Origin of the sequence: Wocania ichthyoenteri Th78, assembly GCF_000789235.1 — a bacterium.
Classification (GTDB): Bacteria; Bacteroidota; Bacteroidia; order Flavobacteriales; family Flavobacteriaceae; genus Wocania_A; species Wocania_A ichthyoenteri.
On record NZ_KN525716.1, the window covers coordinates 3,314,186 to 3,429,528 of the forward strand.

A 115,343-nucleotide genomic window follows, 5' to 3' on the forward strand; every position below is an offset into this window, starting at 1 on the left:
TTATTAGCTTCAAAATCTAAATCGCTCAATCTATAACTTTGTCTGCCCCACATAATGGAGCGACCACCAACGTGATAACCTCGCATCCAATCAAAACGTTTAGTTTCATTATAAGGATGTTTTAAATCGTTTACAAACCAATGCTTGCTTTGTTGTGCGGTAGTATACCCTGTTCGACTTTGTTTTAGTTGTTTGTTTTTGTCTTCAATAGATACACTGCCTCTGAGTTCAAAATCCCATGGATCTAAATTTGCTGTTGGATAATCTTTAATATGTGTTACTAAGCGACCACGTTCTAGAACTAAAGTTTTTAATCCTTTTTCGCAAAGTTCTTTGGCTGCCCAACCACCACTAATTCCAGTTCCTATAACGATTGCATCGTAAGTTTTTAGGCTTTCTATTACTTCTGTTTTTTCCATTAAAAACTATTTGAAGAATTATTAGATATATAAATTTATAAGTAAACTTAATAATCAAATCAGCTAAAACGAAGAAAATGACAATTAAATTCTTAAATACATGGAAAATTAATTAATTTGCGCTATATCAATGTTCAAATTATTTCAGTGAAAATAAACATACAAAAAATACAACCCTATGAGGCAAATGGAATTGTGTATCATGCCGATACTTGTTTGCCTTTAGTTGATGCTATTAAGCGCAATAAATTAAAATTTAAAGCACTAGCAAGACATACTTATCCTGGTAATCGATTGGATAAAAATACGTTGGGGCTTAATAGTATAGGTTATTGGGATGCTAATGAGCCACAAGATTGGGGTTTAGATTGGCATAGAAACGAAGGAATAGAATTTCATTTTTTAGAGTCTGGAACTATGCCTTATTCTCAAGAAAATAAAGAGATGGTGCTAGAGCCAAATTATTTAACTATTACTAGACCTTGGGAGGCGCATAAAGTAGGTAATCCATATATAGGTATGGGGAAGTTTTATTGGGTTATTATAGATTTGGGTGTGCGTAGACCACATCAAGATTGGGTTTGGCCTGAATGGATTACGTTAACTCCTAATGACTTATCTAGGCTTACCACAATTTTAAGGCAGAATGAAAAATCTATTTTAAAGACAGATAAAAAAATAAGAGATTGTTTTCTTCAAATTAATAAAGCAGTAGATACTGATGTAGAGGGGAGTAATGCGTCTAGAATAAGACTCTTAATAAACTACTTGTTAATTTTAATACTAGATTTATTGAATACTGATGATATTGTATTAAACGAATCGCTTACAGATAGTTCAAGAAGTGTGAAATTCTTTATTAAAGAGCTTGAAAATAATTTGACCGAAAATTGGACTATAGAGTTAATGTCTCAATCTGCCGGTGTGGGTTTAACTAGATTTACACATCATTTTAAAAGGCTAACAAATTTAACGCCAATGCGTTATTTAACAATGAAGCGTTTAGAAATGTCGAAAAAGATACTTCTCGATAATAAAGATTTAACTATAGCAGAGGTCGCGTATATGTGTGGTTTCGCAACAAGTCAATATTTTGCTACAGTATTTAAAAAGCATGAAAAATGCTCACCTAATGAGTATAGATTGAAAAATACAAGTGATAATTATCAATTTACTTAACAAAACAAAATGACTAAAAGTGTATAAATTCTTTCACTGAATAAAAATACACATTGTTTTAAGTTCTAATATTTATATTCACGTTGTTAACTAAATTTATTGTTTAACCAAATAACAATTACCATGAATATAAAACAGTTAATTTACAATACTACTCAAGTCATTATTGTATTATCAATACTAGCTTTTTCTGCTTGTAAAAAATCTAAAGAAAAAACAATTTCAACAGTAACAGAAGAAATCGGGCAGCCTATGTTTTTCAAAATTTCTTTAGCGCAATGGTCTTTACATAAAAAGATTAGAAGTGGAGAAATGAGTCCTTTTGATTTTGCAAAAGAAGCTCATGCTTTAGGTTTTGAAGCCATTGAATATGTTAGTGGACTTTATAATAATGAGGTTAAAGATTTGGGTATAGATGAAGTGGTTAAAAAACTTAAAATTGAAAGTGAAAAGCATGGAATGAAAAACTTGTTAATTATGGTTGATGGCGAAGGTAATTTGGCAAGTAATGACGAGAATCAATTAAATATAGCATTGGAGAATCATAAAAAATGGGTAGATGCAGCAAAAGCACTAGGTTGCCATTCAATTAGAGTTAATGCTCATGGAGAAGGAACTTATGATGAGGTTATGGAACGTGCTGTTAAAGGGTTAACAAAATTATCTGAATATGCCATTACCCAAGGCATTAATGTGTTAGTAGAAAATCATGGAGGATATACCTCTAATGGAGAATGGTTAGCATCTGTAATGGCAAAAGTAAATATGCCTAATTGCGGTACATTGCCAGATTTTGGTAATTTCTGCATTAAACGTAAAAAAGATGGTTGCGAAGACGAATATGATAAGTATAAAGGTGTTAAAGAATTAATGCCTTATGCTAAAGCTGTTAGTGCCAAATCGTATGACTTTGATGAACATGGAAATGAAACAGTAATTGATTATTTAAGAATATTACAAACTGTAAAAGACGCAGATTATTCGGGTTATATAGGTGTAGAATATGAAGGCAGTAGGTTAAGTGAAAAGGATGGTATTCTGGCTACTAAAAACTTGTTATTAAGTATTGGGAAACAACTGTCAAAATAATAAACTAACTAAACCAAATAATAATGGAGAATATTAATAAAAACAAGCTTTTTTTAGCAAGCTGTCTTGCTTTAATTACAACATCTATGACCTTTGCTATAAGAGCAAGGTTAGAAACTGTTTTTGGACCAGAAGGTATTGGATTAACTTTAGAACAACTTGGTTATGCTTTTGCGCCTGCTTTTTTCGGGTTTACAATTGCAATGATTGTAGGTGGACCACTGGTTGATTTACTTGGGATTAAAAAAATTACTTGGATTGCTTTTTTTACACATATCATTGGAATTGTATTGACACTTATGGCAGATTCTATTACATCTCTTTTTATAGCGACATTATTTGTAGGTATAGGTAACGGTATGGTAGAGGCAGCTTTAAATCCGTTAGTAGCATCTATGTACCCAGATAATAAAACAAAAATGCTCAATAGGTTCCATGTATGGTTCCCTGGAGGCATTGTAATTGGTTCTATATTAGGATGGCTTATAATGGATGTAATGGGATTAAGCTGGCAAGTTATGGTGGCAACTTTGTTTATTCCTCTTATAATTTATGGTATAATGTTTTTCGGACAAAAATTTCCTGTTACTGAACGTGTACAGCTTGGAATCAGTAATAAGAAAATGTTTAAAAGTGTATTAAATCCATTGTTCTTATTTATGGTGCTTTGTATGTTTCTTACAGCAGCTTCAGAATTAGGAACTACCCAACGTATTGAATCATTACTAAAAGAATCTGTATCTGCACCGTTACTGGTGCTAGCTTTTATAAATGGTATTATGGCTTTGGGCAGATTATCTGCGGGTCAAGTCGTTCATAAATTAAGTCCTTCAGGAATGCTTTTATATTCTGCAATATTTACTTTTATAGGCCTTTGGATGTTAACGATTACTAGTGGCGGAATGACATTTGTTGCAGCAGCTGTTTTTGCTGTAGGAGTTACTTTTTTCTGGCCAACAATGTTAGGTTTTGTAGCTGAGTATTTACCAGAAACAGGAGCTTTAGGGCTTTCTATTATAGGTGGAGCTGGTATGTTTTCTGTGTCAATAGTATTACCAGTTATGGGCAGACTAATGGATGATGCTAATGCTACTGAAGCATTGCGTACTATGTCTATATTACCAGCAATTTTAATTGTAGCATTTTTAGGATTGAATGTCTACATGAAAAAACGAAAAACAGCTTAGTTTTTTATATAAAAGAAGAATAATGTCAGAAAAAATAAGATTAGGAATACTTGGAGGCGGTGGCGATTCACTTATAGGTGTATTACACAGAGTAGCCTCTTCAATGTATGATAAATATCAAATAGTAGGTGGTGTATTTAACCCGGTTTGGCAAGAAAACATAAGTTTTGCACAGAAATTGGGATTACCAGAAAATCGCATTTATATAGATTTTGATACGTTTATTGAAGAAGAATTAAAACTTCCAGAATCTGAACGCATAGAAGTAGTTTCAGTGCTTACTCCAAATTTCTTGCATTTCCCTATGGCAAAGAAATTGATTGAAAATGGGTTTCACGTTATATGTGAAAAGCCATTAACAACTACACTTGTTGAGGCTAAAGTTTTAGAGCGCGCGCTTAAAAAATCAAATACAATTTTTGCAGTAACCTATACGTATACAGGCTATCCTATGATTCGTCAAATGCGTGAAATGATACAATCTGGTGTTATAGGTGATGTTCAAAAAGTCGATGTTCAATATTATCAAGGATGGATAAATCCAATATTATTAGATAAAGAACTACGAAAAACAATATGGCGTTTAGATCCTAAAAAAGCGGGAATAAGTAGTTGTGTTGGAGATATTGGAACACATGCTTTTAATATGGCTGAATATTTAACAGGGCAAGAAGTTAAATCAATTTTAGCAGATCTTAATACGCGTTACGAAGATAATCAACTAGATGTTGATGGAACTATATTAATCCGTTTTTCAGAATATGTAAAAGGTGTTATACGTTCAAGCCAAATTGCTACAGGTGAAGAGAATGGGCTAGAAGTAAAAATTTACGGAACAAAAGGCGGGTTTAATTGGAAACAAGAAAACCCGAATTACCTATATTATTTAACAGATGATAAACCGTTGCAGGTTTTAAAGCCAGGGCATGCTTATAATGGGGGCGTTTCTTTAGATGGTACTAAATTACCACCAGGACATCCTGAAGGTATATTCGATTCTATGGGGAATATTTATTATGGTGTATCCAAAGCAATTAGAAAACAATCTTATGATAGTGGTGAGTATCCAACAATGAATGATGGTGTTCGAGGTATGAAATTTATAGAAAAGTGCGTGGAGTCACATAAATCAGGAAATGTATGGTTAGATTTATAGAATAAAAGAGAATATGAAATGAGCCATGGTAACTAAGTTGATACCAACCGATATAATTATTGGCGAATTACATCTGACCTAATTAAAAAATAGAATAAACGAATGAAAACAATAAAAGGGCCTGCTGTTTTTTTAGCACAGTTTGCTGGAAGTGAAGCTCCATTTAATTCATTAGATGCTATGTGTGAATGGGCTGCAGATTTAGGATATAAAGGCATACAAATTCCAACTTGGGAATCTAGTTTAATTGATATTAACAAGGCTTCCGAGAGTCAAACCTATTGCGATGAGTTAAAAGGTAAAGTAGAATCCTATGGCTTAGAAATAACCGAGCTTTCAACCCATTTACAAGGACAGTTAGTCGCAGTAAATCCTGCTTACGATACCATGTTTGATGGTTTTGCTCCAGAATCAGTTAGAAACAATGCAAAGGCAAGAACAGAATGGGCTATAGATTTTGTGAAAAAATCGGGAACAGCAAGTGGAAGGCTAGGTTTAAATGCTCATGCAACGTTTTCAGGAGCTTTAATGTGGCACACTATGTATCCGTGGCCACAACGCCCTAACGGATTGGTAGAAATGGGTTTTAAAGAATTAGCTAACCGCTGGTTACCTATTTTAAATCATTTTGATGAAGTTGGAGTAGATGTATGCTATGAGATTCATCCTGGTGAAGATTTACATGATGGAATTTCTTTTGAACGCTTCTTAGAAGCAACAGGAAATCATAAACGAGTTAAGATTCTGTATGATCCATCACATTTTGTATTGCAACAATTAGATTATCTGGCTTTCATTGATTATTATCACGAATATATTAAAGCGTTTCATGTAAAAGATGCCGAATTTAATCCAACAGGAAAACAAGGGGTTTATGGTGGTTATGCAGATTGGAAAGATCGAGCAGGACGTTTTAGATCTTTGGGAGACGGGCAAGTAGATTTTAAAAGTATATTTTCAAAATTAACTAAGTATGGATGTAATGTTTGGGCTGTTATGGAGTGGGAATGCTGTATAAAATCTTCAGATCAAGGCGCAAAAGAAGGGGCTCCATTCATTCAAAAGCATATTATTGAAGCTGCAAAAAGAAGTTTTGATGACTTTGCTGGAGGTGAAATCGATAAAGCTCAATTAAAAAAAATACTAGGTCTTTAGGTTAAAATAATAATTGCATATTATAAAGAGCAATGTAAAGTGTTTCGATAAATTATATTTGAATAGTTATAGTTTGAATTTTTAAAACTAAATCGTAGAATATTTAAAATTAGTATAGAATGAAATCATTGATTAAAATATTACTTGTATTGTTAGTAATAGTTTCTTGTAAACAACAAAAAAACAACACTCCTATTGGAGAAGAGCAAATTAATACAGATGAAAAAAAATTAGTAGAAGAATGGATTACTCTTTTTGATGGATATTCTTTAGATAATTGGCGAGGTTATTTATCCGATAGTATATATCCAGAATGGTCTATTGAAAACGGAACTTTGGCTTTTACACCTGGAGGCAAAGGTGGCAAAAATATTATAACCAAAGAGAAGTACACTAATTTTGTTTTATCTCTTGAATGGAAAGTTTCAGAAGGTGGCAATAGTGGTATTTTTTGGAGTGTTTTTGAAGATGAAGCTTACCCTGAAGCCTATCATACAGGTCTAGAAATTCAAGTGTTAGATAACGAAAGACATCCAGATGCAAAAGCAAATCCAAAATATCATCAAGCAGGTGCTTTATACGATTTGGTGCAACCAGCTTACGATGTATGTAAACCAGCAGGTCAATGGAATTTATGTGCAATAAAAATAGATCATAATTCAAATAAAGGAAGCGCATCATTAAATGGAAAAGTAATAGTTGAATTTCCACTTCATGGAGAAGCATGGGATAAAATGATTGCTAATTCAAAATTTAAAGACTGGAAAGGTTTTGGAAAATATAAAACAGGACATATTGGTTTGCAAGACCACGGTGATAAAGTATGGTACAGAAATATAAAAATTAAAGAATTATAAGATTTTATTACAGTACTAATGAGTTTAAGTTTAGGCAACGACGTTAAGATGTTTTTTTTTAATTAATTTCACTTCACTTAATTTGAAATTATTAATGTTAGCATATTCATTTTAATCTTCATAAGATTATTTATCATCAAAACAGCAAAACTCAGCTTTATGGTTGAGTTTTTTTATAAATTAAAGTTATCTTTTAATAAAAACTGTTGATAACTTCTGCGTAAGCATTAAGCCAAAAAAACTACTTTTGCTACTATAAATTTTGAAAAATATGTCAGATACAATAGAAAAAGTAAAATGCTTAATTATAGGTTCCGGACCTGCAGGGTATACTGCGGCAATTTATGCGGCAAGAGCAAATATGGCACCAGTTTTATACCAAGGAACACAACCTGGTGGACAATTAACTACCACCAACGAAGTTGAAAATTTCCCAGGTTATCCAGACGGCATTACGGGGCCAGAAATGATGATTGAATTACAAAAACAAGCAGAACGTTTTGATACCGATGTTCGTAATGGTTGGATTACTAAAGTAGATTTTTCTGGAGACGTGCATAAAGTATGGGTTAACGATGAAAAAGAAATTCATTGTGAAACCGTAATTATATCAACAGGAGCATCGGCTAAATATTTAGGATTAGAATCTGAACAAAAATATTTAAAACTTGGTGGAGGCGTTTCGGCATGTGCAGTTTGTGATGGGTTCTTCTATAGAAATCAAGAAGTAGTTATTGTTGGCGCAGGAGATTCAGCTTGCGAAGAAGCACATTACTTGTCAAAACTTTGTAAAAAAGTAACGATGCTTGTACGTAGAGATGAGTTTAGAGCCTCTAAAATTATGGCAGCACGAGTGAAGAACACTGAAAATATAAGCATACTATTCAATACTGAAACTGATGAGGTTTTAGGTGATGAACAAGTAGTAACAGGTGTACGCGTATTTAATAATAAAACTAATGTGAAGCACGATATTCCAGCCACAGGTTTTTTTGTAGCTATTGGGCACAAACCAAATACTGATATTTTTAAGGACTACTTAAAACTAGATGAAACAGGGTACATTATTAATGTGCCAGGAACCTCAAAAACTAATGTAGATGGCGTGTTTGTGTCAGGAGATGCAGCCGATCATGTTTACCGACAAGCAGTAACAGCAGCAGGAACAGGTTGTATGGCAGCATTAGATGCGGAGCGTTATTTGGCGGCAAAGGAGCACTAAATTTTAGAAAGTTATCTTATTTATGCTAAAATTTTAAATTTTAGTTTAATTAAAAAAGTTATTAATTGATGTTTGTTAATGATTAACGTAACAAAAGTTACTTTGATATGGTCTTTAAAAAAGTATCATTGCTACTATTTTAGTTAAGCATTTATAACTTATGGCTAATACACTTAAAAATATTTTCAAGAATAAAAAAAGCGCATCAAATCTTGAAGCCTATTTTAAGCCTTTTAGAGATGAAATTATAGGCGTAGACGAAGAGTTTGAATCACCCTACGGTAAAAAGAAAATTATTTATGCCGATTGGACGGCCAGTGGAAGACTTTACAAATCTATAGAAGAAAAATTATTAAATGATATTGGACCCTATGTAGCCAACACCCATACCGAAACTTCTATTACAGGTTCAGCAATGACGTTGGCTTATCATGATGCTAGAAACATTATCAAAAAGCATGTAAATGCATCAAAAGACGATGTTTTAATCACTGTTGGTACTGGTATGACTGGAGCTATAAATAAGTTTCAACGCATATTAGGATTAAAGATTAATGAAAATTTAAAAGACCACACCCAAGTTCCAGAAGAGAAACGCCCTATTATTTTTGTATCTCATATGGAGCATCACTCAAATCAAACCTCTTGGTTAGAAACCATTGCCAGAGTTAAAGTAATTCCTTCAAATAAAGCAGGTTTACCCTGTATTAACAAGTTAAAAGAATTACTAGAAGCGCATAAGGACTGTCCAATAAAAATCGCCGCTATTACAGGCTGTTCCAACGTTACAGGTATTCGAACAAATTATTACGAAGTAGCTAGCTTTATGCATCAAAATAACGGTTTATGCTTTGTAGATTTTGCATGTTCTGCACCCTATGTAAATATAAATATGCACCCAGAAAATGAGGATGAATATTTAGATGCTATCACATTTTCTCCACATAAATTTTTAGGAGGACCAGGATCTTCAGGCGTTTTAATTTTTAATAAAAAATTATATAAAAATTTAGTACCAGATAATCCTGGTGGAGGTACAGTTAGCTATACAAATCCTTGGGGAGATCACGATTATATTGATGATATTGAAACTAGAGAAGATGGAGGTACACCTGGGTTTTTGCAAGCAATAAAAATAGCCTTGTCTATTCAGTTGAAAGAAAAGATGGGTGTACAAAATATTTTAGATAGAGAGCACGAATTGAATGCACTTATATTTAAACGTCTAAAAAAAATAAAGAACCTACGTATTCTTGCTGAAAATCATGCCGATAGATTAGGTGTGTTTTCATTTTATATTGATGATGCGCATTACAATTTAATAGTAAAACTTTTAAATGATAAGTTTGGAGTGCAAACTCGTGGGGGCTGTAGTTGTGCAGGAACTTATGGTCATTATTTATTGAATGTAGACGAGCTAGCATCTAAATCTATAGAAAAAAAGATACTAGATGGATGTTTCATCGAGCGTCCAGGTTGGGTGCGCATGTCCATACACCCAACCATGTCAAACGAAGAGGTTAACTTTATTTGTGATGCTATAGAGGCCGTTTCTCAAAACTTTAACGCATGGGGAAAGGATTATGAATACAACGCTATTAAAAATGAGTTTATTCATAAAAGAAATCATGATATTGAAAAAGAAATTATTAAAGATTGGTTTAATATATAGTAAATTACAAATATGTCTGATACTATAAAAAAGATAAAACCAGAAGCTCCATATTACTATAAATTATAGTGTTTAATAAAATAAATTGTGAAACTTTTTTATTTGTAATTATATGAAGTATTCAGTAGTAGCTTTAATTTCTTTTAAAACAAAGTAGCTTTCCAAAACACCAATGTTTTCAATTTTAGATAATTTTAATCGAACAAATTCATGGTATTCGTCAAGACTCTCAAGATTTATTTTTAGGAAAAAATCTACCTTTCCAGCCATATGATAGCACTCCTGTACTTCCTTTAATGCTTTAATTTGCATATCAAATTTATCTATAAAGCCTTCGTTATGGTAGCGTAAGGATACCATACAAATGGCAGTTATAGGGATATTCAAGAAATTTTTATTTAACAGTGCCACATACTTTTTTATATAGCCTCGTTTTTCTAATCTCCTTATGCGTTCGTATACAGGTGAAGCAGTGAGATTAAGCATTTCTGCAACATCTTTAGTTGTTTTTTTAGAATCTTTTTGAAGAATTCTTAGAATATTTAGATCGGTTTCATCCAGTCTTTCCATTTGAAGATAAAATTACTTTTTTGAATGTATTATTAATATCTTTTTAAGTTATTATTGTCTTAATATTTCTATTTAAAAGATAAAAATACTTATTTTTTATTTGTATGAAGATTAATTAACTATATATCTAGTGAAATTTATAATTTTATCTTTTCGAAATTTTATATATAAATGAATCAAGACGTTATATTAGTTACAGGAGCAAGCGGTCAATTGGGTATCGTTTTAACAGAAAAGCTACAAGAAAAATACGGTATTGCTAATGTAATAGCTACCGATTTAAGATGTAATACAGAATTTAAAGGTCAATTTGAAATACTTGATGTTACAGATTTTGATGCCATAAAAACTATTGTTTTAAAATATCAAGTTACCCAAATATATCATATGGCAGCTATTTTATCTGCAAAAGGAGAAAGTGCACCTTTAAGCACTTGGGATATAAATATGAGCACTTTTTTTAATGTATTAGAAGTATCTAGACTTAATCAGGTTAAAAAAGTATTTTTTCCAAGCTCCATTGCTGTATTTGGCGATAATATCCAAAGAGAAAATACGCCACAATCACCAAATTTAACACCAACTACCGTTTATGGTATTAGTAAAGCTGCTGGCGAAAATTGGGCGAATTACTACTATAAAAAATACGGATTAGATGTGCGTTCTCTTAGATATCCAGGTGTTATTGGATATCAATCTTTACCAGGAGGCGGAACTACAGATTATGCCGTAGATATTTTTCATAAAGCAGTAAACAATAAAACGTACGAATGTTTTTTAAACGCTTCAACCATGTTACCAATGATTTATATGGAGGATGCCATTAGAGCAACTATTGAATTGATGAATGCTCCAAAAGAAACAATAACTATTAGAACGTCTTACAATATCGCTGGTATGAGTTTTAACCCTGAACAATTAGCTTTATCTATAAAAGAAAATTATCCTAATTTTCAAATGACTTATCAACCAGATTTCAGACAAGACATTGCAAATTCTTGGCCAATGAGCATTGACGATTCACAAGCAAAAAACGATTGGAGTTGGAAACCGAAATACAATTTAGAGCTTATGACAGCAGATATGCTAAAAAACTTAGAATATAAATATTTACATCAAAAAACAACACCATAAATAATATGTACGGAACTATAAAAAATGATTTAATAAAAGAGATTGAAACGATTAAATCTAACGGACTATATAAAAATGAACGTATAATTACTTCGAAACAAGGAGCTGAAATAAGTACAACGGTTCAAAAAGAGGTTCTTAATTTTTGTGCCAATAATTATTTAGGACTAGCGGCTCATCTAGAGGTTATTGATGCAGGAATAGAAGCTATTAAAACTCACGGATTTGGATTATCCTCGGTTAGGTTTATATGCGGAACACAAGATATTCATAAAGAATTAGAACAGAAAACTGCTCAATTTTTGGGTATGGAAGATTGTATTTTGTACGCTGCAGCATTTGATGCCAATGGCGGGTTATTTGAACCTTTACTATCTGCAGAAGATGCTGTTATTTCTGATGCACTAAACCATGCATCTATTATTGATGGGATTCGTTTGTGTAAGGCAAAAAGGTTTAGATATGCACATAATAACATGGATGATTTAGAAGAACAGCTAAAACAAGCTAGTTCATCTAGACGTAGATTAATTGTAACAGACGGGTCATTTTCAATGGATGGTACCATTGCACAATTAGATAAAATTTGTGATTTAGCTGATAAATATGATGCTTTAGTAATGATAGATGAATGCCACTCTACAGGTTTCATGGGAGCAACAGGTAGAGGCGTACATGAATATCATAATGTGATGGATCGTGTTGACATTATTACAGGAACCTATGGTAAGGCTTTAGGCGGTGCTTCAGGAGGTTTTACAGCTGCTAGAAAAGAAATAGTTGATGTTTTAAGACAGAATTCACGTCCTTATCTGTTTTCAAATACATTAGCACCAGCTATTGTTGGAGCCACATTAAAAGTATTAGATAAAATATCGAACACAACTGAATTAAGAGACAAACTAGAAAATAACACAATGTATTTTCGTTCTGAAATGACAGCAGCTGGTTTTGACATTGTTGAAGGTACACATCCCATAGTTCCAATTATGCTTTATGATGCTAAAATAGCTCAGGAATTTGCAAAGCTTTTACTAGATGAGGGTATTTATGTTATTGGCTTTTTCTTTCCTGTAGTACCTAAAGGAAAGGCTAGAATTAGAGTACAGTTATCGGCAGCTCATGATAAAGCGCATATTAAAAAGGCTATTAATGCTTTTGTAACGGTTGGTAAGAAATTGAATGTTATTTAATATTTAGAGTAAGTTTTAAATGTATAATATGCGTTTACTAAAGGGCAATTAAAATTTGACATGGTTTATTGATTAACTTTGTATAATTTTAGGAATACTATAATTGACCCGCCCTGAAATAAGGATACAGGGCAAAATTAATTAGCAAGAAAATAGTAGGTAGATTTTTTTTTTTAGGTTAAACCACATATTACACCTAACAATCTAGTTAATAATAACTTTACAATAAAATTTTAGTTCTTGAAAGCAATATATTTATAATTAAAAAAAATGTGTAAATTTATGTTGTATTGTTTCGCAGAGGTACTTATATTTGCACCGCTCAAGAATGAAAACATTTTTTGAGTAATTGGTTAAGGGCTCTTAGCTCAGCTGGATAGAGCACCTCCCTTCTAAGGAGGCGGTCGAAGGTTCGAATCCTTCAGGGCTCACTTAAAGCTTCACTAGAAATAGTGAGGCTTTTTTGTTTTTATAGGGTTTGTAGTGCTTTATTACCAATAGATGATATTCCAGGAAGGTTAATTGGTTTACAGGTTGGACAAGATGCTTTTAATTTTGCATTACCTTATTTTAAGACAGATACTAAAACCAATAAAGATTTTCGCGTATACCCAAACCCAAGCATTACAAAAGAGTTTTATATTAGTAATAGTAGTGAAGCAGACATTTATAATGTGTTTGATATACAAGGAAAGAAGATAAAAACCAAAGTTTATTATGATAGCACAAAGGAGGAAATTTTAATAAAGCTACCTAAGACTATAGTGACCGGCATTTATTTTTTAAGAAGAAATAGTGATTCAAAACTATTAATAATAAGAAATTAATTTAATCTAAAAAAATTAAAGGTGGGCAATTATTATCAATCAAAAAATCAAAAATTAACCTTTATGAAACTATTAAAAAACAACCTGTTAATATTGGTTATAGTACTGTTTATAGGTGCTATTTGTGTGTAAAAGCTAAAAAAAATAATGCAGAAAATATAGCGTTAATGAGTTTACTAGATCGTATCGCTCCTAAGCATCAAAACGATTTTGTATTTAATAAAATTTCTACTGAGGAAGAAAAAACGTATTTGAAATTGTTTCCAATAACGGAAAAATCGAAATATCTGGAAGCAATCAAGTGAGTATGGCTAGTGGATTGAATTGGTACCTGCGTTACTACTGCCATGTACTAGACTTACAATTTAAGTTTATAACAGTATATACTACCCGTTGAACACTCTTAACTAATTAGGCTAAAACTCGTCAAAATTATTTTAAAAAAATTTGTCATGTTAATTAAATATTATATTATTGCATTATGTATTACATAATACTTAATACAATAAACTAAAATATTTAACTAATTCAAATCATTTAGTATGAAAAAAAGAGCGTTTAATATCAATTATTTGATATTTATTTTGCTTTTTTCTTTGCCAATTTTAAGTTTTGGTCAGGAAAAAACAATTACAGGAACTGTAGTTTCAGCTGGAGATAGTTTGCCGTTGCTAGGCGCAACAATTATAGTGAAAGGCACTGCTACAGGGGTATCAACAGATTTTGATGGAAATTATACCATTAATGCTAATGCAGGAGATATTCTTGTATTTAGTTATATTGGATATGCATCCAGCGAAATTACTGTAGCAAACGAAACAGTCATTAATGTGTCTTTAACCGAAGATACTGCAATGCTAGACGAAATTGTTATTACAGGTTATGGTAAGCAAACCAGAGCCACATTAACAACTTCGGTATCAAAACTAGATACACAAATTTTAGAAACATCTACAAGATCTAATGCAGCAACAGCTTTACAAGGGACAATTGCTGGTTTAAGAGTAACAAACACTACGGGGCAACCAGGGGCAACACCTTCAATTGTTTTACGTGGCGGCACAAATTTTGATGGGTCAGGATCTCCATTAATTCTAATTGATGGTATTCCTGGGTCTTTTTACGCTTTAAATTCAGACGATATTGAATCTATTGAGGTATTAAAAGATGCTGCAGCAACGGCCATTTATGGTGCTAGATCTGCTAATGGGGTTATCTTGGTAACCACCAAAACGGGTAAGATTGGAAAATCTTCTATTAACTATAGATATAAATATAGTACTAATAATGAAAGAAACGACCAAAAATATATTGGTGCAGCAGATCATATAAACTATAACAGACAATCTATTGCTTGGTTTAGAGAGGTTGCTGGTAATGCTGGAGCTTTTGGTGCTTTCTTAAATGGAAACCATAGTGCTGCAACCGGTAATAATACGACTAACGATCCGTTTACTACACAGCTTTTAACTGCTTCAAACCAATATTTATTAAACCAACCTGGATGGATGTCTATTCCAGATATTTTAGATCCAAGTCAAGACATTTTATTTTTCGATAATAAAGGTGTTGGCGATCGTATCTATCAAAATAGTGAATCAAAAGACCACTATTTGTCTTTTGATGGTGGTAACGAAAAAGGGACTTACTATTTAGGTTTAGGGCTTTTAGATAACGATGGTTTAATTTTAGGCTCAGGATTTAAAAGATATTCAGGTAAATTTAGCGGTTCTTATCAAGTAACCGATAATATTAGAGTAAACTCGAATATATTATATTCGCATTCTAATTTAAGCTTAAGTCCTTTAGGTGGAGAAGATACTGTTTTTAGAAGATTCCAAGGACAAGCTTCAACCTCAAGAACTTTTGATAGTAATACTGACGGTACTTGGTCTGACCAATATGCAGTAGGACAAAACCAAGGCTTTGGTAATCCACTATACTACCAAGATAAGTTTGTTAGAAAAAATTTAGAGCAACGTTTATCGGCATCGGTTGGTATTAATTGGGATATTATTGAAGACTTAACCTTAGCTGTAACAGGAAGTCATTTTACAATTAATAATCATAACGAAAGTTTTAATAGAGCTTACCGCGTAGGTAGTACTACAGGACCTTTACGTACAGGTCGTGAAGCAAGTGTGAGTTTAGGAAGAACATTAAGAAACCAATTAACAGGTACATTAAACTATACTAAAAAGTTTGGTAACCATAACTTTAACGCCTTAATTGGTGCGGAGTATTTTAAAGATAATGGCTTTAGTACGTTTGCAGGAACAAGGAATTCACCAACAGATTTAATTGAGACGCTTAATGCAGGTGCTGAAGCTGATGGTATTCCTTCAAGCTTTGAATCTGAGTACGTGATATCATCTGCTTTTGGTAGATTACTTTATGATTTTGATGATAGATATTTATTTCAGTTTAATTACAGATATGATGGTACTTCAAGATTGGGTAATAATAAATTCGACTTTTTTCCAGGTGTATCTTTTGGATGGAATGTTCATAACGAATCGTTCTTTGAAGAGTCTTCATTAAGCAACACTATTTCCAGGTTAAAACCAAGATTAAGTTATGGTGTCGCTGGTAATATAGATGTATTAAGCAATTATGGCGTTTACGGGTCTTATGGTGAGCAAGGAGTTTACAACGGTCAAACAGGTTATGCAAATTCTTCTTTACCAACGTTAGATTTATCATGGGAAAAAGCAACCACATTTAATGCTGGTTTGGATATCTCATTTTTAGATAACAGGGTTTCAATCATAGCCGATGTTTATTCTAGAGATATTAAAGATAAATTAGCAAACCTTACATTACCTTTTTATACTGGTTTTAGTAGTATATTAACTAATAACGGAACCATTAGAAATAAAGGTTTTGATTTACAAGTAAACGCTGATATTATTAGAAATGATGATTTATCATGGAATGTGGGCGCTACGTTTACATCCTATAAAAACTATGTGCAGAAACTGCCTGAAAATGATAACGATTTAAACAGACAGGGCGGTACATTAATTTGGAACCCTGATACACAGCAAGAAGAATGGGTAGGTGGTTTCCAAGAAGGACAACGCTCTGGACACGATCTAGTTGTAGCTTTCGAGCAAGCAGGTATTTATGCTACACAAGCTGAAGCCGATGCAGATAACGCTATAACTGATAACTTTATGCCTGGAACTAGCCGTAACAAACGTTGGGCAGGAGATGTAAAATGGGTAGACCAAAATGGAGATGGTGTAATTGATGGTTTAGATAGAAAAGTTATTGGGCGTACCACTCCAGATTTTGTTGGAGGTCTAACAACAAGTTTAAAATATAAAAACTTTAACCTATTTGTTAAAACAGACTTTGCTACGGGGCATTTAGTTTGGAATCATATTAGAAACAAAGGCTATGGACAAACACAAGGTAATTTAGCACAACCAATAGAAGTGTTGGATTCTTGGACACCAACTAATACAGAGACAGATTGGCCACGTTTTGTTTTTGTTAACGGAGCAAAAAATGTATGGAGAGGTAATGAAGGTGCAAGTAGTTTACAAAATTTTGCTAATAATAAATTCTGGGAAAAAGGAGATTACTTAGCATTGCGCGAAATAACTTTAAGTTATAATGTACCAACAGAACATTTTAACGATGTTATTAAAAGGTTAAACATATATATAACAGGTACTAACTTACATTATTTTAAGAGTATGAGTGGTGATACACCAGAAGTTGGTGGCGTGCAATATGGAGAATTTCCTGTTCCTAAAACATTTACAATAGGACTTAACGTAACATTTTAAATTTTAAAAAAAATGAAGAAGTATATTTATATATTTATCGCTGTAATGACTTTTGGTGCTTGTGAAAGCGAACTTGAATTAACAAGCCCTAGTCAATTAACAGCAGCAGGTTTTTGGGATACTGAAGAAGGTGCAAAAACCGCACATACAGGATTGTATGCAAACTTAAGATCATCAGCAGGAACGTTATGGTTATTAGGAGAGATTAGAAGTGATATTTGGGGAGGACGAACTTACGAATCACCTTCAAACGAATCATTAATCGAATCTAATATTACAATTGCTACAGCACCTTTTGGTGGTTGGGCAGGATTGTACACTAGAATTCATAGAATAAATGACTTTTTGGTAAATGTACCAAATGTAGCATTTAACGATGAATCAGAAAAAAGTCATTTATTGGGACAAGCTTATGGATTAAGAGCTTTATACTATTACACCTTACTTAAAACTTGGGGCGATGTACCAATTATTTTAGAACCATTTACGGATGTAGATCCAGCTGGTTTAAGTAGAGCAAGATCGTCTCAAACTGAGGTAATGGCGCAAATTAAATCTGATTTAGCAGCATCTTTAAGTGCTTTCGGATCTGATGATAGCTATTGGGAAGGTAGTAAAGTATTTTGGTCTAAGGCTGCAACTTTAGCACTTAAAGGAGATGTGTTTATTTGGTCTGGAAACTTATTAGGTGGTGGAAGTGCAGATTTTACTGAAGCCAAAACAGCTTTACAGCAAATAGCATCTTTAGGTGTGAGTTTAGAACCTAGTATTGATAACCTGTGGGGTGTTGGAAATGAAGGTAACAATGAGTTTATTTTTGCATACCAATATAAGCAAGACGAAGCAGAGAACTTTTATAATAGCTTAACAGGAAGAAGTACAGAAATAAACCCTCAGTTTGATAGCATGGGGAATTCTATGAGTAGTTTTATTATTGCTGGTGCTAACAGATATGGTCAGTCTGAGAAAACGATTTTATTATTAGATGATAATGATGATGCACGTAAAGAAGCTACCTTTATTAGACTCTATACAGATGATAATGGTGGAGCTGGTTATCCTACATATAGCGAACCTACATACTTTGGTTCTATATTTAATAAATTTTTAGGACAAGTAAACGGAAGTGAACGTATTTTTGAAAACGATGTACCATTATACAGGTATGCAGATGTTGTTTTACTTTTAGCTGAAGCAAAAAATTTATTAGGAGAAGATCCATCGGGGGAGATTAATCAAATCCGAGCTAGAGCATACGGTGCAAATTATGTGCCTGCAATACACGATTATGTTAACAGTACACCAACAGATAATGCCAATGCTATTTTAGACGAGCGTTATAAAGAGTTTATTGGAGAAGGTAAACGTTGGTGGGATTTAAGAAGGGCAGGAGATAGCTTTGTAATAAATAATGTAAGTTTTTTATCATCAGGAGATGAATATAAATTATTACTTCCGATCACTGAAGATATGATAGGTCGAAACCCTTTATTAGATCAAACCTTTGGTTATACAAATTAATCATTATATAGTTTCATTAGTTAGTTTGAGTTAGTCAAAAAAGAGAGTTTTAGTTAAAAACTTCAACTCTCTTTTTTATTTTTTAAAAGCTTAAAACTAACAAAACACAAGAAAATTATTAAGTTCGCTTTATGAAACTTCCATAGCGAGAATTCGATTCCCAGGGATATGATTATATGGAAGCTACATGTGACCATTGAATAGCAATAATTATAACACATGAAATTAAAAAATTTAATAGCTGCAGCTTATGCACCTATGTATAACGATGGATCGTTAAATACTGTTAAGATTAAAGATTACAGTCGGTTTTTAATCCATAATAAAGTTTCAGGAGTATTTATGAATGGCTCTACTGGAGATTTTACTTCATTATCTACTGCAGAGCGTAAAGAGATAACTTTAGCTTGGTATCAAAATAAATCAGAAGATTTGTATTTAATTGATCATGTTGGGCATACAAATTTAAACGAAGCAAAAGAATTAGCAGCTTATGCTGCCGATAAAGTAGATGCTATTTCAGTATTAGCGCCATATTATTTTAAGCTAAATACTATTGAAAAATTAGTGCAATATTGTAAAGAAATTGCTGCTTGTGCTCCAAAACTTCCTTTTTATTATTATCATATCCCTGTATTATCTGGAGCTAACTTTAATATGAACGAGTTTTTAAAGAAAGCAGAAAATGAAATACCAAATTTAGCAGGAATAAAATTTACAAATAACAATTTAATTGATTACCAACATAGTAAAAAAGTAGCAGATGGAAAGTTTAATATGCTTTTTGGATATGACGAATTGTTTATAAATAGTTTGCCAATGGGAGCAACAAGTTGGGTTGGTAGTACTTACAATCACTTAGCACCGTTATATTACAAAATAAAAGATCTTTTTGAAAAAGGAAAAATGATTGAGGCGACAGAATTACAAACCAAAGCTATTAGATTTGTTGAAATTTTAGATAGTAAAGGCGGATTTAATGGTGTGGGTAAAGGGTTTATGAGAGTGTTAGGTATAGATTGCGGACCAAGTAGATTTCCGCATACTACATTAACAGTTGCTAATTATAAAATAATTAAAGAAGAGCTAGATGCTATAGGTTTAGCAGACATGTTTAGCAAAAATATTTAGTAAATTAGATTTAGATAGATGTCTAATTTTAAAAAGCCAGCTTTAAAACAATTTAAAGTTGGCTTTTTTATACTTTGTGATGAAATGAAGGTAAAAAAAGAACTAAGATTTAACCATATCTAATATTCTCTCAAAGTGCGGTTCAAGATGATTTCTCATCGCTTCTCTAAAAGTTTCAGCATTACCATTCTTTAATATATTTAATAAGTCTCTGTGCGTTACAAATATACCTTTTGAATATTTATAGTCTTTTGCACCTTTAGGCATATTATCGTGTACATAATTAAATACTGGTAATAATAAATCTTGAAACCTTTGTAATGTTGTATTGTTAGACATCTGGTAGAGTTTTCCATGAAAGGTAATTTCATGCTCCAAACTAAAAAAACTAGTATGTATGTTATCCTTTTCTTGTTTGGCTACAATTTTATCCAACTCTTCAAAGTCCTCTTTAGTCTTTCTAGCAAACAACAGATCGGCCATTCCCATTTCTAAAATCAATCGAAGCTCAAAAATATCAGTTAAAGCTTCTTCTCCTAATAAATTATACTCAATTGCTTTTTCAAAATTCTGAATAATATCGGGTTGAGTTAGCACCATGCCACTACGTTTTTTAGACTGAATTACGCCAATGGTTCTCAACCTTAAAAGAGCTTCTCTTATAACAGTGCGGCTAACCCCAAGTGCTTCAGCAAATTCTAATTCTTTAGGTATAGAATCGCCAATTTTTAAATTATTTTCTTTAAAATATTCTTTTAATCTAAGCTCTACTTTATCCACTAACGATAAGTTTTCAAGTGGAGCGATTTTGGTAAGTTTGGTTTTCATTTAATTTTTTCGTTAAAAATATGAAATACAAATACAATATTTCTTATTTTTGTATTATGTCATACATATAAAAATACGGTATTATAATTAAAAATAAAAGGCTAATATAAAAAATCTTATTCGGATATGAATTTTTCTACATTATATAAAAATACTTTACTAGATGATATTATTCCATTTTGGGAGAAGTATTCAATCGATAACGAAAATGGAGGGTATTTTACATGCATAAATACTAACGGAAATGTTTATGATACCGATAAATTTATTTGGCTCCAAGGCCGGCAGGTGTGGACGTTTTCGATGCTATACAACAAAATAGAAAAAAACGAGAAATGGCTGGCCATTGCTAAAAACGGCATCGATTTTTTGCGTAAATACGGCATGAATGAAAAAGGCGATTTTTATTTTTCTGTTACAAAAGAGGGCAAACCTTTGGTGCAGGCCTATAATATTTTTTCCGATTGTTTTGCAGCCATGGCATTTAGCCAATACGCCATTGCATCGGGTGACGAAGAGGTAAAGGAATTGGCTAAAAAAACGTATTTTAATATTCTTGGTAGAATTGATAATCCGAAAGGGAAATACGAAAAAAACACAGACACCAGGCCATTAATGGGATTTTCGTTGCCCATGATATTGTCTAATTTGGTGTTGGAGTTGGAAGCTGTTTTAGATGCAGACGAAGTTGAAAAAACAATAGATTACAGCATCAATCAAGTTATGGAGGTGTTTTTGGACAAAAAATCAGGTTTGATTTTCGAAAACGTTTTACCTAACGGCGAGCATCATGATAGTTTTAATGGGCGTTTGTTAAATCCGGGTCACGGTATTGAAGCCATGTGGTTTATGATTGATATTGGCGTACGAAAAAATGATAAAGCCCTTATCCATAAAGCAACACAAACCATTCTAAACATTTTAGAATATAGTTGGGATAAAAAGTACGGCGGAATTTACTATTTTATGGATTCAAAAGGGCATCCGCCACAACAATTGGAATGGGATCAAAAACTATGGTGGGTCCATTTAGAAACCTTGGTGGCATTAGCAAAAGCTTACGAGCATACCCAAAACCCTGATGTTTTAAAATGGTACCATAAAGTACATGACTATGCTTGGTCTCATTTTTCAGACCCTGAAAACGGCGAATGGTTTGGGTATTTAAACCGCCAAGGTGAAGTACTTTTAGATCTAAAAGGAGGCAAGTGGAAAGGCTGTTTTCATGTGCCGAGAGCCATGTACCAATGTTGGAAAGCTTTTGAAAACATTGAAGCTAAAAAACAATAATAAAATCTAAAATATTAAAAAGATGATAAGAAGTACTGTTTTGTTAATGATGATTGTATTACTCAGCTCGTGCAAGGGAAAAGTTAATACAGAAAAAAAGGAAAATACCGAAGCTGTAAAGGAAACTCTAGAATTTGTAGCTTTATTTAATTCAGGTATGGAAGAAGGGGTTGCTTGTTACAGAATTCCAGCAATCGTTACAGCACCAAATGGCGATTTAATAACGGCTATCGATCAACGTGTTCCGGGTTGCGGCGATTTAAAATGGAGTAAGGATATCAATATTATTATACGCCGAAGTAGCGATAATGGCAAAACCTGGACACCCATTGAAATGGTAATTGATTTCCCTGAAGGCAAGTCGGCTTCAGACCCATCAATGATTGTCGATAAAGTTACAGGCGATATTTTTATGTTTTATAATTACATGAATTTAGATGCCGAAAAAGACATTTACTATTTACATGTTATGAAAAGTTCGGATAACGGAAAAACTTGGAGCAAACCCGAAGATATTACCTCGCAAATTGCAAAACTCGAATGGCATAAGGATTTTAAATTCATAACCTCGGGTCGTGGTATTCAAACACGCTCAGGAAAATTATTGCATACCATGGTAAATTTAAATAGCGGATTGCATGTGTTTGGTAGCGACGATCATGGTAAAACATGGTATTTTATTGATACGCCAATTCAGCCGGCAGACGAATCTAAAATTATTGAACTTGCCGATGGTACTTTAATGATTAACGCAAGAGTAAACGGCAAGGGCATGCGTTACGTACATACCTCGAAAGACGAAGGAAAAACTTGGAAAACAAATCCAGTTCCAGAATTAATCGATCCTGGTTGTAATGCCAGTATCATTCGCTATACTTCAAAAGCAGATGGTTATGATAAGGATAGAATCCTTTTTTCCAATGCGCAATCTGAAAAAGGACGCGTAAACATGTCAGTTCGTATTAGTTATGATGAAGGAAAAACGTGGAGCGAAGGAAAAACAGTATATTCAGGGTCATCGGCATATTCATCATTAACCATTTTAGAAAATGGAGATATTGGATTGTTTTTTGAAAAGGATGAATACAAAAATAATGAGTTCTTAAGCTTTTCATTAGATTGGTTAACCGATGGAAAAGACACCTACAAGAAACCATAATGCTTTAATAAATGTCTATAAAGTTTATTTGTTTTATTGCATTCTCACTTACATTGATTTTGCCAACACAAGCTCAAAAAATTAAAGTAGCTTGTGTTGGCAATTCGGTTACTTATGGAGCGGGTATTAAAGATAGGGCTGTAAACTCCTATCCCGCGCAGTTGAAAAAATTATTGGGTAATAACTACCAAGTGGCTAATTTTGGGTATTCCGGGGCGACCATGCTGAAGAACGGACATAAACCCTATTGGACAAAAAACGAGTTTAAGCAATCCCTAGATTTTGCCCCAAACATGGTTGTTGTCCATTTAGGATTAAACGACCAAGGCAACAATAACTGGCCAAAACACAAAGATGAATTTATAGCCGATTACTTGGAAATGATTGCGGTTTACAAAAAACTGCCATCAAAACCCAAAGTGCTTATTTGTAAAATGACACCCACTTTTTCGGGACATCATTGGTTTGAAGAAGGCATGCGTGAAAATTTTAAAGACATTCAAAATAAAATTGAAACCATTGCTAAAACGGCTAATGTCCAGCTTATAAACCTGCACGAACCGCTGTATCGTTTTCCGGAGTATTTTCCGGATAATTTACATCCAACGGAATCTGGCACTACCGTTATCGCTCAAAAGGTTTATGGCGCCATTACAGGTGATTTTGGTGGTTTAAAACTACCAAAATTTTATGGCGAAAACATGGTCTTTCAGCGTAACGAATCCATTGTTATTTCTGGAACAGCGAATGCGAATGACGAGGTTTTGGTAAATTTAAATGGAGAAAAATCTAAAGTAAAAGTTTCAACAATTGGCGAATGGCAAGTGACACTTCCCGCTATGAAAGCTGGTGGACCTTTTGCCTTTGAAATCCAATCGCAACAATCCGAAAACATAAAGTTCAAAAAAGTATACATTGGCGAGGTTTGGTTGGCATCGGGACAATCTAACATGGACTGGAGAGTAAACCAATCTAAACACGCCAAAACAGTTTTAAAAGACTCGCTAAGTCCCAATGTTTTTGTGTTTTCAATGGATCCAAAGGTTTTAAACGGTCGTGTTTTTACTAAAGAAGAATTGGCCCTTTGCAACACAAACGATTATTTTAGGTATTCAGGATGGAGCAATACTAAAGATGATATTTTAGAAAACTTTTCGGCCGTGGCTTATGTCTATGCCTATAATCTTCAAAAAGAATTAAATGTGCCTATTGGTGTTATTTGCAATGCCATTGGAGGTTCGCCAATGCAAAGTTGGATAAGTAGGGAACGCATGGAGCAAACGCACAAAACCATAAGTATGTTAAATGATTCGTGGCAAAATCCGTTGACGGACTCTTGGGTTGCTCAACGAAAATCCGAGAATTTTGGATTCAATAAAAACTTAAACGCAAGGCATCCGTACGATCCTACTTTTTTATTTGATTCAGGAATTTTACCGCTCACAAACTTCAATTTTAAAGGTGTTATTTGGTATCAAGGCGAATCAAATGCAGAACGTGTCGATTTGCACGAGCGATTATTTAAAATGTTAATTAACGATTGGCGTATTCATTTTAAAAAGCCCGAACTTCCTTTTTATTATGTGCAATTAAGTAGCATTAATCGCCCAAATTGGGGCGTGTTTAGAGATTCGCAACGTAAATTGCTGGCTATTGAAAATACAGGAATGGCAGTGTCTTCCGATGTTGGTCATGAAACAGATGTGCATCCAACTCAAAAGTGGATTGTTGGCGAACGATTGGCCAAAGTGGCATTGGCAAAATCTTATAATAAATCGATGGCCTTTTCCGGACCTTTACTAGATTATGTTAATGTAATTGGCAATACATTGGAAGTCCATTTTAAACATGGCGAAGGTTTAAAAACTGTTGATGGTACTGCCGTAAAAGACATAGAAATAGCTGGGGTCGATAAAATTTTTGTAAAAGCAAATACAGATATTAAAGGCAGCACACTGATTGTTTGGTCCGAAAACATTAAAAATCCACGATATGTAAGGTATGGCTATGCGTCCTTTACCAACGGTAACCTTATTAATAAAAGCAATTTACCAGCATCCACTTTTTCAAATTTAAACGAATGAAATCATGCTAAAATTAAGAACTCTCTTTGTATTAAGTTGTTTTGTAAGCATTTTTATGAATTGTTATGGAATACAAATTGAATCCACGATTTCTGATAAATACCCTATCATTCCAACACCTAAAGAGATACGTTATGGTAGTGATGAAATCCAATTTGAGCATATCAACATTCAAGCCACCGATTTTGAAAATGAAGGACGGTTGCTCGCTGGTTTTTTTGAATCAAAACAGATTAAAGAAGATGCCAAAGGTCTAACTATCGAATTGAAAAAGGGTAGTACTGAAAACGAAAACGATGAAGCTTATTCATTAACCATTTCAGATAAAATAGTCATTACCGCTACTACCCACAAAGGCATTTATTACGGTATTCAAACCTTAAAGCAAATCTTTAGAAAACAAAACAAAAAAGGCGTTTTCCCAAAGCTTACACTTAGCGATTGGCCGGTATTTAAAATTCGTGGTTTTATGCACGATACGGGCAGAAATTTCCAATCGGTTTCCCAGTTAAAAGAGCAGATTGAAATTTTGGCACAATACAAATACAATGTGTTCCATTGGCATTTAACCGATAATCCGGGGTGGCGTTTGGAAAGTGAAATTTATCCGGAATTACAAGCAGAACATGCCACAACAAGGCAAAAAGGCAATTTTTACACACAAGAAAATTTTAAGGATATCCTTGAATTTTGCAAAGCCAGAAACATAACCCTTATTCCGGAATTTGATATTCCAGGCCATACCGATGTCTTTAGAAAAGCCTTGGAAATTGATGAAATGCGCGACCCGAACGTAAAACCTGTTTTGTTGGATTTGTTTCAAGAATTAATGGGTTTAACTAGCGCCGAAGATGTGCCTTACATTCATATTGGGACGGATGAAGTACGGAATGATTTTGAGCGGGTTTCCAACGATGTTATTTTTGAAATTATGAACTTAATTAGAAAAGATAATAGAGAAGTTATTGTTTGGAAAGAAGGGATTGTGGTAAAAAGAGATTCCACTTCCATCAATCAACTTTGGGCCTATCACGAAGGACGAAAAGGACATCGTTTTATAGATTCCAGAAGTAATTATATCAATCATTTAGACCCTTTTGCGGGAATGGCACGCTTATATTTTCAACAGCCAACCAGACATCCAAAAGGCGATTCGTTGGCACTTGGCGGTATTTTAGCGGCGTGGCCAGATAATAATATTAACCACGAACGCGATATATTGATACAAAACCCTATTTACCCTTCCATGGTATTTTATGCCGATGCCATTTGGAATGGCAGGGCAAAAGACTATCCAGAATATTGGGCAAAACTGCCTCCAAAAGATACCCAAGAGTTCAACGATTTTAAGGCTTTTGAAAAAAAGGTAATTACCCATAGGGATTTGTTTTTTAAAGGCAAAGAATTTCAATACATCACACAAACCGATAAACATTGGAAACTTATCGGGCCTTTAAATCATAAAGGTAATATAGAAAAATCATTTCCCGTTGAGGAAAGTATAAAAGACACTTACAGTATAGGCGGAAACCCATATATTTGGACGGATAATCACACAGGTGGCACCATTCATTTAAAACATTTTTTCGCATTTCCGGCGGTTACCGAAGCAAAACAAGGTACCTATTATGCCTACACCAATATTTATGCGCCCGACGATAGAATCCAAGAATTTTGGGTCGGCTTTCAAGGATGGTCGCGCTCGGGCGGCAGACGCGTTGGCCCTTTTCCAAATCAAGGCGATTGGCACACCACAAAACCGAAAATTTGGGTAAATAATACAGAAATTGAACCACCAATTTGGAAACAACCAAATTTAGGCACAAAAACAGATGAAATCCCGTTTATCGACGAAGATTATTTCTATAGAAATCCAACCAAAATTCATTTAAAAAAAGGTTGGAACAAAGTGCTTTTAAAAATTCCCCAAGACAGAAACTCATGGAAATGGATGTTTACCTGTATTCCTGTAAATATTACCGAAAATGGTGTTAGGGAAGTACCTGAATTAAAATATAGTACTAAATTTGAGAATAACTAATGCGTTTCGAAATGAAAAAAATACTGATTGTTCTTTTACTGGTATGTGCTAATATTGGATTTGCCCAAAAATATTCAGAGCATTATTACAAACGGAAAACATTATTTGAAAAGGAGGCGGATACAAAAAACGAAATCATTTTTTTAGGGAATAGTATAACCGAAGGTGGCGATTGGAAAGCCTTGTTTCCTAACAAAAATGTGGTAAACAGAGGAATTAGTGGCGATGTTACCGATGGCATTTTATACAGATTAGATGAGGTTACAGCATCAAAACCTTCAAAAGTATTTCTATTGATTGGTACCAATGATATGGCACGCGGAAAAAGTGTGGATTATGTTTTAGAAAACACTGAAAAAATCATTTTGCAAATTAAGAACCAATCTGAAAATACAATCATATACTTGCAAAGCATCCTGCCCATCAACCCCAATGTGGGCCAAAAGTTTTCCGGACACAAAAACAACCATCAAAAAATCATAGAGGCTAATAAACGCTTAAAAGCCTTAGCAAAAACACATCAGATAAAATACATCAATCTGCATAAAGCCATGCGAAATGGCAAAAAGCACATCAAACCAAAATACACTTACGATGGGTTGCATTTAAGTGAAACCGGTTATATAAAATGGAAGAAAGTCATTAGTAAATACATCAATTAAAATGAATACTAAACCACGCCCTTACGTGTTGGCCGAAACCAATTGGAAAACCGTAAAAGATGAAAATTACACGGTTGCCGTTTTGCCTTGGGGCGCTACCGAAGCCCATAATTATCATTTGCCTTATGCAACAGATAATATTTTAGCGGAAGCGGTTACCATTGAAGCGGCAAGTATAGCGTGGAGCAACGACGCAAAAGTTGTGGTTTTGCCCACTATTCCGTTTGGCGTAAATACGGGACAGTTGGATGTGCCCTTGTGCATAAACATGAATCCCAGCACGCAGTTGGCTGTTTTAAAAGATATCGTTGATGTGCTGCATCGCCAAAGCATTCAAAAATTAGTTGTGGTAAATGCACATGGCGGTAATAATTTTAAACAGATTATTAGAGAGTTATCGGTTGAGTTTCCAAGTGTGTTTGTCTGTGCCTTAAATTGGTGGCAAGTCGAAAACGGTAGTGATTATTTTATTGAACCCGGAGATCATGCCGGTGAATTAGAAACAGCGGTTACCATGCACATAACCCCGCATTTGGTATTGCCATTAAGCAAAGCAGGTGATGGCGCTGCCAAACAGTTCAAATTAAAAGGCCTAAAGGAAGGTTGGGTTACGTCGCAACGTCAATGGACATCGGTTACCGAAGACACTGGTGTTGGAAATCCTAAAAAAGCAACCCAAGAAAATGGCGCACTTTTTTTCAAAGCGGTGAGCCAAAAAATAGCGTCTTTTTTTGAAGAACTGCATCACGCCGATTTAGATGATATGTATGAGTAGTTCTTAATATAATGAAACGAAAATTACAATAACATAGTTTCCAGCTATATTAGAGTATTAAATAACCTTACTTAGAATATAATAAATTAAAAATATCATTAAAATGAAAAGTTTTAAATCACTAATATTTATTTCAGTAATTAGTTTGGGAATACAATTTTTACAAGCCCAAACGCTCGATCCTGTTATTGAAAACCCAGACGTTATTGGCATTAATAAATTAGATACTCGAGCCACTTTTTTTCCTTATAATTCCTTGGAATTAGCGAAAGAGGATAACTTATCTAAAGCTGAAAACTACATATTGCTAAATGGTATTTGGCAATTTAATTATAGTGAAGCTCCAGAATCAAGACCAGCCGATTTTTATAAAGAAGATTACGATACCTCAAAATGGAATACAATTAAAGTACCATCAAACTGGGAAGTAGAAGGTTTTGGGATACCTATTTATGTAAATACAACTTATCCGTTTCAAAAGGGAAAATTAAACCCACCAGATATTCCGGATGGGCACAATCCTGTAGGGTCTTATAAGCGCACGTTTAACATCCCAAGTAATTGGGAAGGAAAAGATGTTTATATTCATTTAGGTGCCGTAAAATCTGCTTTTTATATCTGGATTAACGGTAAAAAAGTAGGATACAGTCAAGGCTCGAAATTGCCGGCGGAATTTAATCTTACAAAGTTCGTTAAACCCGGAAACAACAGTATAGCTTTAGAAGTGTATCGTTGGAGCGATGGTAGTTATTTGGAGTGTCAGGATTTTTGGAGAATTTCAGGAATCGAGCGCGATGTCTATTTATACGCGAGACCAAACGTGCAATTAGCAGATTATTTTGCAAAAGCAGGATTGGAAAACAACTATACAAATGGCGTTTTCGATTTAACGGTCGATATTAAAAGCATTGATGCTAAAAAACAACGCGGTACAGTGGCAGTGGAAATCACAAAAGGCAATCGAAAGGTTTATAACGCTTCCACAGCTTACGACTTAGGACCAAAATCAGATATAACCTTAAAATTTAATAAAACCATTCCGAAGGTAAAAACATGGTCAGCTGAAATTCCAGAATTATATCAATTAAATATCATTATTACAGATAGAAAAGGAAACGTTTTAGAGGCAATTTCTAGGAAATTAGGATTTAGAACTTCTGAAGTAAAAGATGGTCAGTATTTAGTAAACGGAAAACCGATTTTATTTAAGGGGGTGAACCGACACGAGCACGACCCCGATACAGGACATGTTATTTCTAGAGATGATATGCTTCGCGATGTTCAGATATTTAAAGAATATAACATAAACGCAGTAAGAACCTGCCACTATCCAAACGACCCTTATTTTTATGAGTTGTGCGATGAATACGGTATTTATGTTATAGACGAAGCCAATATCGAATCGCACGGTATGGGTTATGCATTACACAGAACTTTGGCGAACGACCCAAAATGGTTGAAATCGCACTTAGAACGTGTGGAGCGTATGGTGCAAAGAGATAAAAACCATCCGTCTATCCTTATTTGGTCTTTAGGAAACGAAGCAGGAAATGGATATAATTTTTATAAAGCATATTTATTAGCAAAAGAGTTGGACGAAACAAGACCAACACAATACGAACGTGCGGTTTATGAATGGAATACCGATTTATTTGTTCCCATGTATGCCACTCCAGAAGATGTAGAAAAGTATGCAACAAATAATGATTTCACAAAACCTTTAGTGCAATGTGAGTTCGCACACGCTATGGGAAATAGTATGGGCGGTTTTAAAGAATATTGGGATTTATTTGAAAAGTACGATAAATTGCAAGGTGGTTTTATTTGGGACTATGTAGATCAAGGTTTAAGAACCGTTAAAAATGATAAAGAAATTTTTGCATACGGTGGTGATTTTGGGCCAGAAGGCACACCAAGTGATAATAACTTTTTAAATAACGGATTGGTACAACCAGACAGAAGACCCAATCCACATATTTATGAAGTAGCCCACATTCATCAAGATATTAAGTTTTACGAAAATAACCTTGCTAATGGTCTTATCGATATAAAGAATTGGTATTTCTTTAGAAACTTATCAAACTACAAATTGAATTGGGAAGTATTAGAAAATGGAGCTAGTGTTGAAACGGGAACTATTGATGATATTGTTACAGCACCTCAAGCTAAAAAAGTAACTAAAATTCCTTTTAAAACACAATTTAAAGCAGGTGTAGAATATTTATTAAATATTTATGCTGTTTTGAAAATAGACGAACCTTTATTAAAAGCGAATCATGTTTTGGCTTATGAGCAGTTTCAATTGCAAGAAGGACATTTTCAAATTCCAGATAAAGCAACCACACCTGTAAGTCATAAAACTAAAGGGGATGTTATTACCGTTAACGGAAGTAACTTTAAAATTGCGTTTAATAAAAAAACGGGAATGTTAACAGACTATAATTATAAGAATGAAAGTCTGTTAAAAAGTGGACCAGAAGTTAATTTTTGGCGTGCACCAGTAGATAATGATTATGGTGCTAATACTCAATTACTATATAAAGCATGGAAAGATGTAGGCATGTTAGGTACAGTTACGACAGCTGCAAATCTACTATCAAAAAGTGATGTTGAAATTGTTTTTACTAGAGATTTGTTTGAAGGCGATGCACAAATCGTTATAACTTATTTGGTAAATGGTAATGGAACTATAAAAGTAACCAATGAGTTAAAAGCAATTAAAGGAAAACATTCTAACTTTTATAAATTTGGAAACAAATTGGTTTTACCTGAAGCATATAAAAGTATAACCTACTATGGAAAAGGACCTTTTGAGGCTTATGTTGATAGACAACATGCGGCTAAATTAGGATTGTATAAGCAAACTATTGAAGAGCAATATTTCCCTTATATCCGTCCGCAAGAAACAGGAAACAAATTGGACGTACGTTGGATAACTTTAACAAAAGCAGATGGTTCTGGAATTAAGTTTTTAAGCAACACACCATTTCATTTTTCAGCACTTAATTTTAGTGAAGATGATTTACATACTGGAGATAAAAAAATGCAACATCACGCTGGAGAAATTGATTCGAGAAAAGAGGTTTTTGTAAATATTGATGGTTTTCAACAAGGTTTAGGTAGTATAAATAGTTGGGGAAGATTGCCAATGGAGCAATATAGATTGCCTTATCAAGATTATTCATATTCATATTGGATGATGCCGTTTGATAAATAAAATACATTATGGGATTAATACATTAGCATCAGCTTTTGTGATTTACTACCTATAAATACCGAAATAGGTAAATATTCAATTTAATTATAATATTTTTTATTCATTGTTATACTAAACAAAAGTATTTAAATATGTATAACATAATACAATAAATTTATTTTCATTAACTTAGTGGCATAATTTTACATACGAAATAAATTTTTGTTTTGTAAAAATGATTCAAGCAAAAAAAATGGAAATTTAATTTGGAACCAAAAAGTCTATTATTTAAGAGTATTTTAAAATGAAGAAAATTCAGAATGCAGTAATCTTACTGTTTATAATTTTAACGTTTATTCCAGCTTTTGGTCAAGAAATTTCCAAATTAAGCATTAAGGACTTACCTAGTTTGCCAGCAGAAAAAGCGAATGTTGAATCGCTTGGTTACGCGGGTATGTTGGGAGGTACTCATAATGGCGTTATCATTGCTGCAGGTGGTGCAAATTTTCCTAATGGATTGCCATGGGAAGGTAGCGAGAAAGTATGGAGCAAAAATATTTATATTTTTGAAAACGACCAGTGGCGATTGTCTTTAACACAATTACCAATACCACTTGGGTATTCGGCATCAGTATCAACTGAAAAAGGGATTTTGTGTATAGGTGGTAATAATGATTCTACTGTAAGCGACAGGGTTTTGCTTTTTGCTTATGATGCTTCCTTAAAAGAAGTGAGTATCTCTGAATATCCAGTATTGCCAGAACCATTAGCATTTTCATCTGCCGTTCTAAACGATGATTTTGTATATGTGGTGGGTGGTAAAAATACTAATAATAGTACAAATTCATTTTATAGGTTAAATTTAAAAGAAGCTAAAAATTGGGAGAAATTAACCGATTTCCCCGGTTCTCCAAGAGCGCTTCATTGTATAGCAACCCAAGAAACACAGACCAATAAAAAGTTATTTGTTATTGGAGGAAGGAATGAAGTGTCTGGGCAAAAATCAGAAGCACTGTCCACTTATTTATCTTATGATTTTAAAGATCAAACGTGGCAAGACGAAGGTAACCTTGAAATTGATGGTAAAGCTAGAGTTTTGATGGGAGCTTCGGCTGAAACAATGGGCTCCATGCACATTATGGTTTATGGCGGAAGTGATGAATTGCTTTTTGATGAGCTTGAAAATATTGGCTTGCAGTTACGAACCGTAGAAAATGATTCTTTATTCACCGAATTAATAAATAGGAGGGATGATATTTTAAATAATCACTCAGGGTTTTCAAAAGATATTTTGGCTTATAATTCCATCACAAAAAAGTGGTTTGTTTATGATATGCTACCATCAAAAATTCCTGTAACAACATTATCATTTAAAAATAAAGATGGTTTCTTTATCGTTTCTGGTGAAGTGTCACCAGGAATTCGTACACCCAAAGTGCAAAGTTTTAAAATTGCAGATGCGTCGCATCCTTTCGGAATTATAAATTATAGCGTACTTGCGTTATATCTTTTAATATCAGTTTTAATTGGTCTTTATTTTGCACGTAAACAGAAATCTACAGCAGATTATTTTACTGGTGGCGGTCGCATACCCTGGTGGGCTTCTGGTTTAAGTGTTTTTGGAACCTTATTAAGTGCTATAACTTTTATGGCAATTCCAGCAAAAGCATTTATAACAGATTGGTCTTTCTTTTTTCTTAATATCACGGCAATTTTAATAACTCCTGTTATCGCTTTTATTTTTATTCCTTTCTTTAATAAACTGAAAATAAAAACGGCTTACGAATATCTTGAGGGGCGTTTTAATTATACAGCTCGTGCCTTTGGTAGTTTGTCTTTTATTCTATTTCAATTAGGAAGGATAGGCATTGTTTTGTTGTTACCTTCTTTAGCTATTTCAATTGTAACTGGAATCCCTGTTGAGACAAGTATTCTAATCATGGGAGTACTCTGCATATTTTATACAACTTTTGGAGGCATTGAAGCGGTGATATGGACAGATGTTATGCAGGTAGTTGTGCTTCTTGGAGGAAGTATTTTGGCAGTGGTATGGATTATATTACATACCGAAACCTCATTTGTTGATATGATATCTTATGCCTCTGAAAGAGATAAATTCAATATTACCAACATGGAACTAAACTTTACAGAGTCCACATTTTGGGTAGTTTTTATTGGTGGTCTTGCTTCTGCCATGGTTACCCAAGGTACAGATCAAACCATTGTACAGCGATTCTTAACGAGTTCTAGCGTGAAAGATTCTCGAAAAACCCTGTATACCAATGCGGTACTTACTTTACCAGCTACCATTATATTCTTTGGTATAGGAACGCTATTATTTATATTCTATACCGAAATGCCTAACGAGCTTTCACCTGCTATCTCCAATAATGATTCGATTTTTCCATGGTATATTGTGCGTGAATTACCCATAGGGGTTTCGGGTTTACTAGTTGCTGGTATTTTTTCTGCTGCTATGTCAAGTATTAGTAGTAGTTTAAATTCAGTTTCAACAGCCTATTGCAATGATTTTCATTTACATTTTAAACCCCAAGTAGCCGATGTAAAACTATTGCGAATTGCTAGGTTGGTAACTACGATAACAGGGGTGCTTGGTGTTTTGTTGGCTCTTTGGATGGCGGGTTCTAATATTAAATCGCTTTGGGATCAGTTTTATCGTTTTTTAGGGCTTTTTACAGGAGGTTTAGGGGGTATGTTCCTTTTGGGAATGCTTACTAAAAAAGCCAATACTAAAGGTACATTATTGGGCTTACTGATTAGCGCCATTTTTATTTGGTATATAAGTGTCTTCACAGAAATAAGCTTTTTAATGTATTCCTTTTTTGGTGTAGCTTCATGTTTTGTTTTTGGTTACATTTTTAGTTTGATATTTCCTGTGAATAAAAAAGCATAAAAAGAGATATTTTATAACTTTTTACTACTAATAGATAGTTCGGGTGCAAATTATCTATTCAACTGGAAAACAAAAAAGAATGGACTAATATTTGAAGCCATATAATTACAACTAGTACATAATAAAGACTTTAATTTATTACCGAAGGGAAATAAGTTTAAGATGGTATTATAAATTGTTAAATTGATAATATTAGGTATTAACCTTATTTTAAATACTGTTGTTACCTTATTAAAGTTCAGTTATCATGAATATAATTATCATAGAGGTGATTTTTACTATGGATTACAAGAAAATGTCAAATTATTATGATTGAACTGTATTAAATGTTTAAGCAAGAAAGCTCTTAAGGCCTCACTTAAAGCTTGACTATTTATAGTGAGGCTTTTTTGTTTTAAGGTTTACCTTGAATTATGAATTTATTTGTTTGATTAGTTATAATATTTACTAGTTTAGCAATAGAATACTATGAAAAATTTTCTTCTATTTATTTGCATTATACTATCAAATAGTATCTTTTCACAAGAATCCTCCATTGCTACTAAATTCAGTGAAGATGGTACTTTATATGATAGTTTAAGTGCTTCTTCTACATCTTTGTCTCAATTTAAAAAAAATGAAGACTGTATAGTAATTAGTTACTTAGGGAAAGATTATTATAAAGTAAAATACAAAGATTGGTTTGGGGTTGTGAGTTCAGATTATTTGGTAATTTCTGAAGAAGTGATGAATCTTTACTACGATTACCAAGATAAAGCAAGACAAAAAGTTATTGAAGAGAGGGAAAAAAGGCAAAAGCGCTTGCAGGAGATACAGTATAATAGTCCAGAGCAAAAAGAAAAGCGTAGACAGGACTCCATAGTTAAGGCTCAAGAAATAGAAAGGCAACATTTGGCAGAAGAAGAATTCCAGCGAAAAAAAGCTGCATTACGAGCTCTTAAAATAAAGGATTCCATCGCTAAAGCTAAAGAAGCCGAAAAGCAACGATTAGCTGCTCAGGAGTTAGCTCGCAAACAAGCGGAGGAAAAAGTAAAACGTGAACGCGATTCCATAGCCAAAGTTCAAGAAATAGAAAGACAACGTTTGGCAGCAGAAGCGTTGTTACGTAAACAAGCAGAGGAAAAAGCAGAACGTGAACGAGATTCAATTGCTAAGGCCAAAGAGCTTGAAAGACAACGTTTAGCTGCTCAAGAGTTAGTTCGCAAACAGGCGGAAGAAAAAGCAAAGCGTGAACGAGATTCTATTACTAGGGCTAAAGAATTAGAAAGGCAGCGTTTGGCAGAAGAAGAATTCCAGCGAAAAAAAGCTGTATTACGAGCTCTAAAAATTAAAGATTCAATTGCTAAAGTTAAAGAATTAGAGAAGCAACGTTTAGTTGAGCAAGAGTTAGCACGCAAACAAGCAGAAGCGAATGCGCAACGTGAACGCGACTCCATAGCTAAAGCTCAAGAAATAGAAAGACAACGTTTGGCTGCGCAGGAGTTAGCACGTAAACAAGCAAAAGCAAAACGTGAACGAGATTCTATTGCTAAAGTGCAAGAATTAGAAAAGCAACGTTTAGCAAAGGAAGAGTTCCAGCGTAAAAAAGCCGTATTGCGAGCTCTTAAAATAAAGGATTCCATCGCTAAAGTTAAAGAAGCAGAAAAGCAACGCTTAGCAGCAGAAGCATTATTACGCAAACAGGCAGAAGAAAAGGCAAAACGCCAAAGAGATTCTATTGTTAAAGCTACGGAAACAGAAAAACTTATTTCAAAAAAATTGGAAGAACCAAATACTTGTAAATATCTAATTAATGAGTATGATGAATTTTATAAAGAGCAGTTAATTAGGACAGATCTTTATAGGTTAAATAAAAACCTAACTATAGAGTTATATAAACAAGGTAAAACCGTAAGTGTTTTTCTAAATTTATCAGAAAATCTTGGTTGCGCCAGTTATTTAACAAGTAATAGGTCTTCAGTAAGAATTCAACTAGAAAATAACCAAACAATTACGTTGTACCATTCTTGGAATATTGATTGCGAAAATTTTAATTTTAAAGGAAAAATATCTAATTCGCAAATGCAAAAACTAAAAGTCTCTCCTATTAAATCAATATTCTTTAAAGGAACAAAAGGATCAAGTGAGATAAACCAAATAGATTATAAAACGTTTTTTATCGAAAAACTATCATGTATTGAGTGAATTTTTAGTGTTTAATTTGCTTTAGTACAAATGATTACAATTTTATTATCATTAAAATCAGTAGTAAAGAACAAGTACTGGTTTCCACCTTCTTTGATATTGAATTTTTTTCTGATATTTTGAACCGTTTCAGAAAAGTTTCTAATGGTAATATTTGCCTTTTTAAAACCTTCTTTTTTCAACTCTTTTTTATTGAATGGCAAGATGTTTTCAATTTTAAAACATCTACCAGGAAAATCTAAAAGTTGTTCGCTAGTATATAAATGAGAATGTTGATGCAATTTAAAAACGCCTATTTTTTTAGAAATAGAATGAAATCCACCGGCTTTTAAAATAGCAGAATTAGGTTCGTATAAGTAGGAGAGTGGTACTCTGTAATTCGATTGCGCAAGCTTTTCTTCACCTAATAAAAAATTAAAATGTTCGTTTTTGTCTTTTTTAATATTAACGGTTTCAACAGAAATTTCTTCTGAATAATTGCGTTCTAAAACCCAAAGTAATTCTTTTACTTCATTATTTACAGCAATAACGTGAATAGTTTTTACGTGCTTTAATTCATTGATTCCAATTGAAAAATCGAGTAGTGGTGAGGTTTTAATTAATATGTTTTTTGAATATTTTAAAAGTAAATCTAAATGTTCAGGAACATTGGGCAAGCAATCATTTAAAAAGAAGACTTTGCCTTTACTATCGTGTCGCCTTGAAGGGTCTATATAAATCCAATCGTGTAATTTTTTACTTGATTTTAAATATTCAATACCATCAATACAACGTGTTTCTATATTTTGAATATCTAATTGTTTGTAATTATGTTTTACAATTTCTGAAAGCTTATCATTTATCTCACAATGTTCAACAGTTTTAAAGCGTTTTGAAAAATAATAACAGTCTACCCCAAATCCACCAGTTAAATCTATAATGGAGTTACCAGAAATTAAACTAGATTTATATTTTGCTGTGATTTCAGATGATGTTTGCTCAATGTTTAATTTGTTTGGGTAGTAGATGTTTTCAGTATTAAACCAGATTGATAATTTTTTTTCACAACGTTTTTTAGCCTCTATTTGTTCGATAATCTCTTTAGTTTCAACCTTATTAAAAGCAATACCTTTTAAAAGTAATTTAGAAATATTACTATTTAAATTATTATTTATGAACTCTTGAATATCTGTATTTAAAATAGAATGATTCAATAGAAATTATAGCCCTTTAGTCAGCTTTTTTACAATCTTGTTTTCAGATAAAAACTCCTTTAAAATCACTTTTATTGCCGTATAAGCTGGTACAGCTATTATTAAACCAATAACACCAAAAAGAATGCCTGTGATTAAAATTACTAGAAATATTTCTAATGGATGCGACTTGACACTTTTTGAAAATATGATGGGTTGACTTCCAAAATTATCAATGAGTTGACCAATAATAAATACAATAAAAACCCAAATAGTTTTTGGTAAAATAATACCACTAAACGATTCGCCAAGGTTGCTCGTCATAGTTAACGTAATCATTAAAAAACCACCTATTAAAGGGCCTACATATGGAATTAAATTTAGCAAAGCGCATAAAAAAGCAATAACAACAGCATTTTCTACACCAATAATTAAAAGCCCAATGGTATAAATTATAAACAAGATGAGGATTTGAAAAATGAGTCCGACAAAATATCTTGAAAGTAAATCTTTAATTTTAGTTGAAGAGTTTTTCCAACGCGTTTCTTTATTATCTGGGATAAAAGTTAAAATGCCATTTTCAAACAATTTACTGTCTTTTAAAAAGAAAAATGAGATAAATAGCACTGAAAACAAGCCAATGCTAAAACTACCCAAACCGCTTACAAATGAGTTTAAAAAGTTAGGAATTATAGAGTAATCAATTTTAGTTAATAGGTTAGAATCTTTAATAGATTGTTCGATATCAATTTGATTCAATTCAAAATAAGCGATTATTTCTCTATATAAATCTTCAATATTGTTTTGTAATTGCTCAATATTTAAGAGTGATAAATTATGACCTTGCTCAATAACTAGCGGAATAAACAAACTCACTAAACCAATAAATAAACCAATTAAAACAACCATAGTTACAATAACCGCAATGGTGTTTTTAAACTTTAATTTCCGTTGTAAAAACAATACAATAGGTCGGCCAATTAGTGAGATAACTGCTGCAATTGAAACATAAACGATTACAGATTGTATTTGATATAAAAAGTATAGTACTAAGGCGATGCCAAGTACAATAGAGATAGCTTTTAAAATACCGTTTGATATAGTGTTAGAGTTCATGTAGTAAATATACTATTATTTGTAATTATGAATGAAGAACCACTATAGTAATTTTTTAGTAAAAAATTTATTGACTTAAAAAAAGAATGAACAGATTGCTCAGTCCTTACATTCTCGCAATGATGTTATAAAAGTTGTTTAGTCATTTCGTATAAAACAATATTTGTAGCCTGTACTACATTCATGCTACTATTTTGGCCAAACATATCAATATGAATTATAGTGTCTGAAATTTTTAGAATATGCTCAGAAACTCCAAAATTTTCGTCGCCAATAATTAAAGCGATTGGTTTTTTTTTTGAAAATTTAAAAGTATGAATGGGTTTACTTGTAGTCGTAATTTCTAATGAAATGATTTGATAATTTTCATTTTTTAAATTTTGAATAACTTCTGAAGCTGATTGTTGTATTTCATAAGTCACCACTTTTTCTGTGGCTCTTGAGGTTTTTGCCATTTTTCGCCCAAGCGGAATATGCTCACCGCAAAGGATAAGTTTTTCAACGCCAAAAGCATCAGCAATTCTAAATAGGCTTCCAATATTTGGTGCATTAGTAACATTGTCACAAACCAATATTATTGGGAATTTTTGCTTTTTAAAGTTGGTATTGTAGTGGGAGAGTTGCAAGTACTGTTTATTTGTAAATTCGTTTTTCTTTTAGTTGTTTTTTATTCTGAAATCAAAAGTATTAATCTGAAATAGTAATTGTTTCTTTATTGTTTAAAAGAAAATATAGTATAATTGTTAATATCAGAAGAAATAAAACAACTTTTAATATTACTATTAGTAATTCCTTTAAGGTATAATCTTTATTAGAATCAATTTCAAAAAAGAATTCAATTAAAGTTAACAATAAATCTTTCATAGACATTCGTGAATTCGTGGCTGCTTTTTTTAATTCTCAAAAGCATATTTAACGATATTAGCACCCATTTTTAGTGCTTTTTCTCTGATATCTGGAGCATCGTTGTGTACTTCAGGGTCTTCCCAACCATCGCCTAAATCACTTTCATAGGTAAACAGCAATACCATTCTACCTTTATAAAACATACCAAATGCTTGTGGGCGCTTGCCATCGTGTTCATGTATTTTAGGTAAGCCTTTTGGGAATTTATATGCTGTATTAAATGTTTTATGAGTTGCAGGTAACTCTACTAATTCCTGATTTGGAAATACCTTTTTTAGTTCTTTGGTAATATATGGTTGCATACCATAGTTATCATCAATGTGTAAAAAACCACCAGAAATTAAATAGTTTCTTAAATTTTCAGCATCAACATCACTAAAAAACACATTGCCATGTCCGGTCATGTGTAAAAACGGATATTGAAAAATATCAGAGCTACCTACTTCAACAGCTTGCGGTTTTGGGTTTATTTTAGTGTTAATGTTGTCGTTACAAAACTTGATTAAATTGGGTAATGCTGTTGGGTTTCCGTACCAATCGCCACCACCTTTATATTTTAGGATTGCCAAATCTTGACTGAAAGAGAATAAAGAAAAGAGAGTAAAGAAAAGAGAAAAAAATAGTTTCATAGATTGTTAACAAATATGAATGTTAAAAAATTAGTTTAAATATATGATTAAAAATAATATTACGGTTTTTATATTTGTAAAAAGTAAAACCACTTCAATACAAAAGAAGTGGTTTGTAGATAAAAGGTCTATTTGTCTCTGTTAGCTCAAATACAACATGAATCAGAGGCTTATAGATCTTTAGTGTTTTACAAAGATAAACTTCGGTTTTAACAAATTTCGAGAATTCTTCTTTAGGTTTTTAACTAGTAGTCAACAATTTAACTGTTAATAACTTGGTTTTTTTGTTAGGAACTAGTTTATAAAATACAGATTTTTAATTATCCGTTTATAAACGCCACGGAATGACAAGCAACTATAGCAGCGGTTTCAGTACGTAATCTGGTTTCTCCCAAAGTTACGGGAATAAAATTATTATCCAGTGCTATTTCTATTTCTTTAACAGAAAAATCGCCTTCGGGTCCAATTAAAATAGTTATGTTTTGATTTGGCTTTAACTGTTGTTTTAAAGATTTTCTATCTGTTTCTTCGCAATGCGCTATAAACAAACCACCTTTAAACTCTTGTTTTATAAAGTTTTTAAAAGGTACAGCTTCATTCAGTTTTGGTAAATAACAATTTAATGATTGTTTCATTGCCGATTGCAAAATCTTTTGGTAGCGTTCTGGTTTTATAATTTTTCGTTCACTATGGTCGCAAATAATAGGTGTAATGCTATCGATACCAATTTCGGTAGCTTTTTCTAAAAACCATTCGTAGCGGTCGTTCATTTTTGTTGGTGCTACAGCTAAATGTAAATTATAATCTCGTTTGGGTTGTAATGTTTTTGAAACAATAGTAGCCACACATTTATTAATATTTGGTATGGTAATTTCAGCAGTAAATAACCAGCCATTGCCGTTTGTAATATGCAATGTATCACCAATATTTTTACGTAATACTTTTACAATATGTTTGCTTTCTTCTTTTGCAAAAGTAAATTGAGTCGTGTTTTCGGTGATTTCTGGATTGTAGAAGAGTTGCATATTGCTAAATTAACTTTATTTTTTTCGGTTTAATAATAATTTCACTAATGATAAAACTAGATTAATCAAAAGGAGTAGCTGGACTAAAACAAACAAGAAAAAAATAAAACTCAAAAAAATATTTTTATTTGATAAATCATCAAACAATGGAAAGTTTGAATTCTTTCTTACTGGTTTAAAATTGTAATAAAGTTGTCCGATAATATAAAAAATAAAACATCCAATACTAATAAGAGTATGCGTTGTAGTTAGAAATTTATGTAATTTAATCTTTTTTGAAAGGAAATAAATAAGACCAATAAATGTGAATAAAAAGGAAAATATTTTTCCTAAATGAGAATAAGCAATAATGAAATAAGTGTCATGAACATTAATGACTATTTCATCATCAGATTTGTATATAATTAAGGTTAATAACAAAATCATTAATCCAGTTATCCAAAAATAAATATGTGGTTTAGCAAATTTCATTTAATCAATTATTCGTGAATTCGTGGCAAAACCTAAATCTTCAATCGCGCAGAAGCCATTACATCCTGTTCAGCAAAATCGCCTTCTAAATATTTTAAATAGCCCACAATAGCAATCATAGCAGCATTATCGGTGGTGAATTCAAATTTGGGTACATAGGTTGTCCATCCAAATTTTTGTTCGCCATCTTTAAGGGCTTGTCGAATCCCAGAATTTGCTGAAACACCTCCACCAATAGCAATGTGTTTAATTTTAGTTTGTTTGGTAGCAAGTTTTAACTTATCAATTAAAATACCAATAATAGTGTATTGAATGGAGGCACAAATATCGTTTAAGTTTTCTTCAATAAAATTTGGGTTGGTTTTTACTTCACGTTGAATAAAATACAAAATAGCCGTTTTTAAACCAGAAAAGCTAAAGTTTAAGCCATCAACTTTTGGTTTCGTAAACTGATATGCTTTCGGGTTTCCTAGTTTTGCACGTTTGTCAATTTCTGGTCCTGCAGGATAACCCAAACCGAGAATTTTACCACTTTTATCAAAGGCTTCTCCAACGGCATCATCTATGGTTTCACCAATAACAGTCATGTCAAAATAATTATCCACTTTAACAATTTGCGTATGTCCACCAGAAATAGTCATTGCTAAAAAAGGGAACGGTGGTTTATCAAACCCTTCTTCATCAATAAAATGTGCTAAAATGTGTGCTTGCATGTGGTTAACATCTATTAGAGGAATATTTAATCCGTAAGCAAAAGACTTAGCAAACGATGTTCCTACAAGTAAAGATCCCATTAAACCTGGTCCACGTGTAAAAGCTACAGCATGTAGTTGTGATTTGTTTATATTAGCTTTTTTTAAAGCCTGATGCACCACCGGAACAATATTTTGTTGGTGTGCTCGTGATGCTAATTCTGGCACAACACCACCAAACTCTTCATGTATTTTTTGACTCGCCACAACATTGCTTAAAATTTTACCGTTGTGTATTACAGAAGCTGCAGTATCGTCGCATGAAGACTCAATTCCTAGAATGTAAATATTTTGTGAAGACATTAATAAAAATTAGGCACAATAATTGTTAATTTTGAAAACAGATAAACGTCTGATTACTTCGTTATATTCGTAATTACAAAACTACTCATTTATTTTTGTAATGGAATATAAAATAGATTAAGTAGTTTACCTTAGACAAAAAGTTTAAAATAGACAACAGCTAAGGACATGTCGTTTATTCTTAATAAAATTATAACTTTAACGCATATCAAAAAAGCACTAAAAACAATATCAAAAATAGCAGGCATTTTACTGCTTCTTTTCATCATTTTGGTGTTGGTGCTTTCTATTCCATTTGTTCAAACAAGTTTAGGAAATCATGCTACCAAAAGGCTTAATAGCGAGTTTGGTACTAATATAAACATAGATAAAGTTGGATTACAGTTTAATGGCGATGTTGAATTAAAAAGTATTTATATTGAAGACTATAAGCAAGATACCCTTATAAATATAGCAGAACTAAATACCTCAATTTTAAGCTTTAGAAATTTATACAATGGCAAATTGGTTTTTGGCGATATAGATATTATCGATTTGGTTTTTAATATTAAAACTTACAAAGATACTACCGATACCAATTTAGATATTTTTGTAGCAAAGTTTGATGATGATAACCCAAGACGAGAAAAAAGTGATTTTTTACTATCCTCTAGCGATGTATCTATTTACAATGGACATTTTAAATTATTAGACGAAAACAGGGAAGTTTCAAAGCGATTAGATTTTAAAGATTTAAATATTAACGCCACCAATTTTTTAATTAACGGTAGTGATGTAAGTACTAGAATTAATACACTAGCCTTTAAGGATAGCAGAGGCGTTGTTGTAAAAAACTTGATGACTAATTTTAGTTACACATTAACAAACATGATCTTTGATAACTTGAAAATTAAAACGCCAAATTCTGAATTAAAGGGCGATTTAAAATTTTCGTACAATCGAGAAGATTTACAGTTTTTTGAAGATAAAGTTTTAGTCACTGCAAGTTTTAAAGATTCTGATATTTTACTTAATGAATTAAATACGTTTTATAACGAATTCGGGACAAATCAACATGCTCAATTTAGTGTTGATTTATCTGGAACTTTAAACGATTTACAGACCACAAACTTAAGATTAAATACAAGCAGAAACACCAAAATTTACGGCGATATAAGCTTTAAAAACTTATTTAGTAAAGACGAAGGCGATTTTTATATGAATGGGAGGTTTAGAAATTTATCCTCAACGTATAAAGATTTAAAAGCACTATTACCAAATGTTTTAGGAGCTGCAATCCCATCCTCATTTGACAGATTAGGTAAGTTTAAAATTGTTGGACAATCTCAGGTTACAGCTTCAACTATAAATGCAGATATTGAAATTGATACCGAATTAGGCTTTGTTGATTCGACACTTGAAATAACAAAAATTAATGACATTGATAACGCATCGTATAAAGGAAAAATAATTTTTGAGAATTTTGATTTAGGCGTATTAATTGAAGATCCAAAAGTTGGTTTAACGTCGCTTAATTTTAATGTAAACGGTACTGGTTTTGTTGCAGAAACTATAGATACACAGGTTGATGGTGATGTTTTCGAAATAATATATAATAATTATAATTATCGTAAAATTGATGTAGCAGGTAATGTTAAAAACAAAATATTTGATGGTAACTTAATTGTAAACGATAAAAATTTACAATTAAATTTTAATGGATTAGTTGATTTTTCTGAAGCAGTTAAAAAATATGATTTTGAAGCTAAAGTAGATTATGCCAATTTGAATGCTTTAAACTTTATAAAAAAAGATAGTATTTCAATTTTTGAGAGTCGTGTAAAAATGAATATGAATGCTAGTAGTTATGATGATGCTTATGGCAAAGTAATATTTAAAAATACCTCATATAGAAATCAAAAAGACACGTACTATTTTGATGAGTTTGAAATATCATCAAGATTTGATAACAATATACGTTTTATAGAAATTAACTCTCCAGATATTATTGAAGGTAGCCTAGAAGGAAAGTTTGTGTTTAAAGATATTGGTAGGCTTTTCGAAAACTCATTAGGTCATATTTATACCAATTATATTCCGCATAAAGTAAGAGGAAATCAAAGCATCAATTTTAATTTTAAAATTTACAATAAAATAGTTGAAGTCTTTTATCCAGAAATTCAATTAGGTAAAAACACCTTTGTCCGTGGTCGAGTTGAGAGCGACGAAAAAGAATTTAAGCTCACATTTAAGTCACCTAAAATTAGATTGTTAGACCATTTTGCAAATAATATAGAATTACAGGTAGATAATAATAATCCGTTATTTAATACCTACGTAGAGGTAGATAGTATTAATACAAAATACTACAATGTATCTAAATTTAATTTAATTAATGTAACAGTTAACGATACTTTGTTTATGCGTTCTGAGTTTAAAGGTGGTAAACGGAATAACGATATATTTAACTTAAGTTTTTATCATACTATTAATGAAGAGAACGAGTCGGTAATTGGATTTAAAAAATCCGATGTTACCGTTAAAGACAATAAATGGTATATTAATGAAGATAAGGACAGATTTAATAAAATTTCGTTTAGTAAGAAGCTTACATCTTTTAATATCGATAAGTTTAAAATAAATCATGGAAACGAAGAAATTAGGCTTTCAGGGTTTTTAAAAGATTCAACTCAAAAAGATTTAAAACTTAATTTTAAAAATGTTGATCTAGCAAAAATAACACCAGACATAGATAGTTTATCGCTATCTGGAAATGTAAATGGTAAGTTAGATATTCTTCAAAAAAACGGAAGTTATCTACCAAATTCATCTATTGTTATAGACCATTTACAAGTTAATAATTTTCCTTTAGGAGATTTTGATGCCACTATAACTGGTAATGAAGATTTAACCAACTATAATGTTAATGCCATTATTAAAAACGATTATGCAAAGTCTTTTAGTGCTGTTGGAGATATAAGTGTAGTAGGGAAACAATCAAATATTGATGTCGATTTAACTTTTGATGAATTTAATCTACAACCACTAAATCCATTGCTGCAAGATGTTTTATCAAATATTAGAGGGCTTGTTTCTGGAGAAGCCAATGTTGTTGGAAATTTAAAACAACCAGATATTGAAGGGAAACTTACTTTGAATAGTTCTGGGTTTGGTATACCATATTTGAATATAGATTATAATTTTGCCGACAAGACTTCAGTTAGATTAAAAAACCAGAGTTTTATTTTTAACAATCTTCAATTAACCGACACAAAGTTTAATTCATCAGGGCAATTAAACGGCTCGCTAAGTCATGTAAATCTCTCAAAATGGAGTTTAGATTTGAATATCAATACTAACAGATTACTAGTGTTAGACACTAAAGAAAGCGAAGAGGCTTTATATTTTGGTACAGGTTTTATTGGAGGCAGTGCGAGTATAAAAGGGCCAACTGATGAATTGGTTATTAATGTTATTGGAGAAACCAAAAGAGGTACTGTGTTTAAAATACCGCTTAATGATACGGAGTCTTTTGGAGATAATTCGTTTATTCATTTTATAACAAAAGAAGAAAAGCTGGCCAAAGAACAAGGCGTAGATATTATTTTTGAAGATATTAAAGGACTTGAGTTAGATTTTGATTTAGATATCACTGAAGATGCCGAGGTGGAAATTATTATAGATAAAAACACAGGACACGCTTTAAAAGGAAGAGGAAGTGGCGGACTTTTAGTAGAAATTAATACTAACGGAAAGTTTAATATGTGGGGCGATTTTTCGGTGTTTGAAGGGGTTTATAATTTTGCCTTTGGTGGCTTAGTACAAAAGGAGTTTATTGTGCAGCCTGGAGGAACACTAGCTTGGAATGGAGAACCATTAAATGCTAATATTAGAATGGATGCCATATACAGAACACAAGCAAATCCATCTCCTTTATTAGATAACCCAATTAATAGAAGTATTCCAGTAGAGCTTAAAATTAGCTTAACCGGAGCTTTAGAACAACCAAAACCTGAATTTGAATTTGAGTTTCCTACTGTTAACTCTACCATCAAGTCAGAGTTACAATATAGATTGGAGTCTGTTGACGATAGACAAAACCAAGCTTTATATTTATTGTCAACAGGATCATTTTCGCGCGGATTAAACGATCTTAATTTTTCTGGAACTATAGCAGAACGGCTTAATGGTATTGTAAATGGTATTTTTTCTAGTGAAAATGGAAAGTTCGATTTTGGAGTTAATTATGAGGTTGGAGAAAATCGTCCAGATTATAAAACTGATGATAGAGTAAGTGCAACCATTCAAACAAAAATTAGCGATAAAGTATTTATTAATGGTAAATTAGGAGTGCCAGTTGGTGGTGCAACCGAAACTGTAATTGCTGGAGATGTTGAAATAAATTTTTTATTAAATGATGAAGGTACATTAACCGCAAAGGTATTTAATAGAGAAAATAGTATCCGTAATTTTGGTGAAGCTATTGGTTATACTCAAGGTGTTGGTTTATCATATAATGTAGATTTTGATACTTTTAAGGAATTAATTCAAAACCTTTTCAAAAAGCAACCAGATAAAGAAATATCTAGTGAAACAGAAAAGAAAGAGGAAAGCGATGCCTCTCCAAGTTTTATTACCCACAAATCATCTTCAAAAAAAGATAATTAGCAATTTTTACAACATTTTGTTGCATATTTTTTTATAAAAACGTTTTTTTTATTAACTAAAACGTTATAGTTTAACAGCTATCGTTAAAATATGATATATGTTATAAAATTATAATATTAGTTTACTAATTTTACTTCATAATTATAAGATTAATGCCAAATAAGATAAAAAAAATAGGAGTTTTAACATCTGGAGGAGATTCTCCTGGGATGAATGCAGCAATTAGGTCCGTTGTAAGAACTTGTGCGTATCATAATATAGAATGTGTTGGTATTTACCGTGGATATGAAGGCTTAATAGAAGGCGATTTTAAATCTATGGATGCCAGAAGTGTAAAAGGAATAATAAACAAAGGTGGTACTATATTAAAATCGGCACGCTCAAAAGAATTTAGAACTAAAGAAGGCAGACAGCAAGCCTTTAATAAATTAGTTGAAGCTGGTATTGAGGGTTTAGTTGTTGTTGGTGGCGATGGATCTTTTACAGGTGCTATGATACTTAATAAAGAATTTGATTTTCCAGTAATGGGAATACCAGGAACTATTGATAATGATATTGTAGGAACAACACATACCTTAGGCTTCGATACGGCTTTAAATACTGTAGTAGATGCTATAGATAAAATACGAGATACAGCAAGTTCACATAATAGATTGTTTTTTATTGAAGTAATGGGGCGCGATGTTGGTCATATTGCTTTAAATACAGGAATAGCTGGTGGTGCTGAAGAAATTTTAATCCCTGAGGAAGATTTAGGATTAGACAGATTGGTAGAATCTTTAAAACGAAGCAGAAAATCAGGAAAAACATCAAGCATTGTTATTGTAGCTGAAGGCGATAAAATAGGTAAAAATATTTTTGAGCTTAAAGATTATGTTGATGAGAATATGGAAGGTTACGATGTAAGGGTTTCAGTACTTGGGCACATGCAACGTGGTGGTTCGCCATCTTGTTTCGATCGTGTTTTAGCTAGTAGAATGGGTGTAAAAGCAGTAGAATCATTATTAGAAGGAAAATCTAATTTTATGGTTGGTTTACAAAATAACAATATGGAATTAACACCTTTAGATAATGCTATAAAAGGAAAAACAAAAATAAATTTAGAATTATTGCGTGTCTCAGATATTATGAGCACTTAAACATTAATAAATAAGAATATGTCAAAATTGAAAATTGGAATTAACGGATTTGGTAGAATTGGTAGAATTGCTTTTAGAATAGCAGCTGAAAGACCAAATGTTGAAGTAGTAGGAATTAATGACTTGTTAGATGTTGAGCATTTAGCATATTTATTAAAATATGATTCGGTACACGGTAAGTTTGATGGTACTATTGAAACAAAAAACGGAAACTTAATTGTTAACGGAAATGAAATAAGAATTACTGCTGAACGTAACCCAGAAGATTTAAAATGGAACGAAGTTGGAGCAGAAGTAGTTTTAGATTGTACAGGTATATTTACAAACCTAGAAGGTGCAGGAAAACACATTACCGCAGGCGCTAAAAAAGTAGCCATATCTGCACCATCTGCGGATGCGCCAATGTTTGTAATGGGCGTTAACCATAAAGATATCACAGCAGCAGATACTATTGTATCAAATGCATCTTGTACAACAAACTGTTTAGCACCTTTAGCTAAAGTAATTAACGATAAATTTGGTATTGCTGAAGGTTTAATGACAACCGTTCATGCTGCAACAGCAACACAATTTACTGTTGATGGGCCATCAAAAAAAGATTTTAGACTAGGTCGTGCATCTTTAAATAATATTGTGCCAGCTTCAACAGGAGCGGCAAAAGCAGTAGGTAAAGTCATTCCAGAATTAAATGGAAAATTAACAGGTATGGCATTTAGAGTACCAACTGTTGATGTATCTGTAGTAGATTTAACTTGTCGTTTAGAAAAAAGCGCATCTTGGGATGAAATAAAAGCGGCTTTAAAAGATGCTTCAGAAAATGAATTAAAAGGCATTTTAGGTTATACTGAAGAAGGTGTAGTATCACAAGATTTTGTGTCTGAACCTAAAACAAGTACATTTGATGCTAACGCAAGTATGGCATTGAACGATAATTTTGTTAAATTAGTATCTTGGTACGATAACGAATATGGCTATTCATCTAAATTAGTAGATTTAGCACAGCATATTGGTTCAATATAATATTAATATAATTCCACAGAATTATCGTGTACATGCATAATGATTCTGTGGTTTTTTACTTTTAAGTTTATGATTTTAGTTGTTGATAGTGGTTCTACAAAATGCGATTGGATTGCAGTAGATAATAATGGTAATCAGTTGTTAGAAAAAATGCGGACTAAAGGTCTTAACCCTGCAATACTACCAGAAAAGAAACTCAGAAAAATAATTAGAAAAAATGAGGATTTAAAGGCTAATAGAGAGCAGGTTACCAATATTTACTTTTATGGCGCTGGTTGTGGCACAGAAAAACCCAAAGCGCTTTTAAAAGGTGTGTTAGAAGAAATATTTGTAAATGCGGTAATTGAGGTTGAAGAAGATACTATGGCTGCGGTTTATGCTACTATTAATAGTATAAATGAAGCTGCTGTTGTTTGTATTTTAGGTACAGGCTCTAATTGTAGTTATTATGATGGTGAAAAACTCCATCAACGCGTTAGATCTTTAGGATATTCAATTATGGATGACGCTTCAGGTAATTATTATGGACGTCAACTAATTAGAGACTATTACTTTAATCATATGACCGAAGATGTTAAAATTGCTTTTGAAACTAAGTTTAATGTTGAAGATGATTACATAAAATACAACTTATACAAACAACCAAACCCAAATGCATATTTAGCAAGTTTTGCAGAGTTTATGTTTTTGCATAAAGATTCAGAATATATCGTTAATCTTATAAAGAAAGGAATTCGATTGTTTGCAACCAACATGATTATGCAATACAAAGAAGAGCTAAAAACCGCTCCTGTACATTTTGCAGGATCAATTGCTTTTTTCTCACAAAATGAAATAAAAGAAGTTGCCGACGAAATGGGGTTTAGAGTGGGTAATTTTGAGCGAAGACCCATAGAAGGTTTAGTGGCATTTCACACCAATAAGTTGTAACTTTGTCTAAAATTATTCGTTAAGTTAATCCTAAAAATAATAGTTTTTTGCCTAACCATGTTGCGCTTTATATTTCTAATAAAGATGATAAGCATAAACTTATTCAACGCATTACATTAAACAACTTTATAGATGATTTTTCTACTTTAAAAGGTGCTGTATTTTCAAAGGAAACTTTAGATAAGCTCATAGATAAAGAAGTGCGTCATGGTAATTTCAATGTTATTACTAGCACAAAAAACAGCTTATTAAACTCATCCGAAGGCGAACGCAAAAGGGCGTTATTGAAACACCTTGTTTCTCAAAATCCAGAATATATTTTAGTCGATAATGTTTTTGGCAATTTAGATATAAATGCCCAAAAAGATATTAAAAACACATTAACACATTTAAGCCAAAATATACCCGTAATACAAATTACTAATAGAAAAAGGGATATATTGCCTTTTATAAATCGGTTTTATAAATTAGAAAATAACAATCCTGTTTTGTGTAAAAAAGCAGATGTTTTAGTAGAAGATAAAACAAAAGATTTTGTACTAAGTTTACCTAAACCTTACAATCTAAATAATTATCAATATGATTCTCTTGTCAAGTTCAATAATGTTACAGTAAATTATGGCAACAGAACCATTGTAAATGGTATTAACTGGGAAATTAAACCAGGTGAATTTTGGCAATTAACAGGCCCAAATGGATCAGGAAAAAGTACCCTTTTAAGCCTTATTTCTGGCGATAACGCAAAAGCATATAACCAAGATATTATGCTATTTGGTGTTAAAAAAGGAAGTGGGGAAAGTGTTTGGGACATAAAAAGAAAAATTGGCTATTTTTCTTCTGAATATTTACGAGGTTTTGAACGTTTACAAGCTATTGAGAAAATGATTATTTCAGGCTTTTTCGATTCTATTGGGCTTTATAAAATCCCAAATGAACGGCAAATAGCATTAGCGCATCAATGGTTAAAAGTATTAAATATGTTTGATATAAAAGATAAGTCTTTTTTAAGCTTATCTGTTGGTCATCAACGTTTAGTTTTAATTGCCAGAGCTATGGTAAAACATCCACCCTTACTTATTTTAGACGAACCCACCAATGGATTGGATGATTATGATGCTGCGTTATTTTCTAAATTAGTTAACAAAATAGCTTCAGAGAGTAATACAGCCATTTTATACGTGTCGCACCGAGAAGAAAAAGGTTTACTAAAACCTGATTTTATTTATCAATTGCAACCGCAAAAAACTGGATCAATAGGTAGATCAATTAAAACTTCTTAATATTTTAGCAATACTTATTTGTAAATCATACTTTTGATATTATATCATTTACAAATATATTTGTTTAAATAATTATCAATGCCGTTTTTTAATAATCCCATAAAACCTACACAAGCAAAAATTGTTTTATCAATTTTTATGGGCATTGCTTTTGCGGTTATTTTCTTTGTTAGTTTTAATTATATTGATGTAAATACAGATTTAAGAAGCATTTCTTTATTACTCGCTATTTTAATGGTTGTGCTAGTTGGCATTGCATTCCACTTTTTTAAGAATCAATATTCAAACGAGTTGGAAGTCGAAAATTTAAATAACCTCATAAAAGACATTAAACAAAATTTAAACGAAGCTTTAGATACTGCTGATTATAAGTCAATTTATTTGGCAAATATGAGTCATGAGATTAGAACACCTTTAAACACTGTATTAGGCATGCTAAATATGCTAAAGCAGACTAATTTAGATGCCGACCAAAAAGCACAAGTTGAAATTGCCGATTATTCTTCTGAGCATTTATTGCAATTGGTTAACATGATTCTTAATAATTCTAGGGTAGATGATGGCGAAATAGAATTAAATTTAGTAGCAGTAAATTTAAAATCTGATTTATCTAGATTATTTAAAATTTTTGAATATCAAGCTTGGGAAAAAGGCTTAGAATTAGAGTTTAAGTTTTTGTTTGAAGAAAAAAACAAGTTTTATGTTTTAGGCGATTCAGCTAGAATTCAACAAGTACTTATAAACTTAATTAACAACGCTATTAAGTTTACTAATAACGGGAAAATAACAATAATTGTTGACCAAACCGTTGGTATTGATGACGATCAAATCGTTACTTTTTACATTAAAGATACGGGTATAGGTATGCGTTCTTACGAAGTTAAAAGAATTCTTGAATCATCAGGAAAATTAGATACTTCTGAATTTAAAGATTATAGAGGAGGCGGATACGGACTTTCTATTTCCAGAGATTTAGTGAAACTAATGGGAGGAGAGCTTAAAATTGAAAGTAAAGAAAATAAGGGCACAACATTTTACTTTAGCTTACAACTAAAAAAGACATTAAATATTGAAGCAGCAAGCTCAGAAATTAAACCTATACTGCTCAATAAATTTAATGTATTGGTTGCTGAAGATAATAGAATGAATCAGAAAGTGATTAAGTTTTTATTAGAACAACAGGGAGCAGATTGTACCTTTGCTAAAAACGGACTTGAAGCAGTCGAACTGTATAAAATTCTGGATTTTGATATGGTATTTATGGATATTTATATGCCAGATTTAGATGGTTATCAAGCTACTGAAAAAATTAAAAGAAGCAGAAAGTATGCAAAACAGAAGACACCTATAATTGCTGTATCTGCAAGTGCTTTTGATGAAGATATTGAGAATGCAAAAATAGCTGGTATTGACGATTTTCTAGCAAAACCTATTGAGGTAGAAAAGCTAAAAGAGTTACTCACTAAATATGCCTCGGTTGATGAACCAGCTTAGTTATTTTACAGCTATCATACTAATTTCAACATTTACATCTTTTGGTAATCTGGCAACTTCTACCGTTTCGCGTGCTGGTGCATTTACATCATCAAAATAGCTTCCGTATACCTCGTTTATTTGCCCAAAATTATCCATGTCGCTAATAAATATTGAAGACTTTATAACATTATCAAAAGTCATATTAGCAGCCTTAAGAACCGCTTTCATATTTTCCATGACTTGTTTAGTTTCGGTTTTAATATCGTCTAAAACAAGCACTCCTGTTTCAGGACTAAATGCAATTTGCCCTGATGTATACAGTGTGTTTCCGCTTAAAACAGCTTGATTATATGGGCCAATGGGAGCTGGTGCGTTTGGTGTGGTTATAATTTTTTTCATAGAATTAATATTTTTTTCATTTCCTCGAAGTAGGGGATCTCATTATTGTTTGTTTCTCTTTTTGCGAAATCTTTGGGTTTATGGATTCAATGGCATTTATATACATAAAGGACAATAGACTTAATATTGACCAAGTTAATTAAATAAAGAGTAATTATAAAATCAAGTTTACTTAAATAAAAAACTCTCCAAATGGAGAGTTTAAAAATACTCATTAATAAGGATCGCCTGGTGGTGGTGGTGGTTCTTTACATGGTGCATCAATTGTAACAAAATGATTAAAGCCACAATTTCCTCCTGAATTTTGGATATAATAAAACCCCATTAAATTACCGCATTCATTAGTATATTCATAGATTGTAGTCACGACCTCTTCACAAGATTCAAATAGCTTTGATGTATTTTCAGAAGAAGAAGTTGACATGAATAAAAATATACTACAACAAAAAAATAATAATTTTAAATGTCTCATTATGAAAATGGTTTAAATTAATAATGATGCTAAAATAAGAATATTATCATGAAATATGAAATATAAATCAACAAATCAAGTAAATAATACCCTATAAATTTATAAACTCTATAAACAGCAACAATAAACCTTGCCAAGAGGCTTCCATTCCTAAACCAAAACAAAAGGAATAAGTAGTTGATTTACTGCGATAGTTTAATTAGACCTTGAATGCTCAGCAAGATGCTCAACTTAAAGTTACTGAATTAGTAGCAATTGAAAAGAGAGTTAAATGAATTGTATACTTCATTAAAAAAGAGTTATTCTAGGATAGATTAAATTTCTATTTGTGGTAAGTACTACATAGATGCCAATTCATCATTATAAAAATATAAACAATGAATAAATCGAAAAATATATTATTAATTTCCTTAAAGTCGTTGATCGGGTTGTCTACGTTTTTCGTATTTAAGATCTTTTAGAATACTAGATTTAATTCCTATAAAGAAATTCCATGATTTATAAGGGCCAAATGGTGTCCAACTAAAATCCATTTTCCAACTTAATAAATCGCGCCCAAACCGCAGTTGTGTAGGTGTAAAACCTTGCCTTTTTAAGTCGTAACCAGAAGATGCGCCAACAGACCATTTAGGCGATAATTCTATATTACCAGAAAACATAAGTGAGTGCGACGATATTTCATTCTGCCTCGTAGCATTGGCGTAATTTACGGCATACGCTAAACGTAAATCCCAAGGTATTTTGAAGTTATAAAAAACACTGGGCTCTTCATCTTTATTTTTATCATCATCTTTATTAGGTTTAGAAAAATCTTCGGAAACTCCAAATAAATCATCATCTCGTCCGCCGCCTCTTAAGTTTTCTTGTCTCGCACGACCTTTATCTTGGTTGGCATCACCGTCTTTTTTGCCACCACCAGAAAGTGAATAACTCATGGTCATGTTTGCACTAGTTAATCTAAAAAGACTGCCGCCATTATTAATATTAAATTTATTAATTCGTCTATTATTGTTATCTAAGGCATACGGATCTAATGTAGCACCAAAATTAACACTTAACTTATTATCAAATAATTGCGTACCACCACTCATTCTCACTGGACTCCATTGTAACGAATCTCCAGCAAAATTATAAGATGTTGAAAAGTTTAGGTTGTTAAGCAGTATAACTTTTTTAGGCTCGGTGGCTGTACTGTCTTTATCGCGTACTTTGGCTTCAAAATTATTGGCAATAGAAATTCCCATGGAGCTGGAAAAGTTTTTCCCAGGAACTCCAAAAAGGCCTTGTTCAAAGCGAGAGTATTCTAAACGTCTATCATTTTGAAGAATTTCTAAATCGCCAGCGGTTAAACCATCGGCATTAATAACTTCGGCAGTTTCATAATATTTATCAAAAGCAGGGTTAATATTATAACTAATAGACGGACGAATAACATGGCGAATAGCATGTATTTTTGGATTCTCTCCATCTTTTTTAAAGTTAAACATCCCATAAACTGTAGTTCCTAAACTGGTGCTAAAACTATAGGTTCTAAAAGCGTCAAAACCGTTTACCGTTTCAGTTGTAAGATCATCAGTCAAATTATCATAAACCTTATTAATGGTTTTAAAAGTCCACACTTCATTAAAATTTGCAGACGTACTTAAACTAAAATGTTTAAATACTTTAAAATTTGTACTTATAGGAATGGAATGTTGAAAACCAGCTTTCGCATCATCAAACATTTCCTTTTTAAAGAATAAAGAATCTGTAGTTTGAATTCTGTTTTCCCCTCGAACACTATATTGAAAATTTATATTTTGAATGATGCCCTTTTTTGATCCATTTTTAGGAGCAAAAGGAAATATTCTACTCACGTTTCCTTGAAATGTAGGAAGCGTCATATTAATTTGCTCGGTATTTGTATTTTGAGAATGTGTTGCTGTAACACTATAGTTTACAGAGGGTTCGCCTTCAAATGTTTTGGAGTAAGAAACTGATGATGATAATGTATTGTTATATCTATTAGCTAAATTTACTTGATTAGTAGATGTTCGATAATAATTACTACTACCTAAGTTTACTGATGCCGAAAATTTCGAGCTTGGATTTGCTTTACTATCTTGACTGTGCGACCAACGCAAATTATACACAGTAGATTTTCCGTAATCTGGAAAACCACGCTCGCTAGTTATCAAGTTTTCGTATCGGAACCCAACGTTACCTCTAAACTTGTAACGTTTTGAATAGGTGTTTTCTAAGCGAAATCCGTAACTGCCGTTAGTATAATAATCGCCTAAAACCGCTAAATCTACATAATCGTTTATGGCAAAATAATAACCACCGTTTTGTAAAAAATAACCACGATCGTTTTGTTCTCCGAAGCTAGGTATTAAAACGCCAGAAGTTTGTTTTTCAGATTGCGGAAAAAAACCAAAAGGCAAACCAATAGGTGTGGGTACATCGTAAATAAAAAGATTTGCCAAACCGGTTACAATTTTTTTACCAGGAACTACTTTAGCTTTTCTTAATAAAATATAATATTCTGGATCTTCTAAATCTTCAGCAGTGGTGTATTTTCCTCTGTGTATAAAATAAACCGAATCGTTTTCTTTTTTTGTTATTTGGGCAATAACAGTACCACCAGATTGTTCTGTTTTAGAATTGTAAATAAGGGCTTTTTCAGATTTGGTATTAAAAACAATCGAATCTGGTTCAACCACATTACTACCTTGAGTAAATACAGGCGCTTGAGAATAGACTCCAACAGAATCTAAAATACCTTTAGCATAAACGGTGTTGGTGCTATAATCTATAACAATGCTACCAGACTTAATATTAATATCACCATAATCTATTTCTGCATTATTATATAGATATAGTTTTTGCTTTTTTTGATTGAAAGAAGTGTAATCAGTTGCTCTATATTTTACAATATGCTCTAATAATTCTTTTTTGGGTTTAATGGAATCTGTAGAAGTGGAGTCTTGCGCTTTTTCAGATGGCCTCTCAGGTTTTATAAGATCTTTAGCATTAATAACTACACTATCTTTAACAGTTGGTTTAATAACCTTGTCCTGTTTTTTTTGAATATCTTGAGCGAAGCTAAACGTGTTAATAAACACTGTAAAACTTAATGCAAAAAGTATTTTAAAGTTGTTTGTACGCAACGCTTTTAAATGTATTTTTGTAAAAGTATGGCTCGGTTTTTGAATTGCCAAAATTACATATATTTTTCTGTGATAATTTATTATTCAACGGAAAAATTTAAAATTAAATATTTACTCAATGTGATTGAGTAATAAACCGAAATTTTACGCGTTAAAAACACTTATGCAAACGAACAAATTATTAGTTTTCGTATCTTTTATAATAGTATTAACATTTTCATCTTTTATAAATGTTGATAATAATCAAACTAACAATAAATTTGTTGTGGTTTTAGATGCAGGTCATGGTGGAAAAGATCCTGGAAATTTAGGTAATGGTTATAAAGAGAAAGATATAGCTTTAAAAGTTGTTTTAGCCATAGGAAAAGAACTTGAAAAAGATCCAAATATTAAAGTAATTTACACACGTAAAACAGATGTACTTGTCGATTTATTTGTTAGAGGAAAAATAGCTAATAAAGCCAATGCAGATTTGTTTGTTTCGGTACATTGCGATTCACATACTAGTCAAGCTTATGGTGCAGGCACCTTTGTTTTAGGAACACATAGAAATCAAACAAATTTTGAGGTTGCTAAAAAAGAGAATTCAGCAATTTTTCATGAAGAAGATCACGAAAAAAACTATGGTGGTTTCGATCCTAATTCTCCTGAATCTGTTATTAGTATAATGTTAGGGCAAGAAGAATATTTAGATCAAAGTATACATCTAGCAAGCTTAATACAAAAGAATTTTGCTAATAAATTAAAAAGAAAAAACCGAAATGTAAAGCAAGCAGGTTTTATTGTATTGCATCAAACCGTTATGCCTAGTGTGTTGGTTGAGCTTGGGTTTTTAACTAATAAAAAAGAAGGAGCGTATTTAAATTCTAAAAAAGGACAAAGAGAAATGGCTTTGTCTATTAAAGATGCCATCTTAGAATATAAAAAAGCTTTGTATTTAAACGTAAGTGACCTAGCGTATATCGATGACTTACCAGAAACAACAAAACATTCTAAAGAAACCTACGCAGACATTATTTTTAAAGTACAAATTGCGGCAAGCTCCAAAGCTTTAGAAACAAAACCATATAACTTTAAAGGTTTAAACAATGTTTCTAGAGACAAAGAAAATAATTTATATAAATATTATTACGGAGAAACTTCAAATTATAATACCATAAAAAAACTAGAAGAAGAGGCTAAAGCTACTGGTTTTAAAACAGGTTATATAGTAGCATTTAAAGACGGTAAAAAAATATCTTTAACCGAAGCTTTAAAAACAACTGCTAATTAGATTCATTCTTTTTAAATTTATCTTAAATTTGTTTAACTAAACATATTTATTTTGAAATGAGTATAACTAAAAAATAACACTTAGTTATTTGGTTTTTATGCGAATTACATCTTACTTAAATATAGCAATAACAGTTTTAGATGAATATATCAAAAGAAGTTAAAACATCAATATTAGTTCTATCAGGAATTGTCCTATTTATTTTCGGATTCAATTACTTAAAAGGTCAAAATTTACTCGATTCTTCTCGTACATTTTATGCTGTTTATGATAATGTTGAAGGCTTAACAGCATCAACACCAGTTACCATTAATGGTTTAATTGTGGGTAAAGTTATTAGTATAGGTTTTAAAGATGATGTCTCAGGAAAATTACAAGTAAAACTTTTAGTTGATAGCGATTTTCAGTTTTCAAAAAACAGTAGGGCAGAACTGTATGAAACAGGTTTAATAGGAGGTAAAGCTGTTGCCATTGTTCCTGCAAATGATAATGCAGAAAATGCTAAAAGCGATTCGTATTTACAAGGCTCTGTTAAGGCAGGGTTAAGTGAATTGGTAAATCAGAAACTAACACCATTGCAAGGTAAAATTGAAAATATGATGGTTAGTGCTGATAGCTTGCTAAACAATTTAAACCAAGTTTTTGATGCACAAACCAAAGCAAACCTTAAAAAAAGCATAGCTAGTTTAAGTTCTACAATAGATTCATTTAAGAGCACATCATTATCTCTAAATCATACCATTAAAAATAATCAAGGTAAAATTGATAGCGTATTAACTAATGCGGAAAAACTAACTGGAGATTTAGCAAAAATAACAAATACGATTTCAGAATCAGACCTCAAGAAAACTATATCTAATTTAGAAACAACACTTCAAAACTTCGATAAAATTATTGCTAATTTAGAAAAAGGAGAAGGCTCAATGGGTAAATTACTTAAAGATGATGCGCTATATGAAAACTTAGAAGGTGCAACATTACAGTTAGAGCAGTTGTTAGAAGATATGAAACTAAACCCAAAACGTTATGTGCATTTTTCTTTATTTGGAAAAAAAGCAAAGCAATATGATGCCGAGGGCAATGAAATCAAACAGAAAGATTAACGCATATAAAATATGAATTACATATCGAACGTGCTTTTTACAATACTGCTTATAATAGGTGTTGGTTATTTTACAAGAAATGTTAAGAAATTAATTCGAAACATTAAACTTGGGCAAGATGTAGATGTTAGCGATAATAAATCGCAACGCTGGAAAAATATGGCTATGATTGCCTTAGGACAAAGCAAAATGGTACGTCGTCCTATTGCAGGTTTTTTACACGCTGTCGTTTACGTTGGGTTTATAATCATCAATATTGAAGTTTTAGAAATCATTATCGATGGTATATTTGGTACGCACAGAATCGGTTTAAAAGTTTTACCAGAGTCGGTTTATGGCTTTTTAATAGGCGCTTTTGAAGTATTAGGTGTTTTAGTATTTATATCCGTTACTATATTTTGGGTTCGTAGAAACATTATAAAACTAGCTCGTTTTTGGAAAAGCGAAATGACGAGTTGGCCAAAAAACGATGGTAATTTTATTCTATATTTCGAAATGGTATTGATGACTTTATTTTTAGTTATGAACGCTACCGACTTGAATTTTCAAGCTATGAATTCAGGTAATATTATCAGCCAATTTATAGCACCTTGGTTTAGCAGCTTGCCAGAAGGCACTATTCATTTTATAGAAAGAGCTGCTTGGTGGTTACATATTGTTGGCATTTTAATATTCTTAAATTACTTATATTTTTCAAAGCACCTGCATATTTTATTAGCGTTCCCAAATACGTATTATGGGAAATTAACTCCAAAGGGGCAATTAAATAATCTTGAAGCGGTTACCAAAGAGGTGAAATTAATGATGGATCCAGATGCCGATCCTTATGCAGTACCTGAGGACGATGGTGAAGCACCTGCAAAATTTGGTGCAAGCGATGTGCAAGATTTAAGTTGGGTGCAGCTATTAAACGCTTATACCTGTACAGAATGCGGACGATGCACTAGCGAATGTCCCGCCAATCAAACAGGTAAAAAGCTATCGCCTCGAAAAATCATGATGGACACGCGAGATCGTTTAGAAGAAGTTGGTAAAAACATTGATACGAATAAAGGCAAATTTAAACCAGACGAAAAACAGCTTTTAGATAATTATATTACGCGCGAAGAACTTTGGGCATGTACATCGTGTAATGCATGTACAGAAGCTTGTCCGGTAAGCATCGACCCATTATCAATCATTTTAGACATGCGTCGTTATTTGGTTATGGAGCAATCAGCAGCCCCAGTCGAGCTTAATAACATGATGACCAATATAGAAAACAATGGCGCACCATGGCCATACAATCAAATGGATCGATTAAACTGGAAAAACGAATAAATAAATAATTTGGCGTTACCCTAAAAAGGGTCGGGCTTTCGGCAGTCGCTTTTTTTGAAAAAACAAAAAAGAGCTCCAACAAATGCCTCAATCCCTAACGCAACACAAATCACGTTAAACAATGAGCGAATTACTAAAAGTACCAACCATGGCAGAATACATGGCTCAAGGAAAACAACCCGAAGTATTATTTTGGGTAGGCTGTGCAGGTAGTTTTGACGATAGAGCAAAAAAAATAACAAAAGCTTTTGTAAAACTTTTAAACAAAGCTAATGTAGAATTTGCCGTATTAGGAACTGAAGAAAGTTGCACTGGCGATCCAGCAAAACGTTCTGGAAACGAATTTTTATTTCAAATGCAAGCCGTAACAAACATTGAAGTTTTAAACGCTTACGAAGTAAAAAAAATAGTAACTGCTTGTCCACATTGTTTTAATACTATAAAAAATGAATACCCAGAATTGGGCGGAAATTATGAGGTAATGCATCATACTACGTTTTTAAAAACATTGCTTGACGAAGGTCGATTAACCATAGAAGGTGGAAAATTTAAAGGCAAGCGCATTACATTTCACGATCCCTGTTATTTAGGTCGCGCCAATAATGTTTATGAAGCACCACGAGAACTCATTCAAAAATTAGAGGCAGAATTAGTTGAAATGAAAAACTGCCGTCGCAACGGTTTATGCTGTGGAGCAGGAGGAGCACAAATGTTTAAAGAACCTGAAAAAGGCGATAAAGATGTTAATTTAGAGCGTACCGAACAAGCTTTAGATGTAAAACCAGAAATTATAGCAGCAGGTTGTCCATTTTGTAATACGATGATGACTGATGGTGTAAAAGCTAAAGAAAAAGAAGCAGACGTTGAAGTTCTGGATATTGCTGAACTTATTGCTAATGCCCAAGATTTATAAATTTTTGTCATTCCTTCGTAGGGAGGAATCCAATACTTAAATTATTAAATAAAATTGTCATGCTGAGTGTAATCGAAGCATCTCACAAACGATATTAAATAAATGCTAGTAGAATTTAATACATTACCAGAAGAATCACGTGTTTGGATTTACCAAGCAAACCGTTCGTTTACCGAACAAGAGATAGAAGAAATTCAATCTAAATTAAATATTTTTATTGAAAACTGGACGGCTCATGGAAGTGATTTACAAGCAGGTTATACTATAAAATATAAGCGATTTATTGTATTAGGTTTAAACCAAGATTTGAATAAAGCTACAGGTTGTTCTATAGATGCTTCAGTTCATTTTATTCAACAATTAGAAAAAGATTATAATGTCGATTTAATGGATAAAATGAATGTATCTTACAAGCAAGGTGAATATGTTGCGTACAAAACACTCACAGATTTTAGAAAAATGGCAAAAGACAAAGCGGTTTCTAAAAACACTATTGTATTCAATAATTTAGTTAATAATATAGCTGAGTTTAAAGAGAATTGGGAAGTTCCAGCAAGTGAGAGTTGGCATAGTCGATTTGTAAAATAGTTTATTCAGTTTACAATGAAACACATTTTATTTTACCTTTTAACTATAACATCAATACTCAGTTGCAAAACAGACAGCTTTTCTGAAACTGAAAGATATTTTATAACAGATAAGGATGTTTATGAAACAAATGACAATTTTGAATTAACCGTTATTATAGTTCCTAAAAATGAAGAAAAAATAATTAGATTTTATAAGACTTTTTCTAATTTAAGAATCTACTTTTCTATAATAAATAAACAAAAGGGAATTTATAGTGAAAACAATATGCAGTTAAAAAAGTACTTTGTTGAAGGACCAAGTATTTTTGGAAATGATGAGCAATATATTGCTGAACATGTAATATCAAAACAAAACCCATTTAAAAAAACGTTTATTGGAAAAATATCTGAATTAAAAAACAAAATCATAATCGAAATACCAGAATTGAATATAAGGAAAAGCTTTGATAAATCTAAATTTGGTGAGTATTCAGAGATAAGCATCCAAGGCTATTGTACGCCAATTAATGCAAAAAATGGCGCTTTTGAAGAGTTTTTCATTCCAAAAGATATTAAAATACTAATAGAATAAAAAAGTAACTATTTTTTAGTTTTATCTTCTCATCATTATCATTCTGTCTTTTTATTTATGATTTGATTATCTGATTATCAAAAATTAAGATAACCACGTATTATAAGCTAAAAAAACTTTCATATATCAAATAGAATAATGATTTTTACGTCATTCAAGGCAAAAATAAAATTATGGCTAACGAGATTATCTTATTAAATATTTCGGGACAAGATAAACCAGGATTAACATCTAGTTTAACATCAGTTTTAGCACAATATGGTGCTAAAGTGTTAGATATTGGTCAGGCAAATATTCATGATACATTGTCTTTAGGAATACTGTTTGAAATTCAATCTAAGAAAAAATCTGCTGCAGTTTTAAAAGACTTACTTTTTAAGGCTTATGAGTTAGGTATTACCGCTAAATTTACTCCAATCTCGCTAGAAGATTATGAAAAATGGGTGAGTCTTCAAGGTAAAGATCGATATATTGTTACTATTTTAGGAGAAAAACTAGCTGCCGAACAAATATCTGAAGTTACTAAAGTAATTTCAGAAAAAAACTTGAATATAGATTCTATAAAAAGGCTTACAGGGCGACTTTCGCTTGTTGAAGAAGCAGAATACCCTAGAGCTTCTATACAATTATCTATTAGAGGTGAAATTGATAATAAAAACGAGTTTACTGAAAAATTCATGCAAATTTCACACGATTTAGATGTTGATATTGCATTTCAAGAAGATAATATTTATAGAAGAAATAGGCGCTTAGTTTGTTTTGATATGGATTCTACACTTATTCAAACAGAAGTTATTGATGAATTAGCAGAATTAGCAGGAGTAGGAGAAGAGGTAAAAGCTATTACAGAATCTGCAATGAATGGAGAAATAGATTTTAACGAAAGTTTTAAAAGGCGTATGAAGCTTTTAAAAGGATTGAGTGAAGATGTATTGCATGATGTTGCTATTAATCTGCCAATAACAAAAGGCGCACGACGACTTATTGATACTCTTAAAAGCTACGGATTTAAAACTGCTATTTTATCTGGAGGGTTTTCATATTTTGGGCATTATTTACAAAAAGAATTAGGTATAGATTATGTATATGCTAACCAATTAGAAATTAAAGATGGCGTTTTAACTGGTGGTTATCTTGGGGATATTGTTGATGGTAATAAAAAAGCAGAATACCTTAAAGAAATTGCAAAGAAAGAGGGTATAGATATAAGCCAAACTATTGCAGTTGGAGATGGTGCAAACGATTTACAAATGCTTAATCTAGCCGGCTTAGGCATTGCTTTTCATGCTAAACCAAAAGTTAAAGATAATGCGCAAAGTGCTATATCCAGTATAGGGTTAGATGGTGTGTTGTATTTGTTAGGATATCATGACAGGCATATTGATTTAATTGAGTAGTTCATTGTTTAGAAAATTAAAACCGTCTGTTTATAATCTTATTATAATTCTATCTTAAAGTCTTTTTTTCTTCTTTTTAAAAGTATTATTTTGGCATAGTTATTACTATTAATAATATTTAAAATTTATCCATTATATGCGCCACTTCGTTCTCTCATTTCTATCTTTTTTTACAGTTATTTTTGCATTTGGTCAGATATCTTCAAACCCTCTATTGCATGAAGATGTTGAAGGGCAGCAAAAATGGGTTGATAGTGTGTATAATTCGTTAACTCTAAAAGAAAAAGTTGGACAGTTGTATATGATTATGATTTTTTCTAATCAAGATAAAAAAACAAAAAACGCTAATATAAAACTAATTCAAGATCATAAATTGGGTGGTGTTATTTATTCGCTTGGTGGTCCCGTAAAGCAAGCTAAATTAAACAACGAATTACAAGCCATGTCTAAAGTACCTCTTTTAGTTGGTATGGATGCTGAATGGGGTTTAGGAATGCGTTTAGATTCTACCTATTCGTTTCCGTGGAATATGACACTTGGTGCCATAAAAGATAACAATCTTATTAAGCAAACAGGAAAGTATATTGGCGAGCATTGTAAGCGTTTAGGCGTTCATTTTAATTTTGCACCAGTTACAGATATTAACACCAATCCTAAAAACCCAATAATTGGCAATCGCTCATTTGGAGAAGATAGAGATAATGTTACGGCAAAAGCTTTAGTGTTAATGGAAGGTATGCAAGATGCAGGTGTTTTGGCTAATGCAAAGCATTTCCCAGGACATGGCGATACCGATCAAGATTCACATAAAACATTACCATCAGTTAGTTTTAGTGAAAAACGAATAGATTCAATTGAGTTATATCCATATAAAAAATTAATTAAAGAAGGACTTTCTAGTGTTATGGTAGCGCACTTAAATGTGCCTAGTTTAGAAGCACGTTCTGGCTATCCATCATCACTATCAAAACATATAGTTACAGATATTTTAAAAGAGCGTTTAGGCTTTAAAGGATTGATATTCACAGATGCTTTAAATATGAAAGGTGTAGCAGATTATATAGAACCTGCGATTGATGGTAATACATCTGGGAAATTTGCAACAAGTGGCGAAATAGATTTGGCTGCATTTAAAGCTGGTAATGATGTTTTGCTTATTTCTGAAGATGTTCCTGCTGGTATTTCTAAAATTTCAGAAGCTTATGAGAAAGGTGAGATTACTGAAGAACGTTTAGCGCATTCAGTAAAAAAGGTGCTTCAGGCTAAATATAAAGTCGGATTAAATAATTATAAACCTATTGGATTGTATAATTTACATGAAGATTTGAATAGAATTGAAGACGATGTTTTATATGAAGATCTTATTGAAAATGCTATCACCATTGTAAAGAATAAAAACGATTTGTTGCCCATTCGTCAGTTAGAAACTAAAACTATGGCTTACGTGAAATTGGGAGACGATAGTGGTTTTACATTCTTTAATGAACTAAAAAAATACACTAAAGTTCATGCTATTGAAGCTGAAAAATTGGATGAATTAATGAATAAATTACAACCCTACAATACCGTTGTAATTGGTTTGCATCGCTCTAACGAAAGTCCCTGGAAGCCTCATAAATTTACCGATAAAGAATTAGTTTGGTTACACGAAATAGCTAGAACACATGCTGTAATATTAGATGTTTTTGTAAAACCTTATGCTTTATCAGATTTAAAAACTATTGAGAATATTGAAAGTATTGTAGTTAGTTATCAAAATAGTGAGATTGCTCAACAAAAATCAGCACAACTTATATTTGGTGCTTTTGCAGCAAAAGGCACGCTACCTGTTTCTACAGGTGAATTTTTTAAACAAGGTCATGGTATTAACAATTTTTCAATAAAACGATTAGGATATTCTAGTCCAGAACGTGTGGGTATGAATTCATTAAAATTGAGTAAGATAGATTCTGTGGCTCAAATGGCTGTTGATTCTATGATGACTCCGGGAATTCAACTTTTGGTGGCAAGACGCGGTAAAGTTATTTACAATAAAAACTTCGGAAAACACACTTATAAAGGAAAAGAAAAAGTAGCTTTTGATGATGTTTACGATGTCGCTTCATTAACAAAAATTCTAGCCACATTGCCAGTACTTATGCAAATGGTAGAGCAAGGTATAGTATCTTTAAATAGTAAACTTTCAGAAATTTTACCCGAGTATAAAAAATCTAATAAAAAAGATATTACTATTAAACAGATGCTTTCTCATTATGCGAGATTACGCCCCTGGGAACCCTTTTATTATAAAACACTCGATTCGGTTACAAAACGCCCTAGCTCTAAATATTACAGAAAAGTTAAGAGTGATAAATTTAATATTGAAGTCACTAAAGATTTGTTTTTACGTAGTGATTATAAAGATTCTATTCCTGAGATAATTAAAGATTCTGAATTGTTAGACCGATTAAGATATAGATATAGCGATTTTCCTTATTATATTTTAAAGAAATTTATTGAGAAACATTACGACAAAGGCTTAGATGAAATAGTGCAAAATCATTTTTATGAATCTTTAGGAGCAAATTACACGTTATACAATCCGTATCATAAAATAAGTAATAAAAAGATAGTTCCAACTGAGATTGACGATTACTATCGCTATGAAGAAGTACATGGTTTTGTACATGATATGGGTGCTGCAATGCAAAACGGAGTAGGCGGACATGCTGGTGTTTTTAGTAATGCCAATGACGTTGCTAAAATTATGCAAATGTATTTGCAAAAAGGGTTTTATGGCGGTAAACGGTATTTAAAACCTGAAACTATAGATATGTTTAATACTTGTTATTTTTGTGAAAAGGATAATAGAAGAGGCGTTGGTTTCGATAAACCACAATTAGGAGAAGAAGGACCAACTTGTGGTTGTATATCGATGACGAGTTTTGGGCATTCAGGATTTACTGGTACGTATGCTTGGGCCGATCCAGAAGAAGAAATTATTTATGTGTTTTTAGCAAATAGAACATATCCTAAAGCTGGAAAAAACATATTGTTAAAAAAGAATATAAGAACAGATATTCAACGTTTAATTTACGAAGCGATAGAAGAATAAAGAAGATTTAAGAGAAAAGATACAAGAATAAAGAAATTGTTAAAAGAATAAAGAAATTGTTTGATAAAATCGAATAAATATATCAAATCTTTATTCTTGTATCTATTTTCTTTACTCTGAAAATTTAGAATAAATTTTATGAAAATAGGTATTGTTTGTTATCCAACATTTGGTGGTAGTGGTGTAGTTGCAACCGAACTTGGTTTAGAGTTGTCTAAACGAGGACACGAAATACACTTTATCACCTACAACCAACCAGTTAGATTGGAGTTGTTGAGTAACCATGTGCATTATCATGAAGTAAATGTTCCAGAGTACCCTTTATTTCATTATCAACCATACGAGCTTGCTTTATCGAGTAAATTAGTAGATATGGTAAAGCTTCATGGAATTGAAATTTTACATGTACACTATGCAATTCCACATGCTTATGCAGCTTATATGGCTAAAAAAATGTTGATAGAAGAAAACATTTATGTGCCTATTGTTACCACGTTACATGGTACCGATATTACACTTGTTGGTAGTCATCCATTTTATAAACCAGCAGTTACCTTTAGTATAAACAAATCGGATGCTGTAACAGCAGTTTCGCAGAGTTTAAAAGAGGATACATTGCGCTTATTCGATATTAAAAATGAGATTAGCGTAGTGCCTAATTTTATAGATTTAAGTAAGTATAATGATGGATTTACTGACTGTCAACGTGCTATGATGGCAAATGACGATGAAAAAATTATTACTCATATTAGTAATTTACGAGAAGTAAAACGCGTGCAAGATGTTATTACTGTTTTTTACAATATTCAAAAAGAAATGCCAGCAAAATTAATGCTAGTAGGAGAGGGGCCAGAACGCGAGAGAATGGAATGGCGTTGTCAACAATTAGGTATTACAGACAAGGTTGTTTTCTTTGGAAAAAGCAACGAAATAGATAAAATATTATGTTTTAGTGATTTATTTTTGCTGCCATCTCAAACCGAGAGCTTTGGTTTAGCTGCACTAGAAGCTATGGCATCTGGGGTTCCTGTAATATCTAGTAATACAGGAGGGATTCCAGAAGTAAACGTACATGGTGTTTCTGGATTTTTAAGTGATGTTGGTGATGTTGATGATATGACTAAAAATGCATTACATATTTTAAACAATGAAAACCGATTAGAGACCTTTAAAAATAATGCCAGAAAAGAATCCTTAAAATACGATTTACATAATATTGTACCACAATATGAAGCTATTTACGAAGATACTTTGGCTAAATGTTTGGTACTTTAGGATTTTAAAAAAATAGCTAACTTTTCTTATAAAGCCAAGTTTTGTAAAAAGACACATTAATCATCTTTAGGAAATGTAACATGCTGATAAGCACCTAAGTCTGGTGAAGTAGTTCTGTTTATATTTAAAATATCTGTAGGTATTTGGCTTGAAAACAACACGTTGCCTTTATTTATCGCAGCAGATTCATCACCAATAATAAATTGGTTTAATTCTACATCCTTAAAATTTGGATCTTCATTAAATATATTGTTTTCATAAAGATTTGTGTTTTCCAAATTGTAATTATCTCCAGTAAAATTATTGTTATTGTCTTCAAAACGGATTAAACAATTAGTAAACTTAAAGTTAAAAGTAATTGCTGAGTCTTCAATTTCATCTAATAAAATCTCTGGATTATCATTTCCGTAAATAATACAATTATTAAAGTTAGCTTCGGTTAAGTCTGCAAGAATAGCATTGTTATCTTCATCTGTTACAAAATTGTTTAGCAAAACCGATGGAAATTGCCTAAATCCGTTACTCCAATAATTTGCAATGGTGCAATGTGTAAAATTATAAGTTCCTCCTAATGTTCCCGCAAACGATGATTGTCCAGAATTATTTATAACTACGTTTTCTCCAGTTATAGATGTGTTTCTTCCCAAAATCCCAAAATTACTAGAATTGTAAATTTGAGAATTACTAATTTTAAGCTTTTCTGTCGCACCATTTGGGTTACCATCGCTTAAAATACCAACTGTTGCATTTTTAATTGTAGCGTAGTTTATGCTATTGTTTATGCTGCCATCAAACAGCCAGATAGTTCCCCATTGCCCTGGTGTGTTAGAGAAATTTGATTCTAATCGGTCACCTTCAAAAATAACTTCATTTTCTAACAAATTTTGGTCATTACTAAACGAACCATTAGCATTAAGTGTTGCGCCCTCAGAAACGATTAACCCAGAATTAGAATGAAAGTGTAGGCGTGCGCCAGCATTAATGGTTAGTGTTTCTCCATTGGGTACAGCAGCAAAGCCATATATTACATAAGGTTTTTCGTTGGTAAAGGTTAGTTCGGTATTTAAAAGCTCTCGCCCTTGTAATTCAGTTTCAACTAATTCACCTCCAACATTAAGCGTTAATGTCTCAATAACTTTTGTAGTGTTATCTCTGTTAGGGTAAATAAAAACAGCATCTTGTACAAGGGTTACAAGTTCTACTTTTTGAAGATTTGAGTTGGAGTCGAATTCAATTTGATCGGTATATAAATAATTACCATTTGGATTAGAGAAGTTATTAATGTCAATAGTAGTTTCAACAAAAATAAATATACTGTCTTTAGCTAAAATTTGAATGTTCTCGAATGTTTTACCAGAGATACCATCAACATTTAGTCTGTATTCTGAAGTGTTTCCCAAACCAAGTTTTACTGTAGGAATAACAATGTCATCATCACTTTTATTATAAACTTTTAAGTTATAAGTGCTAGAGCCAATGTTAGTAAAAACAGTATCTAAATAAACGGTGTCTTTAGAAAACTCTAGATTTCCTGTACTTGGAGAAAACTCAAAATCTTTGCGGCAAGAACTCCAAAGAATTAAAAAGCTAATAGTAAAAATAAAATAGAGACTACGTTTCATAAAATTGGATAGACTAATATAATTAACGGCAAAAATAAATAAATATACCTTAGCCGTAAAAATATAACTTTTGAATGTATGAAATAGTATATTAAAGGTATTTCACAAAATTAAAAAGTAGTTTAAACAATTATGGGTATTATGGGAAAGAAAAATTATTTGGTTAGATTTGAACAATTTTTAATTTCTATATTGGCTTTGTTAACAGTTATAATAGTATATTTTTAATTCTATATTATTTTGTTCTGTTAATTATTTATAATAATGAAGCCAACCAAAGACCAGAAGGACAAATTCTAAGTATTATTAGATAAATTTTACGGACGCCTTTTTAATCAAAATAAGAATTTAGTATTAAGTAGTTCGTAAAAATAAAGTTAAAAAAACTTCGAAATATGATAATTTAGGAGTTTTTTTATGGTGTAATGGTAAGTTAATAATGAAGATGTATGCGATTTTTTATTATTAAAAAACCATACAAAAACCATACAAAGTATTTGATAATGTAATAAATACAAGGATTTATACTATATTAGTAACGCAACATTAATTGCTTTACAATTGAAAAATATTTTTTGGGTTACAACATTGTTACATTTCTTTTGCCATTTTTTAGTTAAGGCTCAAGAAATACCTCCTATTGAAATATATACTCCAAAATCGTATCAAGCAGGAAATCAAAACTGGTCAATAGCACAATCAAAGGATAAATATATTTATGTTGCAAACAATAAAGGTTTATTAGAGTTTAACGGTGCTAAATGGCGTTTATACCCATCGCCAAACGAAACAATAATACGATCTGTTAGCGTTTTTAATGATGTTATTTATACAGGTTGTAGTAAAGAATTTGGTTATTGGCAAAGAAATGAGTTTGGAGATTTGTATTATACGTCGCTTTCCAAAAATCTACAAATTGAGTTTCTTGAAGAAGAAGAGTTTTGGAATATTGTAGAGCTTGATAATTATATTCTGTTTCAATCTTTAGAAAGAATTTATATATATAACAAGAGTAATACATCTTATTCATTTATTGATTCAGATACAACCATATACAAAATGTTTAAAGTTAATGGAAGTATATATTTTCAAAAAACAAAGGATGGATTGTATAAGATTGAAAATGGTAAGTCAAAGTTAATTTCCAACAATGATGTATTAAAAAACAATTTATTAGTTAATGTTTTTAATTACAAAGGAAAACTTTTAATTGAAACAGAAGCTAATGGTTTTTATGTTTTTAATAACAATAGACTTAATAAATGGGATATTCCAGCAAACAAGTCGCTGCCTCAAAGTGGCGTTTATAGAAGTACACAATTAAGAGACGGAAGCTTTATACTAGGAACAAGATCTAATGGTATTCTGCATTTAACTTCAGAAGGAGAAATCAATTATCACATTAATATTAAAAGTGGTTTAAGTAATAACACAATACATTCCATTTTTGAAGATTCTGAAAATAATATTTGGTTAGCTTTAGATAATGGAGTTAATTGTGTTAATATTAAATCCCCATTTAGTATCTATAATGATAAAGAAGGGAAAATTGGAACAGTTTACGCATCAGCAGTTTATAATAACTATTTGTATTTAGGTACAAACCAAGGTTTGTATTGTAAACCTATCCTTTCTGATGATGAATTTGAATTTATAGAGGGCACCCAAGGACCGGTTAGATGCTTGGTTAAACTTAATAATTCGTTGTTTTGTGGACACGATACAGGTACTTTTATTGTCAATAAGAATATAGCTGAATTGATTATAGACATACAAGGAACATGGAACATTATTCCTATAAAAAATAATGAAAACTTATTACTCCAAGGTAACTATACTGGGCTTAATGTAATAGCTAATGTAAATGGTAAATGGATATTTAGGAATAAAATTGATGGTTTTGATATCTCAAGCAAGTTTTTTGAGCTTTATAATAACAATATTTTTGTAAGCCACGAATCTAAAGGCGTTTATAAAGTTAAAGTAAATGACGATTTTACGAAAGCAGAACAGGTTGAAAAAGATTCAACGCTTAAAAAAGGATTGAATTCTAGTATTATAAAGCATAATGGTAATATATTTTATGCTTATAAAGAAGGTGTTTTTAAATATAATCCATCAAAAAAAAAGTTCTTTAAAGACTCCATTTTAAGTCAGTTATATTCAAAAAAGGAGTATACGTCTGGTAAGCTTATATCAGATAAAGAGAATAATATTCTTTGGGGTTTTTCAAATAAAAATCTAAATTATGTTTCACCTGGCAAGTTAAGTAGCACTCCTAAAGTTAATAAGATTTCTTTTTCTACATTGCTTCCTAAGGGCCTAACAGGTTACGAAAACATTTCTCATCTGCAAAATAACAAACATTTAATAGGAACATCAACAGGGTATCTTGTTTTAGATTTAGGTAAATTAAATGAAAAAACATATAGTATTTTTATTAATTCAATTTCAACCAACGATTTAAAAGATAGTCTTCAAGTTGTAGATAAGTATATTGAAGGAAGCTTTAAAAGCAAGGATAATAATATTGAATTCTCTTATAGTGTTGCAGAATTTGATAAGTATTTAGATACAGAATATCAATATCAGTTAAAAGGTATTTATCCAGAATGGAGTAGTTGGTCTACAAGCTCTAGTATATTATTTAAAAATTTGTCTTATGGTGATTATGTTTTTAACGTTAGAGCAAAAGTTGGCAATAACATAACCAATAATACCGCTACTTATAGTTTTAAAATAGAAAAACCATGGCATCTATCAAACGAGGCTATTGTTATATACATCTTTTTTGTTTTATTATTTACATCATTAATGCATAATTTGTATAAACGTTATTATAGAAAGCAAAGAGAAAAATTAATACAAAAAGCAGAAAGAGAATTAGAGCTAAAAGAGCTTGAAAATCAGCAACAACTTATGCGTTTTAATAATGAAAAGTTAAGACAAGATATTGAAAGTAAAAATCGTGAGTTGGGTATATCGACAATGAGTTTAATAAAAAAGAATGAGTTTTTAAACAGTATAAAAAAGGAGCTCAAAAATGTTTCAGATAATGATAAAAACTTAAAATCTGTTATTAGAATTATTGATAAAAACCTTAATAATACAGATGATTGGAATGTATTTGAGGAAGCATTTAATAATGCAGACAAGGACTTCCTAAAGAAGATTAAAACAATGCATCCTTCACTAACATCTAACGATTTAAGACTTTGTGCTTATCTTAGGTTAAATCTTTCTTCAAAAGAAATAGCACCTCTGCTTAATATTTCACCAAGAAGTGTTGAAGTTAAAAGATACCGATTAAGGAAAAAGATGGACTTGCCTCACGAATCTAGCTTAACAAATTATATTCTAGAAGTATAGGTATTTTGTGTTAACCATACACACCTATACATTACCACAACATTAAGTAAAAATACTGCGTATTGCTTAATAAATAACAAATAAGAATTCGTTAGTAAAACATTAATATTATTGGAATTTTGGCAATAGAACTTATTTTTTTTTGTCATGTATACTTTTTGTTGGGGTGTAAAATACAGATACTTCAATTGTATGAAGTAATTTTATCTAAACTCAAAAAACTAATTCTATGAGACACAATCTCTTTAAAATTCTAACACTACTTTTTATCACTTATTCTAGTGCGCAAAATGTAAGTGTTAGTGGAAATGTACAAGACGATACAAGTTTTCCTATACCAGGAGCTAATGTATTGGTTAAAGGTACAAGTAAGGGAACCGTAACAGATTTTGATGGTAATTTCACCATTAATGATGTTCAAGTTGGTTCAACACTTATTTTTAGTTATGTAGGCTATATAACGCAAGAAGTTGTTGTGGCCAATAGCAATAATCTAAACATTCAATTACAACCAGACATTGCTCAATTAAATGAGGTGATAGTAATTGGTTATGGTACACAAACTAAAAAAGAGATTACAGGAGCAGTTTCTGTAGTCGGATCAGAAACTATTGAAAAGCTTAAACCAACTCGTATTGAGCAAGCATTACAAGGTCAAGTTGCTGGGGTAAATATTACAACTAATTCAGGATCTCCAGGTGGAGGCTCAACAATTAGTATTAGAGGTGTATCTACAAATGGAGACAGTCGTCCTTTAATTTTAGTTGATGGTAACGTTGTTGAAGATTTAAGTGTTGTAAACCCAAATGATATTGAAAGCATGAACATCCTTAAAGATGCTACTGCTGGTATTTATGGGGTTAGAGCAGCAAATGGTGTAATTCTTATAACCACTAAAACTGGACGAAAAGAAATGCCGCTTACAGTCGAGTATAATGCTTATACCGGATTTCAGCAAACAACTCGTAAAATGCCTGTATTAAATGCAACAGAATATGGCGTAATAGTTAATGAAGCTTACGCTGCTGCTGGTAGTACACCACCATTTACTAATTTAGCTGAATTAGGAGTTGGTACTAATTGGCAAGATGAAGTTTTTCAATCTGCTCCAATTCATAGTCATAATATTACGTTTAAAGGCGGTAAAGTAAAATCCTCATATTCTTATAGTGGGTCATTTTTAAAACAAAATGGTATTGTAGGTGGGAGTAAATCCAATTTTACACGTTTTACAAATAGCGCAAGTTATAATTTAGATTTTTTAGAAAATTTTAAATTCAAATCTGGACTTACTTTAACTAGAACAAACAGGCAAAGTCTTCCAGAAAATGCTTTAGGGTCTGTGCTTTTTAACGCCTTAAATATGGCGCCTAATATTTCTGTAAGAGATGAAAACGGAGACTTTTCGTTAGCAGATGGTTTAGGCGGCGAGGTTATTAATCCGCTAGCTCAAATGGCTAATACACATAACAGGAATAAGGTAATGAAGCTTAACGGATTTGCAGGATTATCGTATAACTTTTTAGAGCACTTTACAGCAGAAACAAATATACAGTTTAATTATGCCGAGGTAATAGGTTTTTCTTTCGACCCGATTGATTATTACGGTGTAGGAAAGGTTTTTAATACTGTAAGAAGTGGTGTTTTTGAAGGCTTTAGTATATTTAGAGATTACACATTTGATGGTTTTGTTAAATATGAGAATACATTTAATGACACACACAAGCTTAATGTACTTTTAGGCACATCTATTATAAAAACAACAGGAGAATTTTCTGGTTTTACAGCAAATGATGTTCTTAATAACGACGTAGCTAATGCTAGTGTAGCTCAAGCTTCAAATCAAGAAAATATATATGCTGAGCGTGGTAGTAATCCAACTTTTGATAGTAGATTATTGTCTTATTTTACAAGACTACAATACGATTACAAAGGCAAATATTTATTTTCTGCTGTATTACGTAGAGATGGTTCAACCAAATTTGGACCTGAAAACAAATTCGGTTACTTCCCTTCTGGGTCTATAGGTTGGGTAGCATCAGATGAAAATTTCTTAAAGGATAACAAGTTTTTTGATTTGCTAAAAGTTAGAGCATCTTATGGAATCTTAGGAAATGATAGAATTGGTGATTATAGATTTGTGTCTTTGTTAAATGGTGAAGGAACTTACATCTTTAATGATGAAGAAGTTTTTGGTGTAGCTAGTGGCCCAATTTCAAATCCTTTAATTAAATGGGAAAAACAAAAAACATTAGATATTGGTTTAGATATACGTTTTTTAAATAATAAAGTAGACATAACTACTGATTATTTTAAAAGAAGAACAGAAGATTTATTAGTATCTCCTCAAATATCCGGATTACTTGGTACTGGTGCTCCGCCATTTGTTAATGCAGGTATTGTTGAAAATACAGGTATTGAATTTGCTATTGGTTATTCTGATAACCTAAATGATAACTTTAAATTTAGTATTAAGTACAATGTTACTGCTATAAAAAACGAAGTGGTTTCGGTAAGTGGAGATGACGAATTTCTTGAAGGTGGTGGTTTTGGAATATCCCAACCTGCAATATCTAGAATGGAAGCAGGGTTCCCAATGGGTTATTTTGTAGGATATCAAACAGACGGAATTTTTCAAAATCAAAACGAGATTGATAATGCTGCAGTAACAGATGTTACACCACAACCTGGAGATTTTAAGTTTGTAGATCAAAATGGAGATGGTGTTATCGATTTAGACGATAGAGTAGATTTAGGTAACCCTTTACCAGCAGCTACAATGGGTTTAAATATATCTATAGATTATAAAAATTGGGATTTTGCCGCTTATGCATTTGCCTCGGTAGGAAATGAGATTGTTCGTAATTACGAACGTAATCAGCAATTAGTAAATAAACCAAATTTTTATTTAAACCGTTGGACAGGAGAAGGTACAAGTAATACATCTCCAAGAGTAACTAATGGAGCAACATCAAACACTGTTTTTTCTGATTTTTATGTTGAAGATGGTTCGTTTGTTCGCTTGCAGAATGCTCAAATAGGATATACATTTTCTAGCGATGCTGAAGATCCTACATTCGATAAATTTCGTGTTTACCTATCAGGAAGTAATTTATTTACATTAACTGAATATAGTGGTTACGATCCTACTGCTGGTACAGGTGCGCCAATTGGAGGAGGAATAGATCAAGGTTTTTATCCAACTGCTCGCACAATTTTATTAGGAGTTAACGTAAAATTTTAATTAAGTATTATGAAAAATTTAAAAATTATATATAGTCTATTTGCATTTTTTATCGTGCTTTCTTGCAGTGATGATTTTGTAAATGTAGACTCTGAAGACAGAAATTCTGAAGCCTTTTTTAATACTGAAAAAGATTATCAGGATGCACTAGTTGCAGCTTATGATTATTTGCAAACAACAGCGAAGTTTTATCAATTTGCAGAAATAGCATCAGATAATACTTTATGCGGTGGAGAAAGTGCAATTGACTCACCTTATATTCAACAAATAGATGATATGATTCATTCGGCAGTTGGTCAGAGTGATGGTGGATTAAGAACAATGTGGCAATGGATGTACGAAGCAGTGAACCGTTGTAATTATATTATGGAGTTTCAAGATAAAACTGATTTTCCAAATAAAACAAGTGTTATCGCTCAAACAAGGTTTTTAAGAGCTTACTATAATTTCATATTGGTGAAGTGGTGGGGCGATGTGCCAATGTTGATAGATAAACGTATTCAATTTGGAGACCAATTTGAAATTGATAGAACACCTAAAGCTGAAGTTTATACTTTAATTGAGCAAGATTTAATCTTTGCCGCAGCCAATTTGCCTTATGTGCAAAGCGAAACTGGTAGAGTTACAAAAGGTGCTGCACAAGGCATGTTAGGTAAAGTATATCTATATCAAGATAAATTTCCTGAAGCAGCAACAGTATTAGAAGACTTAATAAATAATGGTCCTCATCGTTTGTTAACATCGGCGGAATATCCTAATCTATTTGAACGCGATTGGGAAAACAATATTGAATCTGTTTTCGAAGTACAATATTCTGATGTTGAAGGTGGGTCTTTCGATTGTTTCCAATGTCTTGAAGGTAACTATTCTGTGTATTTTAATGGCCCAAGAGGCTTTGTTGATGGTGCAGAAAAATTTGATGCTGGTTATAGTTTTAATGTACCAGTTCAAGAAGTTGTTGATGCTTTTGAGCCAGGAGATTTGCGCTTAGAATATTCAATATTAGATATCGAACAATATATAGCAGATAATCCAGGCTCTTCTTATCAAGAAGATGCAGGTTATGAGCAAACAGGTTATTTTAACAGAAAGTATATAGCACGTTTAGGAGATAATAACTTTAGCGATGCTGCACTAACAAATCCTGATAATTACAGAGCTTTAAGATTTGCAGATGTTTTGTTAATGGCTGCAGAAGCTTTAAATAGAGGGAGTATTAGTGATACAAGAGCACAAGGTTATTTAAACCGAGTACGTAATAGAGCTATGTTAGGAGATGTAACAACAACCGGATCTAATTTAACTAACGATATTTATAAAGAACGTCGTGTAGAGTTAGTTGGCGAAGGGCATCGTTTTTTCGATTTAGTAAGAACGGGTAGAGCAGCTCAAGAAATAGACGGATTCCAGACAGGAAAGCATGAACTTTTTCCAATTCCTATTGAAGAGATATTGTTAACAGGTAACCGATGGGATAATAATCCAGGATATTAAAATTAAAAAATTAGATATGAAAACATTAAAATATATAATGAGTTTTGCTTTGGTCTTCTTTATAAGTTGCGCCGAAGATGATAACGATTTAAGTTTTGTTGATAGAATTTCTCAACCAACAAATGTTTCAGCGTTATTTCAAATAACACAAGATAACACAGGGTTGGTTACTATTACACCAAATTCTGACGGAGGTGCGACATACAATATTACGTTTGGAGATAATACCGAAACGCCTGCTATTGTAAAGCAAGGAGGAACTATAGAACATACTTATGCCGAAGGCACTTATACAGTAAATATTGAAGCCGTTGCTCTTAATGGTCTAAAAGCTTTTATTGATCAAGAATTGGTAGTATCCTTTAATGCACCAGAAAATTTAGCGGTAACAATTGAAAATGATGCAGCAATTTCGAAACAAGTTAATGTAACTGCAACAGCAGATTTCGCCATGTCATTTGAAGTAGATTTTGGTGATGGATCAGATGTTGTGCAAGCAAATATTGGTGAAGTTGCTTCACATATTTATCAAGATGCAGGATTGTATACAATAGTTGTTACAGTAATGGGTGGAGCAATTGAGACAACTACATATACTGAAACTGATTTTGAAGTTACTGCTATAGTACAGCCACTTGCTTCTGCTCCTTCACAACCTTTTAGAGCAGTAGAGGATGTTATTTCAATTTTCAGTGGTGATTATGATGATGTTCCTGGAACTGATTTTATTCCATATTGGGGTCAAGTTAATGATGGATATGCTGCTAAAGATGACTTTGATTTAAATGGAGATTTAATGCTTCAATATACTAATTTATCGTATCAAGGAATCCAGATAGGATCCCCTCAAGATGTTTCTAACATGGAAATGCTTCATTTAGATGTTTGGACTGCAGATGATATTAATGCTAAAATATCTCCAATAAGCTCAGGGCCAAATGAATTTGCTTACGATTTAACTTTAACAGCACAACAATGGACTTCTTTTGATATTCCATTGTCATTCTTTACAGATGGAAATCCTTTAGTAGATTTAACAGATCTTATTCAATTCAAATTTGATGGTGTTCCTTCAGGAGCAGGTACAATTTTTGTAGATAATATATATTTCTGGAAAGAGCCATCTGCACAAGGAGGTCCAATTCTTTTTGATGACTTTGAAGGTAACGGGAACATTAGTACTTGGGCTGGTGATGGTGCAGGAATGGATAACGCTTTTGCAAATCCATTTGTTGATGCCAATAACGGTTCAGCAACTGTTTTAGAGTATAACGATACAGGAGGGCAATTTGCTAATGTTCGTTTTGATGCAGCTTCAAACTTTGATTTAACAGGTGGCAATAGTTCATTTACATTAAAAATTTATGTGCCATCTTCTAGTATATCAGGAGCTCAACCAAATCAAATTTCTTTAAAACTTCAAGACGGTACCGTAGCAGAACCATGGGTTTTACAATCAGAAATTATTAAGCCAATTGTATTAGATGTATGGCAAGAGGTTACATTTGATTTTGCTACTGATATAATTGGTGGTCAAGCTGATCCAGTTAATAGAACAGACTTTAACAGAGTTGTATTGCAAGTTAATTCAGAAAACAATAATGATACTGTTGTAGCATATATAGATGATTTTTCTTATGGATTTTTACCAACAGTAGATACAGCTCCGTTTGCAACAGATGATTTTGAAGGAAACGGAACCATTACTACTTGGGCTGGTGATGGTGCTGGAATGGACAACGCATTTGCCAACCCATTTGTTGATGCCAATAACGGTTCGGCAACGGTATTAGAGTATAACGATACAGGAGGGCAATTTGCTAATGTACGTTTTGATGTAACTCCTAATTTTGATTTACAAGCAAAAAGCAAGTTTACATTAAAAATTTATGTACCATCATCAAGTATATCAGGAACTCAACCAAATCAAATTTCTTTAAAACTTCAAGACGGTACCGTAGCAGAACCATGGGTTTTACAAACAGAAATTGTTAAGCCAATTGTATTAGATGCATGGCAAGAGATTTCATTTGATTTTGCAAATGATACCAGTGGTGGTCAAGCTGATCCACTTAGTAGAACAGATTTTAACAGAGTTGTATTGCAGGTTAATTCAGAAAACAATACGGATACTGTTATAGCGTATATAGATGATTTCAATTACCATAATTAAAAAAATAATAAAAGATGAAAAACTTAAAATATAATGCAGGGCTTTTTCTGTTATTAGCTTTGTTAATTAGCGGTTGTCAAGAAGACGATTTTCAAGTGGGAGAGATTATTACACCTTCCAGCATTGAAATTGCTATCGATATTGTTGGAGCAGATGCTACTAATCCTAACGGAGATGGTAGCGGAGAGGTTAACTTAGTCGCTTCTGCTTCTAATGCAATTTCTTATCAATTTGTTTATAATAACAATACAACTTCAGCACCATCTGGTAAACAGACTTACGAGTTTGTTGTGTTAGGATTAAACACATATTCAGTAACAGTTATTGCTTTTGGTACTGGTGGCGCTTCTGCTAGTAAAACAATTGAAATTGAGGTGTTATCATTATATGATGCTCCTGCAGATTTAAAAGAAATGTTACACGCCAACGGTGAACGTGTTTGGAGGATTAAAGCAGAAGGAAAACCTCACTTTGGATTAGGACCTCCTGGAGGTTTTACCCCTGGAGAGTGGTTTTCAGCTGAACCAGACTCTAAAGCAGGTGTTGGGATGTATGATGACAGATATGTTTTTAATGTAGATGGCACTTTTACACACATGACCTCGGGCGATGTTTTTGGACGTGATCCATTAATCAACGAATTAGGTGGCACTGGAGGCGGAACTGTTGATGGCGCCGATATATTAAACTATGGTTTTGATGATTATTCTGAACAATGGACTTTAAGCGCTCCTGGAGGGGTTGAAACAATTAACTTAACAGGAACAGCTTTCATAGGATATTATACAGGCGGAAACCATAAATACAGAATATTTGAACGTTCAGCTAACGAAATGATTTTAAGTACCCTTGATGGAAACGGCGAGTTTGAATGGTGGTTTACATTAGTTCCAGAATAATATTAAGTGTTAATTAAATAGCAAAAGAAGGAGTTTATAATTAAAAATTACTACTCCTTCTTCTGGATATATACACTTCATCTATATAATGAACTCATCTTGACTTTTTGTTTTTAACCGAAAAGGAGTTGGAATTTGTTCAGATGAGACATTTTTTGAAAGGCATAGCATCACTATGCATAAAAAAAGTAACGAAATATGGACGAATTTCAGTCATTTTTTAGGAAATAGAAAAAGTCAAGATGAGTTCAATCATAAGTTTTTAATAGAAATGAAAAAGATTAAGCAAATATGTGTTTTATTAGTATTTTCTTTACTTGCAAGTGTTTTTTATACTTGCTCAAGTTCTGGGGATGATATAGCTGAACCTGAAGTAATTTTACCTTCTAATTTAGTTATAACAATTGATGTTGTTGGTAAAGATGCTGCACATCCAAATGGAGATGGAACTGGAGTAATAAATATTGAAGCCTCAGCAACCAATGCTGTAAAATATGGTTTTAAGTTTGAAAACAATGCTGAGCAGCAAAACACAAATGGTAAATCTCAGTTTACTTATACAAATTTAGGAACAAACACCTACAACTTTACAGTATATGCCTATTCAAGCACTAATAATTCTGTTAATGTTGTTAAATCTGTTACTGTTTTTGTTGAGAGTCAAGTACAAGCAATCATTCCTTCTAATTTATCTATAACTACAAATATTGTAGGAGCCGATACTAATAACCTTTATGGTGATGGTTCTGGAGTTGTAAATTTTATTGCAACAGCAACCGATGCTGTGTCATACGGATTTGTTATTGATAACGAAATAGAGCAACAAAGTACAGACGGAACATATCAATACACTTTTAATAATGTTGAAGGCATTGAGAATCACGAAATAAAAGTATTTGCCTATTCTAGTACTGATGATTCGATAGATACAAATGAAACAGTGCCAGTGGCATTTTATAATGGAGCACTTCCTTTTTGGGCTGATGAATTTTTTGAAAGTGGAGCTCCAAACCCTGAAAATTGGAATTATAATCTTGGTACCGGAACCAACGGTTGGGGAAATAATGAAGAACAAACCTATACTAATAATGCAGAGAATGTGATTGTTGAAGAAGGTTTACTTAAAATAACAGCAAAAAAAGATAATACAGTTGGATATACCTCTGCTCGTATAAAGTCTCAAAGCTTAAAAGAGTTTACCTATGGTACTGTTAAAGTGCGTGCTAAATTACCAGCTGCACAAGGTACATGGCCTGCTATTTGGATGCTAGGTGCAAATTTTGGTTCTGTGGGTTGGCCAGCTTGTGGAGAAATTGATATTATGGAACAAACAGGTGCTAACAAAACCGAATATTTTTCAACATTACATTGGTCCAATAGCGGAAATTATGCGAGTTACGGAACTGATCATCCAAATTACCCTGGAGATAATATTCCAGTTCCAGATGCAACTACATCATTTCGGGTTTATACAATGGAATGGACAGAAACCGCATTAACGTTTTATGTTGATGATGAGTTAGTAAATAAATTTGTAATGGATAATAATTCAAGTCTTCCATTTAATTCAGATTTTTTCTTCATTCTTAATATTGCAATGGGTGGTACTTTAGGAGGAACAATAGATTCTGGGTTTACACAAGATACCATGGAAATAGACTATGTTAGGGTATATAAATAAAGTTATAGTTAATGAATAATACGATTTCAATAGAAGATAAAACAGTTTCAAACCAGACTCAAAATGTAAAGGGTGAATTGGTAAATTTTGATGGTGAAACCTATTATAAGATTTCTAACAGTGATGCTATGCGCCCATTTTTTATGAGTATAGTTAGTGACTCTAATCATTGGATGTTTATATCTAGTAACGGTGGGTTATCAGCAGGAAGAAAAAATTCAGAATCCTCATTATTCCCCTATTATACCGATGATAAAATAACAGAACTTGCCGATATTACTGGTAGCAAAACCATCTTTCAAATTCATATAAAAGGAAAATCTTATGTATGGGAACCTTTTTCTGAAAGACAAACAGGACTTCATCAAATTACCAGAAATATATATAAAAACTGTTATGGAAATAAAGTTGTTTTTGAGGAAGTTAATAAAGATTTAAGGCTAACGTTTAGGTACCAATGGAACTCCAGTAATCAATTTGGTTTTGTTAAGAAATCTACAATTCAAAATAACTCGGATAAAAATATAAACATAACGTGTTTAGATGGATTGCAAAATATTTTACCATCTGGAGTCACTTCAGATATGCAAAACTCGTATAGTAATTTAGTTGATGCTTATAAAAAAAGCGAATTACTATCAGATGTTGGTTTAGGTGTTTTCTCATTAAGTGCTATTATTGTTGATAAAGCAGAGCCAAGTGAAGCCTTAAAAGCAAACACGGTTTGGTCTGTTGGTGTTAAAAATCCAACTTATTTAATATCATCCTCACAACTTAATAATTTCAGAAAAGGATATGAGATACTGCAAGAAGAAGATATTAGGGCTGAAAAAGGTGCATATTTAACAGTTTCAGATTTTGAATTGCAAGCAAATTCAGAAGAAAACTGGATGTTTGTTGCTAATGTAAATCAAAATATTTCAGGAATTACTCAAATTTCCGAACTCATAAAAAATGAAAATAATGTAGTTCATCTTATCGAAAATGATATTGAATTAGGTACAAAAAACCTAATAAAATTAACTGAAGCTTCCGATGGTTTACAATTAACCGAAGATTCATTAATAAATACAAGACACTTTGCAAATACGCTTTTTAATATTATGCGTGGGGGTATTTTTGATGATAATTATAATATAGAAAAACAAGATTTTGTAAAATATATTTTAAAAGCGAATAAAGACGTATTCCATAAAAAACAGAAAACATTAAATGCTTTACCAGAAAATTTTTCGTTAAAGAATATAAAAGATTTTGCAGAAAAAAGTGAAGACAAAGATTTTAAACGTCTTTGTTTTGAGTATTTACCATTAAAATTTAGCAGGAGACATGGCGACCCAAGTAGACCTTGGAACAAGTTTTCAATAAATACCAAAAGTGAAATTGATGGCTCTAAAATTTTAGATTACGAAGGCAATTGGCGCGATATTTTCCAAAATTGGGAAGCGCTTGCACATGCGTATCCAGAATTTATTGAAGGTATGATTCATAAGTTTTTAAACGCCACAACGTTTGAAGGTTATAATCCATACCGAGTTACAAAAGGAGGTTTTGATTGGGAAGTTATTGAAGAAGACGACCCGTGGTCTTACATAGGTTATTGGGGCGATCATCAAATTATATACCTTTTAAAATTCTTAGAATTTATAGAAAAGCATTATCCAAACAGATTAGAAAAACTATTCAATCAAGATATTTTTGTTTATGCCAATGTGCCTTATAAAATTAAGAGCTATCAAGACATTTTATTAAACCCTAAAGACACCATTGATTTTGATTATAAATTAAACACAAAAATCAATGAAAAAAGGCAACAGTTAGGAGCAGATGGGGCATTGCTTACAGACAAAAACGCATCGATATACAAAGTTAATTTAATTGAAAAATTATTAGCAACTGTATTGGCAAAAGTCTCTAATTTTATTCCAGAAGCGGGTATTTGGTTAAACACACAACGACCAGAATGGAACGATGCTAACAACGCTTTAGTTGGCAATGGGGTATCTATGGTAACGCTTTACTATTTAAGACGTTTTTTAGAGTTTTTTGAAAAGGTAATTTCAAACTCAACTACTAAGTCTGTTGAAATTTCAGAAGAATTAAACGTGTTTTTTAACGAAGTTGTTTCAACTTTTGAAAAGAATAAACACATACTTGCTAACGAGATTTCTAACAAAGACAGAAAAACTATTTTAGACGGTTTAGGAAACGCGGGGAGTAATTACAGAAGCACCATTTATAATAATGGTTTTTCAAGCAAAAAAACTACAATCCAAAAAAATGATTTACAAGTATTTTTAAATGTCATCAATAAATATATAGAGCATACAATTAATGCTAACAAACGAGCAGACAATTTATACCATGCCTATAATTTAATGACAGTTGAAAATAATGAAGAAGTTTCTATTTCATACTTGCCCGAAATGTTAGAGGGGCAAGTAGCCGTTTTAAGTTCAGGGTATTTATCGCCAAAAGAAGCATTAAATTTATTAGACGGATTAAAAAATAGCGCATTGTTTAGAGCAGACCAATACAGCTATATTTTATATCCAAATAAAGACTTGCCAAGGTTTGATAAAAAGAATAATATTCCAGATGAAAACGTTGAGAAATCTCAATTATTAAAACAATTAATTGATGATGGAAACACACAGATTATTGAAAAAGATATTTTAGGAAACTTCCATTTCAACGGAAACTTTAATAATGCGAATAGTTTAAAAGAAGCCTTAAGCAATTTATCAGATAAAAAATATAAATCACTTATTGAAAAAGATACACAATTCTTATTAGATATATTTGAAGATGTCTTTAATCATAAAGCTTTTACAGGGCGCTCAGGAACATTTTTTGGGTACGAAGGTTTAGGCTCAATTTATTGGCACATGGTTTCTAAATTATTGTTGGCGGTTCAAGAAAATGTTCTGTTAGCTATTAATACAAATGAAAGTGATGAAATAACAGGGCGACTTTTAGACCACTATTACGAAATTCAAGCAGGTGTTGGAGTGCATAAATCACCAGAATTATATGGCGCATTTCCAACCGACCCGTATTCGCATACGCCAGCAACAAAAGGCGCACAACAACCAGGAATGACAGGACAAGTAAAAGAAGATGTGTTAAGCAGACTTGGAGAATTAGGTGTTTTTGTAAATGATGGAAAACTATTTTTTAACCCACAATTATTACAGAAAAGAGAATTTTTAAAATCACCAAAATCATTCAAATACACAGCTATTAATAAGGAAGTAGAAACAATTGAGTTGGATGCAGATTCATTGTGTTTTACATATTGTCAAATCCCGATTGTATATAAACTTTCAGATAGTCAAGCATTAAAAGCCATGTTAAATGATGGTTTAATTTTAGAATTTGAAAATCTAAAATTAGATACAGAAACAAGTCAGAAAATTTTTAAACGCACGGGAGAGATTAAGCAAATAATAGTGTCGCTAAAAAAATAAGATGATATTAAAAGGTTTACATATTAGCAAAATAATAGCATTACTAACGCTTTTTGTTTTAATAATTGGATGTGTAAATAAAACTAAAAAGGAAACAAAAAATCAAGTGGCAATAGAAAGACAGATAACAGCAAAAGATATTTTAGGCAACCCAGATTATTTGGCTATTTCTTACGGAGGTTACAGGCAAACGTCGAGGGATATTCAGCCCACTATTGAAGAGCTTAAAGATGACATGAAGATTCTTGCCGCTTTGGGTGTTAAAATGTTACGGACGTACAATGTGCAATTGCAACAAGTACCAAACTTATTGAAAGCCATTAGTGAATTGAAAAGTGAAGATTCAAACTTCGAAATATACGTTATGTTAGGGGCGTGGATAGATTGCCAAAATGCGTGGACAGACAAAGCGCCCAATCACGATGTTGAAAGCGAACAAAATGCTGGAGAAATAGATAGAGTTGTAGCATTGGCAAACAAATACCCAGACATTGTAAAGGTAATTGCGGTTGGTAACGAAGCTATGGTACGTTGGGCAACAAGTTATTACGTGCAACCCAGCGTAATTTTAAAATGGGTAAACCATTTACAAGATTTAAAGCAAAAAGGAAAAATTTCTAAAGATATATGGATTACAAGTTCCGATGATTTTGCATCTTGGGGCGGCGGCGATCCAAGTTATCGTACACCAGATTTAGAAAACATAATTAAAGTAGTAGATTATATTTCAATGCATACTTACCCTATGCACAATTCTCATTATAACCCAGAATTCTGGAGGGTTCCTCATAATGAAATTGCGTTATCAGATGCTGAAAAAATTGAAAGAGCGATGCTTCGTGCTAAATTATTTGCTGTTAATCAATACAACGAAGTTTCAAAATACATGAAAAGTCTAGGCGTAAATAAACCTGTGCATATTGGCGAAACAGGTTGGGCTACACTTTCAAATGGGCATTATGGCGCAAACGAATCGAAAGCAGCAGACGAGTATAAGTCTGGTAGATATTATCAACTTATGAGAGATTGGACTAACAAAAACAATATTTCATGTTTTTATTTTGAAGCTTTTGATGAGCAATGGAAAGATGCTAAAAACGCACTAGGTTCAGAAAATCATTTTGGACTTTTTAAACTAAACGGTCAAGCTAAATATGCGCTTTGGGATTTGGTTGATAAAGACATTTTTGAAGGATTAACTAGAAACGGACAACCCATAACAAAAACCTATAACGGCAATAAAAACGCTTTAATGAAAGACGTTTTAGTGCCACCAATAAAAGAATAAAAAAATGAAAAACTACATCGTTTTATTTTTAATATTTTGTGTTTTTACCTCGTGCAAAAATGAGGTTCAAACAGATGTGGTTGTTGTTAACAAACGTCAAATTCTTGTAAACGGTTCACCTTATATTATAAAAGGTATTTGTTATCATCCCGTTCCTAAAGGAAGTAATAAAACAGATTTCAGCACTTTAACTCAAGATTTAGCTTTAATGGTTGAAGCTGGAATTAATACCATTCGCGTTTATGTGCCTATTGATGATAAAGCAGTTTTAGATGACATAGATGCCGCTGGAATTAAAGTGATTATAGGCTTTGGATACGATCAGGATGGCGTTTTTGATATAAAATCGGGAACATGTATCGATTATGTAAACAAGTATAAAAACCATCCATCCATTTTAATGTGGGAATTGGGTAACGAATACAATTATCATCCAGAGTGGTTTGAAGGCGATATGAAAAATTGGTATAAAGCCATGAATGATGCCGCAGCATTAATTCATAAAAACGATTCTAAACATCCAACAACCACAGCACATGGCGAGTTACCAGATGCATTAGCATTATCAATGAGTCCAAATATTGATGTTTGGGGAATGAATGTGTATCGTTGGGATAATCCATCAAATATTTTTACCGAATGGGAAGCTGTTAGCAACAAACCCATGTATTTATCCGAAGCTGGTGGTGATAGCTACATGACCATTTCAAAGGCAGGATTTGAGAAAGGCATAAATGAAAAAGCACAGGCTGCTGCCAATAAAAATATTTTAGATAAAATTTTTGAAAACCAAGAGGTTTGCTCTGGTGTCACCATGTTTTCATTTACAGATGGTTGGTGGAAAGCAGGAAACCCAGACAAGCAAGACATTGGTGGTTGGGCGCCCAACAGTAGTGGCGTACCTTACGATGGATCTCCAAACGAAGAATTTTGGGGAATTGTTGACATTGATAGAAACAAAAAAGAAACATACAGTGTTATAAAAACCAAATACACTCAGTTAAAACAATAAACAAATGAAGCAGCGTAATTACATAATGGTTTTTATGATTACGATATTACTATCAAGTTGTAATACGGAGCATAAAAAGATGAATTTTGAAGTATACGAAACCTCAGCTAGCGGTAATAAATTAACCAGAATTACAGAATTTAAAACAGCTGAAAGTCTAGTTAATATAACTTTAAAACCGGAACAAACGCTTCAAACCATTACAGGTTTTGGTGGTTCTTTTACAGAGTCTTCAGCTTATTTATTAAACAAGTTGAGCAAAAAAAATCGCGATACTATTCTACAGGCTTATTTTGGTGAGGAAGGCGCTCGTTATTCATTAACAAGAACTCACATTAGCTCTTGCGATTTTTCATTAAATAATTACACCTACGCATCAGTTGAAGATGATATGGAGTTAGAAAACTTCTCAATCGATGACGATCGTGATGATTTAATTCCAATGATAAAAGATGCGATGGCAATTTCAAAAGATGGTTTTAAAATTATAGCCTCACCTTGGACAGCGCCACCATGGATGAAAGATAACAAAGCCTATGTTGGCGGAAAATTATTGCCAAAATATTACGATACATTCGCCTTGTTTTTTTCTAAATATATAGACGCTTATAAAGCTGAAGGCATTAATATTTGGGGTTTAACGCCTGTTAATGAACCTCACGGAAATGGTAATAATTGGGAGAGCATGCATTTTACTCCTGAAGAAGAAACAGATTTTGTTCAAAATCATTTAGGACCAAAGCTAGAAGCAGATAATATGGGAGCAGTTAATATTCTTGGTTACGATCAAAATAGAGCAGGCTTAAAAGAATGGGTCGATGTCATGTTTGCTACAGAAGAATCTTCAAAATATTTTGCTGGTACTGCAATCCATTGGTATGAGAGTACTTATGATTATTTCCCTGAGGCTTTACAATATGCACATAACAAAGCACCAAATAAATACTTAATAGAAACCGAAGGCTGTGTCGATTCTCAAGTTCCTGTTTGGCAAGACGATGCTTGGTATTGGAAAAAAGAAGCTACCGATTGGGGTTGGGACTGGGCATCTGAAGAAGATAAACATTTGCATCCTAAATATGCACCAGTAAATAGATATGCTAGAGATATTATTGGTTGTTTAAATAATTGGGTAGATGGTTGGGTAGACTGGAACATGGTATTAGACAGACAAGGTGGTCCAAATTGGTTTGAAAACTGGTGTGTCGCTCCGGTAATTGTAGACCCAGAAAAAGACGAGATATATTTTACACCATTATACTATACCATGTCACATTTTAGCAAGTATATAAGACCAGGTGCCAAAGTGATTTCGCATGAGAATTCAGACGAAACACTTATGGTTACTGCTGCTAAAAACCCAGATGGTTCAATTGCTGTTGTATTATTTAATGAAGGGGATACAGCCAAAAGCTTTGCATTAAATCTTGGTGAAGACACTGTGCATATCAAAATAAGTGAAAAGGCAATTCAAACGATTTTAATACCAACTAAAAGCTCATAATTATGTCAAAAATCAAAACTCCGAAGAGAGATAAAGTCCCTTTTGGACAAAAAATGGCCTTTGGTTCTGGGCACTTAGTACTAAATTTATTACCAGGAGCTTTAGCGGTTTTTATGTTTTTTTTGGTAACGGCTTTTGGAATGGATCCATTTTTAGCGGGTTTGTTGGGTGGCTTGCCTAGAATATTCGATGCGCTTACTGACCCAATAATGGGTTTTATTTCTGATAATACCAAATCAAAATGGGGACGACGACGACCTTATATTTTTATTGGAGCTATTTTTAGCGGTATACTGTTTGCGCTTTTATTCCAAATGAGTGAAGACAATTCAGTCATGTTTAACTTTTGGTATTTCCTATTGATGTCTTTATTGTTTCTTGTTGGAAACACTATGTATGCCACGCCATTAGTAGGTTTAGGATACGAAATGACTTCTGATTATAATGAGCGCACTCGCTTAATGGCATTTGCAAATACTGTTGGACAAATTGCTTGGATGCTTGTACCTTGGTTTTGGGTGGTTATTGCAGACCCTACCGTGTTTCCTTTAAATGAAGAAACATTAAGAACGATTGGAGAAATGGGGCTTTCAGGAGATGAATTACAAAAATTAACCAACGAAAAATTACAAGGGACTGGGGTTCGTAATTTATCTCTAATGGTTGGGTTATTTTGCGCTTTGCTTGGAATTTTACCAGCTCTATTCTGTAAAGGAATTGATGCAGGGAAAATGGAAAATAGAAAAGAAATAGGTCTTAAAACATTATCATCTAGCTTTAAAGAATTATGGGAAGGCATAAAGGAAGTGTTTAAAAACAAACCTTTTATGAAATTGTGTGGGGCAACTTTTTTAGTGTTTAATGGATTTCAAATGGTAGCTTCATTCAGTTTTTTCATCATTGTATTTTACATTTATAATGGAGACTATGGTCTAGCCAGCACGTGGCCAGCTTGGTTTGCTTCACTCACCGCAGTAGTTACTGCCTTTATGGTTATTCCAATTATTTCTCGTATTGCAAATAAATGGGGAAAGCGGAAAGCTTTTATTATTTCAACAGTCATTTCTATTATTGGATATATACTTAAATGGTGGGGCTTTGATAATGCATTAAATGAGCAATTCAATCAGACAAGTTTTGGTAAAGGATTAAACAGTTTTGTAGTATCAATATTTGATGCAATCAATCCTTTTTTAGACAGCATTGGTATGTCATGGTTTAGTATGGATACCAGTCAAGGTGGTCCCTGGCTAATGTTCTTGCCTATTCCACTTATGGCTTTTGGTTTAGGGGGCTTATTTACCTTAATGATGAGTATGACTGCTGATGTTTGTGATTTAGATGAACTTGAAAATGGCATGCCTCGTAAAGAAGGTACTTTTGGTGCCATATACTGGTGGTTTGTAAAGCTAGGGCAGGCAATTTCTTTGGTACTTGGTGGAGCCATATTAAGTTTAGTTGGTTTTGACGAAGGTGCTGTGACTCAAACAGCAGAATCTATGACAAGGTTACGAATAGCTGATATTATTATACCAGCTTCCACGGCTGCTATAGCTGTATGGATTATGTGGAAGTATAACTTAAATGAGGATAGAGCAAGAGGGATAAAGGCAGAATTAGTAAAAAGAAGAGGAGAACTTTAAGCATTTTAAACATTAGAAACCATGTCGTACAGAGCAGATAAAATAATGGCATTATCAGGAGTTAATCTTGATAATAAAACCACAAAGGGATTACAAAATATATTCAATAGAGTATTAAAAAACGGCATGCATGGGTTAGGCTTTAGTCCTTATGAAGAAGGTCAAGAACCAGGGACTCAAGTGACTGAACAGCAGATTAGGCGACGAATGGAAATCATTAAACCTTATACTAAATGGATTCGTTCTTTTTCATGTACCGATGGAAATGAACTTATTCCAGTAATTGCTAAAGAATATGGTATTAAAACCTTAGTTGGTGCTTGGTTAGGTGATGATGCTGAAATAAATAAAAAGGAAATAGCAGGTCTTATTAAACTTGCTAAAGATGGTTATGTTGATATTGCAGCAGTTGGCAATGAAGTAATGTACAGAGGTGATTTAACCGAAGCAGAACTTTTAGATTTTATGCGTCAAGTAAAAGAAGCTATTCCAGATATTCCTATGGGATATGTTGATGCTTATTATGAGTTTACAGATCGTCCAAAAATCACAGAAGTCTGCGATGTTATTTTAGCAAACTGCTATCCGTTTTGGGAAGGTTGCCCTTTGGAATATGCTTTTATTTATATGAAAGAAATGTATAACCAAGTTGTAAAAGCAGTAAATGGTAAAAAAGTAATTATTACAGAAACTGGATGGCCAAATTTAGGATCGAATTGTAAAGGTTCTCAGCCCTCATTTGAAAATGCGATAAAGTACTTTATTAATGCACAACAATGGTCTCAACAAGACAATATAGAGATGTTTTATTTTTCATCTTTTGATGAATCTTGGAAAGTTGGAGCCGAAGGCGATGTTGGAGCTTATTGGGGAATTTGGGATAAAGACGAAAAGCTTAAATACTAGTTGTAATTGTAAAAAAACAAAAAAATATATGACCAAAATAATTAAAGCAAAACCTCTATATAGCGTTTTATTAGTAATTATTTTTGTTGTGTTATCATGCAATAACCCTAAACGCGACCTTTACCCTGAAACACTAATAGGTGGATTAGAATTGCTTTCTTCAGAAAAAACAGGTATAGATTTTAATAATGCCATTAAAGAATCTAAAACGGTAAATCACTTATACTATAATCAGTTATATAGTGGTGCTGGCGTAGCTATTGGAGATATTAATAATGATGGATTGCCAGATATATTCTTTTGTGGTAATCAAGTAAACGATAGATTGTATTTAAATAAAGGTCATTTTCAGTTTGAAGACATTACCAAAAAATCTAGAGTAGCTATAAACCCAGGTTGGTCTTGGGGTGTTACCATGGCAGATGTTAATAACGATGGCTACTTAGATATTTACGTTTGTAGAAATGGCGAATCTATGAAACCCGAAGAGCGAAAAAATCAATTATATATAAACAATCAAGATTTAACATTTACCGAATCTGCTATGCTTTATGGACTAGCTGATGCTGGATTTTCTTCACAAGCCGTTTTTTTTGATATGGATAACGATGGTGATTTAGATTTGTATCAAGTCAATCAACCACCAGATTCTAGACTATTTAAAAGGTATATAAATATCCCAAAAGAGCGTTATAAATTTTATACAGATAAGTTGTATAAAAACGAAAACGGAAAATATGTTGATGCTTCAAATACTACTAAAATTTCTAAAGCACTAGCTTACGGATTAAGTGTAAACGCATCAGATTTTAATAATGATGGTTGGACAGATTTATATGTTGCAAACGATTATGACGAGCCAGATTTTATGTATTACAATAATGGTGACGGAACGTTTACCAACGTTATTAATAATACGCTTAAACACATATCTAGATTTAGTATGGGTACAGATACAGGCGATATTAATAATGATGGGTTTATGGATTTGGTAACCTTAGATATGGCTGCGGAAGATCATTATCGCTCAAAAACTAACATGAGTTCGATGAATGAAGAAGAGTTTAATAAAACGGTTAGCCAAGGGAAACACTATCAATATATGGCGAATACCTTGCAAGTTAATACGGGTGTTGGTACTTTTTTTGATGTTGCAAATATGGCAGGAATTGCTAAAACAGATTGGAGTTGGGGCAGTTTGTTAGTCGATTTGGATAATGATGGTTGGAAAGATTTAATAATATCTAACGGCATAAAAAAAGATATTAGAAATAATGATTTCTTAACAGGTTTACATAAAAAATTAGCAACCGATTCTAAAGATTTTTTTGGAATGACAAAGGATGCACCTTCCGAACCTTTGTCTAATTATGTATATAAAAATAATGGCGAATTAGTTTTTGAAAAAGTTACAAAAGGATGGGGTTTTGATGCCACTAGTTATTCAAGCGGAATGGCTTATGGCGATTTAGATAACGATGGCGATTTAGATGTTGTAATAAATAATATGGAAGCTGAAGCGTTTGTTTATGAAAATAAAGCAACAGGAAATTTTTTAAAAATCAAATGCGAAGGAACGGATGATAATAAATTCGGTTTTGGTGTAAAAGCTACAATACATTATAATAATAAAACGCAAATATCAGAAAACACGGTAACTCGTGGCTATTTTTCTTCAGTTGAACCAGGTATGTTTTTTGGTTTAGGAAAAGATATTTTAATAGATAAAGTTGAGGTGGTATGGCAAGATGGAAAGAAAAATGTTTTTAAAAATGTTGATGCCAATAGAACGTTAATCGCAAAATATTCAAAAGCAGAAAAAGTATTAGAAAATAATAATATCAAAACCAAAGCACTATTTTCAAAGTTAAATGCTTCAAGTATTGGTATGCCTTTTATTCATAAAGAAAATAAATTTGATGATTTTAAAAAGGAAATATTATTGCCTCATAAATTATCTCAAAACGGACCATTTACAACCATTGCCGATGTTAACGGAGATGGTTTAAACGATATATTTGTTGGTGCAGCAGCGGGAGAAAGTGGCGTGCTTTATATTCAAAAAAAACAGAATGGATTGTTCTCTAAAAGTTCTTCACAACCTTGGGAAAATGATAAAAATTCAGAAGATTTGGGCTGTTTATTTATTGATATTGATGGCGATAATGATAAAGACTTATTTATAGCTAGTGGAGGAAGCGAGTTTGCCAGAGGAAATGCAATATTAAAAGATAGACTCTATATAAATAATGGTTTAGGTGAATTTGCAAAACTGGATAAAGCTTTACCCTATATTTACGAAAGTTCACAATGTGTAAAAGCTTCAGATATTGATGCAGATGGCGATTTAGATATATTTGTTGGAGTTAGACTTATACCTGGTAAATACGGATTTCCTGCAAGCAGCTATTTGCTTATTAATGAGAGCGGAATTTATAAAAAAGCACAAAATAGTACAGCTCCAGATTTACAAAATATTGGTATGGTAACCGACGCAGTTTTTACTGATGTTGATAATGATAAAGATGATGATTTAATATTAGTAGGTGAGTGGATGCAAATTACCGTTTTGGAAAATAACAATGGCGAATTTAGTAATATTACTGAAGAACTTGGTTTAGGTGATTCTAGAGGTTTGTGGTGGTCCATTACCACAAGCGATTTAGATAACGATGGTGACGAAGATTATATTATTGGAAACCTAGGAAATAACAACAAATTTAAAGCTTCAAAAGAACATCCATTCAAATTATATGCTAACGATTTTGATAATAACGGAACGAATGATGTCGTACTTTCAAAGTTTTATAAAGACGATTATGTGCCATTAAGAGGGCGAGAATGCACCAGCCAACAAATGCCTTTTGTGGCAGAAAAATTTAAGGATTATCACAGTTTTGCATCCTCAAAATTGTTAGACATTTTGCCTGAAGATAAAGTAGATGATGCCGTTATCTACGAGATAAATAGTTTTGAAAGTATAATTTTAATAAATGATGGTGGTAAACTTATAAGGAAATCACTACCAATACAGGCACAAGTTTCTCCAATAAAAGCATCATTAGTTTTAGATGTTAATGGCGATGGAAATAATGATATTATAACGGTTGGAAATCACTACGGAGTAGAAGTTGAAACAACACGTTACGATGCAGGAATTGGATCGGTATTTTTAGGAGATGGAAACAATAATTTCAGTTATGTAAAACCTTCAGAAAGCGGATTTTATGTGCCGGATGATAGTAGAGATATTAAAATTCTCGAGCAGAGCAATAAAAACTTAATTATTGTAACAAATAACAGTGCTCCATTATCCTTATTTAGTAATAAAAAATAGCTATATATTTTATTCAAAAATTGAGTAACCTTTCTCGTAATCATTCTTTATTCAAGGTAGAGAGAGGTAACAGTTTGATATGTAGTGATATAATTTCAGTTTTTGCCACTACATAACCCATACAAAATAAAGAATTTAATACAATGAAGCTTTTTTAGAAAACATATTGAACCTTAAATCCTTTCATTACAAAGGGTTTTTGATAAGAGTTTAGGAAATATTAATTTTTATTGCATTGTATGCTTTTTGTAGTGTTGTTAAATAAGGGTTTAGCAATAATTCATCTATATATTTATAAATATCACAAATCAGTTTTTTGTTTCACTTCAATAGAAGCATTTATGAATACTGGTTTTGTTACAATATTAATTAATCCTTAAACTAAATTATGATGAAAAAAATTACTTTAATGTTTACCCTTTTAGCAGCCTCATTTGGGTATTCGCAATCACTCCCTTTTGATTTTAGTGATCTTGCTCATTTAATGGGAGGCGACGGAGGAACAGTTACTAGCTTAACAACCGACCCTGATAATATGAGTGATGATGTTATGCAAATTATAGGTGCAACTGCTGCGTGGGATAATGCACAAATAGAGTTTGCAAAGAATGTAGATCTTTCAGACGATGCTAACAATACAATTACCTTTAGAATTAAACCTATTAATAATACAGGTAGTGGAAATCATTTATTAAAATTTGAATTAGGTACTACTGCAGATACCCAATTAGAATTTACCACAACAGGTACTGCTTGGCAAAACATAAGTTTAGATTTTCCTTCGGGATTAGGAAATTATGGTAGAATGGTGATTTTTACAGATGCCGCTGATGCTAATGCTAGTTTTTCAGACACCTATTTAATCGATGATATTGCTGGTGGAACAAATGTAGCACCTCCTGCAGCCCCTGAAGCTTTTTTACCAATAGATTTTAGTGATGCTTATGAATTGTTTAGTGGACAAGATACAGTTACTAGCTTAACAACCGATCCTGATAATGCGAGCGATGATGTTATGCAAATTATAGGTGCAACTGCTGCGTGGGATAATGCACAAATAGAGTTTGCAAAGAATGTAGATCTTTCAGACGATGCTAACAATACAATTACCTTTAGAATTAAACCTATTAATAATACAGGTAGTGGAAATCATTTATTAAAATTTGAATTAGGTACTACTGCAGATACCCAATTAGAATTTACCACAACAGGTACTGCTTGGCAAAACATAAGTTTAGATTTTCCTTCGGGATTAGGAAATTATGGTAGAATGGTGATTTTTACAGATGCCGCTGATGCTAATGCTAGTTTTTCAGATACCTATTTAGTAGACGATTTCGCTGGTGCAACAAATATTGAGCCTTTAGTGCCACCAGCGGCAGCACCTAAACCAACTACTACAGTAGCAAACGTTTTTAATATATACTCAGACACTGGCGGATATACTGGCGGCTTTGATTATGCTGGGGGTTGTTTTGGTGCTCTAGGAGGAGAGCCGGATCTTGATACAAGTGCTGGTACAAATTTAGCATGGGAGTTTGATTTTGGTGCCCAAGGTTTTGGGTGTACAAACTCTTCAACTGTAGACGTTTCTAATATAGGAGGTTCGCCTATTGCTTATGTTAGTTTTCAATATTATACAGATAATGCAAATGATTTTTATATAGATATGATTAGTGGCCCTGGAGGATCAACTGTAGAATCCTTTTACTATATAGGAACTAATCTTGCTGGAGATGCGCCAGCTGAAGACATAGCAATTGTACAGGGATCATGGCAGCATGTTATTATTGATATTTCGGAATTTACTAGCCAGACTTTTGATCCAACCGAATTATTTCAATTCAAATTTGATGTCTATTCAAATCAAGGTCCAGGTACTTTATATATTGATAATGTTATGCTAAGTAGTGTTGCACCTTCTTTAAACACTAAAGATTTCGAGTTAACAGCATTTAAAGCATACCCAAATCCAACGCAAGATAATTGGACGGTAAAGTCTAAAAGTCAGAATATAACATCTATTCAAGTGTATGATATTTTAGGTAAACAGGTATTATCGTTTTTACCTAATTCGAGTGAAGCTAATATTAATGGGATTGATTTAAAAGCAGGATTGTATTTTGCGCAAATAAAAACAAATAATAATTCACAAAGTATAAAACTTGTAAAAAAATAATAACAAGGTTGTACTGCCCTAAGATAAGTCGATTTGTTGTCAATTTATTTTAGAGCGGTACATAATAAAAACCCCAGGTAAATTTATCTATAGACTTTTAGTGGAGTCAAAGGAACAAAAGTTAAACTATTTTGATGTAGACTTAATAGTTTTTTTAATATATTAATACAAATACTAAATAAACACAACTAGATTAGGTAAATTCGTAACAAAAAGTAGAACAAATATTTTAAGACTTTTACGTTTAAAGTTATTAGATAAATATATTTGTTTTTCTTTTTAAAGAAGTGTACTTTTGAAGAAAAGAATGGGACTCCATTCTTTTTTTGAAGATTTAACTAAACCGATTTAGTTTTTGTTTTGAAAAAATTATATTTAAAAGATATCGCTCAAAATTTAGGTCTTTCTAAAACTACAGTTTCTTTTGTTTTAAATGGAAAAGGAGATGAGAATAAGATAAACATTAATACTCAAAATAAAGTTTTGGAGTATGCAAACAAGCATAATTATAAACCAAATCAATTAGCTAGAGGGTTGAGCCGTGGTAAAACAGAAACAATTGGCTTAATTATTCCAAACATTTCAGATACGTTTTATGCCAAAATTGCTGGTAGTATAGAAAAAAGAGCCAAAGAGTTTGGATATACAGTTGTCTTTAGTAGTTCAAATGAAAATGCAGCTGATGAAGAAAAATTGATTCAGTCTATGTTAAATCGTCAAGTGGATGGGTTAATTATTGCATCCACTCAGCAAAATCAAAAAGATATTGAGTTACTTATAAAGATGAATTTTCCATTTATTTTAATTGATAGACATTATCCAGAAATTGAAACTAATTATGTGTTAGTTGATAATTTTGGTAGTGTAAAAAAAGCAACAGAACATTTATTAAATCTAGGGAGGCGAAAAATTGGTTTTATATCATTAAAATCCGATTTAGAAGCTTTAAAACAGCGACTTTTAGGATATCAAGAAGCATTAGTTGAAAATAATATCAAAACAAGTTATATCAAAGAATTAGGTACAGATACGTACAAAGAGGAAATGAAAAAGGCTGTAAGCGAACTAATAAAGTTTCCTAATACTGTAGATGCTATTGTGTTTTCAACGCACTATCTAACGGCTTTGGGAGTTAGAGAACTTAAAAATAATAATATTAAAATACCTAGTGAAGTAGCGATAGTTAGTTTTGATGAATTAAGTGCTTTCGATTTGGTAGATCCTCCAATAACATCCTTAATACAGCCAGTTAATAAAATAGGTGATGCCGCAGTTGAGATTTTATTGAAAGATATAGAAAATAAAAAATGTTCGGTAGATAAAAAAGTAATATTAGAAACAGGATTTATGATTAGAAAATCTTGTGGAACAGTTTAATATTTAGCATTAAACTAAACCGATTTAGTTTTAGTGTTAAAAATAATAGAGAATTAAAATTTGTTAAATATGAATACCTTAAAAAAATGCCTAAAACCATTGTATGGAAAAATTAGTTTAATTATTCTATGCTTGCTTTCCCTAAGTATAGGAGCGACAGAAAAAAATAATATTTCAATCAATAGCGTTAATGGAGTTAAGCCATTGCACGGTGGTGGAGGTCATAGTCATATTTATGAAGTAAATACAAAGTACAATTTATATAGTTTAAGTAAAAATGATATTGAAGGTTATAGTGAGAAAATTTCAGGAAGAGATTATACCTATCAATCTATAAGAGAAGATGTTACCAAGGCATTGATTTCTAGAGCTTCTGACGGGAAATTGGCTTTTGAGGTTTTATTAAACAAAATTCCAGAGAATTACACTAAAAAGGAAGTTTCCTTCTTTTTTTATTCCAATATCGATTTAAATATTAGAGAACCCTTTGATCTATTTATAAACGACAATTTAGCAATTACATTTATAGCAAATGAAGACGGGACTTTAAAAATATTAAATAATCCAGTTAATGCAATTGCTGAATACATTTTAGTAAAAAGAGACGAAAATAAAGATGGTGTAGGTGCTTTTAGGTTAACGGTTCCAACAGAATTAATAGGGAAAGGCAATCAGGCTAAAATGAAAATTTTAGGGCATAAAAAAGGAAGTCGTTCTTGGTTTATGATTTTTAAAACAAATAATGTGCTGGAATGGCTAAAAATTTCTGCAAAAAATGAAGCAGCATTTAGCATTAAACAAAGCGAAAGTGGTTTGCATATAGATGCTCCTGCACATTTTGGAGGAAAGACTGTTTATATAAAAAGTGATGGTAAGACAAGTAAAAAAGCAACATTTAAAACGTATGGTAATTTAGCAAAAGCAACTATTGAAATTGATGCGCCAAAAGAACATTTCAAATTATTTTATGGAGATGATGTTGTTGAGGTAACTTTTGAAAACAAAAACGGAACTTGTACTATATCTGATGTTATTGGAACTTTTTTTTATCATTATAATATTCAAAATAAAGGGAAGTGGACAGCAGAAATAACAAAACTGTACGAGCCTTCATTATTTAATACTTATACAGACTTTTTTGATAAAAAACACGAAGATGGAACAGTTTCAATCGTAAATTCAAGCCACCAAGATATTGCTTGGATGGACAGGCCAGAAGTTTGTATCATTCTTAGAGATACACTTGTATTAACGCCCGTTATAAATGATGCTTTTATAAAAGAAGATTACGGTTTTGATATTGAAGATGGTTTAATGTTGAGAGAATATGTAGATAGACACCCAGAGTCTGTCGATAAAATTACAACACTACTAAATAAAAAACTAATATCGGTTGGAGCCTCTTACAATTGTCCTTATGAAGATATGTATGATGCCGAAGATTTAGTACGTCAGTTTTATTTAGGAAAAAAATGGGTGAAGAAAACGTTTGGCGGCTACGATTCTAAAGTATATTGGAATGTAGATGTTCCTGGAAAAACCATGCAATTTCCACAAATTTTGAAAAAAGCAGGTGTAGATTATATGATTATAAGTCGTCACGGAAAAGGCATGTTTAATTGGGAAAGTCCAGATGGAAGCTCTGTTTTTACTTATTCTTCTGGTCATTATGGTGATGATTTTGTACAACTTTCAAAAGATTTAACAAATAAAATAAAATATGGTGCCGAACAAGTAACCTATTGGAGTCAATATTATAAAGACAGTAAAACAGTAACACCTTTATTGTCTAGTTATGATATGATACCAGCAATAGATTATACCGATTTTGTAAAAGCTTGGAATGGTTTTGAAAAAGTAAAGGATAATAACAATAAGGAAATTCCAGTGTATCTGCCATCTATGGATATAATGACGTCCGATGAGTTTATGCCACTGGCAGAAAAGAACGCAACAAGTATAGAAACCATAAAGGGTGAAAGACCAAATGTATGGGTTTATATTCATGGACCTGCACATCACGAAGCCATTACAGCAAGTAGAGAAGCTTCAAAATTATTACCAGCGGCAGAAAAGTTTTTATCAATAGCCAATACAATGGATCCTGCTAGGGCACCATACCCTTTTAAAGAATTTGATGAAGCTTGGCAAGCAAAAATTTATCCAGATCACGGTTGGGGAGGTCATGATGGTGATATTACAGACGATTTGTTTAAAGCCCAGTTTGTAAAATCTAGAACAATGGGTTCTAAATTATTAAATAAAGGAACCGATTTTATTGCAAATAGAATAAAAACCAAAGAAAGTTTAGGAACACCAGTGGTACTATTTAATAGCCTCTCATGGGAAAGAACAGACCCTGTAACAGTTTCTGTTAATTTTACAAAAGGAAAAGCAAAGAGTTTAAACGTAGTTAATTCAAAAAAAGAAAAAATAGCATCACAAATTGTAAAGGCAGAATACTTTGATGATGGTTCTATAAAAAATGCTGACATTGTTTTTATAGCTAAAAACATCCCTTCAATTGGATATAAAACGTTTTATATCCAACAATCTTTAGAAACACCTAATTCAATAACTAAAAAGGTAAGCACTTCAAACTATGAAAATGAAGCTTATAAAATTTCTTTCGAAAAAGGGGGGATTGCTCAAATTTATGATAAAGAGCTAAAAAGAAATCTTTTTAAAACCGATAAATTTAAAGGAGCAGAAGTTTTTACATTGTATTCTAATGGAAATGGAGCAGGTGAGTTTGGAGATATACAACAACCTTTTATGCAAGATTTCGACAAGGTAAGTACACACAATCCAACTTGGGAAATTGTTACAAACGGTAATGTTTATACTACGTATAGAATTAAACAACCTATTTTACACGCCATTGTACAACAAGATGTCACTATTTATCACGAGCTTAAAAGAGTGCTTTTTGAAACAGAGTTATTAAATTGGGACGGCACGTTGTATCGCGAATTTAGAACCGCTTTTCCAATAGCTATAGATAATGCATTAGTAACGCACGAAGTTCCTTTTGGTTCGGTTAAAGTTGGTCAAGATGAAATTCATACTGCTGGAGATAGATATACAGCACTTTGTAAAGATGTGCATCCAAGAGCCATTATGGATTGGTTTTCTGCTTCAGATGATGATATGACGGTTACATTAAGTTCTTCTGTGGCTGCTGTAGATTGGATTGATCCAACATCCGATAACAGCGATACAGTTTTACAACATTTATTATTAGCCAGTAGAACGTCTTGCCATTGGGAAGGAAATGAGTATTCGCAAGAAGGTAGTCATAGTTACCATAATATCCTTACCTCAAACAAAACAGGAGATGTTTCAGGAAAACAAATGGCTAAACAGCATAACGAACCTTTACACGTAACTGTTTTTCCAGATAAATCTATAAATGCCTTTTTGCCAGAAACGGCAAGTTTTTTCAATATTGATAAAGAAAATGTTATTGTGTCAACAATAAAGAAAGCCGAAGATACCGATGAGTTGGTTATTAGAATGTTCGATACGGAAGGTGAAAATTCTACGGTCGATTTAAAATCATACTTTAAAATTAACAATTTTAAGCAAACAAATATTATCGAAGAGAATCCTGTTCCAGTAAAGGATTTGAAAGTTTCTAAATATGGAATAGAGACATTTACTTTTAAAACTAAAAATTAACCATTTAACTATAATTATGAAACATTCATGATTAGTAGTTTAGTTACACAAAGAAATGATTAAATGGATGCTACATATAACCTATAAAAAATAATAAATATAATCAGATGAAAAAAAGAATCTTTTTTTACACGTTTGTAGCTGCTTTAGGTGGATTGCTATTTGGGTATGATACTGCCGTTATTAATGGAGCACTTCCCTTTTTTACCGATCATTTTCAATTAACAGCATCAATGCAAGGTTGGGCAGTAAGTTCAGCGTTAATTGGTTGTATTGTAGGGGCGTTTTTTATTGGTCGATTAGGCGATAAGTATGGTAGACGAAGTATGCTTAGAGTCATGGCGTTATTCTTTTTAATTTCTGCCATTGGATCTGGTTTGGCAGATAGTTTAACAACGTTTGTAATTTATCGGTTGCTAGGTGGTATCGCTATTGGAGGTGCTTCAGTGCTTTCACCAATGTATATTACTGAAATTGCTCCTCCAAAATATAGAGGACGACTTACAATTACATTTCAACTTTCAATAGTTCTAGGGATTTTAGTAGCATTTTATGCAGATTATTTATTGTTAGATATAGGCGAAAACAACTGGCGTTGGATGTTTGCTTCAGAAGCAATTCCTGCACTATTATTTTTTGGATTGCTATTTTTTGTTGGTAGAAGCCCACGCTGGTTAATAACAAAGGGGAAATTAGCTGAAGCAAGAGAAGTTATTATAAGTGTAAACAACGATGATGATGTTGAAAGTACTTTTGAAGAAATAAAAGAATCTATTGATACCGATGTTGTAGAAAGTAGTAAAATATTACTTCAAAAGCCATATTTTAAATTGGTTATTATAGGTATTCTTATTGGTATGTTCAATCAGTTTACAGGGATAAATATTGTTATGTATTACGCAACCGATATTTTTAGAACCGCTGGGTTTTCAACAGAATCTGCTATTGGTCAAACGGTGTTAATAGGACTAACAAACTTGGTGTTTACACTAATTGCAATGCAATTGATAGATAAAATTGGGCGAAAAATTTTGTTACTTTTTGGATCCATTGGAATGGCACTATTTTTAGGAATCTTTTCATATTTCTTTTTAACAGGAACAATGAATTTTGTTTTGGTAGTATGTTTAATAGGTTTTGTTGCGTTCTTTGCTGCTTCACAAGGAGCCGTAATTTGGGTGTTATTTTCAGAAATGTTCCCAAATAATATCAGGTCAAGAGGTGTGGCTATTGGTACATTCTCGCATTGGTTTTTTAATGGTTTAACAGCGTTTTTATTCCCAATAATAGTTGGATTATTTACTGATGGAAAAGGAACAAGCTACGTTTTTGCTTTCTATGCAATAGCAACATTAGCTAGTTATTTCTTCTATAAAAAATATTTAATTGAAACCAAAGGAAAATCGTTAGAACAAATTGAAAAGGAAGTATTTAAAACGGAAGATAAATAGTTAAAAAAGAATGAGTTTAATTGAAACATATTCAATAATTGAAGAAGGTTATCACCCATTTTTAATACGAGAAGATTGGCAAGTTGCACAACTAAATTATATTGAAGATCAGCATATTAAAAATATTAATAAAATTGAAGTCCACCGTAATACAGATGAAGTTTTTGTTTTATTAAAAGGAAAATCATTTTTAATAACTGTTGATTTAATTAATGGAGAACCTACTTTTAAAGCTGATGTAATGAAACCTCATGTTACCTATAATATTCCTCAAAATGTATGGCATAATATTGTTATGGACAAAGGAAGTGAGGTATTAATTATTGAAAAGACAAATACGCATTTAAATGATGTTGAGTATTTGCATTTAACTGAAAAACAGAAAACTAATTTAAGAGCAACAATTGAAAAAATAACAAAAAAAATATAGAATTATGGCATTGTGGAAAAATGATAAAGAGCTATTTAGTATAGCGAAAAAAGAACTTTTTGTTGCTTTGGTAGGTGATGTTTTAGATAAAATGGGATATTTGCATCAGTTTCTTTCACCAAATATAAAACCTGTTAGAAATGATATGGTTGTTATAGGAAGAGCGATGCCGGTACTGGAAGCTGATGTTTTTGTTGAATCTGCTATTGAAACAAACAATCCTTTAATGAAAAAACCATTTGGGATTATGTTTGAAGCGCTAGATAGCTTAAAAGAAAATGAAGTGTATATCTGTTCTGGTTCTTCACCAAGATATGCTTTGTGGGGAGGGTTAATGAGTACAAGAGCTTTAAAGTTAAAAGCAGAAGGAGCTGTTGTTGATGGTTACTCAAGGGATACCAACGAAATAGAAAAATTAAATTTCCCTACGTTTTCGTTAGGAACTTATGCGCAAGATCAAGGCCCTAGAGGTAAAGTCATTGATTATCGCGTTCCTATTGAGTTCAATGGGATTCCTGTAAATCCGGGAGATGTCGTTTATGGCGATAGAGACGGGGTTTTAATAATTCCAAAAGGTGCCGTAGAAGAAGCTTTTACAGATGCTATAGAGAAAGCACGAGGTGAAAAATTAGTACAGAAAGCCCTAGAAGAAGGCATGAGTACAGTCGATGCTTTTAATAAATTTGGAATTATGTAATTTCAATTAAAAAAAATAGAATGAGTGGAATAAATTTAAAAGGAAAGAAAGCTTTAGTTACGGGTGGTTCTCAAGGGATTGGATCTCAAATTTGTAGAGAGTTGGCTTCACACGGAGCAGATATTTTTATTAACTATTTTACAAATAAAGAAAAAGCGGAAGTTTTAGCTTCAGAAATTAGAGAGACTTATAAAGTAAATGTATATGTTGGTGGTGCAAATGTTTCTAAATCAAATGAGGTTGAAGCTATGTTTCAACTAATGGATAAAGAGTTGAAAGGTATAGATATATTAATAAACAATGCAGGTTCAGAAAGTAATAGCCATATTTTAGATATGGATGAGGTTGAATGGGATCGTGTCAATAATATTAATTTAAAAGGCCCTTTTTTATGCGCACAACAAGCTGGCAGAAGAATGGAAAAGTCTGGTGGAGGCGTTATTATTAATATTTCATCTATTCACGATACCGTTCCAAGAAAAGGATTGGCACATTATTGTACAGCAAAAGGAGGTTTAAAAATGCTGACTAAGTGTTTGTCATTAGAACTTGCAGAAAGTAATATAAGAGTCATTTCTGTGGCTCCTGGAGCAATCGAAACAGAAATGAATCGTAAAGAAATTGCCAATTTTGGTGTCGAAAAATTTGAAGCGTGGATTCCACAGGGGCGAATAGGAAATGTAAAAGATGTGTCGCCTACTATTGCTTTTTTATGTTCAGATATGGCGAGTTATATAACGGGTATTGATATTTATATTGATGGAGGCTATATGCAATCAACCATACCTTACGATCCACGTCCACCTAGAAAAAACAACATTTAATTATTCAAAATAATGGCATTTTTAACTTTTTTTGCAGGCAGTTATACCCAAATGTTAATACCAGAAATTGTTGGTAAGGGAAGTGGGATTTATACCGTTCAGCTAAATAACGAAACAGGTGAGCTAAGTATTTTACACACACTAAAAACTGTGAATCCTAGTTATTTAGTGCTAAGTAAAGATCGAAAGTTTTTATACTGTAATACTGAAGTTGATGCAGCATTCAATCCAAAAGTTCAAGCGTATAAAATAAACGAAAGTTTTTCATTAGAATTTTTAAATGAACAGCCTATTCCGGGAGGATTTCCTTGTCATATAGAAAAATTTAAAAACCATATTTTGGTAGCTTGCTATCAAACAGGAAATATTATTCAGTACACATTAAATGAGTTGGGTAAACTTCAACCATACACTAAAAACCATCAGCATTTTGGTTCCAGTATAAATAAAGACCGTCAGGAAAGTCCACACGCACACCAAGTTGCTGTTCATCCAAACAAAAGTCAAGTTTTTGTTTGTGATTTGGGGATAGATATCATTAAAGCATATCATTTTAAAAAGGAAGTGTTTTTAGCAGATGAGCAAAATGATATTGCCATCACAAAAGGTGGAGGTCCTCGTCATATAGTATTTAATAAAAATGGAAAATATGCCTATGCTATAAACGAATTGTCGGGTGCTATTTCTGTTCTTAAAAATAGTGAAAACAGGTTTGAAGAAATAAATACGTATAACACACTGCCATCAACTTATAAAGGTCTTCCAAGTGCTTCAGCGATAAGAATCCACCCAAATCAAAAGTTTTTATATGCGGCAAACAGAACATTAGATGCTATAACCATTTTTAAAATAAATGAAGATAAATTAGAGGTTACAGATTATCATTATACAAATGGTAAAGAATTACGAGAATTTAATATAACACCAAACGGAAAATGGTTAATTGCTTGCCATCAAAATTCTGATGACACCATAGTTTATCAAATAAAATCAGATGGGAAGTTAACAGAAAGATATAGAACACAAGATTTAAAAACACCCGTTTGCGTTGTTTTTTAAGTTAAGGAAATACAAGTATTAGGAGAATAAAAAGTTTATAAATTTAAGAGTAATATGAAATTAGGGTTTGGATTATATAAGCATATGCTAAATGAAGCACATTATAAATTTTCAAAACAATGCGGTGCCACTCATTTAGTGATTCATTTGGTAGATTATTTCGGGCACGAAAAAAATAATAAAGAAAATGCAAATCAGCCAATAGGAGAAAATGAAGGATGGGGAAAAGCAGGCTCAGCAAATCAAATTTGGACTTTAGAAGAACTTTTAGCTATTAAAAAAGAAATTAATTCTTACGGATTAGAGTTAGAAGCCATTGAAAATTTTGATCCAGCACATTGGCACGATATTTTGTTAGATGGCCCTAAAAAAGAAGCGCAAATAGAAGATTTGAAGCAGTTAATTCGTAATGTAGGAAAAGCAGGAATCCCTGTTTTTGGATATAATTTTTCCTTAGCAGGAGTTGCAGCTCGCGATGTTGGTGAATATGCTAGAGGAGGTGCTGTTTCAGTAGGAATGAACGGTGGAAATGATACTCCAATTCCAAATGGAATGGTTTGGAATATGGTGTATGACGAAAATGCTCCCGAAGGAACAATTCCACGAATTAGTCACGACGAATTATGGAGTAGATTACAGTATTTTTTAAACGAATTAATTCCTGTTGCTGAAGAGGCAGGTGTAAAGTTAGCAGCACATCCAGATGACCCGCCAATGCCTTATGTTAGAAATACACCAAGGTTAGTATATCAGCCAGAGATGTATCAAAAATTAATTGATATGAAACCTAGCAATTCAAATAATTTAGAGTTTTGTTTAGGTTCTATAGCAGAAATGACAGAAGGTGATGTATACGAAGCCACAGATAGTTACAGCAAGCAAGAAAAAATCGCCTACATCCATTTTAGAAATATCGTTGGGAAAGTTCCAAACTATAAAGAAGTTTTTGTAGATGAAGGAGATATAGACATGATGAAAATTTTGAAGATATTAAAGAAAAATAATTTTGAAGGTGTTTTAATTCCGGACCATACACCTCAAATGACTTGTGATGGAGCTTGGTATGCAGGTATGGCATATGCCATGGGTTATATGAAAGGACTCATAAAAATGATTAACAATAATTAGATGTTAAAAAAAACTGAAAAAGTTTGATAAGCAATATGTTTATAAATACTTGGCGAGATTTTTTAACTTTCTCGATGTATATTCCATTTTAACCAATTCTGTTTTAGACTTATTGTATGTGTAGCTATTGTAACACACTTATAATACTATATTTAGACTGTGCATTATTTGTTTTGTTTTTTGCATTTTGATTAGTTTTGTGTTAATTTATTGCAAATATAGAGGAGGTTAAAGAAAATCTAAAACAATTGAGTATGTAGATAGTGCTGTATTTTTGATGTTTTATTCTAAATAATTTAATATTAGCATATCCATAATGAATCTTTCCACATTAGATGTAATTGTTTTCGTGTGTTATTTTTTACTAGTTCTTTCGGTCGGTATAGGAGTTACATTTTTTTTAAAAAGAAAACAATCATCAAAAGATTATTTTTTTGCAGGTAATTCATTGCCTTGGTGGGTTATAGGGTCTTCAGTTATAGCTGCAAATATTTCTGCAGAGCAATTCATTGGAATGACGGGGTCTGGTTATGCCATAGGCTTAGGAATTGCTACTTATGAATGGTTGGGAGCTATTGGTCTATTAATAGTTGCTAAATACTTTTTACCCATCTACTTAAAAAATGGCATTTACACTATGCCAGGGTTTTTAGAAAAACGTTACGATTCTAGATTAAGAATTAGTCTTGCTGTATTTTGGCTATTAGTATATTGGTTTGTTAATTTATCATCTGTCTTTTATTTAGGAGCTTTAGTTTTAGAAGACTTTTTAGGTTTGTCACTAATACAATGGATTTTAGTGTTGGCAGTTTTATCGGCAATATATGCTGTAATTGGAGGTTTAAAAGCCGTAGCCTATACAGATGTTATTCAGGTTATTTTCTTAGTTGCTGGAGGACTTTTAACAACGTTTTTCGTATTAAAGGCTATTAGTAATTCTAACGACATCTTTTTGGGCTTAAAAATGCTTTATGAAAAGGCACCAGAAAAATTTGATTTAATTCTTAGTGAGACCGATCCAAATTACAAGTACTTGCCAGGTATAGGTGTCATATTAGGAGGTCTTTGGGTTGCAAATATTGCATATTTTGGTTGTAACCAATACCTAATTCAACGTTCTCTTGCTGCTAAAAATATTAGAGAGGCACAAAAAGGAATGGCATTTGCAGCATTTTTAAAGCTTTTTATTCCACTAATTGTTGTGCTTCCAGGTATTGCTGCATTTGTTTTACAGGCAGATATTGCTAAACCAGACGAATCTTACCCTTGGTTATTAAACACCTTTATACCTTCAGGTTTTAAAGGGTTAGCATTTGCTGCTTTAATTGCTGCAATTGTGTCATCATTAAGCTCAATGGTAACGAGCGCTTCAACCATTTTTACTTTTGATATTTACAAACCAATTTTCAATAAAAATGTAAAAGATAGCAAGCTAGTTTTTGTAGGTAGAATTATGAGTGCCGTTTCATTAATTATAGCCGTTTTAGTAGCGCCATTATTATCTTCATTAGAGCAGGCCTTTCAATTTATTCAAAACTTTACAGGCATGGTAACACCAGGTATAGTTGTAGTGTTTTTGTTTGGTTTGTTTTGGAAAAAAGCCAGCTCTTTAGGAGCTTTATGGACAGTAATATTAACAATTCCTGTTTCATTATTACTAGATTTACTTATTACAGATTTACCTTTTTTAGATAGAATGGGACTTTCTTTTCTAATTTTATCTGTAGTATTAATTAGTGTTACCTTTTTATTTAAGAAAGATGGTAAAGACATTATAAAAACAAATAAAGGAATCTATAAAACAGATATGATATTTAATGTGGCCTCTATAATTATTTGCGCATTACTTGGTGTTTTATATTATACTTTTTGGTAAAAACTGACAGAATAAATTATGTTATGAAAAAATTTTGGAATAATGATGATGAACTTTTTGCTGCGGCAAAAAAAGAATTGTTTACAGCAGTTGTAGGTGATGCAATGGATAAAATGATGTTATTGCATCAATTTCTTCCGCCAAAAATACAACCATTAAAAGATGAAATGTTTCTTATTGGTCGTGCAATGCCTGTTTTAGAAGCAGATACTTTTGAAGAGCTTAGTCATGGCAGTAATAATCCTTTAATGTCAAAACCTTTTGGCTTAATGCTTGAAGCTTTAGATGATTTAAAAAAGAATGAAGTTTATATTTGTTCAGGCGCTTCCCCGAATTATGCTTTGGTGGGAGAATTAATGATGACTAGAGCAAAAATGTTAGGTGCTGCAGGCGCCGTAGCAAATGGGTACTCTAGAGATACTTTTGGAATGCTAGAATTAGATTTTCCAATATTCTCCTATGGCAATTATGCGCAAGATCAAGGCCCAAGAGGAAAAGTAATAGATTTTAGGGTACCGATTGAAATGGATGGTGTACGTATTAATCCTGGAGATATTATAGTTGGAGATGTAGATGGAGTTTGTGTAGTACCTCAAGAGCAAGAAGAAGAAGTATTTCTTAGAGCCTTTGAAAAAGCTAGGGGAGAAAAAACAGTGTTAAAGGCCATTCAAGAAGGAATGAGTGCAGTAGATGCTTGGAACAAGTATCAAATAATGTAAAAACAGGTTGATTATGAAAAATTTAAGTCTTAAAATAGTATTGTTGTTTTTTATAGCAACGTTTAGCGCTGTACAAGCCCAAACTGGTAATGAGGTTTCAGTTGCATATAACGATAGTGGTAATAATGACAATCAACCTTTCCTGGTTCTTGGTGAAAACTATACGTTCCCCGATGAAAAATTAGGTAATGAAGTTGATAGGTCCTGTAACTTTGGTTCTAAAATTATTTATGCTTTTGATAATATAGATATCAATGCAACATATTCATTAAGAGCCGTTTTTGTTTCAGATAAGGATAGAACAATTAACATTACAGCCGATGGTAATATAATAGGAGAACCAATAAAACTTAGCAAAGGCTCAAGAAAAGAAATTAATCTGCAACTGCCTGCAAAGTCCTATGCTTATAAACAATTAGTTCTTGTTTTTGAATTGGTTTCAGGAATCAGTGTTGTTATTTCAGAACTAGAAATATATTCTTCGAACAAAACTTCACTTACACCGTTTAGTGCTTCAAGGCAAAAAGAATTAATTAAATCAACTTCTTTTGAAATAAAAGAAAAGATTGAGGTTGAAAAGTTTTTACCTCAATATACGCCTAGACCAATAAAAGTTAATAAAGTGTATAATCCTATTTTGACGCTAAATGGTGATTGGAAATTTAATGAAAAACCTGAAGTAGATTTTCATAAAACAAACGCATCTAGCAAATGGAATACCATTAACGTACCTGGAGAATGGGCAATGCAAGGGTATAAAGTAGATTCAGCTGCATTTGCAGGATATGAGAGAAAATTCAATATCCCGACAGATTGGAAAGGTAAACGTGTTAAGCTTCGTTTTGATGGTGTTTCTAGTGAATGTACCGTTTGGATTAACGGTCAAGAAGTCGGTTCGCATATGGGAGGCATGACTGCTTTTGAATTTGACGTTACCAAATACCTAAGAGATGATACCAATAGCGTTTCTTTAAAAGTGCGAAATGAATCTTTAGCAGATATGTTAGGGAGTTTAACGCAATATGCGGCACATCAAATAGGTGGTATAACAAGAAAAGTAACTCTTTTTGCTGTGCCAGAAGTACACTTGTCTGATATAAGAATTGTTACAGATTTAGATGAAAACTATACAAATGCCATATTAAAATTAAAATTAGAGATCACCAATCTTGGAATAACAATCGCTAAAAATAAGTCTTTAAGATTTACACTTCCAGAAGAGAATTTGGTAAAAGAGTTTAACATTCAAAACATAAATGTTGGAGAAACAATCACTAAAATTATTGAAATACCTGTAGAAAATCCTAAAAAATGGACGAATGAAACTCCAAATATGTATGATTTTTATACTGATATTTTAGATGAAAATAATTTATCTGAAAGAGTTGCAAATAGAATAGGTTTTAGAGAGGTAGAATTACGAGGAAGTGAATTGTTAGTAAACGGTGTGTCGGTAAAATTAAGAGGCGTAAATAGACATGAAGTGCACCCGCTTACAGGAAGAGTTCTTAATCAAGAAACTTGGGAAAAAGATATAGAATTATATAATAAAGCAAACTGTAATTACATACGTACATCACATTACCCACCCGGAGAAGAGTTTATAGCACTTTGTAATGAAAAAGGGATGTTTGTTGAGGTAGAAGCACCTATTTGTTGGATAGGACATCACGCTAACAAAAATTGGCTAGAGCTAGATTATAAGGATGAAAAGTATTTCCCATATATGTTACAGGCCAATATGGAAACCATTCAGTTTTATAGAAATCATCCATCAATTATCTTTTGGTCAGCTGCTAATGAGTCTTATTGGAACTATAATTTTGCAAAGCTTATGAAGTATGTTGATGCTGCAGATACCACAAGACCAAATGCTTTTCATGATCAAGGGTACGGAGGGTTTAATAATCAAGGTAGTACGGCTAGTATAGCAAATATTCATTATCCAGGACCTAATGGTTATAAAAAAGCAGCAGACTTTAACAAACCTTTAATCTATGGTGAATATTGCCATTTAAACGTTTATAACCGTAGAGAGCTTATTACAGACCCAGGCGTTCGTAATGATTGGGCAATGGCATTGGCGCCAACTTGGGAAAACATGTATTATACAAAAGGTATTTTAGGTGGTGCTATATGGTCTGGAGTCGATGATATTTTTCAAATGCCTAACGGAGATGCCGTTGGTTATGGCCCTTGGGGTCCAATTGATGGATGGAGAAGAGAAAAACCAGAATATTGGCACGTTAAAAAAGTATATAGCCCAATACGAGTTTTAACAAAGCAGCTAGATGTTCAAAACACATTTAAAGTAGAAATAGAGAACAGGTACTCTTTTATTAACTTAAAATCGGCTAAAGTTGTTTGGTCATACGGTGAAGAAGAAGGTGTGGTTTTTCCGGACATTGAGCCTGGTCAAACTGGGTTTACGAAAATTAGTGTTCAAAATCTTCTTGAAAATGAAAAACTGAATATAAAAGTATACGACCCTAGAGGTTTTTTAACTGATGAATTTGTGATTCCTGTGGGAGAGCAAACCTATAGCGAGGTAGTAAAACAAAAAGCTTCAGTAAAAACTAAGTTTAATGTTACTAAATCTGAAATTACCATTAAAGG

At 32.3% G+C, this 115,343-nt stretch carries 78 protein-coding genes and 1 tRNA gene (2 of these 79 running past the window's edge); 66 read left to right on the forward strand and 13 right to left on the reverse strand.

Annotated features, from left to right (window positions below; all coding sequences use genetic code 11):
- Window positions 1–419: the beginning of a GMC oxidoreductase gene (locus tag RG22_RS14510; RefSeq protein WP_034044579.1), read on the reverse strand. It extends 1,297 nt beyond the left edge of the window; only the first 419 of its 1,716 coding nucleotides appear in the window; the start codon lies at window positions 417–419; its stop codon lies beyond the left edge, outside the window.
- A gap of 147 nt (window positions 420–566) precedes the next feature.
- Here RG22_RS14510 and RG22_RS14515 point away from each other — a divergent pair, with 147 nt between their 5' ends.
- The 8 genes from RG22_RS14515 to RG22_RS14550 all read left to right on the forward strand — a co-directional run bounded on the left by RG22_RS14515 (window position 567) and on the right by RG22_RS14550 (window position 9,936).
- Window positions 567–1,598, forward strand: coding sequence for an AraC family transcriptional regulator (locus RG22_RS14515; protein WP_034044581.1), 1,032 nt, complete (start codon window positions 567–569; stop codon window positions 1,596–1,598).
- Window positions 1,599–1,721: 123 nt separating this feature from the next.
- On the forward strand, window positions 1,722–2,687 hold the full coding sequence (locus RG22_RS14520; protein ID WP_034044583.1) for a sugar phosphate isomerase/epimerase family protein: 966 nt from the start codon (window positions 1,722–1,724) through the stop codon (window positions 2,685–2,687).
- A gap of 23 nt (window positions 2,688–2,710) precedes the next feature.
- Window positions 2,711–3,874 (forward strand): MFS transporter, encoded by a 1,164-nt coding sequence (locus tag RG22_RS14525; protein WP_034044585.1) that lies wholly within the window; start codon window positions 2,711–2,713, stop codon window positions 3,872–3,874.
- Window positions 3,875–3,896: 22 nt separating this feature from the next.
- Complete coding sequence (locus RG22_RS14530; RefSeq protein ID WP_034044587.1) at window positions 3,897–5,030, forward strand: Gfo/Idh/MocA family protein; 1,134 nt, start codon at window positions 3,897–3,899, stop codon at window positions 5,028–5,030.
- Between the two features lie 102 nt (window positions 5,031–5,132).
- Window positions 5,133–6,185, forward strand: coding sequence for a sugar phosphate isomerase/epimerase family protein (locus RG22_RS14535; RefSeq protein WP_034044589.1), 1,053 nt, complete (start codon window positions 5,133–5,135; stop codon window positions 6,183–6,185).
- A gap of 119 nt (window positions 6,186–6,304) precedes the next feature.
- The gene (locus RG22_RS14540; RefSeq protein WP_034044591.1) at window positions 6,305–7,042 is read left to right on the forward strand and encodes a 3-keto-disaccharide hydrolase; all 738 of its coding nucleotides are present in this window, start codon (window positions 6,305–6,307) and stop codon (window positions 7,040–7,042) included.
- 271 nt (window positions 7,043–7,313) lie between these two features.
- Window positions 7,314–8,264, forward strand: coding sequence for a thioredoxin-disulfide reductase (gene trxB, locus RG22_RS14545; RefSeq protein WP_034044593.1), 951 nt, complete (start codon window positions 7,314–7,316; stop codon window positions 8,262–8,264).
- Window positions 8,265–8,424: 160 nt separating this feature from the next.
- Window positions 8,425–9,936 carry an aminotransferase class V-fold PLP-dependent enzyme gene (locus tag RG22_RS14550; protein ID WP_052143760.1) on the forward strand — a complete coding sequence of 504 codons (1,512 nt, stop codon included), beginning with the start codon at window positions 8,425–8,427 and terminating at the stop codon, window positions 9,934–9,936.
- A gap of 108 nt (window positions 9,937–10,044) precedes the next feature.
- Here RG22_RS14550 and RG22_RS14555 read toward each other — a convergent pair whose 3' ends face one another.
- The gene (locus RG22_RS14555; RefSeq protein ID WP_034044594.1) at window positions 10,045–10,506 is read right to left on the reverse strand and encodes an Lrp/AsnC family transcriptional regulator; all 462 of its coding nucleotides are present in this window, start codon (window positions 10,504–10,506) and stop codon (window positions 10,045–10,047) included.
- Between the two features lie 171 nt (window positions 10,507–10,677).
- On the opposite strand from RG22_RS14555, the gene RG22_RS14560 reads away from it, so the two are divergent.
- The 9 genes from RG22_RS14560 to RG22_RS14595 all read left to right on the forward strand — a co-directional run bounded on the left by RG22_RS14560 (window position 10,678) and on the right by RG22_RS14595 (window position 20,109).
- Window positions 10,678–11,640, forward strand: a complete 963-nt coding sequence (locus tag RG22_RS14560; RefSeq protein ID WP_034044595.1) for an NAD-dependent epimerase/dehydratase family protein — start codon at window positions 10,678–10,680, stop codon at window positions 11,638–11,640.
- Between the two features lie 5 nt (window positions 11,641–11,645).
- Window positions 11,646–12,833 (forward strand): glycine C-acetyltransferase, encoded by a 1,188-nt coding sequence (kbl, locus tag RG22_RS14565; RefSeq protein ID WP_034044596.1) that lies wholly within the window; start codon window positions 11,646–11,648, stop codon window positions 12,831–12,833.
- Between the two features lie 357 nt (window positions 12,834–13,190).
- Window positions 13,191–13,264 (forward strand) — tRNA-Arg (locus RG22_RS14570).
- Between the two features lie 21 nt (window positions 13,265–13,285).
- A complete protein-coding gene (locus RG22_RS17700) occupies window positions 13,286–13,660 on the forward strand; it encodes a T9SS type A sorting domain-containing protein (protein WP_162183655.1) in 375 nt (124 codons plus the stop codon).
- A gap of 167 nt (window positions 13,661–13,827) precedes the next feature.
- Window positions 13,828–13,965, forward strand: coding sequence for a hypothetical protein (locus RG22_RS14580; RefSeq protein ID WP_156113394.1), 138 nt, complete (start codon window positions 13,828–13,830; stop codon window positions 13,963–13,965).
- A complete protein-coding gene (locus tag RG22_RS18290; protein WP_420804788.1) occupies window positions 13,944–14,057 on the forward strand; it encodes an alpha-N-acetylglucosaminidase N-terminal domain-containing protein in 114 nt (37 codons plus the stop codon). The genes RG22_RS14580 and RG22_RS18290 overlap by 22 nt, the downstream gene beginning before the upstream one ends.
- 145 nt (window positions 14,058–14,202) lie before the next feature.
- Entirely contained in the window at window positions 14,203–17,457 is a 3,255-nt protein-coding gene (locus tag RG22_RS14585; RefSeq protein WP_034044601.1) for a SusC/RagA family TonB-linked outer membrane protein, read from the forward strand.
- 12 nt (window positions 17,458–17,469) lie between these two features.
- Window positions 17,470–18,978 (forward strand): RagB/SusD family nutrient uptake outer membrane protein, encoded by a 1,509-nt coding sequence (locus tag RG22_RS14590; RefSeq protein WP_034044603.1) that lies wholly within the window; start codon window positions 17,470–17,472, stop codon window positions 18,976–18,978.
- Window positions 18,979–19,197: 219 nt separating this feature from the next.
- Window positions 19,198–20,109, forward strand: a complete 912-nt coding sequence (locus tag RG22_RS14595) for a dihydrodipicolinate synthase family protein (protein ID WP_034044604.1) — start codon at window positions 19,198–19,200, stop codon at window positions 20,107–20,109.
- Between the two features lie 102 nt (window positions 20,110–20,211).
- Here the strand turns inward: RG22_RS14595 and RG22_RS14600 are convergent, their stop codons facing one another.
- A complete protein-coding gene (locus RG22_RS14600; protein ID WP_034044606.1) occupies window positions 20,212–20,937 on the reverse strand; it encodes a FadR/GntR family transcriptional regulator in 726 nt (241 codons plus the stop codon).
- Between the two features lie 126 nt (window positions 20,938–21,063).
- On the opposite strand from RG22_RS14600, the gene RG22_RS14605 reads away from it, so the two are divergent.
- The 9 genes from RG22_RS14605 to RG22_RS14645 all read left to right on the forward strand — a co-directional run bounded on the left by RG22_RS14605 (window position 21,064) and on the right by RG22_RS14645 (window position 37,242).
- Window positions 21,064–22,227: a n-acyl-d-glucosamine 2-epimerase gene (locus RG22_RS14605; protein ID WP_034044608.1), complete on the forward strand. Its 1,164-nt coding sequence runs from the start codon at window positions 21,064–21,066 to the stop codon at window positions 22,225–22,227.
- Window positions 22,228–22,249: 22 nt separating this feature from the next.
- Entirely contained in the window at window positions 22,250–23,386 is a 1,137-nt protein-coding gene (locus RG22_RS14610) for a sialidase family protein (protein WP_034044609.1), read from the forward strand.
- An 11-nt stretch (window positions 23,387–23,397) separates the two neighbouring features.
- Entirely contained in the window at window positions 23,398–25,470 is a 2,073-nt protein-coding gene (locus RG22_RS14615; protein WP_034044611.1) for a GDSL-type esterase/lipase family protein, read from the forward strand.
- A 4-nt stretch (window positions 25,471–25,474) separates the two neighbouring features.
- Window positions 25,475–27,511, forward strand: a complete 2,037-nt coding sequence (locus RG22_RS14620) for a beta-N-acetylhexosaminidase (RefSeq protein ID WP_081997739.1) — start codon at window positions 25,475–25,477, stop codon at window positions 27,509–27,511.
- Window positions 27,512–27,522: 11 nt separating this feature from the next.
- Window positions 27,523–28,173, forward strand: coding sequence for a GDSL-type esterase/lipase family protein (locus tag RG22_RS14625; protein WP_034046145.1), 651 nt, complete (start codon window positions 27,523–27,525; stop codon window positions 28,171–28,173).
- A gap of 1 nt (window position 28,174) precedes the next feature.
- Window positions 28,175–28,948 carry a creatininase family protein gene (locus RG22_RS14630; protein WP_034044615.1) on the forward strand — a complete coding sequence of 258 codons (774 nt, stop codon included), beginning with the start codon at window positions 28,175–28,177 and terminating at the stop codon, window positions 28,946–28,948.
- 103 nt (window positions 28,949–29,051) lie between these two features.
- Entirely contained in the window at window positions 29,052–32,165 is a 3,114-nt protein-coding gene (lacZ, locus tag RG22_RS14635; RefSeq protein WP_034044616.1) for a beta-galactosidase, LacZ type, read from the forward strand.
- 283 nt (window positions 32,166–32,448) lie between these two features.
- On the forward strand, window positions 32,449–35,058 hold the full coding sequence (locus RG22_RS14640; protein WP_034044617.1) for a sodium:solute symporter family protein: 2,610 nt from the start codon (window positions 32,449–32,451) through the stop codon (window positions 35,056–35,058).
- A 468-nt stretch (window positions 35,059–35,526) separates the two neighbouring features.
- A complete protein-coding gene (locus RG22_RS14645) occupies window positions 35,527–37,242 on the forward strand; it encodes a coiled-coil domain-containing protein (protein ID WP_034044618.1) in 1,716 nt (571 codons plus the stop codon).
- An 11-nt stretch (window positions 37,243–37,253) separates the two neighbouring features.
- Here the strand turns inward: RG22_RS14645 and RG22_RS14650 are convergent, their stop codons facing one another.
- The 6 genes from RG22_RS14650 to tsaD all read right to left on the reverse strand — a co-directional run bounded on the left by RG22_RS14650 (window position 37,254) and on the right by tsaD (window position 43,616).
- On the reverse strand, window positions 37,254–38,435 hold the full coding sequence (locus RG22_RS14650) for a THUMP-like domain-containing protein (protein ID WP_034044620.1): 1,182 nt from the start codon (window positions 38,433–38,435) through the stop codon (window positions 37,254–37,256).
- 6 nt (window positions 38,436–38,441) lie between these two features.
- The gene (locus RG22_RS14655) at window positions 38,442–39,530 is read right to left on the reverse strand and encodes an AI-2E family transporter (RefSeq protein WP_034044622.1); all 1,089 of its coding nucleotides are present in this window, start codon (window positions 39,528–39,530) and stop codon (window positions 38,442–38,444) included.
- 125 nt (window positions 39,531–39,655) lie between these two features.
- Window positions 39,656–40,156 (reverse strand): TrmH family RNA methyltransferase, encoded by a 501-nt coding sequence (locus RG22_RS14660; protein WP_034044623.1) that lies wholly within the window; start codon window positions 40,154–40,156, stop codon window positions 39,656–39,658.
- Window positions 40,157–40,423: 267 nt separating this feature from the next.
- Window positions 40,424–41,065 (reverse strand): DUF4159 domain-containing protein, encoded by a 642-nt coding sequence (locus RG22_RS14670; RefSeq protein WP_034044627.1) that lies wholly within the window; start codon window positions 41,063–41,065, stop codon window positions 40,424–40,426.
- Window positions 41,066–41,385: 320 nt separating this feature from the next.
- Window positions 41,386–42,090 (reverse strand): 16S rRNA (uracil(1498)-N(3))-methyltransferase, encoded by a 705-nt coding sequence (locus tag RG22_RS14675; protein WP_034044629.1) that lies wholly within the window; start codon window positions 42,088–42,090, stop codon window positions 41,386–41,388.
- A 503-nt stretch (window positions 42,091–42,593) separates the two neighbouring features.
- A complete protein-coding gene (gene tsaD / locus RG22_RS14685) occupies window positions 42,594–43,616 on the reverse strand; it encodes a tRNA (adenosine(37)-N6)-threonylcarbamoyltransferase complex transferase subunit TsaD (protein WP_034044632.1) in 1,023 nt (340 codons plus the stop codon).
- A gap of 168 nt (window positions 43,617–43,784) precedes the next feature.
- Between tsaD and RG22_RS14690 the strand changes: the two genes are divergently transcribed.
- The 6 genes from RG22_RS14690 (at window position 43,785) to RG22_RS14715 (ending at window position 54,126) form a co-directional block, all read left to right on the forward strand.
- Entirely contained in the window at window positions 43,785–48,263 is a 4,479-nt protein-coding gene (locus RG22_RS14690; protein ID WP_081997740.1) for a translocation/assembly module TamB domain-containing protein, read from the forward strand.
- A 152-nt stretch (window positions 48,264–48,415) separates the two neighbouring features.
- On the forward strand, window positions 48,416–49,402 hold the full coding sequence (gene pfkA / locus RG22_RS14695) for a 6-phosphofructokinase (protein WP_034044634.1): 987 nt from the start codon (window positions 48,416–48,418) through the stop codon (window positions 49,400–49,402).
- Window positions 49,403–49,420: 18 nt separating this feature from the next.
- Entirely contained in the window at window positions 49,421–50,422 is a 1,002-nt protein-coding gene (gene gap / locus RG22_RS14700) for a type I glyceraldehyde-3-phosphate dehydrogenase (protein ID WP_034044637.1), read from the forward strand.
- A 69-nt stretch (window positions 50,423–50,491) separates the two neighbouring features.
- Window positions 50,492–51,352 (forward strand): BadF/BadG/BcrA/BcrD ATPase family protein, encoded by an 861-nt coding sequence (locus RG22_RS14705; protein WP_034044639.1) that lies wholly within the window; start codon window positions 50,492–50,494, stop codon window positions 51,350–51,352.
- A gap of 47 nt (window positions 51,353–51,399) precedes the next feature.
- A complete protein-coding gene (locus RG22_RS14710; RefSeq protein ID WP_052143763.1) occupies window positions 51,400–52,632 on the forward strand; it encodes an ATP-binding cassette domain-containing protein in 1,233 nt (410 codons plus the stop codon).
- A gap of 78 nt (window positions 52,633–52,710) precedes the next feature.
- Window positions 52,711–54,126: a response regulator gene (locus RG22_RS14715; RefSeq protein WP_052143764.1), complete on the forward strand. Its 1,416-nt coding sequence runs from the start codon at window positions 52,711–52,713 to the stop codon at window positions 54,124–54,126.
- Here the strand turns inward: RG22_RS14715 and RG22_RS14720 are convergent, their stop codons facing one another.
- The 3 genes from RG22_RS14720 to RG22_RS14730 all read right to left on the reverse strand — a co-directional run bounded on the left by RG22_RS14720 (window position 54,127) and on the right by RG22_RS14730 (window position 58,179).
- Entirely contained in the window at window positions 54,127–54,507 is a 381-nt protein-coding gene (locus RG22_RS14720) for a RidA family protein (protein WP_034044641.1), read from the reverse strand. It abuts the gene before it with no gap.
- 214 nt (window positions 54,508–54,721) lie between these two features.
- Complete coding sequence (locus tag RG22_RS14725) at window positions 54,722–54,931, reverse strand: hypothetical protein (protein ID WP_034044643.1); 210 nt, start codon at window positions 54,929–54,931, stop codon at window positions 54,722–54,724.
- A 458-nt stretch (window positions 54,932–55,389) separates the two neighbouring features.
- Complete coding sequence (locus tag RG22_RS14730; RefSeq protein WP_034044645.1) at window positions 55,390–58,179, reverse strand: putative LPS assembly protein LptD; 2,790 nt, start codon at window positions 58,177–58,179, stop codon at window positions 55,390–55,392.
- Window positions 58,180–58,291: 112 nt separating this feature from the next.
- Here RG22_RS14730 and RG22_RS14735 point away from each other — a divergent pair, with 112 nt between their 5' ends.
- The 9 genes from RG22_RS14735 (at window position 58,292) to bshA (ending at window position 69,664) form a co-directional block, all read left to right on the forward strand.
- Window positions 58,292–59,401 carry an N-acetylmuramoyl-L-alanine amidase family protein gene (locus RG22_RS14735; protein WP_034044647.1) on the forward strand — a complete coding sequence of 370 codons (1,110 nt, stop codon included), beginning with the start codon at window positions 58,292–58,294 and terminating at the stop codon, window positions 59,399–59,401.
- Between the two features lie 140 nt (window positions 59,402–59,541).
- A complete protein-coding gene (locus RG22_RS14740; protein ID WP_034044649.1) occupies window positions 59,542–60,504 on the forward strand; it encodes an MlaD family protein in 963 nt (320 codons plus the stop codon).
- Between the two features lie 12 nt (window positions 60,505–60,516).
- Window positions 60,517–61,824, forward strand: coding sequence for a 4Fe-4S dicluster domain-containing protein (locus RG22_RS14745; protein WP_034044651.1), 1,308 nt, complete (start codon window positions 60,517–60,519; stop codon window positions 61,822–61,824).
- A gap of 121 nt (window positions 61,825–61,945) precedes the next feature.
- Window positions 61,946–62,737, forward strand: a complete 792-nt coding sequence (locus RG22_RS14750; protein WP_034044652.1) for a (Fe-S)-binding protein — start codon at window positions 61,946–61,948, stop codon at window positions 62,735–62,737.
- 102 nt (window positions 62,738–62,839) lie between these two features.
- On the forward strand, window positions 62,840–63,325 hold the full coding sequence (locus tag RG22_RS14755; RefSeq protein ID WP_034044653.1) for a hypothetical protein: 486 nt from the start codon (window positions 62,840–62,842) through the stop codon (window positions 63,323–63,325).
- A gap of 15 nt (window positions 63,326–63,340) precedes the next feature.
- Window positions 63,341–63,898 carry a hypothetical protein gene (locus tag RG22_RS14760; RefSeq protein WP_034044654.1) on the forward strand — a complete coding sequence of 186 codons (558 nt, stop codon included), beginning with the start codon at window positions 63,341–63,343 and terminating at the stop codon, window positions 63,896–63,898.
- A 173-nt stretch (window positions 63,899–64,071) separates the two neighbouring features.
- Window positions 64,072–65,295, forward strand: a complete 1,224-nt coding sequence (gene serB, locus RG22_RS14765; RefSeq protein ID WP_034044656.1) for a phosphoserine phosphatase SerB — start codon at window positions 64,072–64,074, stop codon at window positions 65,293–65,295.
- Window positions 65,296–65,431: 136 nt separating this feature from the next.
- Window positions 65,432–68,389: a serine hydrolase domain-containing protein gene (locus RG22_RS14770; RefSeq protein WP_034044658.1), complete on the forward strand. Its 2,958-nt coding sequence runs from the start codon at window positions 65,432–65,434 to the stop codon at window positions 68,387–68,389.
- A gap of 138 nt (window positions 68,390–68,527) precedes the next feature.
- On the forward strand, window positions 68,528–69,664 hold the full coding sequence (gene bshA / locus RG22_RS14775; protein WP_034044660.1) for an N-acetyl-alpha-D-glucosaminyl L-malate synthase BshA: 1,137 nt from the start codon (window positions 68,528–68,530) through the stop codon (window positions 69,662–69,664).
- A gap of 56 nt (window positions 69,665–69,720) precedes the next feature.
- Here bshA and RG22_RS14780 read toward each other — a convergent pair whose 3' ends face one another.
- The gene (locus RG22_RS14780; protein ID WP_034044662.1) at window positions 69,721–71,286 is read right to left on the reverse strand and encodes a hypothetical protein; all 1,566 of its coding nucleotides are present in this window, start codon (window positions 71,284–71,286) and stop codon (window positions 69,721–69,723) included.
- 561 nt (window positions 71,287–71,847) lie between these two features.
- On the opposite strand from RG22_RS14780, the gene RG22_RS14785 reads away from it, so the two are divergent.
- The 25 genes from RG22_RS14785 to RG22_RS14905 all read left to right on the forward strand — a co-directional run.
- Entirely contained in the window at window positions 71,848–74,655 is a 2,808-nt protein-coding gene (locus RG22_RS14785; RefSeq protein WP_244462153.1) for a helix-turn-helix and ligand-binding sensor domain-containing protein, read from the forward strand.
- Window positions 74,656–74,884: 229 nt separating this feature from the next.
- Window positions 74,885–77,899: a SusC/RagA family TonB-linked outer membrane protein gene (locus RG22_RS14790; protein WP_034044664.1), complete on the forward strand. Its 3,015-nt coding sequence runs from the start codon at window positions 74,885–74,887 to the stop codon at window positions 77,897–77,899.
- 9 nt (window positions 77,900–77,908) lie between these two features.
- Window positions 77,909–79,393 carry a RagB/SusD family nutrient uptake outer membrane protein gene (locus tag RG22_RS14795; RefSeq protein WP_034044666.1) on the forward strand — a complete coding sequence of 495 codons (1,485 nt, stop codon included), beginning with the start codon at window positions 77,909–77,911 and terminating at the stop codon, window positions 79,391–79,393.
- 16 nt (window positions 79,394–79,409) lie between these two features.
- On the forward strand, window positions 79,410–81,566 hold the full coding sequence (locus tag RG22_RS14800; protein ID WP_156113395.1) for a PKD domain-containing protein: 2,157 nt from the start codon (window positions 79,410–79,412) through the stop codon (window positions 81,564–81,566).
- 14 nt (window positions 81,567–81,580) lie between these two features.
- Window positions 81,581–82,465 carry a hypothetical protein gene (locus tag RG22_RS14805; RefSeq protein WP_034044667.1) on the forward strand — a complete coding sequence of 295 codons (885 nt, stop codon included), beginning with the start codon at window positions 81,581–81,583 and terminating at the stop codon, window positions 82,463–82,465.
- Between the two features lie 175 nt (window positions 82,466–82,640).
- Window positions 82,641–84,146, forward strand: a complete 1,506-nt coding sequence (locus RG22_RS14810) for a glycoside hydrolase family 16 protein (RefSeq protein WP_052143766.1) — start codon at window positions 82,641–82,643, stop codon at window positions 84,144–84,146.
- 11 nt (window positions 84,147–84,157) lie between these two features.
- Window positions 84,158–87,616, forward strand: a complete 3,459-nt coding sequence (locus RG22_RS14815) for a hypothetical protein (protein WP_052143767.1) — start codon at window positions 84,158–84,160, stop codon at window positions 87,614–87,616.
- A gap of 1 nt (window position 87,617) precedes the next feature.
- Window positions 87,618–88,904, forward strand: coding sequence for a glycosyl hydrolase family 17 protein (locus RG22_RS14820; protein ID WP_052143768.1), 1,287 nt, complete (start codon window positions 87,618–87,620; stop codon window positions 88,902–88,904).
- A gap of 4 nt (window positions 88,905–88,908) precedes the next feature.
- Window positions 88,909–89,916: a glycoside hydrolase family 2 TIM barrel-domain containing protein gene (locus tag RG22_RS14825; protein ID WP_034044668.1), complete on the forward strand. Its 1,008-nt coding sequence runs from the start codon at window positions 88,909–88,911 to the stop codon at window positions 89,914–89,916.
- A gap of 4 nt (window positions 89,917–89,920) precedes the next feature.
- On the forward strand, window positions 89,921–91,420 hold the full coding sequence (locus tag RG22_RS14830) for a glycoside hydrolase family 30 protein (protein WP_034044670.1): 1,500 nt from the start codon (window positions 89,921–89,923) through the stop codon (window positions 91,418–91,420).
- Between the two features lie 2 nt (window positions 91,421–91,422).
- A complete protein-coding gene (locus RG22_RS14835) occupies window positions 91,423–93,063 on the forward strand; it encodes an MFS transporter (protein ID WP_034044672.1) in 1,641 nt (546 codons plus the stop codon).
- 21 nt (window positions 93,064–93,084) lie between these two features.
- A complete protein-coding gene (locus RG22_RS14840; protein ID WP_034044674.1) occupies window positions 93,085–93,969 on the forward strand; it encodes a glycoside hydrolase family 17 protein in 885 nt (294 codons plus the stop codon).
- Between the two features lie 28 nt (window positions 93,970–93,997).
- Complete coding sequence (locus tag RG22_RS14845; protein ID WP_034044675.1) at window positions 93,998–97,306, forward strand: VCBS repeat-containing protein; 3,309 nt, start codon at window positions 93,998–94,000, stop codon at window positions 97,304–97,306.
- A gap of 388 nt (window positions 97,307–97,694) precedes the next feature.
- Window positions 97,695–99,485, forward strand: a complete 1,791-nt coding sequence (locus RG22_RS14850) for a T9SS type A sorting domain-containing protein (RefSeq protein ID WP_081997742.1) — start codon at window positions 97,695–97,697, stop codon at window positions 99,483–99,485.
- A gap of 360 nt (window positions 99,486–99,845) precedes the next feature.
- Window positions 99,846–100,862, forward strand: coding sequence for a LacI family DNA-binding transcriptional regulator (locus RG22_RS14855; protein ID WP_034044678.1), 1,017 nt, complete (start codon window positions 99,846–99,848; stop codon window positions 100,860–100,862).
- A 69-nt stretch (window positions 100,863–100,931) separates the two neighbouring features.
- On the forward strand, window positions 100,932–104,543 hold the full coding sequence (locus RG22_RS14860; protein ID WP_034044680.1) for a glycoside hydrolase family 38 N-terminal domain-containing protein: 3,612 nt from the start codon (window positions 100,932–100,934) through the stop codon (window positions 104,541–104,543).
- Window positions 104,544–104,650: 107 nt separating this feature from the next.
- Window positions 104,651–105,994, forward strand: coding sequence for a sugar porter family MFS transporter (locus RG22_RS14865; RefSeq protein ID WP_034044682.1), 1,344 nt, complete (start codon window positions 104,651–104,653; stop codon window positions 105,992–105,994).
- Window positions 105,995–106,004: 10 nt separating this feature from the next.
- Entirely contained in the window at window positions 106,005–106,424 is a 420-nt protein-coding gene (locus RG22_RS14870) for an ureidoglycolate lyase (protein ID WP_034044684.1), read from the forward strand.
- Between the two features lie 4 nt (window positions 106,425–106,428).
- Window positions 106,429–107,121 (forward strand): RraA family protein, encoded by a 693-nt coding sequence (locus RG22_RS14875; protein WP_034044686.1) that lies wholly within the window; start codon window positions 106,429–106,431, stop codon window positions 107,119–107,121.
- A gap of 20 nt (window positions 107,122–107,141) precedes the next feature.
- Window positions 107,142–107,945, forward strand: coding sequence for an SDR family NAD(P)-dependent oxidoreductase (locus RG22_RS14880; RefSeq protein WP_052143769.1), 804 nt, complete (start codon window positions 107,142–107,144; stop codon window positions 107,943–107,945).
- 12 nt (window positions 107,946–107,957) lie between these two features.
- Window positions 107,958–109,004 carry a lactonase family protein gene (locus RG22_RS14885; protein WP_034044688.1) on the forward strand — a complete coding sequence of 349 codons (1,047 nt, stop codon included), beginning with the start codon at window positions 107,958–107,960 and terminating at the stop codon, window positions 109,002–109,004.
- A gap of 54 nt (window positions 109,005–109,058) precedes the next feature.
- Window positions 109,059–110,132 (forward strand): mannonate dehydratase, encoded by a 1,074-nt coding sequence (locus RG22_RS14890; protein ID WP_034044690.1) that lies wholly within the window; start codon window positions 109,059–109,061, stop codon window positions 110,130–110,132.
- 316 nt (window positions 110,133–110,448) lie between these two features.
- The gene (locus tag RG22_RS14895) at window positions 110,449–112,008 is read left to right on the forward strand and encodes a sodium:solute symporter family transporter (protein ID WP_034044693.1); all 1,560 of its coding nucleotides are present in this window, start codon (window positions 110,449–110,451) and stop codon (window positions 112,006–112,008) included.
- Between the two features lie 23 nt (window positions 112,009–112,031).
- Window positions 112,032–112,727, forward strand: a complete 696-nt coding sequence (locus RG22_RS14900) for an RraA family protein (protein WP_034046164.1) — start codon at window positions 112,032–112,034, stop codon at window positions 112,725–112,727.
- 13 nt (window positions 112,728–112,740) lie between these two features.
- Window positions 112,741–115,343, forward strand: partial view of a glycoside hydrolase family 2 protein gene (locus RG22_RS14905; RefSeq protein ID WP_034044696.1) — the 5' portion only. Its footprint extends 802 nt past the window's final position; the window shows 2,603 of its 3,405 coding nt (coding positions 1–2,603); its start codon is at window positions 112,741–112,743; its stop codon lies beyond the right edge, outside the window.

What these genes read in the sequence shown, in the direction of transcription:
- RG22_RS14530 (WP_034044587.1), top strand. Translation starts at nt 3,897, where the DNA reads ATGTCAGAAAAAATAAGATTAGGAATACTTGGAGGCGGTGGCGATTCA.
- RG22_RS14825 (WP_034044668.1), top strand. Translation starts at nt 88,909, where the DNA reads ATGAAAAACTACATCGTTTTATTTTTAATATTTTGTGTTTTTACCTCG.
- RG22_RS14830 (WP_034044670.1), top strand. Translation starts at nt 89,921, where the DNA reads ATGAAGCAGCGTAATTACATAATGGTTTTTATGATTACGATATTACTA.
- RG22_RS14805 (WP_034044667.1), top strand. Translation starts at nt 81,581, where the DNA reads ATGAAAAACTTAAAATATAATGCAGGGCTTTTTCTGTTATTAGCTTTG.
- RG22_RS14780 (WP_034044662.1), bottom strand. Translation starts at nt 71,286, where the DNA reads ATGAAACGTAGTCTCTATTTTATTTTTACTATTAGCTTTTTAATTCTT.
- RG22_RS14795 (WP_034044666.1), top strand. Translation starts at nt 77,909, where the DNA reads ATGAAAAATTTAAAAATTATATATAGTCTATTTGCATTTTTTATCGTG.
- RG22_RS14870 (WP_034044684.1), top strand. Translation starts at nt 106,005, where the DNA reads ATGAGTTTAATTGAAACATATTCAATAATTGAAGAAGGTTATCACCCA.
- RG22_RS14655 (WP_034044622.1), bottom strand. Translation starts at nt 39,530, where the DNA reads ATGAACTCTAACACTATATCAAACGGTATTTTAAAAGCTATCTCTATT.
- RG22_RS14865 (WP_034044682.1), top strand. Translation starts at nt 104,651, where the DNA reads ATGAAAAAAAGAATCTTTTTTTACACGTTTGTAGCTGCTTTAGGTGGA.
- kbl (WP_034044596.1), top strand. Translation starts at nt 11,646, where the DNA reads ATGTACGGAACTATAAAAAATGATTTAATAAAAGAGATTGAAACGATT.
- RG22_RS14645 (WP_034044618.1), top strand. Translation starts at nt 35,527, where the DNA reads ATGAAAAATTTTCTTCTATTTATTTGCATTATACTATCAAATAGTATC.
- RG22_RS14675 (WP_034044629.1), bottom strand. Translation starts at nt 42,090, where the DNA reads ATGCAACTCTTCTACAATCCAGAAATCACCGAAAACACGACTCAATTT.
- RG22_RS14750 (WP_034044652.1), top strand. Translation starts at nt 61,946, where the DNA reads ATGAGCGAATTACTAAAAGTACCAACCATGGCAGAATACATGGCTCAA.
- RG22_RS14590 (WP_034044603.1), top strand. Translation starts at nt 17,470, where the DNA reads ATGAAGAAGTATATTTATATATTTATCGCTGTAATGACTTTTGGTGCT.
- RG22_RS14895 (WP_034044693.1), top strand. Translation starts at nt 110,449, where the DNA reads ATGAATCTTTCCACATTAGATGTAATTGTTTTCGTGTGTTATTTTTTA.
- RG22_RS14580 (WP_156113394.1), top strand. Translation starts at nt 13,828, where the DNA reads ATGAGTTTACTAGATCGTATCGCTCCTAAGCATCAAAACGATTTTGTA.
- gap (WP_034044637.1), top strand. Translation starts at nt 49,421, where the DNA reads ATGTCAAAATTGAAAATTGGAATTAACGGATTTGGTAGAATTGGTAGA.
- RG22_RS14605 (WP_034044608.1), top strand. Translation starts at nt 21,064, where the DNA reads ATGAATTTTTCTACATTATATAAAAATACTTTACTAGATGATATTATT.
- RG22_RS14790 (WP_034044664.1), top strand. Translation starts at nt 74,885, where the DNA reads ATGAGACACAATCTCTTTAAAATTCTAACACTACTTTTTATCACTTAT.
- pfkA (WP_034044634.1), top strand. Translation starts at nt 48,416, where the DNA reads ATGCCAAATAAGATAAAAAAAATAGGAGTTTTAACATCTGGAGGAGAT.
- RG22_RS14535 (WP_034044589.1), top strand. Translation starts at nt 5,133, where the DNA reads ATGAAAACAATAAAAGGGCCTGCTGTTTTTTTAGCACAGTTTGCTGGA.
- RG22_RS14810 (WP_052143766.1), top strand. Translation starts at nt 82,641, where the DNA reads ATGCATAAAAAAAGTAACGAAATATGGACGAATTTCAGTCATTTTTTA.
- RG22_RS14720 (WP_034044641.1), bottom strand. Translation starts at nt 54,507, where the DNA reads ATGAAAAAAATTATAACCACACCAAACGCACCAGCTCCCATTGGCCCA.
- RG22_RS14900 (WP_034046164.1), top strand. Translation starts at nt 112,032, where the DNA reads ATGAAAAAATTTTGGAATAATGATGATGAACTTTTTGCTGCGGCAAAA.
- RG22_RS14880 (WP_052143769.1), top strand. Translation starts at nt 107,142, where the DNA reads ATGAGTGGAATAAATTTAAAAGGAAAGAAAGCTTTAGTTACGGGTGGT.
- RG22_RS14845 (WP_034044675.1), top strand. Translation starts at nt 93,998, where the DNA reads ATGACCAAAATAATTAAAGCAAAACCTCTATATAGCGTTTTATTAGTA.
- RG22_RS14630 (WP_034044615.1), top strand. Translation starts at nt 28,175, where the DNA reads ATGAATACTAAACCACGCCCTTACGTGTTGGCCGAAACCAATTGGAAA.
- RG22_RS14860 (WP_034044680.1), top strand. Translation starts at nt 100,932, where the DNA reads ATGAATACCTTAAAAAAATGCCTAAAACCATTGTATGGAAAAATTAGT.
- RG22_RS14755 (WP_034044653.1), top strand. Translation starts at nt 62,840, where the DNA reads ATGCTAGTAGAATTTAATACATTACCAGAAGAATCACGTGTTTGGATT.
- serB (WP_034044656.1), top strand. Translation starts at nt 64,072, where the DNA reads ATGGCTAACGAGATTATCTTATTAAATATTTCGGGACAAGATAAACCA.
- bshA (WP_034044660.1), top strand. Translation starts at nt 68,528, where the DNA reads ATGAAAATAGGTATTGTTTGTTATCCAACATTTGGTGGTAGTGGTGTA.
- RG22_RS14625 (WP_034046145.1), top strand. Translation starts at nt 27,523, where the DNA reads ATGAAAAAAATACTGATTGTTCTTTTACTGGTATGTGCTAATATTGGA.
- RG22_RS14585 (WP_034044601.1), top strand. Translation starts at nt 14,203, where the DNA reads ATGAAAAAAAGAGCGTTTAATATCAATTATTTGATATTTATTTTGCTT.
- RG22_RS14850 (WP_081997742.1), top strand. Translation starts at nt 97,695, where the DNA reads ATGATGAAAAAAATTACTTTAATGTTTACCCTTTTAGCAGCCTCATTT.
- RG22_RS14760 (WP_034044654.1), top strand. Translation starts at nt 63,341, where the DNA reads ATGAAACACATTTTATTTTACCTTTTAACTATAACATCAATACTCAGT.
- RG22_RS14815 (WP_052143767.1), top strand. Translation starts at nt 84,158, where the DNA reads ATGAATAATACGATTTCAATAGAAGATAAAACAGTTTCAAACCAGACT.
- RG22_RS14610 (WP_034044609.1), top strand. Translation starts at nt 22,250, where the DNA reads ATGATAAGAAGTACTGTTTTGTTAATGATGATTGTATTACTCAGCTCG.
- RG22_RS14600 (WP_034044606.1), bottom strand. Translation starts at nt 20,937, where the DNA reads ATGAAAACCAAACTTACCAAAATCGCTCCACTTGAAAACTTATCGTTA.
- RG22_RS14670 (WP_034044627.1), bottom strand. Translation starts at nt 41,065, where the DNA reads ATGAAACTATTTTTTTCTCTTTTCTTTACTCTCTTTTCTTTATTCTCT.
- RG22_RS14560 (WP_034044595.1), top strand. Translation starts at nt 10,678, where the DNA reads ATGAATCAAGACGTTATATTAGTTACAGGAGCAAGCGGTCAATTGGGT.
- RG22_RS14725 (WP_034044643.1), bottom strand. Translation starts at nt 54,931, where the DNA reads ATGTCAACTTCTTCTTCTGAAAATACATCAAAGCTATTTGAATCTTGT.
- RG22_RS14640 (WP_034044617.1), top strand. Translation starts at nt 32,449, where the DNA reads ATGAAGAAAATTCAGAATGCAGTAATCTTACTGTTTATAATTTTAACG.
- RG22_RS14740 (WP_034044649.1), top strand. Translation starts at nt 59,542, where the DNA reads ATGAATATATCAAAAGAAGTTAAAACATCAATATTAGTTCTATCAGGA.
- RG22_RS14550 (WP_052143760.1), top strand. Translation starts at nt 8,425, where the DNA reads ATGGCTAATACACTTAAAAATATTTTCAAGAATAAAAAAAGCGCATCA.
- RG22_RS14715 (WP_052143764.1), top strand. Translation starts at nt 52,711, where the DNA reads ATGCCGTTTTTTAATAATCCCATAAAACCTACACAAGCAAAAATTGTT.
- RG22_RS14840 (WP_034044674.1), top strand. Translation starts at nt 93,085, where the DNA reads ATGTCGTACAGAGCAGATAAAATAATGGCATTATCAGGAGTTAATCTT.
- RG22_RS14540 (WP_034044591.1), top strand. Translation starts at nt 6,305, where the DNA reads ATGAAATCATTGATTAAAATATTACTTGTATTGTTAGTAATAGTTTCT.
- tsaD (WP_034044632.1), bottom strand. Translation starts at nt 43,616, where the DNA reads ATGTCTTCACAAAATATTTACATTCTAGGAATTGAGTCTTCATGCGAC.
- RG22_RS14615 (WP_034044611.1), top strand. Translation starts at nt 23,398, where the DNA reads ATGTCTATAAAGTTTATTTGTTTTATTGCATTCTCACTTACATTGATT.
- lacZ (WP_034044616.1), top strand. Translation starts at nt 29,052, where the DNA reads ATGAAAAGTTTTAAATCACTAATATTTATTTCAGTAATTAGTTTGGGA.
- RG22_RS14705 (WP_034044639.1), top strand. Translation starts at nt 50,492, where the DNA reads ATGATTTTAGTTGTTGATAGTGGTTCTACAAAATGCGATTGGATTGCA.
- RG22_RS14835 (WP_034044672.1), top strand. Translation starts at nt 91,423, where the DNA reads ATGTCAAAAATCAAAACTCCGAAGAGAGATAAAGTCCCTTTTGGACAA.
- RG22_RS14800 (WP_156113395.1), top strand. Translation starts at nt 79,410, where the DNA reads ATGAAAACATTAAAATATATAATGAGTTTTGCTTTGGTCTTCTTTATA.
- RG22_RS14890 (WP_034044690.1), top strand. Translation starts at nt 109,059, where the DNA reads ATGAAATTAGGGTTTGGATTATATAAGCATATGCTAAATGAAGCACAT.
- RG22_RS14690 (WP_081997740.1), top strand. Translation starts at nt 43,785, where the DNA reads ATGTCGTTTATTCTTAATAAAATTATAACTTTAACGCATATCAAAAAA.
- RG22_RS14735 (WP_034044647.1), top strand. Translation starts at nt 58,292, where the DNA reads ATGCAAACGAACAAATTATTAGTTTTCGTATCTTTTATAATAGTATTA.
- RG22_RS14555 (WP_034044594.1), bottom strand. Translation starts at nt 10,506, where the DNA reads ATGGAAAGACTGGATGAAACCGATCTAAATATTCTAAGAATTCTTCAA.
- RG22_RS14875 (WP_034044686.1), top strand. Translation starts at nt 106,429, where the DNA reads ATGGCATTGTGGAAAAATGATAAAGAGCTATTTAGTATAGCGAAAAAA.
- RG22_RS14620 (WP_081997739.1), top strand. Translation starts at nt 25,475, where the DNA reads ATGCTAAAATTAAGAACTCTCTTTGTATTAAGTTGTTTTGTAAGCATT.
- RG22_RS14770 (WP_034044658.1), top strand. Translation starts at nt 65,432, where the DNA reads ATGCGCCACTTCGTTCTCTCATTTCTATCTTTTTTTACAGTTATTTTT.
- RG22_RS14820 (WP_052143768.1), top strand. Translation starts at nt 87,618, where the DNA reads ATGATATTAAAAGGTTTACATATTAGCAAAATAATAGCATTACTAACG.
- trxB (WP_034044593.1), top strand. Translation starts at nt 7,314, where the DNA reads ATGTCAGATACAATAGAAAAAGTAAAATGCTTAATTATAGGTTCCGGA.
- RG22_RS14745 (WP_034044651.1), top strand. Translation starts at nt 60,517, where the DNA reads ATGAATTACATATCGAACGTGCTTTTTACAATACTGCTTATAATAGGT.
- RG22_RS14525 (WP_034044585.1), top strand. Translation starts at nt 2,711, where the DNA reads ATGGAGAATATTAATAAAAACAAGCTTTTTTTAGCAAGCTGTCTTGCT.
- RG22_RS14595 (WP_034044604.1), top strand. Translation starts at nt 19,198, where the DNA reads ATGAAATTAAAAAATTTAATAGCTGCAGCTTATGCACCTATGTATAAC.
- RG22_RS14885 (WP_034044688.1), top strand. Translation starts at nt 107,958, where the DNA reads ATGGCATTTTTAACTTTTTTTGCAGGCAGTTATACCCAAATGTTAATA.
- RG22_RS14520 (WP_034044583.1), top strand. Translation starts at nt 1,722, where the DNA reads ATGAATATAAAACAGTTAATTTACAATACTACTCAAGTCATTATTGTA.